Raw genomic sequence first — 113,295 nt, forward strand, 5'->3', positions numbered from 1 at the left:
GTGATCCAGCCGCTTGAGGACAGCATCGCCTCGGTCACAAATGTCCGCCATATCAGCGCCACCGCCTCGGACAGTGCGGCCTCGATCACCGTCGAATTCGAGCTGGAGACGAACAGCGACCGCGCCGTCAACGATGTGAAGGACGCGGTGGCGAATGTGCGCGCCGAACTGCCCGACAATATTGTCGAGCCCATCGTGCAGCGGCTGGATGTGACCGGCTATCCGATCCTGACCTATGCGGTCAGCGATCCGGGGCAGAGCATCGAGGCCGTGTCGAAATTCGTCGATGACGTGGTCGGGCGCGAACTGACCACCGTCAGCGGCGTGGCCAGCACCACCCGCATCGGCGGGGCAGAACGTCAGATCAAGGTCGAACTCGACCCCGACCGGCTGCTGGCGCACGGGCTGACGGCGGCCGAGATCTCGAACCAGCTGCGGGCGCGCAATATCAATATGGGCGGTGGTCGCGGCGATCTGGCGGGCACCGAATATTCCATCCGCACGCTGGGATCGGCGGTCAGCGTCGAGCAACTGGCGGCGACGCCGGTTTCCATCGCCGACGGGCGGGTGATCCGGCTGGACCAGCTGGGGCAGGTGATCGACGGCGCCAGCGAGGAACGCAGCTTTGCCCTGCTGGACGGCCAGCCGGTCGTGGCTTTCGGGGTCTATCGTGCGACGGGGGCCTCGGATCTCAGCGCGGGCGACGGCGTCAAGGAGCGACTGGAAGAGCTGCGCCAGCGTTACCCCGATGTCTCGATCAGCCTGATCGACGACGCGACCACCTATACCGAGGCCAGCTATCACAGCGCGATGGACACGCTGTATGAGGGCGCGGCGCTGGCGGTGATCGTGGTGTTCCTGTTCCTGCGCAACTGGCGCGCGACACTGGTTGCCGCCGTGGCGCTGCCGCTGTCGATCATCCCGACGTTTTTCGTCATGCACTGGATGGGCTTTACCCTGAACGGCATCAGCCTGCTGGGGATCACGCTGGTCACCGGCATCCTTGTCGATGATGCCATCGTCGAGATCGAGAATATCGTGCGCCATATCGGCATGGGCGTGCCACCGTACGAGGCCGCCGAGGAAGCCGCCAACGAGATCGGCCTGACCGTGATCGCGATCAGCCTGTCGATCGTAGCGGTCTTTGCGCCGGTCAGCTTCATGGGCGGCATCGCCGGGCAGTATTTCAAGCAGTTCGGGCTGACGGTGGCGGTTTCGGTGCTGTTTTCGCTGCTGGTGGCGCGGATCATCACGCCGATGATGGCGGCCTATCTGATGCGCGGCACCGTCGCGGCCGAGGATCAGCAGGACGGTTTCATCATGCGCCGCCTGATGGCGGTGGTGCGCTGGACCATGCGCCATCGCGGGCTGACGCTGCTGCTGGGGCTGGGCATCTTTGCCGGCTCGATCTTTTCCGCGACGCTGCTGCCGACCGAGTTCATCCCGGCCTCGGATGTCGGGCGCAGCCAGATCGTGGTCGAACTGCCGCCCGGCTCGACCATTTCCGATACCGAAGGCGCGGGCCGCGACCTGACCACCAAGATCCGCGAGACGCCCGAGGTGCAGTCGGTCTTTGTCTATAGCGACGGCGCCGACGTGACCGAGGCGCGGGTGATGATCAACTATGGCAAGAAGGACACGCGGGAACGATCGCAATTCGCGCTGGAGACCGAGCTGAAGCAGCGGCTGGCCGATACGCCCGACATGCGGATCAACTTCCAGAACGAGAACGGCGAGAACGACCTCTCGATCAGCGTGCTGGGCGAGACCGAACAGGCGACCGCCATTGCCGCCGAGCGTCTGGCTGCCGAGATGGCCCGCCTGCCGGTTCTGGAAAATGTTTCCAGTTCCGCGAACCTGCAACGGCCCGAGATCCAGATCCGTCCGCGCGCCGATCTGGCCGCGCAGCTTGGCGTTTCGGCCAGCGACATGGCGCTGACCCTGCGGGTGGCGACGCTGGGGGCCGATGATGCCGAACTGGCGCGCTTCACCACCGGCGACGAGCAGATCCCCATCGTCGTCCGGCTGAACAGCGAGGCCCGCGCCGATCTGATCGAGGTCCAGAACCTGCGCGTTCCCAGCGCCAACGGGCAGATCCCGCTGGTCTCGGTCGCCGATATCTCGTTGTCGTCGGGTGCGGCGCAAATCGGGCGCTATGACCGGCAATACCGCACCACGGTCAGCGGCAATCTGGCTGACGGGGCGCTGCTGGGGCCGGTCAGTGCTCGGGTGACGGCGCTTCAGGAACAGATCGAACTGCCGCCCGGCACTTCGATCCAGACGGCGGGCGATGCCGAGATCATGGGCGAGGTTTTCGAGGCCTTCGGCACCGCGATGGGGGCCGGGATCCTGCTGGTCTATGTGGTGCTGGTGCTGCTGTTTCACAATTTCATCACGCCGGTCTCGATCCTGCTGTCGCTGCCGCTGGCCATCGGCGGCGCGATCCTGGCGCTGTTCGCGACCGGGCATTCGATCAGCATGGCGGTGGTGATCGGTTTCCTGATGCTGATGGGGATCGTGACGAAGAATTCGATCATGCTGGTGGAATTTGCGCTGGCCGCGATCGAGGCAGGCACACCCAAGCGCGAGGCGATTCTGGATGCGGTCCACAAGCGCGCCCGCCCCATCGTCATGACCACAATCGCGATGAGCGCGGGCATGGTGCCCTCGGCCCTTGCCACCGGCGAAGGGGGAGAGTTCCGCGCACCGATGGCGATTGCGGTGATCGGCGGGCTGGCGCTGTCCACGGTTCTGTCGCTGCTGTTCGTGCCCTCGCTGTTCTCGCTGATCCACGGCGGCCAGAGCCGGATCGGCGGATGGCTGGGCCGGCACATGGGGCTGAACCGGGCGGCGGGTTAGGCTCCATCCCTGCAAATTTTCGTTGTGTGCCAGCGTGTTGAGTGGTGCGCCTTGGTTATACGAGACAAGCGATACTTCTGGCTGGGCGCGCGACAGATGCGACGACCATCGCAAGTCCTGTCGCATCGGGAACGCATTCGGTCGGCTGATGGACAGGCGCGGCGGCGCGACCCGCAATCATCCGTCTGAAAATGGCCCGGTCGGGCGAAATTTCCCCTTTTCAAGCCGCCCCGCGCGCGGCATAGTCCCGGCATGACCCGGATGCTTCATATTTCCACGGCCTCGGACGCGCCATTTGGTGCGCGGTTTGCCGTGAACCTCCGGGGTCTGCTGCTTCTTACGCTGCGCTGAGCGGGTCTTCCGGGCCGCCGCTCAGTCAGGATCGTGCCCGGCCATCCCGCGACATATCCGTAAGAAAGCAAGACAGATGACCGACAAGAACCGCGTCTATATTTTCGACACCACCCTGCGCGACGGCGAACAATCGCCCGGCGCCACCATGTCCCATGCCGAAAAGCTGGAAATCGCCGGCATGCTGGACGAGATGGGCGTGGACATCATCGAGGCAGGCTTTCCCATCGCCTCGGAAGGCGATTTCGCCGCCGTGTCCGAGATCGCCCGGCGCAGCCAGAACAGCGTGATCTGCGGCCTCGCCCGCGCGCAACTGCCCGATATCGACCGCTGCTGGGAGGCGGTGAAACACGCACGCCGCCCGCGCATCCATACCTTCATTGGCACCTCGCCGCTGCACCGCGCCATTCCCAATCTGGACATGGACCAGATGGCCGAGCGGATCGAGCAGACCGTGACCCATGCCCGCAACCTGTGCGACAATGTGCAATGGTCGCCGATGGATGCCACGCGGACCGAACACGACTATCTGTGCCGGGTCGTGGAAATCGCCATCAAGGCGGGTGCCACCACGATCAACATTCCCGACACGGTGGGCTATACCGCGCCGCGCGAATCGGCCGATCTGATCCGCATGTTGCTGGAACGCGTGCCGGGCGCGGATAAGGTGATCTTTGCCACCCATTGCCACAACGATCTGGGCATGGCGACGGCGAACAGCCTTGCCGCGGTCGAGGCCGGCGCGCGCCAGATCGAATGCACCATCAACGGGCTTGGCGAACGCGCCGGCAATACCGCGCTGGAAGAGGTGGTGATGGCGATGCGCGTGCGCCACGATATCATGCCCTATGATACCGGCATCGACACGACGAAGATCATGGGGATTTCCCGCCGCGTCGCGCAGGTCTCGGGCTTTCCGGTGCAGTTCAACAAGGCCATCGTCGGCAAGAACGCCTTTCTGCACGAATCCGGCATCCATCAGGACGGCGTGCTGAAGAATGTCGAGACCTTCGAGATCATGCGCCCCGCCGATATCGGCCTGAACGAGACCAATATCGCCATGGGCAAGCATTCCGGCCGCGCCGCCCTGCGCGCCAAGCTGGCCGATCTGGGTTATGAGGTCGGCGACAACCAGCTGAAGGATGTCTTTGTGCGGTTCAAGGCTTTGGCCGACCGCAAGAAAGAGGTCTATGACGACGATATCGTTGCCCTGATGCAGGACAGCGCCGCCAATACCGAGGACGATCACTTGCAGGTCAAGCATCTGCGCGTCGTCTGCGGCAGCGACGGCCAGACCGCCGATCTGACCATGATCGTCGGGGGCGAGGAAAAGACCGTCCATGCCAGCGGCGACGGTCCGGTGGATGCCTGCTTCAACGCGGTGAAGCAGATATTCCCGCATAACGCCGTGCTGAAGCTGTATCAGGTTCACGCCGTGACCGAGGGCACCGACGCGCAGGCCACGGTATCGGTGCGCATGGAAGAGGACGGGCGCATCGTCAACGGCCAGTCGGCTGACACGGACACGATCCTTGCCAGCGTCAAGGCCTATGTCGGCGCGCTGAACCACCTGATCGTGCGCCGCGCGCAGGCGGGCAAGGACGACAAGCAGATCAGCATGTATTCCCACTGATCCCGGCAGGGGCTGCGGACCGGTCCTGCGGGGCCGGTCTCAGCTGGTCGAAGTCGAAGCCGCGCAAGAAGGGAAAGCTGCGGCGGATGTGTTGGTTGAATCCACGCGGTGTAAGCTTTCGGAAGGGTGGTGGTAATTTTTCCAGATTCAGTTCGCGAGAATCCGAGTCCCATTTCATCACCAGCGCACCAACGGATTCATGATCGAGAAAGTTCGTCAACCTCTTGGCGATGGCGAAGTGGCCGAAGCTGAAGATGCTGCGCTTGGGGCTTGAGAGCTTGACCGTCAGTCCTGCGCCGAGAAATGGCATGCGATATTCCAGATAGTACTTGGGCATGTCGTTGCAAAGCGCAACGGATATGCCGCGCGCCGTGCTGATCGCACAATCCTTGAAACCCTCAAGCCGACGCATGCTCCGGCGCAGACGCGGCGCAAAATCCACGTCGATCGCATCATCATCGTCCAACCGGAATTGCCACAGGTTGCCTTCGGATTGCTCGTGAAAAGCCATCAGGTTACCTTCGAGCGCCTCACCAAGGCGGGGCACCTCGGTCCACAAGACCTGAAGTCGGTCATGCGGATTACACAACGCCTCCAAACGTTCGCGCCAATGCGCGGGCATTCGTGGAGAACTGACGATCAGAAAGGTGAAGTTCGGATCGTCCTGCGCAAGAATTGACGGAAGGCAGATGTGTTCGAATGACAGGAAACGGGCACGCATCCGCTCTTCAGTGTACAGTTCCGCCGCGACTGTGTCCAACCGGGATTCGCTGATCGTCTTGTCGGATCTGAACTCTTGCCAGTCGCCAAGACCAAGATAAGAAAAACGACAAATTCCTACAATCATGGGCTGAGACATGCAAAGGGTTCCTGAGTAGGGCAATCCTCCGTCATTTGCCCCGTCGGTGTCCATTTTGCGATGGCGCGCATATGACGATCATAGGGGCTTTCGTGTTGGGTGCCGGGCTTTTATATGGGACAACGCCGCCTGGACCCGGACGATTCCGTTCGGGCCGCGCGGATGAGGCTTTGAAAAACGGGCAGGGCCGGGTGACAACCGGCGCGAAAGGATACGGGCATGGCATTTGGCGGTTTGTTTTCGACCGATATCGCAATCGACCTCGGCACGGCGAACACGCTGATCTATGTCAAGGGCAAGGGCATCATCCTGAATGAGCCTTCGGTGGTCGCCTATCACGTCAAGGACGGCAAGCGGCAGGTGCTGGCCGTGGGCGAGGACGCCAAGCTGATGCTGGGCCGCACGCCGGGCAGCATCGAGGCGATCCGTCCGATGCGCGAAGGTGTCATTGCCGATTTCGACAGCGCCGAGGAAATGATCAAGCACTTCATCAAGAAAGTGTTCAAGCGCACCAGTTTCTCCAAGCCCAAGGTGATCGTCTGCGTGCCGCATGGCGCGACCCCGGTGGAAAAACGCGCAATCCGCCAGTCGGTGCTGTCGGCGGGCGCGCGCAAGGCCGGGCTGATCGCCGAACCCATCGCGGCGGCCATCGGCGCGGGGATGCCGATCACCGAACCGACCGGTTCCATGGTCGTCGATATCGGTGGCGGCACGACCGAGGTCGCGGTGCTGTCGCTGGGGGATGTGGTCTATGCCCGCTCGGTCCGCATTGGTGGCGACCGGATGGACGATGCGATCATCAACTATCTGCGGCGCAACCAGAATCTGCTGATCGGCGATTCCACGTCGGAACGGATCAAGACCTCGATCGGCACGGCGCGGATGCCCGATGACGGGCGCGGGGCCACGATCATGGTACGCGGCCGAGATCTGCTGAACGGCATCCCCAAGGAAATCGAGATCAGCCAGGCGATGGTGGCCGAGGCGCTGGCCGAACCCATGCAGGCCATCGTCGAGGCGGTGATGGTCGCGCTGGAGGCTACGCCCCCCGATCTGGCCGCCGATATCGTGGATCGTGGCGTCATGCTGACTGGCGGCGGTGCGATGCTGGGCGAACTGGATCTGGCGCTGCGCGAACAGACCGGGCTGTCGATCAGCCTTGCCGATCAGCCGATGAGCTGCGTGGCACTGGGCACCGGCAAGGCGCTGGAATTCGAAAAACAGCTTCGGCATGTCATAGACTACGACAGCTGAGGCCAGCCGCGCGGGGATTTCGCCAATGGCGCGCAAGGGCCCGGATTTCGTCACGCCGTTACGGCGCATCCTGATCGCTCTGCTGGCCATTCTGCTGGTGGTGCTGTTCCTGTTCTGGCGCATCGACAGCCCACGGGCTGAACAGATGCGCCATGCGCTGATCGACCGCGTCGTGCCCGGCTTTGAATGGGCGCTGGTGCCAGTGACGAAATTCGGCCAGATGGCAGCCAGCTTCCAGTCCTATGCCCGGCTTTACGAGCAGAATCAGGAATTGCGCCGCGAATTGCAGCGCATGTCCGGCTGGAAAGAGGCCGCCGTGCAGCTGGAGCAGCAGAATGCCAAGCTGCTGGCGCAGAACAATGTGCGGATCGACCCGGCGCTGACCTCGGTCACGGGGCGGGTGATGGTCGATTCCGGCACCGCCTTCCGCCAGTCGGTGCTGCTGAATGTGGGGCAGCGCGACGGGATCGTCGATGGCTGGGCGGTGATGGACGGGCTGGGGCTGGTTGGGCGGATCAGCGGTCAGGGCCAGCGCACCAGCCGGGTGATCCTGCTGACCGATCCGTCGTCACGGCTGCCGGTGACGATCCAGCCTTCGGGGCAGCATGCGCTGCTGACCGGCGACAATACGCAACTGCCATTCCTCGACTTTCTGGAAAACGCCGATGATGTCCGGCCCGGCGACCGGGTGGTGACCTCGGGCGATGGCGGGCTGTTCCCGCCGGGGCTGCCGGTCGGGCAGGTGGTGCTGGCGACCGATGGGCGGATGCGGCTGCGCATGGCCGCCGATTATCAGCGGCTGGAATTCCTGCGGGTGCTGCGTTCCCACGGGGCCGAGCCTCTGGCCGATATGGGTGCGCTGATCCCGCCCGACGATCTGGGGCTGATCGGGCCGCAACTGCCTGCCTCGCCGGTGGATGCGGCGCAGGCGTCGGACCCGCTGTCGGACGGAACCCGCAATGATTGAGGGCGCCTCTCGCCATGCGGTTCTGGGCAGCGTGCTGGTGGCGCTGTGCTGGCTGCTGCTGCTGTTTCTGCGGATGCTGCCGGTCACCGGTGCGACCAGCGGCTGGCCCGGCGCCGATCTGGGGCTGTGCCTGCTGTTCGCATGGGTGCTGCGCAGGCCCGACCAGATCCCGGCGCTGGTCATCGTCCTGCTGGTGCTGATCGAGGATCTGCTGCTGATGCGGCCTCCGGGGCTGTGGGCGCTGTTCGTCCTGCTGGGGACCGAGGCCGCCCGACTGCGCGAAGCCCGTTGGCGCGATCAGCCATTCGTGGTTGAATGGCTGCGGGTCTCGATCCTGACAGGTGGCATGATGCTGGGCTTTCGGGTGGTGCAGTTTCTGTTCCTGCTGCCGGTTCCGGCGCTGTGGCAGGTGACGCTGCAATTCATCGCTACGATGGCCGCCTATCCCGTCGTCATCCTGCTGGCGCGCTGGCTGGTCGGGTTGCGCCACGCGACCCCCGCCGAGGCCGAGATGATGAGGCATATGTGATGAAGAAATCCGCGCGCGAGATTTTGGAAAGCGGCCGCTCGATCCGGCGTCGCGGGCTGATGCTGGGCGGTATCCAGCTGGCGGTGGCGGGCGCGCTGGGGATGAAGCTGCGCAGCATGCAGCTGGAACATGCCGAAGAATACCGGATGCTGGCTGATGGCAACTCGATCAAGATCCGGCTGATCCCGCCCGCGCGCGGGCTGATCCACGACCGCAACGGGCTGTTGCTGGCCGGGAATGAACAGAATTACCGCCTGACCATGACCCGCGAAGAGGCGGGCGGGGATGTGCTGCCGGTGTTGCGGAAACTGTCGAACCTGATCCCGATGACCGACAGCCGCATCGCCGAATTGCAGGACGAATTCATCAAGCGCAGCGCCATCACGCCGATCGTGCTGGCCGACCGGCTGAGCTGGGAGCAGTTCTCGTCCATCGCGCTGAATGCGCCGTCGCTGCCCGGCGTCACGCTGGAGGCCGGGCTGTCGCGCGCCTATCCGCGCGCGGGCGATCTGGCGCATGTGATGGGCTATGTCGGGCCGGTCTCGGATTATGATCTGGAACGGATCGAGGAACCCGACCCGGTGCTGATGCTGCCCGAGTTCCAACTGGGTAAGGTCGGCGTCGAAAGCAGGCTGGAGGAAGCCCTGCGCGGCAAGGCCGGTGCCCGGCGGGTCGAGGTGAACAGCCGTGGCCGCGAGATGCGCGAACTGGGCCGGCAAGAGGGCGAGCAGGGCGCCACGGTGCAGCTGACCATCGATGCGCGGTTGCAGAACTATGCCGCGCAGCGCATGGGCGAGGAAAGCGCCGCCGCGGTCGTCATGGACACGCAGACGGGCGACTTGCTGGCCATCTGCTCGTCGCCCAGTTTCGACCCCAACAAATTCGTGCGCGGCATCTCGGGACCGGATTACCGGGCGTTGATGGACCACGATCACCGCCCGCTGGCCGACAAGACGGTGCAGGGGGTCTATCCGCCCGGCTCGACCTTCAAGATGGTGACGCTGATGGCGGGGCTGGAGGCGGGCGTCATCAATGCCGGGACGCGCTTTTACTGCCCCGGCCATACCGAGGTCGGCGGCCGCCGCTTCCATTGCTGGAGCAGGGGCGGGCATGGTTCGGTCGATGCGATCCAAAGCCTGGAACACAGCTGCGACGTCTATTACTATGAACTGGCGCAGCGAGTGGGCATCGACCGCATCGCGATCATGGCGCGCAAGCTGGGGCTGGGCGTGCGGCACGATCTGCCGATGTCGGCGGTGGCAACGGGCATCGCGCCGGACCGGGCGTGGAAGCGCGAACGCTATGATCAGGAATGGCAGGTCGGCGACAGCCTGAACGCCTCGATCGGGCAGGGCTTCGTGCTGGCCTCGCCGCTGCAACTGGCGGTGATGACGGCGCGGATTGCCAGCGGCCGCGCGGTCGAGCCGCAATTGCTGCGCAGCATCGGCGGGGTGCCGCAGCCCAGACCCGAATTCCCCGAACTGGACATTTCCGAATCCAGCCTGCGCATCGCCCGTCAGGGCATGGATGCGGTGATGAATTCCGCACGCGGCACCGCGCGACGGATGCGGATCCTGCCCGATGAATGGCGGATGGGCGGCAAGACCGGCACCAGTCAGGTGCGCAACATCACCGCCGCCGAACGCGCCCGCGGCGTCATCTCGAACGAGCAACTGCCGTGGAACCGGCGCGACCATGCGCTGTTCGTCTGCTATGCCCCCTATCAGGCGCCGCGCTATGCGGTGTCGGTGGTGGTCGAACATGGCGGCGGCGGCGGGGCCGTGGCGGCGCCGGTGGCCCGCGATATCCTGCTGTTCGCGCTGGCGGACGGATTGCCGCCACTGGATGCCGTGCCGCCCGAGCAGCGCGCCGCGATGGAGGAACGCCACAACGCCATGCATCTTTACACGCCCGAGCCGAAGTCGCCGGGCCGGTCACGGGCCTGAGCCGCGATGTCCTATCTTGATTATCAGGTCGCTCAGGTTCCGACCGGCATCCGCAAGATCCTGTATCTGAACTGGCCGCTGGTGTTTCTGCTGACGGCAGTGTCCTCGATCGGCTTTCTGATGCTGTATTCGGTTGCGGGCGGCGACGGTTCGCGTTGGGCCGAGCCGCAGATGTATCGTTTCGCCATCGGCATGGCGGCGATGATCGGGCTGGCCTTCGTGCCGATCTGGTTCTGGCGCGGGATTTCGGTCTTTGCCTATGTCACCTGCCTGTTGCTGCTGGTCGCCGTCGATCTGGTCGGAGAGATCGGCATGGGTGCGCAGCGCTGGATCGAGATCGGCCCGATCCGCCTGCAACCGTCCGAGCTGATGAAGATCTCGATGGTGCTGATTCTGGCCGCCTATTACGACTGGCTGGACCTGAGCAAGGTTTCGCGGCCGCTTTGGGTGCTGATCCCGGTCCTGCTGATCCTGCTGCCGGTGGGGCTGATTCTGGCGCAGCCGGATCTGGGCACCTCGGTCATGCTGGTGGCGGGGGGTGCGATCATCATGTTCGCCGCCGGGGTCTCGCTGTGGTATTTCGGCGTGATTGTCGGCATGGTCGTAGGGCTGGTGACCACGGTGCTGAAAAGCCGGGGCACCGACTGGCAGTTGCTGCGCGATTACCAGTTCCGCCGCATCGACACCTTTCTGGACCCAAGCGCCGATCCGCTGGGGGCGGGCTATAACATCATGCAGTCGCAGATCGCGCTGGGATCGGGCGGCTGGTCGGGGCGCGGTTTCATGCAGGGTACGCAGTCGCGGCTGAACTTCCTGCCGGAAAAGCATACCGACTTCATCTTTACCGTGCTGGCCGAGGAATTCGGCTTTATCGGGGCCTCGTCGCTCTTGACGCTGTATCTGCTGATCCTTGGCTTCTGCCTTTATTCGGCGCTGACCAATCGTGACCGTTTCGCCAGCCTGATGACCATCGGCATCGCCGGGACGTTCTTCCTTTACTTCGCCATCAACATGGCCACGGTGATGGGGATGCTGCCCGCCAAGGGCTCGCCCTTGCCGCTGGTCAGCTATGGCGGCACGGCAATGATCATCCTGTTGCTGGGCTTTGGCATGGTCCAGTCCGCGCATGTCCACAGACCGAGGTAAAGCATGAAGGTCCTGTTCGCCGCCCCCGATCACAACTGGTCGAAATGGGCGCCCGTCCTGCAGAAAACCTGCCCCGAGATCGAGCTGACCCGCGACGGCGATCCGGCCGAGATCGAGGCGATCATCTATGCCCCCGGCGGCGAGATCGAGGATCTGTCGCCCTATGTCAACGCACGGCTGGTGCAAAGCCTCTGGGCCGGGGTCGAAAGGATCGTGACCAATCCGACGCTGACCCAGCCTCTTGCGCGGATGGTCGATCCGGGCCTGACCGAGGGCATGGCGGAATATTGCACCGGCTGGGCGATGCGGGCGCATCTGGGGATGGACATCTATGCGCAGGACGGCGTCTGGCGCAACAGCGTGACCCCGCCACTGGCGCGCGACCGTAACGTGACGGTGCTGGGAATGGGCGAATTGGGCCGCGCGGTGGCCGCGATGCTGCGCGGGATCGGGTTCCGGGTAACGGGCTGGAGCGCCTCTGGCCGTCCGGTCGAGGGGATCGAGACGCTGGGTGGCGGTGATCTGGATATCGCGCTGGCCCGGGCCGAAATTCTGGTGACGCTGCTGCCCGACACGCCGCAAACGCGGGGGTTGATGGATGCGCGACGGCTGGCGACCCTGCCGCGTGGCGCGTGGCTGATCAATCCCGGTCGCGGCACGTTGCTGGACGATCAGGCGCTGCTGGCAAGCCTTGATCGCGGCCATCTGGGCCATGCGGTGCTGGACGTGTTCCACCAGGAACCGCTGCCGAAGGATCACCCGTTCTGGGCGCATCCGCGTGTGACGGTGACGCCCCATATCGCCGCCGAGACGCGGCCCGAAACCGGGGCGGTGGTGGTGGCCGAGAACCTGCGCCGCGCCGCACGCGGCCAAACATTGCTGCATCTGGTCGATCGCACGCGCGGTTACTGATCCGCTTCGGGCTTTCTGGTCGGGCCGCGCAATCTGGCGATCCGCGCGGCCATCTTCTTTTCGCGCCGCCGGTGATAGCGGCGCACCAGCGGCACCGTCGCCATATGAGAGAGCAGCGCCGCAATCCCCCCCAGCACCGCGCCGCCCGCCGCATAGGGCAGGAAGATCTCGTGCCAGAAATCGGCCAGCCCGTTCCAGTTGCTTATGCCGGGGCCGAACCATGCGACGACGTTATGCCATGTTTCGGCGGTGGCATGGGCGAATTCGCCAAAGATGAATTGCGGCGTCATCTCTCCGGGAAGGCCCAGCAGCTTGCGGCCCAATCCGACCGATGCCAACGCGATGAAGGGCGTGGTCAGCGGATTGCCGGCGAAGGTGCCGACAAAGGCCGCCAGCACATTGCCGCGGATCAGCACCGTCACCACCGCCGCGACGATGAAGTGAAACCCGTGCAGAGGTGAAAAGGACAGGAACACCCCGGCGGCCACGCCCCGCGCGATGCGGTGCGGCTGATCCGGCAGCCGCCGCAACCGATAGGCCAGATAGGTCGCCGCCCGCCTGAACCCGCCGCGCGGATAGACGATCTCGGTCAGGGTCTGGCGATAGGTGCGGGGATTGCGACGCTTGAACACGATCCCGATCCTTGAACTTGTGACGTGCAGCCGGGCAAAGCGCCGGACGGACAGGATGCGGCAGGGCGGCTAGGGTTTCAATCCCGGGTCGCGGATCCGCGACACCTGCGCGACATCGCTTTCGGCCTCCAGCGCGGTCAGCAGGTTGTGCAGATGTTCGCGGTCGCGCAGCTCGATCTCGACCTCCAGGCGATAGAAGTCGGGCTTGCGGTCGATGAATTCCAGATTCGAGATATTGGCCCCCTGCTGCCCGATCAGGGTGCAGATGCGGCCCAGCACCCCGGCATCGTGGCGGATGGTCAGGTGCAGGAAGGTCGAATAGGCGGGCGGATGACGCCCCTCGCGCCAGCGCAGATCGACCCAGCGGTCGGGGTGATCCTCGAATTCGGCCAGAACCGGGCAGTCGATGGCATGGATGACCACGCCCTTGCCGCGATAGGTGATGCCGACGATCCGTTCGCCCGGCAGCGGATTGCAGCAGGGCGCGCGGGTGAATTCCGCGTCGGCTTCCAGCCCGGCGATGGGGCGGCCGCCCTCGAATTCCGTCGGGTGATCGGCCAGATCGGGATAGAGGGCGGCCAGAACCTCCTTGGCGGAATTCTCGGCGCTGCCGATCCGGGCCAGCAACTCATCGGCGTTTTCCAGCCCCATCTGTTTGGCCGCGGTGCGCAGGGCCTTGTCGGTGACCTTGCGCCCGACATGCTCGAAGCTGACGCGTACCAGTTCGCGGCCCAGCCGGATGAAGCGGTCACGGTCTTCTTCGCGCAGGGACCGCCGGATGGCGGCCTTGGCGCGGCCGGTGACGACGATATCCAGCCATGTCGCCTGCGGTCGTTGGCCGGATGCGGCGATCACCTCGACCGACTGGCCGTTCTTCAGCCGGGTCCACAGCGGCACGCGGATGCCGTCCACCTTGGCGCCGACGCAGGAATTGCCCAGCCGCGTATGGATCGCATAGGCGAAATCAATCGGCGTGGCGCCCTTGGGCAGTTGCAGCACGTCGCCCCGGGGGCTGAAGCAGAAGACCAGATCCTGATACATCTCCAGCTTGACGTGTTCGAGAAAGTCGTCGTGATCCTCGCCCCCGAAACGGTCGTTCAGATTGGCGATCCAGTCGGCCGGATCGACCGCAAAGGGGTTCTTGGCCAGCACCCCGTCGCGATAGGCCCAATGCGCGGCCACACCGGCTTCGGCGACCTCGTGCATCTGGCGGGTGCGGATCTGGACCTCGACCCGCTTGCCGTCGCGCCCCGACACGGTGGTGTGGATCGAGCGGTAGCCGTTCGATTTCGGCTGGCTGATATAGTCCTTGAACCGCCCCGGCACCATCCGCCAGCGGTGATGGATCACCCCCAGTGCGCGATAGCAGTCCATTTCCGAGCGGGTGATGATGCGAAAGCCGTAGATGTCGGAGAGGCGCGAGAAGGCAAGCTGCTTTTCCTGCATCTTGCGCCAGATGGAAAAGGGTTTCTTGGCGCGACCGAAAACATCGGCCTCCAGCCCTTCCTTTTCCAGTTCCGAGCGGATGTCGGTGGTGATCTGCCCGATCACGTCGCCGGATTCGCGTTGCAGGTTGACGAAACGGCGGATGATCGAGTTGCGCGCCTCGGGATTGATGACCTTGAAGGCCAGATCCTCCAGCTCTTCGCGCATCCACTGCATCCCCATGCGCCCGGCCAGCGGCGCAAAGATATCCATGGTTTCGCGGGCCTTCTTGACCTGCTTTTCCGGCCGCATCGAGCGGATGGTGCGCATGTTGTGCAGCCGGTCGGCCAGCTTGACCAGAATCACCCGAAGGTCGCGGGACATGGCCATGAACAGCTTGCGGAAGTTCTCGGCCTGCTTGGACTGGGCGCTGCTCAGTTCCAGATTGGTCAGCTTGGTGACGCCATCGACCAGCTCCGCGATCTCGGCGCCGAACAGGGCTGAGACCTCTTCCTTGGTGGAACGGGTATCCTCGACCGTGTCGTGCAGCAGGGCGGTGATGATGGTTGCATCGTCCAGCCGCATCTCGGTCAGGATGGCGGCGACGGCGATGGGATGGGTGAAATAGGGCTCGCCCGAATGGCGGAATTGCCCCTGATGCATCCGCATGCCGTATTCATAGGCATCGCGGATCAGCCCGGCATTGCAGCGGGGGTTATAGTTGCGGACAAGCGCGATCAGGTCTTCGACGTCGATCATTCCTGGCCGAAGACCTCTTGCGTTTCCATTCAGCCGCGCTGGCTGGCTTCCATCATCATGCGCAGCATCCGTTCTTCCGATTCTTCCTCGGCAGGTTTCGGATGATCGATCTCGGCACCCAGCAGCAGGGCCATCGCGTCTTCTTCGGGCTCATCGACCTCGATCTGGGTCTGGGTCGATTCGATCATGCGTTCGCGCAGATCGTCCACCGGCTGGGTCTCATCAGCGATCTCGCGCAGCGCGACGACCGGGTTCTTGTCGTTGTCGCGGTCAACCGTCGGCGAACTGCCGGCAGTGATCTCACGCGCGCGATGCGCGGCCAGCATCACCAGATCAAAGCGGTTGGGAACCTTGTCGACGCAGTCTTCAACCGTTACGCGGGCCATGAATCACCTATGGGGTTCGAATCGGATATCCGGGGCGAAGAGGGATAACTGATGGCGCTTTGACGAAATGTCAAGGTAAGGTCGCAATTTCAGCCACGAATCGGGGCCATTCCGGCCAGCGCATCGGCGGGCAGGGCAGCCAGCATCTGCACCGTGCTGTGCCCGGTCAGCGGATGGCGCCAGTCCGGCGCGATTTCCGCCAGCGGGGCCAGCACGAAGCCGCGGTCCTGCATCCGGGGATGGGGCAGGATCAACGTGTCGGGCGCCTCGCGCATCTGTGTTTTCAAAGGCAGCCCGATCCAGTGGCGCAGCGTCGATTCGTCAGGCAGGATTGTCCGGTCCAGTGCGATCAGGTCCAGATCGACGATTCGGGCGGACCAGCGGCCCAGACTGCGGTCCCGTCCCAGACGCGCTTCCAGCCGGTGCAGAACCGCCAGAATCTGCCGGGCATCCAGCGTCGTCTCAAACAGTGCGACCGCATTGACGTAATCAGGCCCCGATCCGGCAGGAAATGCGGGGCTGCGCCAGAAACGGCTTACAGCCCGGATTGAAATGTCTGGTTCAGTATGCAGTATGGTCAGGCTCGCAAGGAGGTTGTCTTTGGCATCGCCACATTCGGATGGAAGGTTTGCCCCCATCGCCATGATCCCAAAAGACAAGTTAAGATTGTTCATGGCTTGCTCTACACTCTTCCTGGGCTGATGCGGGCCCCACATAAAACCACCGAGGCATGTTTTACGGGACAGCGTCTCATTGAAGGCAACGAATGATGTTTTACAAGGATGATCGACTCGCGCTTTTCATCGACGGCGCCAATATTTACGCCGCCGCGAAATCGCTGGGGTTCGATATTGATTATAAATTGCTGCGGCAGGAGTTCGACCGGCGCGGCAAGCTGATGAGAGCGTATTACTATACCGCCCTGATGGAAGGTGAGGAATATTCCCCCATTCGCCCTCTGGTTGACTGGCTGCATTACAACGGGTTCTGCGTCATCACCAAACCGGCGAAGGAATATACCGATCAGATGGGGCGCCGGAAGGTCAAGGGCAACATGGATGTCGAACTGGCCGTGAACGCGCTGGAGCTGGCGCCGCGGATGGATCACGCCGTGCTGTTTTCGGGTGACGGCGATTTCCGGCCTCTGGTCGAGGCATTGCAGCGGCAGGGGGTGCGGGTCTCGGTTGTCTCGACCATCCGGTCGCAGCCGCCGATGATCGCGGACGACCTGCGCCGTCAGGCCGACAACTTCATCGAGCTGGACGCCCTGCGCGATATCATCGGACGCCCCCCGCGCGAGGTGCCCGAGGACGAATGATCCGGCGGGAAAAAGGCTTGTCGCGGGTGGCTTAATCGCCCGCGACCAAGGCCTGCCATTCGCCATCCGGGCCGATAAAGACCCGCCAGCCGATCCATCCGCCGAAATCGCGGAAACCCTGCAAATCCTCGACCGGGACCAGACGATAGGCATCGACCTGCTGCGCTGGCGTCAACTCGTTCGGGTCCATCTGCGACAGATAGGGCCAGGCATAGCTTTGCCCCTCGGCCTCGTTGCCCAGAACGGCGGCGGGCATTTCCAGCGCGTTTTGCAGGATGGCCAGAATCTCATACCCCTCGGGATCGCCCGATGCCTCTGCCAGCCAGGCGACCGGATCATCGGGCAGGCCAAAGCTGACCGTGGGCGTGCTGCCCTGCGCCTCGATGATGTCGCCCAGCCCCTCGATATCGCCGCTGCGGGCGACCGCGATCAGCGCGTCGCGGGTTTCCTGCACTTCGGGCGGCAAAAGGGTGGGATCCTCGACGATGTGCATTTCGGGGCCCTCGGCCCAGAGGGCGCTGGCGGCAAGGCACATCGGCAAAATCACGGCGAGACGCATGGGGGCGATCCTTTCACGGGTGGCGCCATGCTGAAGGCACGGCGCCCCTGCGGTCAACCCCGGCGGGTCAGACCAGCCGCCCTTCCTCCATCGCGGCGCGGATGAAGCCTGCGAACAGCGGCGCGGGGGCAAAGGGCTTTGATTTCAGTTCGGGATGCGACTGCACGCCGATGAACCACGGGTGATTCGGGTATTCGATCACCTCGGGCAGCTTGCCATCGGGCGACATGCCGGAAAACACCAGCCCGGCATCCGCCAGCGCCTCGCGATATTTCGCGTCAACCTCATAGCGGTGGCGGTGGCGGTCCTCCATCTCGGCCGCGCCGCCATAGATTTCGGAAATCCGCGACCCCGGCGCCAGCACGGCGGTATAGGCGCCCAGCCGCATCGTGCCGCCCTTGTCGTCGCCGACCTGCCGCTGCACCTTGTAATTGCCCTGCACCCATTCCTTCAGGTGATAGACCACCGGAGTAAAGCGGGTCTGCCCGGCTTCGTGGTCGAATTCCTCGGACCCGGCATCGGGCATGCCGGCCAGATTGCGCGCGGCCTCGATCACCGCCATCTGCATGCCCAGACAGATGCCCAGATAGGGCACATCCTTTTCGCGGGCATATTTCGCGGCCGTGATCATGCCCTCGGTGCCACGCTCGCCAAAGCCGCCGGGCACGATGATGCCGTGATAGCCGTCCAGCAGATGCGCGCCTTCGCCTTCCAGCTTTTCGCTGTCCACCCAGTCGGCCTTGACCCGCACGCGGTTGGCCATGCCGCCATGGGTCAGCGCCTCGGCAATCGACTTATAGGCGTCCTCAAGCTGGGTATATTTGCCGACCACGGCGATCCTGACCTCGCCTTCGGCATTGTCCAGCCGGTCCATGACATCCTCCCAGACGGCCAGATCGGGGCGCGGGGCGGGGCTGATCTGGAAGGCGTCCAGCACGGCGCGATCCAGCCCGGCGCGGTGATAGGCCAGCGGCGCCTCATAGATCGTTTTCAGGTCATAGGCCGGGATCACCGCATCGGGACGGACATTGCAGAACAGCGCGATCTTGGCGCGTTCCTTTTCCGGGATCGGCTGTTCGCTGCGGCAGACCAGAACGTCCGGCGCAAGGCCGATCGATTGCAATTCCTTGACGCTGTGCTGGGTGGGCTTGGTCTTCAGCTCTCCGCTGGCGGTCAGATAGGGCAGCAGCGTCAGATGCATCAGGATACATTCGCCGCGCGGGCGTTCATGGGTGAATTGGCGGATCGCCTCGAAGAAGGGTAGGCCCTCGATATCGCCGACGGTGCCGCCGATCTCGCACAGCATGAAATCGACCTCATTGTCGCCAATGGCAAGGAAGTCCTTGATTTCATTGGTGACGTGCGGGATGACCTGAATGGTCTTGCCCAGATATTCGCCGCGCCGTTCCTTTTCCAGCACGTTGGAATAGATCCGCCCCGAGGACACGCTGTCGCTGCGCCGGGCGCTGACGCCGGTAAAGCGTTCGTAATGGCCAAGGTCCAGATCGGTTTCGGCGCCGTCATCGGTGACAAAGACCTCGCCATGCTCGAACGGCGACATCGTGCCCGGATCGACGTTCAGATAGGGGTCCAGCTTGCGCAGCCTGACGCTGTAGCCGCGGGCCTGCAACAGCGCGCCCAGAGCCGCGGAGGCAAGCCCTTTGCCAAGGCTTGAGACCACGCCACCGGTAATGAAGATATAACGCGCCATGAAAGGTCCCCGTGAGCTGCAATGATTCGAAATTTGCGGGCCGTCGGACGACCTGCATCACGGGACTTGAGATATAGTCGATTCGCCCCGTGGCCGCAATGGACCGCAAGCTGATGTGGGGCAGGATAATATCCGCCCCAAATTATGGTATCGGCTTAGTTTCCGCTTTGGGCGGGGGGCGTGGCCGGGGTTTCCGCGTCAGCCGGTTCGGCAGCAGGTGCCGGTTCCGGCTGGGTTTCTGCGGCGGGCGGGGTGATGGCCTCGGCCTCGGGTGCCTCAGGCGCCGGGGTCTGCGCCGCGCCATTCGCCGCCTCGGGCGAGGGCGGCGTCAGCGGATCGCCGCCGGTCGTGGGCGGGGGCGTATAGGTCGGGATCGCCGGGCTGCTGTCTTCGCTTTGCTGCGCCGGCATGCCCAGCTGGTCCATGATCGAGCCGGTCGAGGTCTGCCGCGCGGCGATCACCGTCAGCGCCACCGAGGTCACGAACAGCGCGATGCCGAAAATCCAGGTCAGCCGGGTCATGGCATTGGCGGCCTGACGGCCGGTCATCAGACCACCGCCGCCACCGCCGCCACCCATGCCAAGGCCGCCACCCTCCGAGCGTTGCAGCAGAACGACGCCGGTCAGCAGCACCGCGAGGATCAGATGGATGGTCAGGACGACGTTTTCCACGGCATTCGGCCTTTCACTTTCGGACGGGCCTATCTAGTCATCCATGCAGATGATGGCAAGCCGAGTGTCCAATGAAGAACCCCACGGCAGGCGCATTGATGATTCAGGGTACCGGCTCGAATGTCGGCAAGTCGCTGCTGGTGGCCGGTCTGTGCCGCGCGGCGCGGCTGCGTGGGCTGTCGGTCGCGCCGTTCAAGCCGCAGAATATGTCGAACAATGCCGCCGTGACGGTGGATGGCGGAGAGATCGGCCGCGCGCAGGCATTGCAGGCGCTGGCCTGCGGGCTGGAGCCTGCGACCGACATGAATCCGGTGCTGCTGAAGCCCGAAACCGATACCGGCGCGCAGGTGATCCTGCATGGCCGTGCGGTGGCACGGGCGCAGGCGCGTGATTATGCAACGCTGAAGCCGCAGCTGTTGCAGGGTGTGCTGGACAGTTTCGCCCGCCTGCGCGCCGCGCATGATCTGGTGATCGTCGAGGGCGCGGGCAGCCCCGCCGAGGTCAATCTGCGCCCGCGCGACATCGCCAATATGGGATTCGCGCGGGCGGCGGGCGTGCCGGTGGTGCTGGCGGGCGATATCGACCGGGGCGGGGTGATCGCGCAGATCGTGGGCACTCGGGCGGTGATCGAGGCGGGCGATGCGGCGATGATCCGGGGCTTTCTGATCAACAAGTTCCGGGGCGATCCGGTGCTGTTACAGGATGGCTATCGGATGATAGAGGAACGCACCGGCTGGCGTGGCTTTGGCGTCGTGCCGTGGTTTCCCGGCGCGCATCGCCTGCCCGCCGAGGATGCGGTGGACCTGCGCGGCGGGGGCGGGCAGGGCGCACATGTCGTGTGCCTGACCCTGTCGCGGATCGCGAATTTCGACGATCTGGACCCGCTGGCGACCGAGCCGGGGCTGCGTCTGACCATGCTGGGGCCGGGCCGCGCGATTCCGGGCGATGCCGATCTGGTCATCATTCCGGGCACGAAATCCACGCGCGGCGATCTGGCGTTTCTGCGGCAGCAGGGCTGGGATATCGACCTGACCGCGCATCTGCGGCGCGGCGGGCATGTGCTGGGCATCTGCGGCGGTTATCAGATGCTGGGCCGGGTGATTCGCGACCCGATGGGCTTTGACGGCCCGGCAGGAGAGACCGAGGGCCTTGGCCTGCTGGATATCCAGACCGAGATGGCGGCAGAGAAGCGCCTGACCCGCGTTCAGGGCCGCGCGCTGGGGCAGGAAGTCACCGGATACGAGATCCACATGGGCCGCACCTCGGGCCCCGACTGCGCGCGTCCCTTTGCCCATATCCCCCGGGCGGATGGCGCGATCAGTGCCGATGGCCGGGTGAGCGGCACCTATCTGCACGGGCTGTTCGCCGATGACGGCTTCCGCGCGGCCTGGCTGGCGCGGCTGGGCGTGGCGTCGGCGCCCGGTTACGCGGCGGGGGTTCAGCAGGCGCTGGACGATCTGGCCGCGCATCTGGAGACACATCTGGACGTGGACGGGTTGCTGGCGCTGGCCGGCTGACCGGATCCCGGACGCGAAGTTGATCCGTGCGGTGCTGGACTGGCGGGCGCGTCCGCGCTAGGGCAGGGGCATGGAACATGCGAAACCGCCTTTGACCCTGTATCTTGCCGCGCCGCGCGGGTTCTGCGCCGGTGTCGATCGCGCGATCAAGATCGTCGAGATGGCGCTGCAGAAATGGGGCGCGCCGGTCTATGTCCGCCACGAGATCGTGCATAACAAGTTCGTGGTCGATTCGCTGCGCGCGCAGGGCGCGGTCTTTGTCGAGGAACTGGATGAATGCCCCGATGACCGCCCGGTGATCTTTTCGGCGCATGGCGTGCCGAAATCCGTCCCGGCCGAGGCGCAGCGCCGCAACATGATCCATGTCGATGCGACCTGCCCGCTGGTCACCAAGGTTCATGTCGAGGCCGCCCGCCACCATGCCGAAGGGCTGCAACTGGTGATGATCGGCCATGCCGGTCACCCCGAGGTTCTGGGCACGATGGGCCAGTTGCCCGAGGGCGAGGTGATTCTGGTCGAGACGGTCGGGGATGTGGCGACCATTGCGCCGCGCGATCCGCAGCGGCTGGCCTTCATCACCCAGACCACGCTGTCGGTCGATGATACCGCCGAAATCGTCGAGGCGCTGAAGGCGCGTTTCCCGCAAATCAGCGGCCCGGCCAAGGAAGATATCTGCTATGCCACCACCAACAGGCAGGCGGCGGTCAAGGCGGTGGCCGACAGGATCGACGCGCTGCTGGTGATCGGGGCGCCCAATTCCAGCAATTCGAAACGTCTGGTCGAGGTCGGGCGGGCGGCGGGTTGCGCCTATTCGCAACTGGTGATGCGGGCCGACCAGATCGACTGGCGGGCGATGGACGGGGTGCGCGCCGTGGCCGTGACCGCCGGTGCCAGCGCCCCCGAAGTGCTGGTGAACGAGGTGATCGAGGCCTTTCGCGCACGTTACGACGTGACCGTCGATGTGGTCGAGACCGCGCAGGAGAATGTCGAATTCAAAGTGCCCCGCGTGCTGCGCGAATCGGCCTGATTTTGCGTCCTTTGCATGATTGCGGTGGCGGTGCCCTCGCCTCTATGCTGCGCGGGCGGGCTGCCGCGCCAAAGGGAGGATAACCGACATGACCGTCTTTCTGATCGCCGAGGTGAAAGTCACCGATGAGGCGTGGATACCCGATTACGCCGCAAGGGTGCATGACATCGCCGCCCGGCATAATGGCCGCTATCTGTCGCGCAGCGGCAATATCGAGACGCTGGAGGGCACGCCCACCGACGTCACCCTGATCGCGCTGATCCAGTTTCCGTCGCGCGACGATGCGCTGGCCTTTGCCAATGACCCCGAATATGCGCCGTTCGGCAAGGCGCGGCAGGAGGGCTCGATCAGTCATTTCCGCCTGATCGACGATACCGATGTGGCGGGCTCGATCCCCTATCTGCCCAAGCCCGCGTAATCGCGTCATACCACCAGCTTGCGCTGGCAGCGTTCCACCCGCTTGGCTATAGTCCCGCCCGGACGCCGCCCCTTTGGCGGTCTTGCGCGGACGGGATGGGAAATGCAGCCTGAGACGATGCCCCTGACGGGCGATAATCCGTGGCCGCCGATGGCGACAGGGGCTGTTCTGGCGTGACGGAACTGTTTGCATGGACCGATGGCGCGTGCAGCGGCAATCCCGGCCCCGGCGGCTGGGGCGTGCTGCTGCGGGCGATGGATGGCGAGCGCGTGGCCAAGGAGCGAGAGCTTCAGGGCGGCGAGGCCATGACCACCAATAACCGAATGGAGCTGATGGCGGCGATTGCCGCGCTGGAGACGCTGACCCGGCCGACAAGGATCACCGTGACCACCGACAGCGCCTATGTGAAGAACGGCGTGACCCAGTGGATTCATGGCTGGAAGAAGAACGGTTGGAAAACCGCCGCGCGCAAGCCGGTCAAGAATGACGATCTGTGGCAGCGGCTGGACGACGCGCAGCGCCGCCACGAGGTCATCTGGGAATGGATCAAGGGCCATGCCGGCCACCCCGAGAACGAGCGCGCCGACGAACTGGCCCGCGCCGGGATGGCACCCTTCAAATGAGCCTGTGGGACCAGATCAATCCGGCCGCGCTGATCTCGGTGCTGGATTACGGGGCGGTGTTGATCTTTGCGCTGACCGGGGCGCTGGTGGCCAGCCGGGCGCAGCTGGATCTGGTGGGCTTTGTTTTCATGGCGGCGCTGACCGCTGTGGGTGGCGGCACTCTGCGCGATCTGATCATCGGGCGCGAGACGGTGTTCTGGGTGGCGCAGCCCGCCTATGTGCTGCTGGCCGCGGCGGCGGCGATGGTCGTTTTCTGGACCGCGCATCTGATCGAGAGCCGCTATAAATGGCTGTTGTGGCTGGACAGTCTGGCGCTGGCGGTGGCCATGGCGGCAGGCGTTGCGGCGGCGCGCGAGGCCGGGTTCGGCCCGGTCATCACCGTCATCATGGGCGTGGTGACGGGCACCTTTGGCGGGCTGATGCGCGATGTCGTCAGCAACGAGGTGCCGCTGGTGCTGAAGCAGGGCGAGCTTTACCTGACGGCGGCTTTTGGCGGCGCGCTGGTGGCGGTGGTTCTGGAATATCTGGGGCTGGCCCTGCCCCAGACGCTGATACTGGGCGCGGTCGTTGTCTGGGGTCTGCGGGCGGGCAGCCTGACATGGGGCTGGAAGCTGCCGGTCTATCGCCCGCGCCCGCCGCGCGATCACGGCTGAGCGTCAGCGCAGGATCGGCGGGCCGGGCTGGCGGTTGCGCTCTGATATATCCTCGACCCCCATGCGCAGCCCGCGTCCGATGCGATGGGCCAGGGCCGACCATGCGACGGCGGCCTCGGGCGTGACGGTGCGGCGCAGGGTTTCGTCGAACAGCGCCAGCCAGATCGGGAAGTGCTGGCTGCGGACATCGCCGGCCGCCAGATGTACCTGCATCGGATTGCCGTCATAGCCCGGCTGATGAAGGATCGCCCGGCGCCAGAAACCGGCGATCTTTGCCTCGTGCGCTGGCCAGTCGGTGACGTGACCGGCGAAGACCGGTCCCAGAACCTCGTGCCGTCGGATGGCGGCATAGAAGATGCGGACGACGCGGTCGATATCGTCCTCGGAGATCAGGAAACGTGGCGGGATCATGGCGTGGCCGGGCCTTCTGTGTGGTCTTAGGCTGAAGGTGGGCCGCCGGGGTCGCGCGTGCAAGTGCCGGTTTGACGCAGAGGGGGGCGGCTGTTATGTCAGCCGCCCGGTCGCAGCCCACCCGGTCAAAACAGGAGCCTTAGATGAGCCATTATACCGACGCGCTGACCCAGTTGGGCGCGAAAACCCCGCTGCCGCAGCATCCCGATCAGGCGGTGCTGGAGCGGGTGCCGAACCCGCAGCCGGGCGAGGTCTATGCCGTGCGCTTTGCCCAGCCGGAATTCACCAGCCTGTGCCCGATCACCGGCCAGCCCGATTTCGCGCATCTGGTGATCGACTACGTGCCGGGCGACTGGCTGGTCGAGTCGAAGTCGCTGAAGCTGTATCTGGGCAGTTTCCGCAATCACGGCGCCTTCCACGAGGATTGCACCGTGGGTATCGGCAAGCGTCTGGCCGCGCTTCTGTCGCCGCTTTGGCTGCGCATCGGCGGATACTGGTTTCCGCGCGGCGGCATGCCGATCGACGTCTTCTGGCAAAGCGGTGCGATGCCCGAGGGGTTGTGGCTGCCCGATCAGGGCGTGCCGGGTTATCGCGGGCGGGGATAGCCGGGTCCGGGTTGTTGGGGGGCTGTCCCGAGGTTGCACCATGACGTCGGCCAACTGGGGACCCATCTCGCCGACGTCATGGCCGCCTGCAACTTCGCGCGCAGGCTCAAGACCCTCGCCAGCCATGGTCCTTGAACCGATGGCGGATCCGGGGCGGCCCTCACGCCCTACGAATGCATCCGCAAGATCTGGGCTTCAGAGCCAGACAGATCCACCCAGATTCGTTCCACCAGACACCGGGACTGAACAACCAAGAGCGAACCCTGTTACTATTTCACAAATGCTTCCGGGGCGGACACGAACTATTCCACAGTCACCGATTTCGCCAGATTTCGCGGCTGATCGACGTCGGTGCCTTTGGCGACGGCGGTGTGATAGGCGAGATATTGCATCGGGATCGCATAGATGATCGGTGCGAAGGCGCCACCGCCTGTGGGCAGGGTCAGGGTGGCCTGCGTGCCTTCGGATGCCTCGCTGATACCTGCGGCGTCGGACAGCAGCAGGATCTGGCCGTGGCGCGCCATGACCTCCTGCATGTTCGAGATGGTCTTTTCGAACAGCGCGTCGCGCGGGGCCAGCACCACCACCGGCACATTGCGGTCGATCAGCGCGATGGGGCCGTGCTTCAGTTCGCCCGACGCATAGCCTTCGGCGTGGATATAGCTGAGCTCCTTCAGCTTGAGCGCGCCTTCCAGCGCGACCGGGAACAGCGCGCCCCGGCCCAGATACAGCACATCCTGCGCCTGTGCCAGCCAGTCGGCCTGCTGGCGGCAGGCATCGGCAAGGCCCAGGGCCTGTTGCACCAGTCCCGGCACCGCGCGCAGATCGGCCAGATGGGCGGCCAGCGCGGCATCGTCGATCCGGCCCCGGTCATGGGCGGCCTTCAGTGCCAGCACCGCCAGAACGGCCAGCTGACAGGTGAAGGCCTTGGACGAGGCCACGCCGACCTCGATCCCCGCCAGCGTCGGCAGGGCGACATCGCTGTCGCGGGCGATGGCCGAGGTGCCGACATTGACCAGACCGACGCTGCGGGCCACGCGCGGTTTGGCGTAATGCAGTGCGGCCAGCGTATCGGCGGTTTCGCCTGACTGGCTGATGGCGATGAACCAGCTGTCGGGCGACAGGGGCGGTTCGCGATAGCGGAACTCGGAGGCCACGTCGATGTCGCAGGGCAGGCCGGCCAGCGTCTCGAACCAGTATTTCGCGACATGACCGGCGTAATGGGCGGTGCCGCAGCCGACCAGCGACAGCCGGTCCACGGTGCTGAAATCCAGCCCGTCGGGCAGGACGATCCGGTCCTCCTTGACGTAGTGGCTCAGCACGTCGCCCAGCACCACTGGCTGTTCGGCGATTTCCTTGGCCATGAAATGGCGGTGACCGCCCTTGTCGATGGCGGTCGCGCCCACGTCGATGCGGCCGGTCTGGCGGCTGACAAGCGCACCCGTCGCGTCATGGATGGTCACGCCCGCGCGGGTCAGCACGGCGTGATCGCCATCCTCCAGATAGGTGATGCGATCGGTGAAGGGCGACAGCGCCACCGCGTCCGAGCCGATGAACATCTCTCCTTCGCCATGACCGACGGCCAGCGGGCTGCCCTTGCGGGCGGCGATCATCAGATCGCGCTGACCATCGAACAGGAAGGCCAGCGCGAAGGCGCCATGCAGCCGGGCCAGCGTGGCGCGGGTGGCGGCCAGCGGGTCCATGCCCTGATCCAGATGATGGGCGGTCAGCAGGGCGACGATCTCGGTATCGGTCTGCGATTGCGGATGCAGGCCAAGCGCGATCAGTTCCTCGCGCAGTTCGCGGAAATTCTCGATGATGCCGTTATGGACGACGGCGACCTTGCCCGATTGGTGGGGATGGGCGTTGCCTTCGGTCGCCGGGCCGTGGGTGGCCCAACGGGTATGGCCGATGCCGGTCAGGCCGGTCAGCGGTTCATGCACCAGCAGGTCGGAGAGATTGATCAGCTTGCCCACCGCGCGGCGACGGTCCAGCCGTCCGGCTGCGTCGATGGTGGCGACGCCCGCGCTGTCATAGCCGCGATATTCAAGGCGGCGCAGCGCATCCACAAGCTGGGGCGAAACCTCGTGATTGCCCAGGATGCCGACGATACCACACATGTCAACGCTTCTCCTTTTTCGCGCGCAGGGCTTCCATCAGGCGCAGCGCCAGTCCCGGCTTGGTAAGTTGACGCGCACGGCCCAGTGCCAGCGCGCCATCCGCGACGTCCTCGGTAATGACTGAACCGGAACCGGTCATGGCATCCGCTCCGATCCGCACCGGCGCGACCAGCATCGTGTCGCTGCCGATGAAGGCGCGCGGGCCGATCTCGGTGCGGTGCTTCATCACGCCGTCATAGTTGCAGGTGATGGTTCCGGCGCCGATATTGCTGTGCTCGCCGATATGGGTGTCGCCCAGATAGGTCAGATGGCCGACCTTGACGCCCTCATCCAGCACCGAGTTCTTGATCTCGACGAAATTGCCGACATGGGCATCGGTGCCCAGTTCCGCGCCGGGGCGCAGCCGCGCGAAGGGGCCGACCGTGGCGCCTTCCGAGATATGGCAGCCGGTCAGATGGCAGAAGGGCAGGATCTCGGCCCCCGATTCGACGGTGACGCCGGGGCCGAACACCACATTCTGGCCGATGATCGCATCGCGGCCGATCACCGTATCCAGCGCGAACCAGACCGTTTGCGGGTCCGACAGCGTCACCCCGTCATCCAGCGCGGCGCGGCGGGCGCGGGCCTGAAAGGCGGCCTCGGCCGCGGCCAGTTCGGCGCGGGTGTTGATGCCCAGGGTTTCCTCTTCGTCGCAGGTGACGACATCGGCGCGGCGGCCCTCGGCCCGGCCCAGTTCGACCAGATCGGTCAGATAGTATTCGCCCGAGGCGTTGTCATTGCCCAGCCGCACGATCAATTGCCGCAGCAGGGCCGCGTCCAGCGCCATCACGCCGGAATTGCACAGCGCGATGCTGCGGGTGGCGGCATCGGCGTCCTTGTATTCGACGATCCGTTCCAGCCCGCGAGAGGTCACCACCAGCCTGCCATAGCGGCCCGGATCCTCGGCCTCGAAGCCCAGCACGACGATATCGGCGGGGTGCGAGGCCATCGCTGCCAGCGTATCCTCGCCAATGAAGGGGGTGTCGCCATAGAGCACGATCACCTTGCCCTCGAACCCCTCCAGTTCGGGCAGGGCCTGACGCACGGCATGGCCGGTGCCCAGCTGTTCGGTTTGCAGCACGATGCGGGCGTCGGGTTCCAGCCCGGCGACGGCGCGGCGGACCTGATCGGCGCCGTGACCGGCGACGACGGTGATCTGTTCGGGATCGAGGCTGCGGGCCGCCGCCAGCGCATGGCCGACCAGCGGCACGCCCGCCAGCCGGTGCAGCACCTTGGGCAGGTCCGATTGCATCCGGCTGCCCTGTCCGGCGGCCAGAATGACGATTGCGACCGGGTTCTTTGCCATGCCTGCCTCATTACCGGTTTCGTTTCCTTGCCCGGCGTTCTAATCGGGGAATGCCTTGGGCGAAAGGGTGAGAATGTTCACCTTTGTTTTCGGATCATTACACGGAGGGCAGACATGGCCGGAACGGTGGTCTTCGATCTGGATGGAACGCTGGCGGATACGTCTTCGGACCTGATCGCGGCGGCGAATGCCTGTTTTCAGGCGCGCGGCCTTGGTTGCCTGCTGGACCCGGCAGAGGATGCGCTGATCGCCTTTCACGGCGGGCGGGCGATGTTGCAGACGGGTTTTGGACGGCTGGGGCCGGATTACCTGCTGCCGCCCGGTGCCGTGGACGAGGATTATCCCCGGCTGCTGGATCATTACGCCAGCGGCATCGCTGTGCATACGCGGCTTTATGACGGGGTCGAGGCGGCGCTGGAGGCGCTGGCGGGTGACGGCCATACGCTGGCTGTCTGCACCAACAAGCCCGAGGCGCTGGCCGAGACGCTGTTGCGGCAACTGGGGGTGCGGAATCGTTTCGCCGCGCTGATCGGGGCCGATACGCTGCCGGTGCGCAAGCCTGATCCGCGCCCCTATCGCGCCGCGGTCGAGGGCGCAGGCGGGCAGGTGGCCTCGTCCTTTCTGGTGGGCGATACCGAAACCGACCGCAAGACCGCGACAGCCGCCGGGGTGCCGGTGGCGCTGGTCGCTTTTGGGCCCGAGGGCGAGGCCATCGCGCGGCTGGCGCCCGAGGCATTGCTGACCCGTTTCGCCGATCTGCCGGAACTGGCCCGCGACTGGCTGGGCTGACCGGGTCCGTCCATGATCCTGTCCGGGCGTGATCGGGTTCGGCGTGGCGGGGGGCTTTGCCCCCAGCCTTGAAGACCCCTCGACGGGGTCTTCAAGGCTTCCCCCAGGATATTTGAACACCAAAGATGGGTACGGAACCTATTCCGCCTGATCGGCGGGTTTGGCGTTCAGCAGCCCGTAATTCTGCTGGCCGATGGTGTCGTAAAGTTCGATCTGGGTTTCGAGGAAGTCGATATGGCCTTCTTCGTCCGAGATCAGGTCCTCGAACAGCGCCTTGCTGACATAGTCGCCGACGCTTTCGCAATGATCGCGCGCCTCGATATAGAGGGTGCGGGCGTCATGTTCGCCGGCAAGGTCTGATTCCAGCGTTTCCTTGAGGTTCTGTCCGATCCTGAGCGGGTCAAGCTTTTGCAGGTTGGGGTGGCCTTCGAGGAAGATGATTCGCTGGATCAGCCGGTCGGCGTGATTCATTTCCTCGATCGATTCGGCGCGGGACTTGTCCGCGATGCGCCCATAGCCCCAGTCCTCCTGAAGACGGTAATGCAGCCAATACTGGCTGACCGCCGTCAGTTCAGACCGCAGCGCGGCGTTGAGATATTCGATGACCTTTGCGTCGCCCTTCATCCTGGCTGTCCTTCTTGATAGCTGGTTTGGCCCGCAGAATTGGCGGGGCTACGCCCAGACTATCGCAATGGCGCATCGTGTCCAGAAAGAGCGGCATGCATCCCCCACAATCGGCGCGCTTGCCAAGTGCGTGGTAGATCTTGCCCGGTGTGATGATCGTATCGGGGTCGGCCGTGCGCATCCATTCGATCGCAGCGTGAATCTCATGGTCCGAGATCTGGGTGCAATGGCAAACGATCATGGGTGCCTCTCCTCGATGGGCATAACCTAGGGATTCTGTCAGAGATGTAAAGCCCGAGTTTTATACTTGGATAATCACGGCTGCTTGACTGGGTCTCTGCGGCGGCGCAGAAGCCCGGCCCATGAAACTGTCCGATTTCGATTTCGACCTGCCATCCGATCTGATCGCGACCCGTCCGGCGCGGCCGCGCACATCCGCGCGTCTGCTGCTGGCCGAGGGGGGCGCGGGGATCGAGGACCGCCGCGTCAGCGATCTGCCCGATATCCTGCGGCCCGGCGATCTGCTGGTGCTGAACGACACGAGGGTGATCCCGGCGCGGCTGACCGGGCAGCGGCACCGCCAGACGGTGCAGGGCGAGGTTGTCGCGCGGATCGAGGTCACCCTGCTGGAGCCTGCCGCCGATGGCTGGCGCGCACTGGCCAAGCCCCTGCGCAAGCTGCGCGAGGGGGAGGTGATCCGATTTGGCGATGCGCTGTCGGCCACGGTCGCGGGCATTGCCGAGGGGGAGTTGCAGCTGCGGTTCGACGCGCAGGGCGATGCCTTTGACACGGCGCTGCAAAAGGTCGGGGCGATGCCGCTGCCGCCCTATATCGCGGCGCTGCGGGCGCCTGATGAGCAGGACCGTCACGATTACCAGACCGTCTGGGCCCGGCATCAGGGGGCGGTTGCCGCGCCCACCGCCAGCCTGCATTTCGATCAGCCGTTGCTGGACCGGCTGGCCGCGATGGGTGTCGGCTTTGCCCGGGTCACCCTGCATGTGGGGGCGGGCACCTTTCTGCCGGTCAAGGTCGAGGACGTGGCCAGCCACCGGATGCATGCCGAATGGGGCGAGGTGCTGCCCGATGCCGCCGACGCGATCAATGCCGCGCGGCACGAGGGGCGGCGGGTCATCGCGGTCGGCACCACCGCGCTGCGGCTGATCGAATCGGCGGCGGTGCCGGGGGGGCGGGTGGCGCCCTTTCGCGGCACCACCGACATCTTCATCCATCCCGGATATCAATTCCGGGTGACCGACGGGCTGATGACCAATTTCCATCTGCCCAAATCGACCCTGCTGATGCTGGTTTCCGCGCTGATGGGGCCGCAGCGGATCCGGGACATTTATGACCATGCGGTCGGGTCGGGTTATCGCTTTTTCAGCTATGGCGATGCGTCGCTGCTGATCCCCTGAAGGTCGCATGCGGGACTGGCCGCAGCGGTCCCGGCAGGCTAGAGGTGGGGACGGCAGTTCGGGCCGGATGGAAGGCGCAAGATGATCACCGTTCTGAAAACCACCTGGCCGCTTTTGCTGGGGATTCTGCTGCTGATGGTCGGCAACGGCATGCAGGGCACTTTGCTGGGCATCCGTGGCGATATCGAGGGCATTCCGACCTTCGAGATGTCGGTGGTCATGGCGGGTTATTACGGCGGCTTTCTGCTGGGCAGTCTGACGGTGCCGGGCATGATCAAGACGGTCGGCCATGTCCGCGTCTTTGCCGCGCTGGGGTCGCTGATCTCGGCCATCCTGATCGTCTTTGCGGTCTGGCCGAACTGGATGTTCTGGACCGTGCTGCGCTTTCTGATCGGCTTCTGTTTCTGCGGGGTCTATGTGACGGCGGAAAGCTGGCTGAACGCGGGATCGACGAACGAGACGCGGGGACAGGCGCTGTCGGTCTATATGATCATGCAGATGCTGGGCATCGTCAGCGCGCAATTCCTGCTGAATGTCAGCGATCCTGCGGGGTTTCTGCTGTTCGTGATCCCGTCGGTTCTGGTGTCGCTGGCCTTCACGCCGATCCTGCTGAACGCCCAGCCCGCGCCGGAATTCGACACCATCCAGCGCATGTCCTTTCGGGAACTTTACCACGCCTCGCCCCTTGGCTGCGTCGGCATCTTCCTGATGGGCGGGGTGTTTGCGGCGCTGGCGGGCATGTCCTCGGTCTGGGCGGCGGCGGTGGGGATGTCGGTTGCCGAGATCTCGCTGTTCGTGGCCGGGATCTATGCCGGGGGGCTGGTGATGCAATATCCGGTCGGCTGGATCTCGGACCGCTATGACCGGCGCAAGCTGGTGCTGCTGCTGGGCGGGTTCGGCGTACTGACCGTGGTCTGGGTGGTCGTGGCACAGCCGGGCGTCGCCGGGCTGGTCGTGGCCGGGTTGCTGATGGGCGGCATGGCCAATCCGATCTATGCGCTGCTGCTGGCCTATACCAACGACTATCTGGATCAGTCGGACATGGCGGCGGCCTCGGCCGGGCTGCTGTTCATCTATGGCGTCGGCTCGATGGGCGGGCCGCTGATCACCGGCTGGCTGATGAATGTGATCGGGCCGGACGGGTACTGGGTGCATATGGGCGTCCTGCTGGCGCTGATGGTGATCTATGCCAGCTGGCGCATGACCCGCCGCCGTCCGCTGACCCCCGATGAGCAGGGCAGTTTCGCCGTCATCACCCCGCAGGCCACGCCCTTCGCGGTCGAGGCCGCGCTGGACGAGGCGCAATCCTCGGACGGGGATTCCGGGTCGGACGGGCAGGGGGGGAAATGAGGGCAACGAGGGTTGGGTCGGAACTGATGGTCAGGATCGGGCGGCGACTGGTATGGGAATGGTCAAAGTTGTCGCTAAGCTGGAATGATCAGGTTCGTACGCGCTGGCATGACCTGACCGTGACGCGGAGATTCGTCCCCGTCGCCGGTGCACAGGCCGGGAGTCAGCGCGTTGCGATCATGGTGTTATACCCTGCGGACGGTGTGCAGCCATCGCATCTGCGATCATTGCGGCATCTGATCGCGATGGGATATGCGCCTCTGGTCGTGTCGAACCTGCCTTTGACGGAAGGGGGTCGGGCCAGCCTGTTGCCGCTGGTCTGGCAATTGGCCGAGAGGCGCAATTTCGGTTTTGACATCGGCGGTTATCGCGCAGCGATACTGTGGCTGGGGCAACGGCTGGCGGGGTTGGAGCGGTTGGTGCTGACCAATGACTCGATCTGGTTTCCGACCGGAGACCGCCCCGACTGGCTGAGCGTGGCCGCCCGGATCGATTCCAGTCACGCTCCGTCACTGATCGGAGCGGTGCCGGGCATCAGCGACGGACGGAGTCGGGATGGCTCCTTCCGGCCTGATCAGGGTGCGGGCGATTTTCACTATTGCTCGTTCGCGCTGTCCTTTGGGCCGGCGATTCTGCGCGACGCGGATTTCCTGCCCTTTTGGCGGCGTTTGCGGCTGACCGACCGCAAGGTCGAGATCGTCCAGCGGGGCGAGGTCGCCACCAGTCAATGGGCGATCCGGCGCGGCCACGACCACGCCTCGACGTGGGATCCGGGCGTGCTGCCGCAGCAACTGATGGCGCTGCGGGATTCGCAACTGCGCTCGCTGGTTTCCGAACTGGTCATTCCCGAAGATGCTGGGCTGCGGGCGGCGCGGGATGCTTTTCTGGCGGATCGGGCGGCCAGCTCGGATGCCGGAGCGGTGCTGCGGCTAGTGCTGGATGTGATCGCGCGGACCGGCGCAGCCTATGCGCTGCCCTGCTGGACCATGCGGGCCGAAGGGCTGGGTTTCATCAAGAAATCCCCGTTGCGACTGGATGCGACCGGACGTGCCGCCACCCTGCGGGCATTGGAATCCGAGCCGGAACTGCTGGCAGAGGCGGAAAAAATCCGTCTGCGGGAATAGGCGTCTTGCGCTTGCTTGATGCTGTTGGTCATATGGTTTAACGCTGAACTATCCTAGCAAGCGGGGGAACATATGGCCCAGAATTTCGACATGGTGGTGATCGGTGCGGGGCCGGGCGGTTATGTCGCCGCGATCCGCGGCGCGCAGCTTGGCCTGAAGGTCGCCTGTATCGAGCGAGAGCATCTGGGCGGCATCTGCCTGAACTGGGGCTGTATCCCCACCAAGGCCCTGCTGCGCAGCGCCGAGGTGTTCCACCTGATGGAGCGGGCCAAGGATTTCGGTCTGAGTGCCGACAAGGTCGGCTTCGATCTGGACAAGGTGGTCGAACGGTCGCGTGGTGTGGCCAAGCAGTTGACCGGCGGGATCGGGCATCTGTTCAAGAAGAACAAGGTGACCACGATCATGGGCGAGGCCAAGCTGCTGGCCCCCGGCAAGATCAGCGTCAAGACCGACAAGGGCAGCGAAGAGATCACCGCGAAGAACATCGTCCTGGCGACCGGCGCGCGGGCACGCGAATTGCCGGGGCTGGAGCCGGACGGCAAGCTGGTCTGGAACTACAAACACGCGCTGAAGCCGCCGCATATGCCCAAAAAGCTGCTGGTCATCGGCTCGGGCGCGATCGGCATCGAATTCGCCAGCTTCTTCAACACGCTTGGTGCCGATACCACGGTGGTCGAGGTGATGGACCGGGTGCTGCCGGTCGAGGATGCCGAGATCAGCGCCTTTGCGAAGAAGCAATTCGTCAAGCAGGGCATGAAGATCATGGAGAAGGCGGCGGTCAAGAAGCTGGACCGTCAGGGCGCGAAGGTCACCGCCCATGTCGAGGCCGGCGGCAAGACCGAGAAGCTGGAATTCGACACGGTGATCTCGGCCGTGGGGATCGTCGGCAATGTGGAGAATCTGGGCCTGGAAGAGCTGGGTGTGAAGATCGACCGCACCCATGTCGTGACCGACGAATATTGCCGTACCGGAATCGAGGGGCTCTATGCCATCGGCGACGTGGCCGGCGCGCCCTGGCTGGCGCACAAGGCCAGCCATGAGGGCGTGATGGTGGCTGAACTGATCGCGGGCGGCAAGCCGCATGCGGTCAAGCCCTCCAGCATCGCGGGCTGCACCTATTGCCACCCGCAGGTGGCGTCGGTGGGGATGACCGAGGCGAAGGCGAAAGAGGCGGGCCATGAGGTCAAGGTCGGCCGTTTCCCCTTTGTCGGGAATGGCAAGGCCATCGCATTGGGAGAGCCCGAGGGGATGATCAAGACCGTGTTCGATGCGAAGACCGGCGAGTTGCTGGGCGCGCATATGGTGGGTGCCGAGGTGACGGAGCTGATTCAGGGCTATGTCATCGGGCGGCAGCTGGAGACCACCGAGCAGGATCTGATGGAAACCGTTTTCCCGCACCCGACCCTGTCCGAGATGATGCATGAATCGGTGCTGGATGCTCATGGACGGGCGATTCATTTCTGATCTTCTGCTATAAAGCCGATGTGGCGGGGGCTTTGCGCCCCCGTCGCGTTTCACGCGACTCCCCCGCAGGATATTTATGCACCAGGGATGGGGCGGTGGGGGAGCCGGGGGTAAGGGTCGCGCGCGAACGGAACCCAAAGGCTGCGTGTGGCGTTCACACGGGATTGATCATCAAGGAGATTCTCTCATGACCCGCATTTCCCGTCTTGGGTTCGCCGGCGCATCCGTGGCCGCAGCGCTTGTCCTTGCCGCGTGTGAACCGGCACCGACGACACCGCCGGGCGAGGATCGCGGCTTTATTCCGGGCGGCAGCTATGTGCTGGTTGGTATGGATGGTGAAACGGTTGCCCTGCGCAATGTCTCGATGCTGGTCGAAGAGCGTCGGGTGTCGGGCGCGGGGCCTTGCAGCAGCTATTCCGCGCAAAACAATGTCGATCTGCCGCAGGTGTCGCTGTCGGCGATCAACTCGCCCCGCACGCCCTGCAAGGATTCGCGGACGGAAAACCGTTTCCTTTCGGTGCTGCAACAGGCCACCGAGATGGAATATTACGGTGGCGTGCTGAAGGTGAAATCGCCCTCGACCTGGCTGATCTTCGAGCGCGGTGTGCGGGCCGATGGCGCCGTCAGTGTACTGGACGCGGCGCGGGCCGGGCAGTAGGCCGCGCCCCATCCCTGTGGCATGTGGTTGCCTGTCCCGTCCGATGCAATTAGCGTCCGGGGGCATCCAGAGGGGGACGGAGATGAGTTGCAGTTGCGGGCACGACCATCATGGCGGGCATCACCACCATCATCACGGCGCCATGCCGTCCGGCGCGGTGCCGGTGACGCTGAATGGCCCGCTGGTGGCGATGGAGGGGCGGTTGATCTGCGCCGATGCCACACAGATGATGGTCGCCCTGTCGCTGCTGCCGGATCATGTCGGGCTGAGCCGGGCCGAGGCCGGCTGTCTGCGCTTTGATCTGTGGCAGGATGATGATCCGCTGATCTGGCATCTGTCGGAGCTTTTTGCCAGCGAGGAGGCTTTTGCCGCCCATCAGGCACGGACCAAAACCAGCGAATGGGGCAGCGGCAGCGGCGATATCCGGCGCGATTTCCAGCGCAGCCATGTCGAGCCGTGGTTGCGCAGCGAGGCCGGGGCCGATGCCGGGGCGCTGGACGGGTTGCTTGCGGCGGCCTTTGGTGGCGATGCCGAGGCGAGGCTGGTTCAGGCCCTGCGGGCGGATGGCGATCTGACGCAGTCGGTGGTGGCCGAGGCGGCAGGCTGTCTGCTGGGCCATGTCGCGCTGTCGCCTCTGACGGCTGATCGTGGGGCATTCGCGCTGGCGCCGGTGGCGGTGCATCCGGCCGTGCAGGGGCGGGGGCTGGGCAAGGCCTTGGTGGAACAGGCGCTGGATCGGGCGGGCGACGCGCCGGTCGTGGTGCTGGGCGATCCGGGTTATTATGCGCGGTTCGGGTTTCGGCCTGCCGATCTGGCCTCGCCTTATGCCGGGCCGCATCTGCAGATTCGGGGCGATCTGCCTGCGGGCAGCGTGATCGCCCATGCGCGGGCCTTTGCTGCGCTGTAGCCGATGATCGCGGCGGGCCATGGCTTGCGGATCGGGCGATCAGGGGCCACATTCCACCGACAGCAGAAAAAGGACATCACATGGCCCGCATGCCGCTTTATGACGCCGCCGAAACCGTGACCTCGAAATCCTTCGGCGATCTGCCGGAATGGGATCTGGGCGATCTCTATCCCGCCCCGGATTCGCCCGAACTGGCGCGGGATGTCGAGGCGCTGGAGCAGGCGGCGCAGGGCTTTGCCAGCCGCTATGAAAACCGTCTGGCCGATCTGGACGCCGCCGGGATGCTGGCCTGTATCGAGGAATACCAGCAGATCGACATTCTGGCCGGACGGATCATGTCCTATGCCGGGTTGCGCTATTACCAGAACACCACCGATGCCGGGCGGGCCAAGCTGCTGTCGGATCTGCAGAACCGGGTCACCGATGCGACCACGCCGCTGGTGTTTTTCAGCCTTGAGTTCAACCGTATTTCTGACGCCGATTACGAGGCGGTGTTCACCGCCGCCGATGGTCCGGCGCGTTACAGGCCGGTCTTTGACCGGATGCGGGCGATGCGGCCGCATCAGCTGTCTGATGAGTTGGAGAAATTCCTGCATGACAATTCCGTCGTCGGTGCCGCCGCGTGGAACCGGCTGTTCGATGAGACCACCGCGGGGCTGGAATTCGACGTGGATGGCGAGACCCTTGGGCTGGAAGCCACGCTGAACCTGCTGACCGATCACGACCGGGCGCGGCGCGAGGCGGGCGCGAAGGCTCTGGCCGGGGTTTTCAGCCGTAACGTCAAGCTGTTCGCCCGGATCCACAATACGCTGGCCAAGGAAAAGGCGATCGAGGACAAGTGGCGCAAGATGCCCAGCCCGCAGCATGGCCGCCACCTGTCCAACCATGTCGAGCCGGAGGTGGTCGAGGCGCTGCGCAATGCGGTGACGGCGGCTTATCCCCGGCTGTCGCATCGCTATTATACCCTGAAGGCACGTTGGTTGGGGCTGGACAAGCTGCAGGTCTGGGACCGCAATGCGCCGCTGCCGACCGAGACGCCGAAAACCATCGGCTGGGACGAGGCGCGGGCCACGGTGCTGGACGCCTATGCCGGGTTCTCGCCGAAGCTGGCGGAGCTGGCGGAACCCTTTTTCGACAAGGGCTGGATTGATGCGGGCGTGAAGCCGGGCAAGGCGCCGGGGGCATTTGCCCATCCGACAGTGACCACGGTCCATCCCTATGTGATGCTGAACTATCTGGGCAAGCCGCGCGACGTGATGACGCTGGCGCATGAGCTGGGCCACGGCGTCCATCAGCGGCTTGCGGCGGGGCAGGGAGAGTTGCTGGCCTCGACGCCGCTGACGCTGGCCGAGACGGCTTCCGTCTTTGGCGAGATGCTGACCTTCCGCGCATTGCTGGCGAAAACCACCGATCCGGCGCAGCGCAAGGCCCTGCTGGCGGGCAAGGTCGAGGACATGACCAATACGGTCGTGCGCCAGATCGCGTTTTACGATTTCGAGTGCAAGCTGCATGCTGCCCGTGCCGAGGGCGAATTGACGCCCGACGATATCAACGCGCTGTGGATGTCGGTGCAGGCGGAAAGTCTGGGGCCGGTCTTTGAATTCATGCCGGGATACGAGACCTTCTGGACCTATGTGCCGCATTTCGTGCATTCGCCCTTTTATGTCTATGCCTATGCGTTCGGCGATGGGTTGGTGAATGCGCTTTACGCCGCCTATGAGGACGGGCTGCCGGAGTTCCAGTCGAAATATTTCGACATGCTGGCGGCGGGGGGCGCCAAGCATCACAAGGAACTGCTGGCGCCATTCGGGCTGGATGCCTCGGACCCGGCATTCTGGGACAAGGGGCTGTCGATGATCGAAGGCCTGATCGACGAGTTGGAGGCGCTGGAGGGGTGACTGGCCGGGGGGCTGTCTGCCCCCCGCGCGCTGCGCGCTTCCCCCCGAGGATATTTTCGCACCAAAGATGGGGTGGGGTCGGGATGCTGAAGCGGATTCTGGTCGGGCTGGTTGTGCTGATCGTGGCGGGGGCGACGGCGTTCTTCGTCATCGCGCCCGGACATGTCGAGCGGGGGTTGAATCCGCTGACCATGCCGGAAGGGGGCTGGCCGGTCAGTCCCGAGGCTGCGGCGCTGCATGAGCGGCTGGTGATCGGCGATTGGCATTCGGATGCGTTGCTGTGGGATCGCGATCTGCTGCGGCGGGTCGATCGGGGCCATACCGATATTCCGCGCCTGCAAGAGGGCAATGTCGCATTGCAGGTCTTTACGACGGTGACGCGCAGTCCGCGTGGCCAGAACTATGCCGAGAACAGTGCCGATGCGCCGGATAATATCACGCCGCTGTTCATCGGGCAGCTGCGCCCGGTCCGGTCGTGGTTTTCGTTGAGGGAGCGGGCGCTGGTTCAGGCCGAGGCGCTGGCGCGAGCGGCGGATCGCGATCCGGGGGCGTTGCGCATCATCCGCTCGAGCGGGGATCTGGCCGCGCTGCTGGAGGCGCGGGCGGCGGGCGCGCGCAGCGTCGGCGCCTTGCTGGGGTCCGAGGGTGGGCATCCGCTGGAGGGCGATCTGGCCAATCTGGATGTTCTCCATGATGCCGGGTTCCGGCTGATCGGCCTGACGCATTTCTTTGACAACGAGTTGGGCGGCAGTCTGCATGGTGCGGGTGACGGCGCGGGGCTGTCGGATTTCGGTCGGCAGGTGGTCGAAGGGATGGTGGCGCGCGGGATGGTGGTCGATCTGGCCCATGCCAGCCCGCAGATGGTCCGTGATGTGCTGGCGATGGAGGGCGTGCGCCCGGTGCTGTCCCATACCGGTATCCGGTCGCATTGCGACAGTCCGCGCAATCTGCCCGACGATCTGGTGGCGGGAATTGCCGCGGGGGGCGGGATGATCGGGATCGGGTTCTGGGCCGATGTCATCTGCGGCCGCACGCCTGCCGATGTCGCGGCGGCGATCCGGGCCGCCATTGCTCTGGTGGGCGAGGATCATGTGTCGCTGGGTTCGGATTACGACGGCTCGGTCGATGCGCCCTTCGATGCCGCGCATCTGTCGGCGCTGACGCAGGCGCTGATGGATGCCGGGCTTGATGACGGTCAGATCAGCAAGGTCATGGGTGGCAACATGATGCGCTATCTGCTGGAGGTGCTGCCCGAAGGCTGAGCATCACGCGGGAACCCATAAAGCAAGAGCCGCGTTAAATTGGCAGAAAACAACTGCCTTATGGGAGAACAGGATGCAGAAACTGATGGGACTGGGTGCGTTGCTGGCGATGATGGCGGTGTCGGCTTGCGAAACCGTGCAGGGTGCGGGGCGCGACATGCAGCATGCCGGGCATGCTATCTCGCAAGAGAGCGCCGAGGTGCAGTCGGGGATGTGACATCCCGCCTGAGCGGAAAACGGGACCCTTTTGAGGGTCCCGTTTGCGTTTGTGAGGCCCGGGGGCCGGTTCAGTCCTCGTCGTCGCTGGCGACATCGGCGATGTCATCCAGCGAGACATCGGCGTCGTCGTCATCCTCTTCCAGCAGATCATCGTCCAGATCGCCGGCCTCGTCTTCCAGATCCTCGTCATCCTCGACCAGATCGGTGCTGGTGTCGGCGGGGCGCTTTTCGGTGACCACGGTTTTGCCGCGACCGTCCGTCAGGCTTTCCAGTGTGAACTGGTTGCCGCATGCCGGACAGGTCATCGGATTCAACGTCAGATCGTAAAAGCGCGTCTGGCAATGCGGGCACAGGCGTTTCGTGCCCCATTCCTCTTTGGGCATGGTATTCTCCTTCAGCCGCGTTTAGGGAATTCCGGCTCGCCGTGCCACAGAGGGCGGGGGGTGTCAAAGACTTTTCTGCGGTCGTTTTACGCCAAGTGGCCGCAAGGGCTTTCGTCGGGTTGAATCGTGGCTGAATCGCAGCAGGTGGGGCAGGTGTCGGACAGGATCGTCATTGCGGAAGGCGTGCATGTCGTGCTGCGCCGTTCGGCCCGCGCGCGGCGGATGACGCTGCGGGTGCCGCGTGACGGCACCGACCCGGTGCTGACCCTGCCCCTGCGGGTGCCGCTGGCCGAGGGGCAGGCATTCGCGCTGTCGAAAAGCGAATGGTTGCGGCAGGCGCAGGCGCGGATACCGCAGCCGCGCCGGGCCGAAGCGGGGGTGGCGATTCCCGTGGCGGGCCGGGCGCTGACCATCACCCCCGCCGATCTGCGCATCTGCCGGATCGAGGGCGACGCGCTGCTGGTGCCGCAGGGCCGTCCGGTCGCAGCCACTGTGCAGGCGTTTCTCAAGCATCTGGCGATCTCGGCGCTGCGTCCGGCCTGCGATCGCCATGCCGCCGCCCTGGGCCGCGATTACCGGGCCATCGCGCTGCGCGATACGCGGTCGCGCTGGGGCAGTTGCAGCAGCGACGGGCGGCTGATGTTTTCATGGCGGCTGGCGATGGCCCCGCCCGATGTGCTGGATTATGTCGCCGCCCATGAAGTCGCGCATCTGGCGCATATGGATCATTCGCCGCGTTTCTGGGCCGCCGTGGCGGGGCTGATGCCCGACTGGCGCGCGCGGCGCGACTGGTTGCGCCAGAATGGCGGCGATCTGATGCTGTGGCGGTTTCGCGACTGAAGGCGGGGATTGACGCTGCCGGATTTTGTGATCACAAACCGCTGCATGAACATGAACCGCACGTCCGACCCGACCGCGCATGAGACGATCTATCGCAATCTGCGGTCGCGGATCATGGTGGGGGAACTGTCGCCCGGCACGCCCTTGACCCTGCGCGGGCTGGCGCGGGAATATCACGTCTCGATGACCCCGGCACGAGAGGCCGTGCGGCGGCTGGTGGCCGAAGGGGCGCTGTCGCTGTCGGGTTCGGGCCGGGTGACGACGCCCGCCCTGTCGGATGAGCGGATCGAGGAACTGGCCGCCCTGCGCGCGCTGATCGAGCCGGAACTGGCCGCGCGCGCGCTGCCTCGGGCGCATTTTGCGCTGATCGACCGGCTGGCGACGATGAATGGCCGCATCGCCGACGCGGTCGAACGGCACGACGCCGTGGGCTATATCCGCTGCAATCTGGATTTTCACCGGATGCTGTATCTGCGCGCTCAGGCGCCTGCGATGCTGGCCATGCTGGAAACCGTCTGGCTGCAACTGGGGCCGACGATGCGCGCGCTTTATGGTCGGGTGAAGCGCAACGAGCCGCCGCGCCATCACCGCATGATTCTGGCGGCGTTGCGCGCGGGCGATGAACCCTCGCTGCGGCTGTCGGTGCGGGCCGATGTGACCCACGGGCTGCGCCACCTGACCAGCGCCTGAGGCCTCAGCCCTGTTGCGGGCCGGACAGGGGCAGCCCGCCAAAGGCGGGGGTGCCGCTGATGGTCGAGGGCACGATGCGATTGTATTTCGTGCCCGCGATCGAGGCGCCTGCCATCAGCCCCGCCTGACCGAAGATCAGCGCCACGACAGGATGCTGCGCGGTGACCGTATCGGCCCCCATCGCCACGCCGCCGCGCGGGATCGCGTAATAGGCGTCGGCCTCGGCCACCCAGCCCGGCGCGGCGCGGAAGGCGGCCAGCGCCTGATCGGTCTGGAAGATCAGCACATGTGCATATTGCTGCGCGCCCGCCTGAAGCCCGACACTGGCGCGGGTGGCGGAATAGTAATCCACCGATGCGCCGCCGATCCGCAGCGCGCCCTGACCATAAGCCCCGCCAACGCCGAAGGCGGCCGAGGTCATCAGCGGCATATACAGCACGCCGCGCGCGTTCTCGACCATCTGGCCCGCCTGCGGATAGGTTTGCAGCAGATATTGATGGGTCTGGTCCACCCGCGCATCCAGCTGCGCCGAGGCATTGCTGCCGACCGCATTGGTGCATCCGGCCACGGCCAGCGCGGCACCGCCGCTCAGCAGAACCAGGCGGCGGTTCATCATGTTGGATTTGCTCATCTATCGCCTCGCTTGTGTGATCGGACCTGATGCCGGTCCGTTGCCATCAACAATACGCGAGGATGCCCGCCTATGCCAGTATCTCGGCCACGGCAGGCGCGAAATAGCTTAACACCCCGTCGCAACCCGCGCGGCGGAAGGACAACAGGCTTTCTAGCATCACATCGCGCGACAGCCACCCGTTGCGGATCGCGCCCTCCAGCATCGCATATTCGCCGCTGACCTGATAGGCAAATGTCGGCGCGTCAAAGCGGTCCTTCACCTCGCGGCAGATATCCAGATAGGGCATGCCGGGCTTGACCATCACCATATCGGCGCCCTCGGACAGGTCGCGGGCGACGCAGCGCAGCGCCTCGGCCCGGTTGGCGGGGTTCACCTGATAGGTTTTCTTGTCGCCCACCAGCCGCCCCGAAGCCCCCACCGCATCGCGGAACGGGCCATAGAAGGCGCTGGCGAATTTCGCCGCATAGGACAGGATCGCCACGTCCTTGTGGCCCGCATCCTCCAGCGCACCCCGCAATGCGGCGATGCGCCCGTCCATCATGTCGCTGGGGCCAAGAATGTCTGCCCCGGCCTCGGCCTGCGCCAGCGCCATCTTCACCAGCGCCTCGACGGTTTCGTCGTTCAGGATCTCTCCGTCCACGACCAGCCCGTCATGGCCGTTGGCGTTATAGGGGTCCAGCGCGATATCGGTCATCACCGCCAGTTCCGGCACGGTTTCCTTGACGGCGCGGATGGCGCGGTTGCCGATATTTTCGGGATCCCAGGCGCGTTCGCAGGCTTCGGTCCGCAGCGCCTGATCGGAATGCGGAAAGATGCAGATCGCCGGGATGTTCAGACGCGCCGCCCGCTCGGCCGCCCGGCGCACCCCGTCCAGCGTCAGCCGCTCGACCCCCGGCATCGAGGCGATCTCGCCCTCGGCACCCTCGACCTCGGTGACGAAGACCGGCCAGATCAGGTTGGCGGGGGTCAGGTTCACCTCGGTCACCATCGCGCGCAGACTGGCGGTCCGGCGCAGGCGGCGCAGGCGCGTGGCGGGAAAGGCGGGGGTGATCGGCGTGGCCATGACGGGCATCCTTCCAGAACGGCGAAAAGGGACGCGGGCGAACCTTTCCCTTGTCCTGCTGCTGTTCTAAGGTCGCGCGCAGCCAAGGACAAGCAAGCCAGCAGGGAAGACATTCGTGCCGCAATTCGACGGTTTGATCGGTTTACTGGACAGCCGCTCTTTCGGCACGATCTGGTTCTGGATCGTCCTTATCGCATGGTGGTCGGCCAACGGCCGCACGGTGCTGGGCGTCCCGACCGAGGTGCTGGTGCGCGCCCGCCGCATACGCCGCGAAGGCCGCCCGGAAGCCGATGAGGTGATCGCCCTGCTGGACTGGCTGTCGCTGACCCTGCCGCGCTGGCGGCTGGGCCGGGCCGAGGGCGCGGGCTTTCTGGGGCTGGGGGTGTTCGCGCTGACCGTGCTGGCGATCACTGGCTTCGGCTATGGGCTGGAGATGGCGCAGGCGCTGACCCTGTTGCTGGTGCCGATGAAGATCCTGTTCTGGATGCGCATCCTGCTGGCGCGTCGGCTGATGCCGCTGCTGGTCGATGCGCAATCGGGCGCGCGTCCGGTGGCCGACGCGGCGGGCGAGGCGGTCGGGCGCATGACCCTGCACCGGCGGCTGGTCTGGTTCCTGTCGATCGTCTCGGTCGCGGCGACGGCGCTGTGGGGAACGCTGTGGATGCTGCTGAACCCGCTGAGCCTGTGAGGGGGGCTGTGACCGGCGGCGGTGACGGGTTGACACCGCGGCCCCGCCCGTTACCTGACATTTCATGTCCGACCACCTGATCCTTTCCGGCGCCCCCGAAGGCTATGACGCGGCCCTGATCGCCCGCGAATCCACACGCGGCCAGCCCGTGATCCACATCGCCCGCGACGACCGGCGCATGGCCGCGACCCGCGCCGCGCTGGCCTTTCTGGCCCCCGCGACGGTGGTGCTGGAATTTCCCGCATGGGACACGACGCCCTATGACCGGGTGTCGCCTGCGCCGGAAATTCAGGCGGCGCGCATGGCCACGCTGGCGGCGCTGGCGCAGGGGGCGGTCAGGGGGCCGTTCGTGCTGCTGACGACGCTGAACGCCGTGCTGCAACGCCTGCCCGCGCGTCAGGTCCTGTCGGGCGCCAGTTTCTCGGCCCGCGTCGGCGACCGGATCAACGAAGGCGCCTTGCGCGATTTTCTGGTGCGGATGGGCTTTGTGCAGTCGCCCACCGTGACCGAGCCCGGCGATTACGCGATCCGCGGCGGCATCATCGACATCTTTGCGCCGGGCGAGGGCGGGCCGGTACGGCTGGACCTGTTCGGCGATGTGCTGGACGGGGCGCGGCGCTTTGATCCGCTGACCCAGCGGACGACGGAAAAGCTGGACCGGGTGGAAATCGCCCCCATGTCCGAGGTCATTCTGGATCAGGAGGCCATCACCCGTTTCCGCCAGAACTATCGCGCCGAATATGGTGGCGGCACCAGCGACCCGATGTATGAGGGCGTCAGCGCCGGCCGCAAGATGGCCGGGATGGAGCATTGGCTGCCGTGGTTCCATGACCGGATGGAAAGCCTGTTCGACTATCTTCCCGACGCCTCGGTGATGCTGGACGACCATGTCGGGCAGGTGATCCTTGCCCGTCGCGACATGATCCGCGAACAGTTCGAAGCCCGCAAGGCCGCGATGGCAGCCAAGGGGCGCGCCGATACGGTCTATAAGCCCGTGCCGCCCGATCTGATGTTCCCGTCCGACGCCGAATGGACCGAATGGCTGTCGCGCCACCGGGTGCTGAACCTGTCGGTGCTGCAACAGCCGCCCGGTCCGGGCGTACTGGATGCGGGCGGGCGCGTGGGCCGCAACTTCGCGCCCGAACGTCAGGCGGAATCCATCAATGTATTCCAGTCTCTGTCGGATCATGTGAAGGTTCTGTCAAAGGATCACCGGGTGATCCTTGCCAGCTTCTCGGACGGTTCGCGCGACCGGCTGGCGGGGCTGCTGGCCGATGAAGGGTTAGTCGGCGTCAAGCCCATCGCCGATATCCGTGATCTGCCCGCCAAGCCCCGCGCGGTCGGTCTGGCCGTCTGGCCGCTGGACGAGGGTTTCGTGGCCGAGGGGCAGGCGCTTGGCCCCATCGCGGTGATTTCCGAACAGGACGTGCTGGGCGACCGGCTGGTGCGCGGCGCGAAGAAACGCCGCCGGGCCGAGAACTTCCTGCAGGACACCACCGCGCTGAGCCCCGGCGATCTTGTGGTGCATGTCGAACATGGCATCGGTCGCTATACCGGGCTGGAAACGATCAAGGCCGCAGGCGTGCCGCATGACTGCGTGGCGCTGGAATATGCCGGTGGCGACCGGCTGTTCCTGCCGGTCGAGAATATCGAGCTGCTGTCCCGCTATGGTCACGAGGAAGGCTTGCTGGACAAGCTGGGCGGCGGCGCGTGGCAGGCCCGCAAGGCGCGCCTGAAGGAACGCATCAGGCTGATCGCCGACAAGCTGATGCGCGTCGCGGCCGAGCGTCTGCTGCGCCCCGCCCCGGTGCTGGAGCCCGAGGATCACGACTGGCAGGCGTTTTCGGCGCGTTTCCCCTATAGCGAGACCGACGACCAGATGTCCGCCATCGAGGATGTGCAGGAGGATCTGGCGGCGGGCCGTCCGATGGACCGGCTGGTGGTCGGCGATGTGGGCTTTGGCAAGACCGAGGTTGCCATGCGCGCGGCCTTTATCGCCGCCAGCCAGGGGATGCAGGTCGCCGTGGTCGCGCCCACGACCCTGCTGGCACGTCAGCATTTCCTGTCCTTCGCCGAGCGTTTCCGGGGCACGGCGATCACCTGCCGTCCGCTGTCGCGTTTCGTCAGCGCCAAGGATGCCGCCAAAACGCGCGAGGGGCTGGCCGACGGGTCGGTCGATATCGTCGTCGGCACCCATGCGGTGCTGGCCAAACAGGTGCGGTTCAGAAATCTCGGCCTGCTGATCATCGACGAGGAGCAGCATTTCGGCGTCGCCCACAAGGAACGGCTCAAGGAGATGCGCAGCGACATCCACGTGCTGACCTTGACCGCGACGCCGATCCCGCGCACGCTGCAACTGTCGCTGACCGGGGTGCGTGACCTGTCGATCATCGGCACGCCGCCGGTGGACCGGCTGTCGATCCGCACCTATGTGTCGGAATTCGACAGCGTCACCATCCGCGAAGCCCTTCTGCGCGAGAAATATCGTGGCGGGCAAAGCTTTTTCGTGGTTCCGCGCCTGTCCGATCTGCCCGATGTGGAACACTGGCTGTCGGAAAACGTGCCGGAAATCAGCACGATCGTCGCCCATGGCCAGCTTGCGGCGGGCGATCTGGACCAGCGGATGAACGCCTTTTACGACGGCAGCCATGATGTGCTGCTGGCGACCAGCATCGTGGAATCGGGGCTGGATATACCCACGGCGAATACCATGGTGATCTGGCGCGCGGATATGTTCGGGCTGGCGCAGCTCTATCAGATCCGCGGTCGCGTGGGCCGGTCCAAGACCCGCGCCTATTGCTATCTGACCACGAAGCCCCGCCAGCCGCTGACCCCGCAGGCGATGCGGCGGCTGAAATTCCTGGGCTCGATCGACGGGCTGGGCGCGGGCTTCAACCTGGCCTCGCAGGATCTGGACCTGCGCGGGGCGGGCAACCTGCTGGGCGAGGAACAATCCGGCCATATCAAGGAGGTCGGGTTTGAACTTTATCAGGCGATGCTTGAGGAAACCATCGCCAAGCTGAAATCGGGCGAGATCGAAGGCACGCCCGAGGACGAATGGGCGCCGCAGCTGAACCTTGGCGTGCCGGTGACGATCCCCGAAAGCTATATCCCCGATCTGGACGTGCGGTTGGGCCTTTATCGCCGCCTGTCGGGCCTGACCACCAAGGTCGAACTGGAGGGTTTCGCCGCCGAACTGATCGACCGTTTCGGGCCGTTGCCGCGCGAAGTGAACACGCTGCTTCTGGTGATCCGCATCAAGGCGATGGCGAAACGCGCCAATATCGCGCGGCTGGATGCGGGGCCGAAGGGGGTGACGGTGCAGTTCCACATGGACAAGTTCCCCAACCCCGCCGGTCTGGTCGAATTCCTGACCGACCAGCACGGGCAGGCGAAGGTGACGGACAACAAGATCATCATCCGCCGCGACTGGTCCACCGACGCCGACCGGATCAAGGGCGCCTTCGCCATCGCCCGCGATCTGGCCGCCAAGGCCAGGGCGGCGAAATAGCCGGCGGGGGGTCGTTATTCAGTCGTGACAGCTGGGTAAAATTGCGTTTGTTTGCCCGAAAGAATGTACGGGCGAACTCCTCCATGCCCACGAGCGGCCCGAGGATCACGCAGCCTGGCTCCTTCAAGAAATCCCGGCCGCTTAAGCACGCAGAACAACATGACGTCGCGAACTGTCAGCACAGCACGCCCATCACTGATGTGATTGGCCACCGGCTCCACACCAAGGACTGGTTCAAACCGGATCACGGTTCCACACCTGAATCCGAATAGCCGTTTTTTTGGTGGGACAGCCGAAATCTTCCGGCGCTTTTTCCAGTGATATCAGGGGTTTGGAAGGTGTGATCTGGTGGAGCCGAGGGGAATCGAACCCCTGACCTCATCATTGCGAACGATGCGCTCTACCAACTGAGCTACGGCCCCTTTACGCTGTCTTCTGAATCGGAAGTGCGTAATTGTCAAGCGGAAGCTTCGCCATCCCGCCAGCTCACCAGGCCGCAACCAGGGCTGGGCAAGGCCTGCGTCATAAAGAGCCGCAGCGGGCGGCTCTTGGCATCGATAATTGAACCGTTCCGAATATAGCGGGACGTGATCCTATGCTGGCGATGGAAGGCGCGACTCAGGCACCGCAGAAAGGCTGCCCAATCCATGCTGGTGAACCGGCCGCCCTGATCGGAACGGATCCCGGCGGCCATATTGGTCGCGGAGATGCCGGCACCCGACCGGGAAACCGCGGGCGAGGCCGCAACCAAGTCAGGCCTTGCCCCCGTGCCAGGCGATATCGGCACAATGCGCGACAAGCGCATGATCGCCGGAGGACGGCGAGATCTTCGACACGTCCCCTTCCAAACAGCACGCGCCGCTGCATGTGACAATCCGGTGTCGAAGCCGCTGACGAAACGCCTCAAAGGGCGCGGTAAGCCGCACAAGCTCATCATTACTGCAGTCGCGCGCAGCCTGGTCACAATCGCAAACGCGGTCCTCAAAACGACCGCACCACGGCCAACCAACCCCGTCGATTAGGCACAGTTTCCAGGCCGCAGATATTTGCGGCAGATGGCTTCCTTTACAGTCATTGCTGCGTTTCATATGCGTGACATGCCGGATGGTTAACGTCCTGCGCAATCGTCGAACGGCGACCATCAAGGTTTCGCGCATCGGTTGCGCCGCGTCATGCCTTCACGACTATATGCGGCGACGGCCTGGATGCGGAATGAGGGGGTTGGGATGAAAAAGGCGCTGATTACCGGGATCACCGGGCAGGATGGATCCTATCTGGCCGAATTCCTGCTTGAGAAGGGCTACGAGGTTCATGGCATCAAGCGCCGCGCGTCCCTGTTCAACACACAGCGCATCGACCATGTCTTTCAGGACCCGCATGAAAAGCCCCCGCTGAAGCTGCATTACGGCGACCTCAGCGACAGCTCGAACCTGACCCGGCTGATTTCGCAGATCGAACCGGATGAGATCTATAATCTGGGCGCGCAAAGCCATGTCGCCGTCAGCTTCGAGGCGCCGGAATATACCGCCGATGTGGATGCGCTGGGAACGCTGCGCATGCTGGAGGCGATCCGCTTTCTGGGGCTGGAGAAACGGACCCGCTTCTATCAGGCCTCGACATCGGAACTTTATGGGCTGGTGCAGGAAACCCCGCAGCGCGAAACGACGCCCTTCCACCCGCGTTCGCCCTATGCCGTGGCCAAGCTTTACGCCTATTGGATCACGGTGAACTACCGTGAGGCTTACGGGATGTTTGCCTGCAACGGCATCCTGTTCAATCACGAAAGCCCGCGCCGGGGCGAGACTTTCGTGACCCGCAAGATCACCCGGGGTCTGGCCAATATCGCGCAGGGGATCGACCGTTGCCTTTACATGGGCAATCTGGACGCGCTGCGCGATTGGGGTCATGCGCGCGATTATGTGCGCATGCAGTGGATGATGCTGCAATGCGACGAGCCCGAGGATTTCGTCATCGCCACCGGCAAGCAGTACTCGGTGCGCCAGTTCCTGATCTGGGCGGCGGCAGAGCTGGGGCTGGAACTGGAATTCCGTGGCAGCGGCGTGGACGAGATCGCGGTGGTTGCGGCCATCAATGGCAATGACGCTCCGGCGTTGAAGGTGGGCAATGTGATCCTGAAGGTCGATCCGCGCTATTTCCGCCCGGCCGAGGTCGAGACCCTGCTGGGCGACCCCTCCAAGGCGCATCAGAAACTGGGCTGGCAGCCGCAGATCACCGTTCAGGAAATGTGCGCCGAGATGGTGGCCGCCGATCTGGAGATCGCGCGCCGCCACGCCTTGCTGGACAGCCACGGCATCGCCCCCGCCGTCGCGATCGAGGATAACTGAAACATGCGGCGATTGCTGATCACCGGCGGGCAGGGGATGGTGGGGCGTAATCTGCGGGCACATCCGGGCATCGCGGATTGGGCCGTGCTGGCGCCCTCGTCGCAGGAACTGGATTTGCTGGATGAGGCGGCACTGCGCGACTATCTGGCGCAGCATCGTCCCGACGCGGTGGTTCATGCGGCGGGCGTCGTCGGTGGCATCCACGCCAATATGGCCCAGCCGGTGCACTTTCTGGTGGCCAATACGCGGATGGGCGTGAATATCGTGACCGCCTGTCTGGAGGCGGGGATCGGCACGCTGATCAATCTGGCCTCAAGCTGCATCTATCCCAGGGCGCTGGGGCAGGGGCTGAGCGAGGACAGGATCCTGACCGGCGCGCTGGAACCCACGAATGAAGGCTATGCGCTGGCCAAGATCACGACCATGCGTTTGTGCGAATATGCGATGCGGGAAGATCCGGCGCTGAACTACAAGACGCTGATTCCGTGCAATCTTTATGGAAAATGGGACAAGTTCGATCCGCGTCATTCGCACCTGCTTCCGGCAATCATCCACAAGGTGCATCAGGCGATGCAGGACGGGTTGGATGAGGTCGAAATCTGGGGCGACGGTACCGCGCGGCGTGAATTCATGTATGCCGGCGATCTGGCCGATGCGGTAATGCGTGCGCTGTCCGATCCCGGCGCGCTGCCCGAGTCGCTGAATATCGGGCCGGGGCATGACCATTCCATCAATGATTATTACCGGATCGTGGCGCAGGTGATCGGCTGGCAGGGGCGCTTCATCCATGATCTGTCGCGGCCCGTGGGCATGAAACAGAAGCTGCTCTCGGTCGAGCGGCAGCGGGAATGGGGCTGGCAGCCGCGCGTCGGACTGGCCGACGGCATCCGCGAAACATATGAATTCTATCTGCAGGAGCACGTAACATGACCGCCCGTTTCCCGCTTGCGACATCGTCCTGGGACGAGGCCGAACGGGCCGCGCTGCAACGTGTCATCGACTCGGACCGCTTCTCAATGGGCGATGAGGTGGCCGCATTCGAACGGGAATTCGCCAACTGGGTCGGCAGCCGTCATGCGGTGATGGTGAATTCGGGCTCTTCGGCGAATCTGCTGATGGTGGCGGCGCTGCGCTATACCCGGAATGCCGACCTGCGTCTGATGCCGGGCGACGAGGTGATCGTGCCCGCCGTGTCATGGTCCACAACTTTCTATCCGCTGCATCAATACGGGCTGCGGATGAAATTCGTGGATATCGACATCCAGACGCTGAACTATGATCTGGAGGCACTGGCGGCGGCGGTATCGGAACGCACGCGCGCCATCATGGCCGTGAATCTTCTGGGTAATCCCAATGATTTCAGCCGGATACGCCAGATCATCGGGGATCGCCCCATCACGCTGATCGAGGACAACTGCGAATCCATGGGCGCCACGCTGGACGGGCGGCAGGCCGGCACCTTCGGGGTGATGGGCAGCTTTTCCAGCTTTTTCTCGCATCACATCTCGACCATGGAAGGCGGGTTGATCGTCACCGATGATGAAGAGCTTTATCATATCCTGCTGGCGCTGCGGGCGCATGGCTGGACGCGCAACCTGCCGAAACTCAACCGCCTGACCGGCGAGAAAAGCGATGATCCGTTCGAGGGAAGTTTCCGCTTCGTGCTGCCCGGATACAATCTGCGGCCGCTGGAAATGTCAGGCGCGCTGGGGCGAGAGCAGTTGAAGAAGCTGCCCGGCCTGATCGAGGGGCGGCGCGCCAATGGCACGCGCTTTGCGCAGGCGATGTCCAATCATCCGGTCTTTCGGGTCCAGCGCGAGACCGGCAACAGCAGCTGGTTCGGCTTCGCGCTGATCCTGCGTCCCGATACCGGGCTGAGCCGCCCGCAGGTTCTGGCCCGTTTCGATCAACTCGGCTTTGACACCCGGCCCATCGTCAGCGGCAATTTCACCAAGAATCCGGTGTTGCAGATGATGGACCATAGCCTGCATGGGCAGATGGTGAATGCCGATGACATCGACCGGAACGGCTTTTTCATCGGTAACCACCATTACGATTTCACCGAGGCGATCGAAACCGTCGCGGCATTCCGCGTCTAGGTCGGATCGTCATTCAGGCGTGCCAAGGGCATCGAGTGCCGGGTCATGATTTTCCGCAATTGGGTGGCGTTTGCGGATGGGCGCGAAGCGTTATGGGTTGAACGAAGCATCATGGGCAAGGCCCGCGCCGCTTCTGCCCCGTCAGTTGAGTGATCCCGGGCGGACAGGATCATCCCAACGCGCATTTGCCGCGCAGATGGCCGAACCGTCCGGGCGGTTCGGCGTCGCAGCTCACTGTGGGTCGGGATTACACGCCGGCCCTGAACTAGGTCGGGTGCGAGAAGCTGCGCGTGGTGAAGCAAGGATCGGCTGACAGTTGAACGATGTCCCGAACCCCGCAGCGCGTTTCAGCGCCGGGCCAGCTTACGCTCGATATAGCTGCGCAATTCCTCGACCTCGGTGCGACTTTCGCGCAGCCCTTCCAGCGCGGTCTGCAATTCGGTCTCGCTGTCGATCAGCCGTGTCATCAGCGTCGCCTCGCGTTCCTCCAGCTTGGCGATGGCCTCGTCGCGGCCTTCCTCGGCCTCGTGCAACTGCTGCGCCAGCCGGTCCAACTCGCCCATATCGGCACGGGTCGGGCGGCTCAGCCGTTGCACCAGCCAGCAGGCGAACCAGCCCAGCATGAACGAAGCGAACAGAATGATCGAGGTCACGATGATGAATTCGGTGCGGTTCATGGTGCCTCGCTTTCGTCCTCTGTCTCCTCCGCGGCCTCTTCCTCGCCGGGGCGGGGCGAGGGGCGCGGCGTCGTCTCGTCGGCGGTCTGCACGGTGACGACGATATCGTCCTCGGATGGCAGGAACGGACCGAACTGTTCTGGCTGTGACGGCCCGCTTTCCTCGCTGACGCCAAGGGTCGCGGGCGCGACATTGCCCCGGCCCGTATCGGACGGCATGGCGGTGACGGCCTCGTCGATCAGGGGCAGCGGCAGCACCGGGCCGAATGCGATCAGCTCTGACGCCGCCATGCCCGCCACCAGATCGCTGGCGGCCTGATAGGCGGCGGCGGGCACGCTGCTGTCGTCCCCGGCTGCGGTCTGGGCCAGGGCCTCGGTGGTCACGCCCTTGCGGGTGGCGGGCGCGGGCAGGGGCTCGTCGCGCACCGGGATCGGCGACATCAGCCGGAACTCGATCCGGCGGTTGGCCTCGCGCCCTTCCTCGGTGTCGTTGGTGGCCACCGGCTGGCTTTCGCCGTAACCGCGCGAGGTCATGTGGCGGGTGTCGATCCCCGCCTCGCTCATGGCGGTGACCAGCGATTGTGCCCGCGCCCGCGACAGATCGGCATTGAACCCGGCCGAACCCTGCGAATCGGTATGCCCGCCGGTCTCGATCTGGAAACTGGCGCAATCGACCATGATCGCGGCCAGTTGCTCCAGCGTGCCGGTCGGGTCGCCCGCGATGGTCGAGCGGCTGGGCTCGAACCCGATTTCGGATTCCGACATGACGACATTCAGCCGCGAGACGCATTCCTCGCCATCGGGCAGGTTCAGCGTCAGGTCGAGCATCCGGTCATAGCGGATCGACAGATCATAGCGCGACCCCGCGCCCAGCCGCTGCGACAGGACCGCCGCCGCCTGATCCACCGCGCGCGGATCGCCCGAAGTGCCGCTTAGCCTCAGATTGTCGGCCGTTACCGAGACGGTGCCGTTTTCCAGCCCGCTCAGCGCCTCCAGCGCGGCGATGACCTTGACGGTCCAGCCGCCCGGCACCTCGACATCGCTGCGCAGATCGCTTTCGATCCCGGCAAAGCGCGACCGGGCAAAGCTGTCCACCGCATCCTGCATCCGCGCATCCGACAGACCGCCCCGGATCGAGACCCGGCCATCGGGCATCCGCGTGGCGATGAATTCCGCCGGACCCTGTTCGACGTCGATCGGCTGTTCGATTTCGGCATGCAGCGAAAACACGGCGGGCAGGGTCTGTTCCAGCCGCGCGGTGACCTGTTCGAAACGGGACTGATCGGTGCCTTCGGGGGCCAGCAGCGCGATATCGGCATCCGAGATCGTGACCGAGCCCAGGCCCAGCGCCGCCACCGCATCAATGGCGGCCTCGGCGGCCTCGGCCCAGTCGGGCGACGGCGCGCCCAGCCCCAGCGTGCAACCCGGCTGGCCGTCCACCCCGGCACGGATCGCGGCGTTCAGGATACGGTCGCGCCCGGTCTCGTTATCCGCTGAACAGGCGTCGAAACGCGGGCCTTCCTCATCGACCAGAAAGCGCAGCGTAAAGGGGGCGATGACCGGACGGGGCGCGGAAATATCGGTGACCAGCTGCACATCGGCGGGCACGGCGCGGCGCAGCTCGGCCTCCATCCGGGCCTTTTCGCGGGCGCTGTCGGCCAGTGCCGTCACATGCACCGCACCGGGCGAAATCGAGATCTTGGCCCGCTGCGCCAGTTGCGTCGCGCCAAGGCCCAGCCGGATCGCCTCGTTCCATTTCGGCGGCATGTCGTAATCGGCGGTTTCCAGCAGGTCGATGATATGCGGCGCGGCGGTCTCTCCGCGCAGGCTGCGCAGCAGCGCGTCGCGGTCCATGGCCGCAGGCACCAGCCCGATCAGAGAGATGCCGTCGTCATTGCGCAGCAGCTCGATCTTGAAATCCGGGGGGGTCAGGGCCTCGGCGGCGGCGACGGTCATCGCATCCACGATCCGGTTGGTATCGACCGACCGGCCCGCCTGTGTCAGCGCGCGGAACCGTTCGACCTCGGTCGGCGCGGTGCCGGTCAGGCGTACCTGAAGGCCGTCGGTGCGCACCTCGACCCAGTCATAGCCGCCCGCATCCAGCGCCAGCCGCACATCGGCCAGCGCCTCGCGTTCCATATAGACGGCGGCGGCGGTCGCCCCCATCCAGGCCAGCCCCGCCGCGCCGCCCAGAACGACCAGGGTGGCAATGGCGGTGGATGTGCGGCTGCGCGAAGATGTCATTGGCTGACCTTGGGTGGTTTCAAGCCGCTCGGGTCTAGCCCCGCCATACCCTGCGCGCAATCATGCCAGCCCCGCAATGGCGAGAAACAGCGCAAGAATCAGCCCCGCATCGCGGTTCGAGCGGAACAGGCGCAGACAGGTATCCGTCTGATCCGGCTTGAATTTCCACAACTGCCACAGAAGATGCGCGGCGAAACCGGCCAGTCCGGCCAGCCCTATCAACTGATTGCGACCCGTCAGTGATATAGCCAGCGCCAGCAGCAGCACCGCCAGCGCGGCAAAGCCCAGCAGGATGCGCGGGCTGGCATCGCCGAACAGGCGCGCGGTGGATTTCACCCCGATCAGCGCGTCATCCTCGACATCCTGACAGGCATAGATGGTGTCGTAAAAGATCGTCCATGCGATCCCCGCCAGCCATGCGATGACCGGCAGCAGATCGACCCGGCCCATATGCGCGGTCCAGGCCAGCAGCACGCCCCAGTTGAAGGCAAAGCCCAGAAACACCTGCGGCCACCACGTGAACCGCTTGGCGAAGGGATAGATCGCCACCAGCGCCAGCGAGGCCACGCCCATCCAGATCGCCGCCTGTCCCAGTGTCAGCAGGATGACCAGCCCGACCAGCAGCTGCGCGACCAGCCACAGATAGGCCCCCCGCAGCGTCACCTGCCCCGAAGGCAGCGGCCGCGACCGGGTCCGCGCCACCCGCGCGTCGATATCGCGGTCGGTAATGTCGTTCCATGTGCAGCCCGCCCCGCGCATCACCAGCGCCCCCAGCCCGCAGGCGATCACGATCCACAGATCGAACCAGCGCGGCGCATCGGCCATCATCGCCAGCCCGACGCCCCACCAGCAGGGCAGCAGCAGCAGCCATGTTCCGATGGGCCGGTCGGCGCGGGACATGCGCAGCCACGGCCTTGTCGCGGGCGGGGCATGGCGGTCCACCCAGTTTCCCGCCGGCGCGTCAAAGACGGTCTCTGGTGTTTCGTCGCCGCTTTGCATAGCTTGCCCCATCATGGCCCGGATCAGACTGTTCATAGATCACCCAATGGCCCAGGGACAAGCCGTGCCCCTGGACGCAGCACAGGCGCATTACCTGTCCGGCGTCATGCGGCAAAAGCCGGGCGACGATGTCATGGTCTTCAACGGCCGTGACGGCGAATGGTCCGCCCGGATCGACCAGGCGGGCAAGCGCGGCGGTTCCCTGACCATCGGGCAGCAGACCGCGCCGCAGCGCGATCCGCCAGACCTGTGGCTGCTTTTCGCGCCGATCAAGAAGGCCCGCACCGATTTCATCGTCGAAAAGGCGGCGGAACTGGGCTGCGCCCGCATCCTGCCGGTGCAAAGCGATTTCACCAATTCCGAGCGGATCCGGCAGGACCGGCTTCAGGCCCATGCCGTCGAGGCCGCCGAGCAATGCGGCGGCACCTTCGTTCCCGCGGTCGCCGATCTTCAACCCCTGTCGCGCCTGCTGGCGGGCTGGGACCCTGCGCGGCAGATCCTGTGGGCGGATGAGGCGATGGCCGGTCCCGCGCAAACGCTGGCGGGTCTGTTGCCGGGCGCTTGGGCGATCCTGATCGGCCCCGAGGGCGGGTTTTCCGAATCTGAACGGGTGATTCTGCGCGGATTGCCCTTCGTTCACCCGGTGAGTCTGGGTCCGCGAATCCTTCGCGCCGACACCGCAGCCGTGGCAGCCATCGCGTTATGGCAGGCCGCTTTGGGCGACTGGCGCGGCTAACTGCCGCAGCAAGGTCCAAAAGCGACATCAAGCGGGTCGGTTGCGACCTTTCCAATGCCCGGAAGTGCCTGCAATCCCTGCAAGAATTGCATATCGGCTTTGCCTCGGCCGGGGATACTCTTTGTCATTTGCCGGTTCTATATCAGGCCTATCCGAAACATGCCCAATGGACGGGCAATTTATGAAAAGGTGATGAAATGTCGGCGATTGAAGCGAACCGCAGCTATGCTGTTGGAGGCGTTCATGGCGTCGTCGCGAAAGCTCTGGCGATCCTGACCGCGTGGAACGATACCCGTGTGACCCGTCGTGAGCTGAGCCGCCTTTCCGATCGCGAACTGGACGATATCGGCCTGTGCCGCGGTGATATCGAGCGGATCGCGCGCAGCTACTAAGCGCCTGCGACAGACGAACGAACCCCCGAAGCGGTCGCGGCGGGGGTTTTTTCATGTCCTGTCCCCATTCGTCAGCGGCGTTTCGCAAGCTGCCAGTTCAGCCCGGACCGGATCGCAGGCCATTCCGATGCGATGATGCTATAGACACAGGTATCACGCAGCGTGCCGTCGCGCATCCGCATGTGCTGGCGCAGGATGCCATCCAGTTTGGCGCCCAGCCTTTCGATGGCGCGGCGGCTTTGATGGTTCAGGAAATGGGTGCGGAATTCGACCGCCAGACAGTCAAGCCGGTCGAAGGCATGGGACAGCAGCAGCAGCTTGGCCTCGGTATTCAGCGGCGTGCGCTGAACCCGCTGCGCATACCAGGTCGAGCCGATCTCGACCCGCGGCCCGTGCAGGTCGATATTCATATAGGTGGTCATGCCCACGGCCTGCTGCGTCGCCTTGTCGATCACGGCAAAGGGCAGCATCGTGCCCGCCTTTTGCAGCGACAGCCTGCGGTCGATCTCTGCCGCCATTTCGCCGGGTTCGGGAATGGGGGTGTACCACAGCGACCACAACTCGCCATCCGCCACCGCATGGGCAAGTTGGTCGTGATGTTGCTGCGTCAGCGGGACAAGATCGACATATTGCCCCGACAGGGTAACTGGTTCCAGCGTCATATTCGGCCCGTATGTTGTCCTGAGGGCCCTGCTTACACGACGATCCGGCTGCGTGGCGAGGGGTTATCCCCGCCGCGTCATGACCAGCGTGGACCAGTCGCCGGAATCGCGGCGCTCCTCATCCCCGAAACCGGCGGCGTGATAGGCGGCGATGACCTCTTCTGCCTGCGTGGTCAGGATGCCGGACAGGATGATGCGGCCCTGCGGGGCGACATGGCGGGCCATGTCGGGGGCCAGATCGATCAGCGGCTGTTTCAGGATATTGGCCAACACCAGATCGAAGGGCGCGGCCTGATCCAGCAGCGGATGGTCAAAGCCCGCCGCCTCGACGCAGATGACGCGGCCGTCCAGCCCGTTGGCGATGACATTGGCCGCGGCGGTATCGACCGCCACCGGGTCGATGTCGCTGGCCAGCACCGTCACCGGCCAGACCCGCGCGGCACCCATCGCCAGAACGGCGGTACCACAGCCGATATCGGCGATGCGCCGGGCGGCATAGCCTTGCGTGACCAGCCCGTCCAGCGCTTCAAGGCAGCCCTTGGTGGTGTTGTGATGGCCGGTGCCGAAGGCCATCGCGGCCTCGATGCACAGCGCCTCGACCCCTTCGGGGACGGTATCGGTATCGTGGCTGCCGTGGACATAGAAGCGACCCGCACGCACCGGCGTCAATTCGCGGCGGACATGGGCGACCCAATCCACCTCGGGCAGTTCGGCAATGGCAAAGGGGGCCGCGCCATGCGCCGCCGCCAGCAGCGCCAGCGCCACATCGTCGGGGGTTTCGGTGAAATAGATCCCCACCTCCCAGCGGTGAGAGCCGTCCTCGATCTCGAAAACGCCGGTGCCGACGGGTTCGGGGGACAGGTCTTCGCAGGCTTCGGCAAGGGCTTCGGCGGCTTCTCGGCCCTGGATATGGGTCAGCGCGGTAAAGGTCGGCATCAGTTTGGGTCCGGATTGGGGATGGACGCCTCTACCCCGGTCCCTTGCAGGCTGCAATCGGCATCGGGGTTCTTTTCCAGATATTGCTGATCGGCATCGGGGGCGGGCCAGAAGGGCGCGGCGCTGATGATCTGGGTGGTGATGGCGCCAAAGCCGGCCACGGCCAGTCGGTTGCCGTAATCGACCTTCGAGGCCTCGGCGACGGTGCGCTGGCTGTTGCTGAAGACCATGATCAGGCTGCGATACTGGCTGCCGACATCGTCGCCCTGACGCTCGCCCTGCGTTGGGTCGTGATGTTCCCAGAACAGTTGCAGCAGATGGTCATAGCTGATCAGGGAGCTGTCAAAGACGACGCGGACGACCTGAGCATGGCCGGTCTGGCCGGATCCGACCTGATCGGGGGTCGGGTTCTCGGTCTGCCCGCCCGCGAAACCGACCTGCGTAAGCCAGACGCCGTTCTGTTTCCAAAACAGCCGTTCGGGCGCCCGATAGCAGCCCATGCCGAACACCGCCTGATCATAGCCCTGCGGCAGGGGCGCATCCATTGGGCGGTCAAAGATTGCGTGGTTGGTCATGGCTTACCTCGTTCGTTTTCGGCAGCTTAACGCGCGAACCGGGCCGCTGGTTCGTCAATTGCCGCGCGGATGGGCATTGCGATAGACCGCCATCAGATGCGCGTCGTCCACCCCGGTATAGACTTGCGTGGTGGACAGGCTGGCATGGCCCAGCAATTCCTGAATGGTGCGCAGATCGCCTCCCGCCGCCAGCAGATGGGTGGCGAAACTGTGGCGCAGCGCATGGGGCGTGGCCGTGGGCGGCAGGCCCAGCACCGCGCGGGCGCGCTGCATCGAACCCTCGATGCTGCCCGCCGCCAGCCGCCCGCCGCGTACGCCGCGAAACAGTGGCTGATCCGGGGCCAGCCGCCACGGCGATTGCGCCAGATAATCGGCCACCGCCTGATGCGCGGCGGGCAGCACCGGCACCTGCCTTTCGCGTCCGCCCTTGCCGCGGATGGTCAGCGCATCGCGAAACGGCCAGTCGCGCCCGTTCAGCCCCAGCGCCTCGGAAATGCGCAGCCCGCAGCCCCACAGCAGCGTCAGCACCGCCAGATCGCGCGCCGCGACCCAGGGCGTTTCGTGATCGGTGGCCACCATGTCCAGCGTCTGCCGCGCCTGCTCGGGCGACAGCGGGCGGGGCAGAGAGCGGGTATATTTCGGGCTGCGCGCAGCCAGCGCCGCCGACAGGTCATAGCCCTCGCGGTCCGAGATCCAGCGCAGAAAGCTGCGCACCGCCGATTGCCGCCGCGCCAGCGACCGTGCCGACAGACCCCGCGCCCGTTCGCTGGCGGCGAAGGCGCGCATCTCGGGCTGGCGCAGCGAGGCCAGTGATTTCGGCGTCGCGGCCTCGCCCAGATAGCCGCCCAGAAAGGACAGGAAGGCCAGCAGATCGCCCTGATAGGCTGTAATCGTGTGGTCCGAGCGGTCCCGCGTCGCGGCCTCGGTTTCCAGCCAGCGGGCCAGCGCGTCCGACATCGCCGCAGACAAGGCCAGCGGCGGCGCGCTCATCCCCCGAGCGCGCGCAGCAGGCTCAGCCGCGCAACCTGTCCGAAAAAGCGCAGCAGATCGGTGCCCTGCGCTGGGGTGAAACGATTGATATCGGCGCTGCCCATCAGGAACATCGCGCGCGGCAGGCCCGCACCCAGTTCCAGCGGCAGCAGCGCCTCGGACGCGACATTGCGGCCGTGGATCGGCTGGGTGACGGGTTCGGCGGCGCGCAGGATGATGTCGTCGCCGCGCGGCGCCCGCCTGCCGGCGCTGATGATGCGGTCGATGGCGCCATCGGGCACGACCACCACATCCTCGGGCAGGTTTTCGGGGGCATTGGTCGCCTCCATCAGCAGCCGCAGCGTCTCGATCCGCAGGACCGGGGCGATATGCGATTGCAGGATTTCGGCCATGCCCTCGAAATCCGCGGGCTCCAGCAGGGCGATGACGGCGCGGTGGACAACGGCAGTGCCCGACTGGTTGTCATAGGCGGCGGCGATCACGCTTTCATGCGTGCTTTCCAGCCGCTCCAGCCGGGTTTCCAGCGCCTCCATCGCGCGGCCGCGGATGTCGATGACATTGTCGCCCACATCCGCCTCTCGTGCGGCGACCAGCGCGCGCATCAGGTCGCGGTCGTCCAGGATCACGCCCGGATCGGCCAGCAGTTTCTTGCGCGTCGCCTCGTCCAGAACCGCCGTCATCCTTGCCCCCTTTGCGCCGTTTCGCGCCTTCAGCCGATCTTCTGACCGGTCTTGGCCCAATCGGCATTGAACTGCGCCAGACCCTTGTCGGTCAAGACATGGTTCGCCATCGACTTGATGACCGAAGGCGGCGCGGTGATCACGTCGGCGCCGATCTTGGCGGCGTCGATGATGTGGTTCACGCTGCGGATCGAGGCCGCGAGGATCTGCGTCTCGAAGCCGTAATTGTCATAGATTTCACGGATATCCGCGATCAGGTCCATGCCGTCCATATGGATGTCGTCCAGCCGCCCGATGAACGGGCTGATGAAGGTCGCGCCGGCCTTGGCCGCCAGAAGCGCCTGCGCGGCGGAAAAGCACAGCGTCACATTGACCATGTGGCCCTCGTCCGACAGCGCCCGGCAGGCCTTCAGCCCATCCCAGGTCAGCGGCACCTTGACGGTGATGTTGTCGGCGATCTTGGCCAGCGTCTTGCCTTCGCGGATCATGTCATCGGCCTTTTCGGCCACGACTTCGGCGCTGACCGGGCCTGCGACCATCTCGCAGATCTCGCGGGTGACTTCGGTGATGTCGCGCCCGGCTTTCAGGATCAGCGAGGGGTTGGTGGTCACGCCATCCACCATGCCCAGATCGTTCAGTTCCTTGATGGCGGCGGTGTCTGCGGTATCGACAAAGAATTTCATGGCCCGGTTCCCTTGGGTGGCAGAGTCGTGGCGGGTGATAGCGCATAAACCCAAAGGCTGAAAGAGCCGGGTCTTGCAAGTCTCGCGTCGCGGGGTCTTTATCCGGCAGCCATGAGCCATGCCACGCCACCCACGTTTTTCGCGCCCCGCAGCCGCATCGCGGTCCTGACGACCGAGCCGATCGGTCTGCTGGACTATCTTGCGCCCGAAGGCGGCGTGGGCGTGGGGCAGCTGGTGCTGTGCCCGCTGGGGCCGCGCCGGGTCATGGGGCTGGTCATGGGCGAGGGCATCGGCGGCTTTGACGCGGCGAAATTGCGGGCGGTGGTGCGGGTGCTGGATGCGCAGCCCTTTCAGCCCGGTTTCGTGGAATTCCTGACCCGCGCCGCCGATTACACCCTGACGCCGCCGCCGCTGATGCTGCGGATGGCCACCCGCGCCCCCGATCTGGACCAGCCACCTGCCGCCCGCCGCGTCGTCGTTCTGGCCGGTCAGCCGCCCGAGCGCGTGACCGAGGCCCGCGCCCGCGTCATGCAGGTGATCGCCGATCACGGCGGCGCCAGCTTCGCGGCGTCCGAACTGGCGCAGCTGGCCGGGGTGGGCGTGTCGGTGGTCAAGGGGCTGGTGGCGGCGGGTACGCTGGCCGAAATTCAGGCGCCGCGCGATCTGCCCTATCCGCGTCTGGACCCGGCCCGGCCCGGCAAGCCGCTGGCCGAGGATCAGCAACTGGCCGCCGATGCGCTGCGCGGCAGAATCCGGTCGGGCGGCTATGGCACGACGCTGCTGCGCGGCGTCACCGGATCGGGCAAGACCGAGGTCTATCTGGAGGCCGTGGCGGAATGTCTGCGCGCGGGCCGTCAGGCGCTGGTTCTGCTGCCGGAAATCGCGCTCTCGGCCGAGTTTCTGGACCGGGTCGAGGCCCGTTTCGGCGCCCGCCCCGGCGAATGGCACAGCGGCATCACCCGGACCGAGCGTCGCCGATTGTGGCACATGGCCGCGCGGGGCGAGGTCGGCATGGTCGTCGGCGCGCGCTCGGCCTTGTTCCTGCCGTTCCGCGATCTGGGCCTGATCGTCGTCGATGAGGAACATGACGGCAGCTATAAGCAAGAAGACGTGGTGTTTTACAACGCCCGCGACATGGCGGTACTGCGGGCCTCGATCAGCGGCGCGCAGGTGGTGCTGGCCTCGGCCACGCCCAGTCTTGAAAGCTGGGTGAACGCGGCCAGCGGCAAATATGCCCGTCAGGATCTGCGCTCGCGCTATGGCGAGGCCGAACTGCCCGAGATGGCCGCCATCGACCTGCGCTCGGAAGAGATGCCGTCGGGGCGCTGGATCTCTCCCACTCTGGCCGCTGCGGTGGACCGGCGGCTGGCGCAGGGCCAGCAATCGCTGCTGTTCCTGAACCGTCGTGGCTTTGCGCCCGTCACCGTCTGCCGGGCCTGCGGCGAACAGATCGGCTGTCACCAATGCGATGCGCGGATGGTCGAACACCGCTTTCAGAACCGCCTTGTCTGTCATCAATGCGGCGACACGCGCCCGATCCCGACGGTCTGCCCGTCCTGCGGGGTCGAGGGCAAGCTGGCCCCCATCGGCCCCGGCGTCGAACGCATCGCCGAAGAGGTCGCCGCCCGGTTCCCCGATGCCAAGGCCACGGTACTGTCCTCGGACCTGTTCCATTCCGCCCGGGTGCTGAAGGAAACCATCGCCGAGATCGCCTCGGGCGATACCGACATCATCATCGGCACCCAGATCGTCGCCAAGGGGCACAATTTCCCGCGCCTGACGCTGGTGGGGGTAATCGACGCCGATCTGGGCCTGCAAGGCGCCGATCTGCGCGCGGCAGAGCGGTCGTTCCAACTGATGCGGCAGGTTGCGGGCCGCGCCGGGCGGCAATCGGGGCAGGCGCCGGGAGTGGCGCTGTTGCAGACCCACCAGCCCGACCATCCGGTGATCCGCGCCATCCTGTCGGGTCAGGACGAGGCCTTCTGGGATGCCGAGGCCGCCGGGCGGCAGGCGGTCGGCATGCCGCCTTTCGGGCGGCTGGCGGGGATCATCCTGTCCCATCCCGATCCGCAGGTAGTGGCCGATTTCGCCCGCCACCTTGCCGCCAATGCCACGCCCCTGCGCGATGCGGGTGCCGAACTCTGGGGGCCCGCGCCCGCGCCCATCGCCCGGATCCGGGGCCGTTTCCGCATGCGCATGCTGATCCGCGCGCCCCGCCAGTCCCCCTTGCAAGCCGCCATCGCCGACTGGCTGGCCCCGCACAAACCGCCGACCAACCTGCGGCTGTCGGTTGATATCGACCCGCAAAGCTTTTTGTGAGGTGTTGTCGAGCCCGTGGATGCTGGAAGGTTAGTTTCGTCCGTTTTTGACCTGGAACGAACCGCGCCGGGCGGGAGACTTTCGGGCGAAAACCTTGACGGGGCGATCGGTGTCAAGTTGTTCGGATACCATAGCGACGCCGATAGTCATGCCGGGGCGATCCCGCTTCGCAAGGTCCGATTCCGGATCGGGGTCACGCCTTGCGACCCTGAAAGCATGCAGCGTCGGTGGTGCGATCGCCAGAAACGGCGGTGGATTGGACCATGCCGAAACGGGCTTGATTACGGATGCGCGATTAAACATCGGCATCTGGCAGCCCGATCCGGTGTCATCGGCTGGCGGCGGTCAGGCGGCTTGTGACAATGCCTGCGCGCGGGCAAAGAAGGCGCCATGCAGCGCCTTGATGGCGGGGGCCAGATCCTCGCGTTCCAGCAGGAACTGGGTATCGACATTGCGCGGCCCCTGACTGGCGCCGACCGAGGCAAGGCCGTTATCGCTCAGCGCCTGAAGCCCGCGCGTCAGCACCGCCAGCCCGTTCAGGTCGCGCCCGATGACCGAGGCGATGGCCAGCTTGCGCGAACTGATCGTCGCCTGCGGGTAAAGGTTGCCCAGATCCTTCTCGACCCGCCGCATCACCTTCAGCGAGGCATCGAGGTAATGCGTGATCGTGTTCGCGTTCGAGACCTTGGACACGATCCGCACATTATGCCGCGTCAGCACGTCCAGAATCGCCGCGTCATAGCCCTTGACGCCGACCATGTCCTGCTCGAACACCTCCAGCGCGATCACGTCGATGCCGGTGACGATCTCGACCGCGGGCCGGTCGGCGGGGCGGTCGTCGATCAGCGTGCCGGGATCTTCGGGCTCGAACGCATTGGTGACGCGCAGGGGCACCTCGGCCCGGCGCAGGGTCTTGGCGGCGCTGGGATGGATCGCCTCCATCCCCATGTTCGACAGCTGGTCGGCGACATCGTAATTCGTGCGACCCAGCTTTTGCACCATGTCCTGCCCGACCAGCTTCGGATCGGCCGAGGATAGGTGGAATTCCTTGTGGATGATCGCCTCGCGCGCGCCGGTCAGCGCGGCCAGACAGGAGAACGTCACCTCGGAATAGCCCCGGTCGTATTCGCGCATCAGCCCTTCGGAGCATTGCGCATAGCCGGTGACGATGGGTAACTCCGCGGCTGGGTCGATGCCGCGCATGGCGCCGGTGATGCGCTGTTCCAGAGACAGCTCGGCCTCGTCGCGCCAGCCGGACAGGTCGATCAGCCGCGCATTCACGCCCGCGCGTTTCAGCATCAATGTGGCGACCAGCGCGGAATGCGATTCCCCCAGCCCCGACAGCAATTCGCGGATTTGCAGCATGTGCTGCGACAGGCGGAAATGGCCATAGGAGCACAGCCGTTGCAGGTCGATCAGGCAGTTGCGCGCGCCCTCGATCCGTTCGCGCAGGAATTCGTCGGCGCGGGTGCAGTCGGCGTCATGGGACAGCAGCCGGTGATGATGCGCGGCCATCGCGTCGGATGCCTGATCCAGCGCCTCGTGCCAGCCGTGATCGCTGTCGGCACGGGCGAACATGGCATAGACCCCGGCCTTGTCGGTCTTCTTGTGTTCCAGCAGCATGTCGGTGATGCCGCCAAAGGCCGAGACGACGAAGATGCGGCCATAGGGGTCCGTGCCGCCGCGCAGAAACAGCGTATCCATCAGCACGTCCAGCCGGGACATGGACGTGCCGCCGATTTTTTCGACTGTATGCCCCATCATGCTTCCCGAAGTTCTTCCGCCGGGGCGTAAGAGCCATCTTCGCGATGGACCTCGGTCCCCGTCACCGGCGGGTTGAAACAGCAGGCCATGACCAGTTTTTCCTCGGCCCGGACGATATGGCGGTCATGCAGGTTCAGCGCATACATCATGCCGGGCCGGATCGGATGCGTCTCGCCCGTGGCGATATCGGTGATCGAGCCGCGCCCTTCCATGCAATAGACGCTTTCGAAATGGTGCTTGTATTCGAAGGTATGCTCTGAACCGGCCTCCAGCATGGTGATATGGAAGGAAAAGCCCATGCCATCCCCGGCCAGCAGCATCCGCACGCTGGTCCATTGCGCGTCGCTGACCACGCGCTGTTGTTCATCCTGCAGGATCTTGTTGAGGTCACGAACGATCATGTTGGTTACTCCGCTGCGATCTGGTTGCCGTCGATGGTGGTGCGGGCGGCATCCAGAAGGATGTCGATGCCCTTGCGCAACACCGTATCGGGCGTGGTCAGCGGGGCAAGGATCTTGACCACCTCGTCCTCGGGGCCGGATGTCTCGATGATCAGGCCGTTCTCGAAGGCCTGCCCGCAGATGTCGCCCGCCAGCTGACCCGAGCCGACATCGACGCCACGCATCATGCCGCGCCCCTTCAGCCGGGCGCCGGGGATCATCGCCGCCAGTTTCTGCAAGCCGTCCTCGACGACCTTCGCGCGGGCTTCGACGCTGCGCTGAAAGCTGTCATCGGCCCAGAACTTCTCGATCGCGATGCGGGCGGTGACGAAGGCGTGGTTGTTGCCGCGGAAGGTGCCGTTATGTTCGGCGGGGCCCATCACGTCATGTTCCGGGCGCACCAGCACCAGTGCCAGCGGCAGCCCAAAGCCGGAAACGGATTTCGCCATGGTGATGATATCGGGGGTAAAGCCCATCCCCTCGAACGAGAAGAAGCCGCCGGTCCGGCCGCAACCGGCCTGAATGTCGTCGATGATCAGCAGCGCGCCATGTTCGCGCGCCAGCCGGGCGATCCGGGCCACCCATTCGGGGCTGGCGGCGTTCAGCCCGCCTTCGCCCTGCACGGTTTCCAGCATGATTGCGGCGGGCGCATCCAGCCCGGACGAGTTGTCGGTCAGCATCTGCTCCAGCAGATCGGCGCTGTCGAAACCGTCCATATAGCCGTCGAAGGGCAGCCGGGTGATGCCGCCGCCCAGATCGGTGCCCGCGCCGCCGCGATGATAGCCGTTACCGGTCGCCGCCAGCGCGCCCATGCTGACGCCGTGGAAGCCGTTGGTGAAGGCCACGATATTGCTGCGCCCGGTGGATTTGCGGGCCAGCTTCATCGCCGCCTCGATGGCGTTGGTGCCGGTCGGGCCGGTGAACATCAGCCGGTGATCCATGCCGCGCGGCTTCAGGATATGGGTCTCGAACGCGCGCAGGAAGGCGGCCTTGGCGTCCGTATGCAGGTCCAGCCCGTGGGCCAGCCCGTCGCCGGCGATATGTTCAATCAGCGCGGCCTTCATGTCGGGATCGTTATGGCCATAGTTCAGCGAGGAACAACCCGCCAGAAAGTCGATATAGCGGCGGCCCGATTCGTCGGTCAGTTCGGATCCGCGCGCGGCGGTGAAGGTGGTCGGAAAGCCCCGGCAGTAAGAGCGGGCTTCGCTTTCGCGGCGATCATAGATGTCGCCACCGTTGTTCACGGTGTTGGTCATGGTGATTCCTTTCGGGAATGTCATTGTTGTCGGCACCGGCTCAGGCGGCCTGGGACAGTTCCATGCAGTCGGGCAGGGCGATGGTCACCATATGCTCGGTCGCGTGGCGTCCGGCGAAATGGGTGCCGCGGGTGAAATGTGCCTGATGCGTCAACCGCCCGTCCAGATGCCGGGCAAGGCTGCGAAACAGCGCCCATGACGCGTCATTGTCGGGGGTGATCGTGGTTTTCAGCTCATTCGCCCCGGCGCAGGCATCACGGCTCAGCAATTCGGTCAGCATCCTGCGGCCCAGTCCCAGACCGCGCGCGCGGGGGCTGACGGCCACCTGCCAGACGAACAGACTGTCCTCATCGGGGATCATGTGCCCCGAGATCCAGCCCGCGACCTCGCCATCCAGTTCGGCCAGCACGCAGGTGTCGCGGAAATGCTCGGCCTGGATCAGATTGCAGTAAAGCGAGTTTTCATCGAGCGGCTTGCAGGTTTTCACCAGTTCCCAGATCGCTGGTCCGTCCTTTGCATCTGGTTTGCGCAGGACGGGTTGTGGCTTTCCGGGTTTGGTTATGGCGCTCGGCATCTGATCACTTCTTCGTCGTTTCGTTCGCCTAACTAAGTAGTCGGAATGGCAATTGGTTTCAATAACGAAGTAAAAAAGCCTTTATACCGGCGAGATAGGCAGGTTTGTCCGCATATTACCCTTTTCATGCGGATAAAATGGTTCGTTAGCCTAATAATCTTCTGCAGTTTTTCCATGATTGAATGAGGCGGCCCGCCCGTGCGATACCACCGTTATGGAACAAGAGGTCAGTGATCGCATCGATGACAGTCTGATCGCGCTGCGCAGGATTCTGCGCGCGACGGAACTGTATGAGCGTTCGCTGGCGCAATCGGCCGGTCTGACGCCCGCGCAGCTGCGCGTGTTGCAGATCGTCGAGGCGCATCCCACTGCCGGGATCACGCCCAAGGCGCTGGCGAAGAAGATGGGGGTCACGCAGGCGACGGTGACGGCGCTGGTGGACAAGCTGGTGCAGCGCGAGATGGTGCAGCGCCTGCGTTCGGAAACCGACCGCCGTCAGACCGATGTGGTCATCACCGAAACCGGGCAGCGGGCCGTGGATACCGCGCCCGACGCGCTGCAACAGCAATTCGTGCGCGCCTTCGCCAAGCTGCGGGACTGGGAACAGGCGCAGCTTGTCGCCTCGCTGGAGAGGGTGGCGGCAATGCTGAACGCGGATGGTTTCGACGCCTCGCCGGTGCTGGCGACCGGCGATATCCGCCACAGCCACCCCGAGCCGTGATCAGCGGCAAGAGGCCGGATTGACGCCCGCCGCGCGCAGGCTCCATTCGGTCATCTGCGCGATCAGCTGCTGGCCCGCCGCGTCGAAGGCCGGGATCAGGTCGGCGGTGCGGGTGCTGGCGGCATGGGTCGAGACCGAGAAACTGCCGCGCGACACCACGCTGGCATCCATTTCGCGCACCATCCTTGCATCCACCGACAGCCGCACGATGGCGCCATCCGGCGCGACCTCGGCATTGAAATCGCCGATCTCGCTGATCAGCGCCACATCGCCCGCCACCCCCAGCGGCGCTCGCCCGACATGGGTAAAGCTGTCATAGCGGCCAAGCGTCTCGACCAGCAGACGTTGCAGCGTCGCGGGCACCGGATCGCCCCAGACGGCATCCGGCAGATATTGCGTCTGTAGGGCCGAGGGGCGGATCATGATTCGGTCGCTGTCCAGCGTGCCGCGCGTCTTGGGCAGCTCCACCACCAGCTCGCCGATCCGGCCCCGTCCGCATTGGGTGCCGCCCGCGGGTGGGGCGCGCAGTTCGAACACGTCGCGGTCGGGCTCTCCTTGCAGCAGCGACATGGCGGCGCAGCCGGGCAGGGTGGTGACGGTCAGGGCAAGAAGCAGGGAGAAAAGGCGCATCGGTGACCTCAGCGGCGGAATTCAGGGGTGCGCGGACCCGACAGGATCTGCGAGGGATTGCGCCGCAGCGTTGTCACCAACTGGTCGATATTGCCGACCAGATTGCGCATCTCTTGCGACAGGCGGGCGAATTGCGGCAGGGCCTCGCGGGTGAAACTCTGGACCGGGGCGGCGGCGCTGTCCAGCACCGACTGCAACGAGGCAAAGGCGTCGGCGGCGGATGTCGCGGCCTGCCGCAACTGCGCGGTGATCTGCGGAATATCGTCCGCCACGCTGTCCAGCGTGCTGTTCACCCGGCCAAGCGTGTCGTGCAGATCGCTGATGATCGGGCCCAGATCGGTGCTGAACATGACCGCAGCCTGATCGAAGGCGCGGCTGCCGGAATCCAGCGCCCGGTCCAGATTGTCCAGACTGCTTTCGGCCCTTGTGCCCAGCCGCGACAGGTTCTCCTGCAACGCGCCCGCGGTCTGGTCCAGCCGCTGCGTCAGCCCGCGCAGATCGCCCGAGACGTAATCGCGCAGCTCGTCCAGCGTCTGCGTGGCCGAGGCCAGCGTGCCATCCGCCGTTTCCGCCGCGGTCGAGAAGTTGCTCAGCGCGGTGCCGGCGGTTTCGCTCAGCCCGTCCAGCTTGCCGCCGAATGTGGCGATCCCTTCGGCGGCCTGTCCGATGGCCTCGGTCGCGGCGGAAATATCGGCCATCGCCTGATCCAGATTGCTGCTGGAACGTTCGACATTGTCGAGGATGTTGTTCACGCGGCTTTGGTTTTCCTCGCCCAGCAACTCGGTCAGTTGTTCGGCCACGACATTCAGCCGCTCGATGATCTGCGGCCCCTGATCGGACAGGGTTTGCAGCGCCGAGCGGCTGGACCGGATTTCGGGGATGCCCTCATCATCCTGATCGCGCAGCAGCGGCGCATTGGGCGTGCCGGCGGTGATGAAGACGTTGGACACCCCCGTCACCCCCTGCGCCTCCAACGAGGCGCGGGAATCGGTGCGGATCGGCGTATCCTCGGCCACCTCGATGCGGACGCGGACCGGACCGGCGCGGTCGGGGGCCAGATCCATGGCAACGACCGAACCCACCGTCAGCCCGGCAAAGCGCACTTCGGAGGCGATGCCCAGACCGGAAACCTCGGTGAAGTGGATGTCGTAATAGGCGAACTGCCGGTTGATCTCCAGCTTGGCGAACCACATCAGAAAGCCCAGGATTCCCAGAAATCCGGCAATGGTAAAGGCGCCGATCAGCGCGTAATTCGCCTTGGTTTCCATGTCCTATCCTTTGCCGCGATCCGCCGTTTGCCCGCCCGCTTCCTCGGTCGTCTGCGCGGCGCGGGCGCGGGGGCCGTGGAAATATTCATGCACCCAGGGGTGATCGACCTTCAGCATCTCGGCCATGGTGCCGGTCACCAGCACCTTCTTTTCGGCCAGCACGGCGATCCGGTCGCAGCAAGCATGCAGCGTGTCCAGATCATGCGTGACCAGAAAGACCGACAGGTTCAGCGCATCGCGCAGGGCCACGATCAGCCGGTCGAAGGCGTCGGCGCCAATCGGGTCCAGCCCGGCGGTGGGTTCGTCCAGAAACACGATCTCCGGGTCCAGCGCCAGCGCGCGCGCCAGTCCGGCCCGTTTGCGCATCCCCCCCGACAGATCGGATGGAAATTTCGCATTGGCATTCCACGGCAGTCCGGCCATCGCCACCTTCAGTTCCGCCAGCCCCTGCCGCTGACTGTCGGTCAGGCCGGGAACGGCGCGCAGCGGCACCTCGACATTTTCCCGCACGGTCAGCGAGGAAAACAGCGCCCCGTCCTGAAACATCACGCCCCAGCGACGCTCGACGGCCTCTCGGGCGGCACCGGACAGCGCGCCGACATCCTGACCGAAGACGCGGATCGTGCCCGCCGCGGGGCGCAGCAGGCCGACGATTTCACGCAGCAGCACCGATTTGCCGGTGCCCGAACCGCCGACGACGCCCAGAATCTCGCCGCGCTTCACGTCCAGATCCAGCCCGTCATGGACGACATGATCGCCGAACTGGGTGCGCAGGCCCCGGACCTCGATGATGTTCTCGCCGCTCACAGCCCGATCACCGCGAAGAAGATCGAAAACAGCGCGTCGATGATGATGACGGCAAAGATCGCGTTGACCACGGCGGTCGAGGTCTGACTGCCAAGCGATTCCGCGTCCTTGCCGACCTTCATCCCGGCATGGCAGCCGATCACCCCGATCACCAGCGCAAAGACCGGCGCCTTGACCAGACCGGCGATGGCATGGGTCACATCGACCTCTCCCAGACGGCTGAAGAACATCGGCGGCGATATCCCCAGCTCGATCCACGACATGACGGCGCCGCCGACCAGCCCGGCCACATCCGCGATCAGCCCCAGAATCGGCAGGGTCAGGATCAGCGCCAGAATGCGCGGCACGATCAGCACCAGATCCGGGTCCATGCCAAGGGTGCGCATGGCGTCGATTTCCTCGCGCATCTTCATCGAGCCGATCGAGGCCGTCAGCGCCGAGGCCGTTCGCCCCGCGACGATGATCGCGGTCAGCAGGATGCCCAGCTCGCGCAGCACCGAGATCGCGATCAGATCGACGACAAAGACCTCGGCCCCGAACTGTTTCAGCTGGGTCGAGCCCTGAAAGGCCAGCACCACCCCGATCAGAAAGGACATGATGGCGACGATGGGCACCGCGCGCAGCCCGGTTTCCTGACAGTGATAGATCAGCGATGTCAGCCGGAAATCCGCCGGATGGCGGATGGCGCGCAGCAATCCGGCGATGAAGCGGCCCAGATACTCGGCCAGTTCGCGAAAGAAGGTCAGCGCCGAGACCACGCGCCGCCCGGTGTCCTCCAGCAGCCTGCGCCAGCCCGTCGCCGCATCGGCGGGCTGATCGGGCGGCTGGATCGCGTCCATGACGGTCTGCACCAGATGGGCATGGCGATCCGACAGCCCGGCCAGCATCGCGCCCGCCTGTTGCTGGCCGATCAGATACCACGCGCCCGCCGTATCCAGCCGCGACAACCCGGCGCCCTCGATGCGTTCGGTTTTGCCGCCGGGCAGTTGCGGCAGCGTCCAGACGACCAGATCCCCCTGCAACACCAGCGCCCCGTCGCGCTGTTCGGCCGACAGCTCGGCCTGTCTGGGGTCATTCGTCGCCATCGCCCGGGTCGCCCTCGCGTTCTTGTTACGAAGACATCCCCCGGAACGGAAGGCTTGTCAAATGTTGAGACAAATGCCGGTGGCCCTATCGATGCAGGCCCGCCGCCGCCATGTCCAGATCCAGCGGCCCGCCCAGATCCTCGATGGAATCATACAGCAATTCCAGAACGTAATGCGGGTTATGGGCAAAGGCGCCAGGATCGGCGGTGACGAACTTCCAGTTATAGGCCGCCTTCAGCAGGCGCGGGGTCCATGCGTTGAAGGGCACCGGGCGGCCATCGGCCTCGTCCGCGCGTCCGTCGCCATTGGCATCGGCGAAGAAATAGGGATGGCGGTTGCCGTCATAGACCATCGCGGTGCCCGCGACCTGCGCCGCATAATCGCCCAGCATCGCCTTCAGCCGCGCCGCATTGGTCTCGATATCGGCGCGGATGCCCTTGCCCAGATCGCCGCTGCCGTCATGGCTGATGCGAGAGATGCGGATCGCGCCGGGGCTGGCCTGTTCATGGCAGGTCAGGCAACTGTCGGTCTGGACCTGCAACGAATGCGGTTCGTGGCAGGATGCGCAGCTGGCGACGGGGCGGGCATGGAAGAACCGCCCGGAATAGCTTTTGCCCGGATAGTGATAGCCCGATCCGCCATAGCCCCCCAGCCATGTCGCGGCGGCGACGGCGTAATGGGGGTTGATGAAGCCCAGTTCGGGGTTGGGTTCGTCCTCGGCCTGATCGAAGGTCGCCTCGGCCACGGTGCTTCCGGCGGCGCGGCCCTGATGGCAGGTCAGGCAGGATGCCTCTCCGGGGCCGACCGGGTGCATCAGCCCGCTGGGAAAGCGGACCTCGCGGATCTCGGACAGGCCGGGATTGTGGCAGGTCTCGCAATCGACCACGCCGCCGGTCGGGACGGGATGTTCGGGGATGCCCGGTTCGCTGCCGTCCAGGCCGTAAAGCGCGCGGAACCCCGCGCCCGCATGGCAGGTGGCGCAGACCGGCGGGATTTCCCCGGCATCATTCCAGTGGGCAAACGATTCGGATGCGGCATTCGCATGGCCCGATTTCGCCCAGTCGGCGATGGCGGCCGCCTGTCCTATGGCGATCCGGTCGGGGCGGAAGGGTCCGGATTCGGGCATGACATATGGTCGCAGCGCCTGATCCAGCGCCTCGATTTCGGAAATGTCATCACCGTTCTGGGCCAGTGCTGGTTGTGCGAAAAGCGCAATGACCATTACCAGCGGCGCCGCGACAGCACCAGCAAAGCTGTTTGAATTCCATGACATGGCTTTTCACCTTGGCTATGTCCTCATAAACTGTCGCGCGAGTTCATGGTAACCAACGCGAGGCACCCGCGTCAAATTTTCATCAGCGAAAGTTTGGGGCGCGCCGCCGATCGGAGGCAAATGCTGAAACCTGCCCTTTCGGCTGGCCTGATCCTGCCCGATATGCCCGTTTCGTCGCCGGATGACGGCCCGCATGATCTGTTGACCGATCAGGCCGCGCTGACCCCCGGGCGTGGCGAGGAATTGCGCATCGAGCCGCTGGTGGCCGAGGGTGATCGGGTTGCCCAGGGCCAGCCGGTTGCCCATCTGCGCGCCGCGCCCGAGGTCGCGCTGGTCGCGCCGATGTCGGGCCGGGTGGCCTCGATCCTGCTGCAACCGGGGCGCAGGCTGGTGCAGATGGTGCTGTTTCGCGAAGGCGATGACCGGCATTGCTTCGACATTTCGGGGCAGGGGCCTGATGCGCTGGCCGGGCTGATGCGGCGCAGCGGTTTGTGGCGGGCGCTGCGCAGCCGCCCCTTTGGCCGGATGCCGCGCGCCGATGAAACCCCTGCCGCGATCTTCGTCATGGCCATCGACAGTCGCCCCGCCGCGCCCGACCCGCTGATTGCGCTGCAAGGGCGGCACGAGGATTTCCAGCGCGGTCTGACCGCCTTGGCCACCCTGACGACGCATCTGTATCTGTGCGGCGGTGTGGGTCTGGCGCTGCCGGGTGGCGTGCGGCGCATCCGCTGCGGGGCGCTGCATCCGCAGGGTCTGGCGGGCATCCAGATCCACCGCCATCACCCGGCCCGGATCGAGGCACCGGTCTGGGACATCCATGCCGAGGACGTGGCGGCGCTTGGCGCGTTGCTGGCAGATGGGATGCTGCCGCCCACGCGGCTGGTCTCGGTAACCGGGGCGGCGCTGCACCGGGCGCGGCTGCTGCGTTGCCAGCCGGGGGCGGATCTGCGCGGGCTGTGCCACGACATCACCCGCCCCGGCCCGCATCAGATCCTTGCAGGCGACCGGATCGGCGGCCACGCCGCGCATTGGCTGGGACCGCGCGACCGGCAGGTCAGCGTCCTGCCGCGTGGGGAAGGCCGCGACCGGGGGCACTGGTTCAACGCCGCCCTGCGCCGCGCGGCGCGGCCGCTGCCGATCATCCCGACGGCGGCGCTGGATCAGGCGCTGGGGGGCGACATTCCCGCAGCCGCGTTGATCCGGGCGCTGGCCTCGGGCGATTCCGAAGGCGTCGTGCGTCTGGGCGCGTTGTCGCTGCTGGAAGAGGATCTGGCGCTGGCCGATTATGTCACCGGGGCCGATCCGACCCTGTCGTCGCAGCTGCGCGTGCTGTTGCAGCGCATCCATGCCGAGGAGGTGCCGCAATGACGCGCGGATTGTGGGATCGCGAGATGGTCGCGCTGATCCTGATCGCGGCGATGCTGCCCGTCGCGCTGGCATGGCTGTGGTATGGCGGCATCGGCGCGGCCTTGCGGCTGGTGCTGGTGCTGCTGCTGGCGGGGCTGTGGCATCTGATCTTCATGCTGGCACGGGCGCAGCCGCCGTCATTCGCCGGGGCGCTGACGGCGCTGGCCGTGGCGATGCTGGCGCCCGAGGAACTGGGGCCGATCCAGATGGTGCTGGGCATCAGCTTTGGCGCGGTGATGGCGGAACTGGTCTTTGGCGGCTGGGGGCGCAATGTGCTGAACCCGGCAACGGTGACGCTGGCTTTTCTGGGCTTCGGCTTTTCCGCCGCCCCCTGGCCCGATCTTCCGCTGCCGGTGACATGGGCCGCCATTCCCGCCGCATTGATCGGGATCATTGCCGGGGTGATGCCCGCCGGGGTGATCTGGGGGGCGGTGCTGGTCGGGATGATTGCGGCGCTGGCCGGGCTGCCGGTCGGGGCGGTGCTGCCCGCTGCCGGGCTGGCGCTGGTGCTGCTGGTGGCGGACCCTGTGGCCGGGGCCTCGACCCGACTGGGGGCGTGGCTGGGTGGCGTCTGCTATGGGCTGCTGGTGCTGTTGTTCGCGCTGCACTGGCCCGGTGCCGCGCCGGTGCAGATGGCGGTTTCGGCGGCGCTGATGGTGTCGCTGCTGGCGCCCCTGCTGGACGAGGCCGCGATCGCGCTGTGGCTGGCAAGAAGGAGACGACGTCATGGCTGACCTGAACCCGATTGCCGCATGGCGCCGCCTGCTGGCGCTGCCCAATGAAAGCCGGACCAAAACGCTGGCGGTGGCCTTTCTGGTGTCGGTCATCTGCGCGCTTATGGTCAGCGGCGCGACGGTCTATCTGCGCCCGATCCAGAGCGCGAACCGCGCCGCCGAGGAACAGGCCCGGCTTGAGGCGCTGGTGGCGGGCATCCCCGGCATGGGCGATCTGCTGACCGGCGCGGGCGGAGAGTTGGGCACCGTGGTCGTCGATATGAACCGGGGCGCTGCGGCGCGCGAGGTGACGCCGGACGGGCTGGCCGCCGCGCTGGAGGATCGCGGCAACTGGACCGAACTGACCGGGGGGCAGGATCTGGCCGGGCTGGGCAGCCGCCCCGATCTGGCGCAGATCTATCTGCTGCGCGACGGGCAGGGGGATATCTCGCTGGTGATCCTGCCGGTCAGCGGTCTGGGCTATAACGGTCCCATCGACGCGATCATCGCGCTTCGGGGTGATATGCAGACGGTTGCGGGTTTTGCCATCACCCGGCAGGCCGAGACGCCGGGCCTTGGCGGGCGGATCGAGGAATCCGCATGGCTGGGCCAGTTCCCCGGCACCCGGCTGACCGATAGCGGCGGCACCGTCCGCTTTGCCGTGGCGCGCGGGGCCTCGGGCAGCGAATACGAGGTTGACGGCATCACCGGTGCCACCCGCACCAGCAACGCGATCACGCAGATGATCCGCTTCTGGCTGGGGCCGCAGGGCTATGGCCCGCTGATCGACGCCATCCGGCGCGGAGAGTTCTGATGGCCCGCGCAAGCCTGTGGTCCACGCTGAAGCAACCGCTGGTTCACCAGAACCCGGTGACATTGCAGATCCTTGGCATCTGTTCGGCGCTGGCGGTGACGACCTCGGTGGCGACGGCGCTGACCATGTCGGCGGCGCTGACGGTGGTGGTGGTTGCGGGCGCGGGGCTGATCAGCCTGATCCGGCACCATATCCCGAACTCGATCCGGTTGATCGTGCAGATCGTGATCGTCGCCTCGCTGGTGATCGTGATCGACCAGATGTTGCAGGCATGGCTGCCCGAGATCAGCCGCAAGCTGTCGGTCTTTGTCAGCCTTATCGCGACCAACTGTCTGGTGCTGGGCCGCACCGAAAGCTTTTCGCGGCTGAACCCGCCGCTGCCCGCTATGGTCGATGCGCTGGGGAACGGGCTGGGCTATTCGCTGGTGCTGATGGTCATCGGCTCGGCCCGCGAACTGTTTGGAGCGGGCACCTTGCTGGGCTGGCAGGTGCTGCCGCTGGCCGATCAGGGCGGCTGGTTCACGCCGCTGAACCTGATGCTGCTGGCCCCCAGCGCGTTCTTTCTGCTGGGCGGGCTGGTCTGGGCGATCCGCAGCATCCTGCCCGCTCAGGTCGAGGCCAGCGAATTCGATGCCCCCGACCCGACCGAGGTGCCGGAATGAACGATCTGGGCATCCTGTTTCTGCGCGCGGCCTTTGTCGAGAACATGCCGCTGACCCTGTTTCTGGGGCTTTGCACCTTCATCGCGCTGTCGAAACGGCCCGGCTCGGCGCTGGGTCTGGGACTGGCGGTGATCGCGGTGATGGGCGTGACGGTGCCGCTGAACCATCTGATCTATCGCGGCCTTCTGGCGCCGGGCGCATGGGAATGGGCGGGGATGGGGCAGATCGACCTGTCCTATCTGTCGCTGATCGCCTTCATCGGCGTGATCGCGGCCACGGTGCAGGTGCTGGAGATGGTGCTGGACCGCTTCTTTCCGGCCATCCACGCCTCTTTCGGGGTGTTCCTGCCGCTGCTGGCGGTGCATTGCGCCATCCTTGCGGGCAGCCTGTTCATGGTCGAGCGTGATTATACATTGGCGCAATCGGCGGTGTTCGGGCTGGGTGGCGGCACCGGCTTTGCCGTCGCCGTGCTGATGCTGGGCGCGATCCGGGCGCGGATGGCCTATGCCGATCTGCCGCAGGGGCTGCGGGGCCTGGGCATCACCTTCATTCTGGCCGGGCTGATGTCGCTTGGATTTTCCGCCTTCGCGCAGATGGTGACCTCATGACCGAGATCGCGCTTGCCATCCTGATCGTCACCTGCCTGCTGGTCGTGCTGACGCTGGCGCTGCTGGCGGCCCGACGCCGCCTGATCCCCGGCGGGGCGCTTGTCGTCACCGTCAATGACAGCACCCGGATCGAGGCCGGGCGCGGCCAGCGTCTGCTGGGCGTGCTGCATGATGCGGGCATCGGCATCCCGGCGGCCTGCGGCGGCGCGGGCACCTGCGGGCTGTGCCGGGTCACGGTGACGGGCGAGGGCGCGGGGCAGGTGCAGGCCACCGAAAGGGGCGTGCTGTCGGCGGCGGATCGCCGCGCGCAGGTCCGGCTGGCCTGTCAGGTGTCGCTGCGCGGTCCCTGTTCGGTCAGCGTGCCGCAGGATTTTCTGGGCGCGACCGGCTTTACCAGCCGGGTCCTGTCGAACCGTCAGCTTGCGCCGCTGATCCGCGAACTGGTGCTGGACCTGCCCGCAGGCCAGCCCTTCGATTTCCGCGCCGGGGGCTTCATGCAGCTGACCGCCCCCGCCTATCGGCTGGATTTCCGCGATATCGCCATCGACGACCCCTTCCGGCAGGCGTGGCGCATCGCGGGCTGGCCTGCCATGACGGCGCGCTCGGATCAGCCGGTGACGCGGGCCTATTCCATCGCCAGCCGCCCCGAGGACGGACGCCGCGCCGTCTTCAACATCCGGCTGGCCGTGCCGCCTGCGGGGCGTGAGGCTGAAATTCCGCCCGGCATCGTCTCCAGCTGGCTGTTCGCGCTGAAACCCGGCGATCTGGTCGAGACCTCGGGGCCCTATGGCGATTTCCACGTCCAGCCGACCCAGCGCGACATGGTCTTTGTTGGCGGCGGAGTGGGCATGGCGCCGCTGCGCGCGATGATCCACGAACAGATCGGCAACGGCACGACGCGGCGGATGCGCTATTTCTATGGTGCGCGTTCGGCGGCGGATCTGTTCTATACGGCGGAATTCGACGCCATCGCCGCGCGGCATGCGAATTTCGACTGGATACCGGCCCTGTCGGACCCCGCGCCGGGCGACCGTTGGACCGGGGCGACGGGCTTTGTCCATGAAACCCTGCGTGCAGCGATGCAGAACCATCCCGCGCCCGAGGATTGTGAATATTACCTGTGCGGCCCGCCGGTGATGATCTCGGCCGTGCTGGCGACGCTGGCCCGGCTGGGGGTCGAGCCGCATTCGATCTTCAACGACGATTTCGGAGTGTGACGCGATGAACATGGCCCGACCCCTTCCGACGCGGCGCCGGTTTCTGGCGATGACGGCGCTGAGCTGTGCCGCCCCCGCGATCCTGCGCGCGGCACCGCTCTTGCAGCATCTGACCGGCCCCGCCTTCGGCAGCGAATGGCGGCTGGCGCTGCCCGACGGGGCGCGGGCCGACCGCCCGGCCATCGCAGCGCTGCTGGCCCGAATCGACCGACAGATGTCGCCCTGGCGCGAGGACAGCGAGATCACCGCCTTCAACCGCGCCCCCGACCATGCCGATGTCTCGGAGGGGACGGTGCATGTCGCGCGGGCGGCGTTGCGGCTGGCGCATGACAGCGGCGGCTGGTTCGACCCTTCGGTCGGGCCGCTGGTTCATCGCTGGGGCTTTGGCCCGATCGAAGGCGAGGCGCTTGGCTGGCGGGGCATGGCGGCCCATGATGGCGGGTTGTCCAAGGCGCAGCCGGGCCAGACGCTGGACCTGTGCGGCATTGCCAAGGGGCGGGCGCTGGATCTGGTGGCGGCGCGGTTGCAGGATATGGGCCATGATGCCTTTCTGCTGGATATCGGCGGAGAATTGCTGGCGCGCGGCACCCATCCATCCGGCCGCATCTGGCAGATCGCCATCGAGGATCCGCGCCCCGGACAGGCGGGCGCCGCCGCGATGCTGCGGCTGGAGGGGCAGGCGGCCGCGACCTCGGGGCTGAAGGTCCACAGCTATGATCCGGGCGGGCGGCGGCATGGCCATATCATCGACCCGCACCGCGCCGCGCCCGTCGATGGGGATCTGGCTTCGGTGACGGTTCTGGCGGCGGATGCGATGATGGCCGATGGCTGGGCCACCGCATTGGCCGCCGCCGGTCGTGCAGGCCTCGATCTGGCCGAACGGCACGGCATCGCGGCGCTGTTCCTGTTCGACGGCGCGCGCGAGCTGCACCAGCATGTGACCGGCGGCGCCGAACGCTGGCTGATCTGAAACAAGGAGATGATGCGATGGAAATTCTGCTGGTTCTGGCGATCTTCCTGTTGGCGGCAGGGGGGCTTGGCCTTGGGCTGATCGCGGGGCGGGGGCCGCTGAAAGGGTCCTGCGGCGGCATGGCCTGCCTGAAGGGCATCGCCTGCGACGGCTGCCCGAACCGCGGATCCGGGGAACCGCGATGAGCGCCCCGCTGATCGACGCGCTGCTGCAAGGCGATGCGCTGGTGCTGGACCCCGACATGCCGATCCGCCGCGCCGTGGCGAAGCTGGTCGAACATCGCGCCCCTGCCGCCGCGGTCATCGACGACAGCGGCGCGCTGAGCGGGATCCTGACGCAGAAGGACTGCTTCCGCCCCGCGCTTCAGGCCAGCTATTACCAGGAATGGAAAGGCACCGTCGCCGACCATATGAGCCGCGGCGTGATCAGCCTGGCTGCCGGCACCGACCTGATCTCGGCGGCCGAGGCGTTCCTGTGCCATCCCCACCGCGTCATGCCGGTTCTGGACGGTGACAATCTGCGGGGGATGCTGCGCCGCTCTGACGTGCTGGCCGCGCTGGTCCGGCTGGGCTGAGGCGATTCCCGACCTTCACGCGCAGGGGCGTTTCGTCCGGCGGCGGTTTCTGTTTATCTGGTCAGGACATATGTCGGACTGCATCTGGAGGAGGGGGCTTGATGACAGGTTCAAGGATTGAAAAGCACGGGATTCCTGCTGGTTTTGGGTCAGCGCATGTTGGTCCTGAGGATTATGGGCGGCTCTATGCCGAATCGATGTCGGATCCCGAGGGGTTCTGGGGGCGCGAGGGGCGGCGGCTGGACTGGATCGAACCCTACAGCAAGGTGAAAGAGACCGATTTCACCTTCGGCAAGGTCAGCATCAAGTGGTACGGCGACGGGGTGCTGAATGCCTGCGTCAACTGCGTGGACCGGCATCTGCCGGCGCGCGCCAACCAGACCGCGATCATCTTCGAGCCCGACGACCCGAAGGATCCGGCGCAGCACATCACCTATGCGGAGCTGTCCGACAAGGTGAACCGCTTTGCCAATGTGCTGCTGTCTCAGGGGGTGATGCGCGGCGACCGGGTGGTGATCTATCTGCCGATGATCCCCGAGGCCGCCTATGCGATGCTGGCCTGCGCCCGGATCGGGGCGATCCATTCCATTGTCTTTGCGGGGTTCTCGCCCGATGCGCTGGCCAACCGGATCAATGATTGCGGCGCGAAACTGGTCATCACCTCTGATACCGCGCCGCGCGGCGGGCGGCGCACGGCGCTGAAATCGAATGCCGATGCGGCGCTGCTGCATTGCTCGGACAGGGTGCGCTGCCTGGTGGTCAAGCATACCGGCGACCAGACCACCTGGGTCGAGGGCCGCGATGTCGATGTGAAGGCGCTGATGGAGACCGCCAGCCCCGACTGCCCGCCGCGCCCGGTGGGGGCCGAGGACCCGCTGTTCATCCTCTATACCTCGGGGTCCACCGGCAAGCCGAAGGGGGTGGTCCATACCACCGGCGGCTATCTGGTCTATGCCGCGATGACGCATCAATACACCTTCGATTACCACGATGGCGACGTCTTCTGGTGCACGGCGGATGTGGGCTGGGTGACCGGCCACAGCTATATCATCTATGGCCCGCTGGCCAATGGCGCCACCACGCTGATGTTCGAAGGCGTGCCGACCTTCCCCGATGCCGGCCGCTTCTGGCAGGTCTGCGCCAAGCACAAGGTGACGCAGTTCTATACCGCGCCGACGGCGATCCGCACGCTGATGGGCAAGGGCACCGAATTCATCGAGGGCCACGACCTGTCCAGCCTGCGCCTGCTGGGCACGGTGGGCGAGCCGATCAACCCCGAGGCCTGGAACTGGTATGACCGCAATATCGGCAAGGGCCGCTGCCCGATCGTGGACACCTGGTGGCAGACCGAGACCGGCGGCCATCTGATCACGCCTTTGCCCGGGGCGATCGAGACCAAGCCGGGTTCGGCGACGCTGCCCTTCTTCGGCATCCGCCCGGCGGTGCTGGAGGCCGAAACGGCGAAGCTGATCGAGGGCGACCCGGCCGAGGGGGTGCTGTGCATCGCCGACAGCTGGCCCGGCCAGATGCGCACCATCTGGGGCGATCACCAGCGGTTCGAAGAGACCTATTTCCAGCAATATCCCGGCTATTACTTCACCGGCGACGGCTGCCGCCGCGACGAGGACGGCTATTACTGGATCACCGGGCGGGTGGATGACGTGATCAACGTGTCCGGCCACCGGATGGGCACGGCCGAGGTCGAATCGGCGCTTGTGGCGCATGCGAAGGTGGCCGAGGCGGCGGTTGTGGGTTACCCGCATCCGGTCAAGGGTCAGGGCATCTATGCCTATGTGACGCTGATGAACGGGGTGGATCCTTCGGAGGATCTGCGCGCCGAGCTGGAGAAATGGGTGCGTACCGAGATCGGCCCGATCGCGCGCCCGGACCTGATCCAGTGGGCGCCGGGGATGCCGAAGACGCGTTCGGGCAAGATCATGCGCCGGATCCTGCGCAAGATCGCCGAGAACGACTATGGCAGCCTCGGCGATACCTCGACCCTGGCCGAACCCGAGGTCGTCGACGACCTCATCAACAACCGGATGAACCGCGAATAAACGCGGGGAACAGGACCGGCGGGCAGACTGCCGGTCCGGGCCGGGGGCATGGGCTATTTCCCGGCGCTCCGGGCCTGTCTTGCCTGTCGCGTCTTCTGCTGTCGCGGCGCGCCATAGGTCAGCCAGATCGCCGCCGCCCACCACAGCGCCACCATCACCCAGATATCGACCATCAGTCGCCGCCACAGATCCTGATCGGGCGGGTTCATCTGGAAGGCGTCGCCGATGATCGACAGCATCACGCAGATCACGAAGGACCACAGCCCGCCGCGCCCGATTTCCTGCAACGCGACGCCCAGACGGCTGATGGCCAGCCGCTCCATCACATTGGCCAGCGGCACCGCGACCAGCCAGCTGGCCGCCATGATCGCCATATAGCGGGTGCCGTCCAGGTTCCACTTGTCGATCGAACCGCCATAGATCACCTTCAGCGCCCGGCGCAGCGGCAGGGCGGCATCGCCGAAACGCGAGGCGATGACGATGGTGGCGCCAAAGACGAACATGCCGATGGACAGGATCGTCAGCAGCCGCGCATGGCGCAGCAGCACCGGCATGAAATCCTTGCGGAACAGGCCCATGGCGACGCCGCTGAAGAACAGCAGCTGCCAGCCGAACGGGTTGAACAGCAGCCCGGTCGAGCGGTGGTTCGGGATCAGCCCGTTCAGGATCGGCGCGAACCACCACAGCACCAGCGAGGCGGCGGCAAAGCTGAACGGCCAGCGTTGCAGCAGCGGCACCACCAGCGGCACGCAGGCCAGCAGCACGACATAGACCGCCAGCACGTCCAGCAGGTTCGGCTGCAACCACATCGTCATCAGCACCCCCAGATAGCCAAGGGGGTTTTCCAGAACCCAGCGCGAATACTGGAACCAGATGGCGGTGTGGTTCATGTCCAGCGCGAACAGCGCCGCCGACAGCAGCGCCATGACAAAGCCGCCGATGACCAGCGCGCGCCACACCTCGAAAGAGCGGCGGGCAAAGCGCCACTGTGCAACGCGGGTGCCGCCATCGCGCGCGACCGCCAGCCAGACCAGCCCGACAAGGAAACCCGACAGCAGCACGAACAGCTCTGCCGCGTCGAAGATCGAGAAATTGGCCAATGTCGCCCGGCGCAAGGGCGATTTCGGCATATGGTCGATCATGATGCAGACCAGCGCATAGCCGCGCAGCATGTCCAGTGCGACGATTCGTTTCATTGGGGCAATCCGCTCCATTGCCGCAGCAGGTCGGGATCGGCGATCAGCGCGTCGGTCTCGGCCTTGTCCAGAAAGCTCAGTGCCTCGTGCTGGTCCTTCGCATGGGCGATCTTGGCGCCCGCGGTGATCCGGGTCAGGCGTTCGGCCGCGGGTCCGTTTTTGGGCGCGGGCAGCATGGCGATATGGCGCGCCATCAGATGCCGGTCGCGGCCCAGCAGCAGCAGCGTGCTGTCGTCGAGGGCGATGCGGGGCAGGGTGCGGGCAATGGCGGCGGCGTCCGAGACGACATGCGGGGGCGCGCGTTCCTCGGGCGTGACCAGCAGGCCCCGGATCCGCGCCCAACGCCCAAAGACCGGGCTGGCCGAAAAGCGAGAGGTCAGCGGCGACAGGATCAGCCCGGCAAGGATCGGCGACAGCCAGACCAGTTGCCAGGGCGAAAAGAACGCCAGAACGGCCAGCGTCAGCGCCCCCAGCGCGACATGCACCCAATGGCGGCTGACGACCACAGCCCAGTCGGGCATCGACCCGGCGCGGACCTGCGCGGCCCAGCCGCTGTCGCGTCCGCGCAGGATCTCATAGATCTGCCGGGTCTGGGTCAGCATCTGCACCGGCGCGATCAGGGCCGACAGCAGGATCTCGAACAGGGACGAGGCGAAGATGCGCACCCGCCCGCCGGAATTGCGCGACAGGGGCCGCCACCACGAGCGCAGCGTGCCGAACAGCTTGGGCAGCAGCAAAAGGCCCATCGCGGCGATGAACAGCCACAGCATCCGGCGGGAATCAAACACCGGCCATGTCGGGAACAGCTGATAGGCGCTGGGGAAATATTCCGGCGTGGACAGCAGCACGGTTGCCGACAGGACCAGACCGACAAGGATCAGCGCCAGCCAGATCGGGCTCATCAGAAAGCCCATGATGCCGATGACGAAATGCACCCGGCTGATGGCGCGCATCCCGCGCATCCCGAACAGGCGGCTGTGTTGCAGGTTGCCCTGCGCCCAACGGCGTTCGCGGGCGGCCATGTCCAGCAGCGTGGGCGGGCAGCCCTCATAGCTGCCGCGAAGGTCGTGATCCAGCCGCACCTTCCAGCCCGCGCGGCACAGCGCCGCCGCCTCGACGAAATCATGGCTGAGGATGGTGCCGCCGAAGGGCGGCTTGCCCGGCAGGCGGGGCAGCCCGCAGCTTTGGGCGAATGCGGTGATGCGGATGATGGCGTTGTGGCCCCAGAAATTGCCGACATTGCCCGACCACGCAGCCACCCCCCGCGCGATCAGCGGGCCATAGACCCGGCCCGCGAATTGCGTCAGCCGGGCAAAGATCGTCTCGCCGCCCACCAGCATCGGCATGGTCTGGATCAACGCGAGTTGCGGGTCGGCCTCCATCCGCAGCGACAATTCGCGGATGGTCTGGCCGCTCATGATGCTGTCGGCGTCCAGCACCACCATCTGGTCATAGCGCCCGCCCCATCGGCGGATGAATTCCGAGATATTGCCGGTCTTGCGGTCGATGTTGTTTTCGCGCCGGCGATACCAGATCGGCAGCGGCGACAATTCGCGTGCCGCGGCGATCGCCTGCGTTTCGGCGATGGCGACGGCGGGGTCGCGGCTGTCGGACAGCACGAAGATCTCGGCCCGGTCGGCCATGCCTTCGGTCGCGATCTCTTTCGCCATTGCCGTCAGCAGCCCCATCGAGACGGAAGGGTCCTCGTGATAGATCGGCATGACGACGACCAGCCGCGCCTGACCCGGCCCCTCGGGGGTGCGGTGGCGGGCGGCGAACAGCCCGGCCAGCGTGGCAAAGAAGGAAAAGCCCACCCAGGCGAAGGTCGGCACGAACAGGACCAGCAGGGCGATCTGCATCGGCGTCGGATTGTCGCCGAAGGTGATCAGCATCTGCTGAAAGCCGATCCATGCCGCCGTCGCGGTGCCGCCAAAGGCGATCAGCCGCGCCATCCATGTGCCGGGCCGTTCAAAGCGCCGGGGCCATGCGCGGTCGGGCCGGGTGCCGAAATCCTGCTCGGGCATTTCCAGCGGGGCCTCGGGCGGCAGCGCGGGCAGGTCGCTGACCGGTCCCGTCATGCGGTCCAACGGGTCATCCAGCTTTCGCTGAGGGGCAGACCGTCCTTGTTGCGCAGGCTTGCCTGAAGGTCGGCCAGTTGCGCGTCGCCCGGCTGGAACTCGAAGGCAAGGCGCAGCACGTCCTCTTTCGGCAGTCGCTTCAGATAGGCATGCAGGATCTGCCCGGCGGAACAGCTGACCTGAATCTCGGGCAGGGTCTCGGTGAACAGCCGCAGATCATAGTCGATGATGAAGCTGCGGGCATTGCTGTTGTTGATCGACCGGCCCGCCCGCGTCTGGCGGATCTCGGCCAGCGGCGCATCGACGGGCGGCAACTCGGAAAAGGTCAGGCGATAGCGGAACTCGTGCCGGTTGCCCGCCGACAGCGCCTCTTTGGGCTGCCAATAGCTGACGATATTGTCGTTGAACTCGTTTTCGACCGGGATCTCGATCAGGCGCACCTCGCCCGGGCCCCAGTTGCCTTCCGGCTCGACCCAGCCCGAGGGGCGCAGGTTATACAGCGCCTCGGCATCCTGATAGGTCGAGAATTCGCGCGAGCGTTGTGTCAGCCCGAAGCCCTGCGGATCGCGATCCACGAAGGACGCGATCTGCAATGCACGGTGCGAGGCCAGGCTGCGCCACAGCGCCATGCCGGTGCCGGTGCGCATCTGCAAGCCGTCGCTGTCATGGACGGCGGGGCGATAGTCATCGACATTGCGTCGGCTGTTCGGTCCGAACCAGAACATCGAGGTCAGCGGCGCGATACCCACCCCCGCCAGATCGACGCGCGGAAACAGCGCCATGCGGGTGCGGATCAACGTCTGTGCGCCCGGCGTGATGTCGAACTGATAGGCCCCGGTGACCGAGCGGCTGTCGAGGACTGCATGGACCCGGATCCAGTCCTGCCCTTCGGCCGGTTCGTGCAGCCAGAAATCGGTGAACAGGGGAAATTCCTCGCCATCGGGGCTGCCGGTACGGATCGCCAGACCCCGCGCCGACAGGCCATAGATGGTGCCACGCGCCACGGCGCGGAAATAGCTGGCGCCCTGAAACACCAGAAATTCGTCCATGACGCCGGGGCGGTTCAGGCCGGTGCGCAAACGAAAGCCCGACCAGCCCATGTCACCCACCGTTGCCAGATCGGCGCCGTCGGGAAATTGCGAGGGATCGAAATCCAGCATCGCCGGGTCAAAGCCGATGGGCGTGGCCACGCCCTCGCGCACGACATTGATCCGGACCGGCTCGTTGAAGATCGCGCCGGGGCCCAGAAGGTCCAGCCGGAACTTGTCGTGATTGCCCCACGGATCGCGGTCGCGTCGGAAGCGGATGCCGCGATACCTGTCGTAACTCAGATCGGCGAAACTGCCGACCAGTTCCGACACCGGCTGGACATAGTCCTGCGCGGCACGCTCTGCCGCCAGCTCTGCGACATGGTCGAAGCCGAACGGTTTTGCGTCCGGCATTTCGGGGCCGAACGTCTGCGGTTCTGCGCCAGAGGCGCCCTGCGCCTCGGCGCGCGAGGCCAGGACATGGCCGCCTGCGGCCAGCACGGTGGCTGCGTTGAGAAAATGACGTCGCTTCATGACCGGAATTGGATGGCAAAAACCCGTTTATGATAAATGGCCTGGCCCAGACCGGCAAGTTGTTGGCTAACGCCTTGTCGCGGCATCAGGTTCCCGGGGCCAGCCGTTCCTGTGTTTGCGGCCGGTTTCCGCCTATTGGCGGGCCAGCCATTCAGTGACCGGAGCGCGTAGATTGGTCAAGCCCCCGGCCTCGGCATCGTCGATCACCTTTCGCAGATCTTCGATGGAAACCCGGCGGATCAGATGCTTGACCGGCCCGATCGAGGCCGGACGCATCGACAGCCGTCCGATGCCCAGGGCGGCGAATGTCAGCGCCTCGATCGGCCGTCCGGCATCCTCGCCGCAGAAGGACAGCGGCACGCGTGCCTCTTCGCAGCGGGCGACGATCTGTCGCAGCAGCGACAGGAAGGACACGCTCAGCGTGTCATAGCGGCGGCGCACCCGTTCGTTCTCGCGGTCGGCGGCAAAGAAGAACTGTTTCAGGTCATTGCCACCGATGGACACGAAGTCGCACATCTCGAAGAACCGCTGGGGCGCAAAGGCCAGCGACGGCGTTTCCAGCATGGCGCCGACACGGATATCGGTCGGCATGGCGTGGCCCAGTTTCTGTTCGCGCGACATTTCCTGCATCAGGATGCGATGGGCGGCCTCGTATTCGGAAATATCGGCTATGAAGGGGAACATCACATGCAGCGGACGCCCGACGGCGGCGCGGATCAGCGCCTGCAACTGCATCCGCAGCACGCCGCGCTTGTCCAGCCCGACGCGGATCGCGCGCCAGCCCATGGCCGGGTTGGGCTCGTCCTGCGGTTTCATATAGGGCAGCACCTTGTCGGACCCGATATCCAGCGTGCGGAACATCACCGGGCGGCCCTTGGCATTGTCCATGACCCGACGGTAAAGCGCCGCCAGCTCGGCCCGGCCCGGCACATGGCTGCGGATCAGGAACTGCAATTCGGTGCGGAACAGGCCCACGCCCTCGGCCCCCGATCCTTCCAGCGAGGGAAGGTCGGCCATCAGCCCGGCATTCATGTAAAGCTGGATCGTCGTGCCGCAGCTGCCGGTCGCGGGCAGGTTGCGCAGGCTGGCATAGCGGTGCTGCGCCTCGGCCTGCATGGCGATCTTGTCGCGGAAGGCGACGGCGACGGTATCCTCGGGGCGCAGATGGACGATGCCCTGATCGCCATCGACCAGAATCGGATCGCCGTTCAGCGCCTCGGATGTGATGCGCGCCGCGTGGATCACCAGCGGAATGGCCAGCGCGCGGGCGACGATGGCGGCATGACTGCCGACGGAACCCTCTTCCAGCACCACGCCCTTCAAGCGGCGGCCATATTCCAGCAGTTCCGCCGGGCCGATATTGCGCGCGACCAGTATCGGGTCGGCGGGCATCTCGGCCCCGGTATCGTTGCCCTGTCCGGTCAGGATGCGCAGCAACCGGTTGGACAGGTCGTCCAGATCGTGCAGCCGGTCGCGCAAATAGGGATCGGCGGCCATTTCCAGCCTTGCGCGGGCCTGCGACTGTTCCTTTTCGACCGCCGCCTCGGCCGACAGGCCCAGCAGGATGTCCTCTTCCATCCGCTTCAGCCAGCTGCGCGAATTGGCGAACATGCGATAGGTTTCCAGCACCGCCAGATGTTCGCCGTCGCCAGCAATATCGACGGCGGTAAACATGGAATCGACGGTGCTGCGCAGCCGCTCGATCCCCTCATGCAGGCGGGCGCGTTCCTTGTCGGGATCGTCGCCCACGGGATTGGTCACGACGACGCGCGATTCATGCAGCCAGACATGACCTTCGGCGGCGCCCTCCTGACCGGTCGCGCCGCGGATCATCAGTGGAAAGCGATGCTCCAGCGGCATGCCGTCGGACTGGCTGCCCTGAAAGGCGCCCAGTTCGGCCATCTCGGCCAGAACCATGGCGACGACCTCCAGCCCGTAAACCTCGTCCTCGGAAAACAGCCGCGGTTCGCGCGACTGCACCACCAGAACACCCAGCTTTTCGCCGACGCGCTGAATGGGAACGCCCAGAAAGCTGGGAAAGACCTCTTCGCCGGTTTCGGGCATGAAGCGGAAGCCCGGCTCGGACGGAGCGTTGGCGGCGTTCACATTGCGGCCGGTGCGGGCGACACGGCCGACCAGCCCTTCGCCCATGCGCAGACGGGTCTTGTGAACGGCCTCGCTGCGCAGACCCTCGGTCGCGCACAGCTCCAGCGTCTCGGCATCGCGGAACAGATAGATCGAGCAGACCTGCGACCCCATCGAATCGGCGATGTGATGGGTGATCTGGTCCAGCCGGTGCTGCCCGTCACCGGGCGCGCCGAGGATTGCCTTCAGCCGCCGAAGCAGCTTGCGTGAATCGCTGTCCTTGCGGTCCATAGAGGTGCCTGCCTTTGTTGACGGCTTGGCCTTCCGGGCAGTTCCGACCGCAGCCGGTCCAATGCTGGGGCTGCGTCAGGCCGTTTCCAGTCCGAAGGCATCATGCAGTGCCTGAACCGCCAGTTCCATATATTTGCGCTCGATCAGCACCGAAATCTTGATCTCGCTGGTGGCGATGACCTTGATGTTGACGTTTTCATCGGCCAGTGCCTTGAACATGCGCGCGGCGACGCCGGTATGGCTGCGCATGCCGATGCCGACGACGCTGACCTTGGCGACTTCGGTATCCGCAATCAGCTCGTCATAGGCGATGCTGCCGTCGGCCTTGGCCTGTTCCATCGCCTTGCGCGCCCGATCGACCTGGTTGATCGGCACCGAAAAGGTCATGTCGGTTACCGAGCCGGGGTGGTCCTCGTAATCCTTCTCGGAAATGTTCTGGACGATCATGTCCACATTCACGCCCGCATCGGCCAGCGGCGCGAAGATGGCGGCGGAAATGCCCGGCCGGTCCTCGACCGTGACCAGCGTGATCTTGGCCTCGTCGCGGGAATAGGCGACGCCATTGACGACTTTCGATTCCATGATTTCATCCTCATCGCAGACCAGCGTACCCGAATTCTCGTCGGTATCCTCGAACGAGGACAACACCCGCAGACGCACCTTATAGCGCATTGCCAGCTCGACCGAGCGGGTTTGCAGGACCTTGGCGCCCAGACTGGCCAGTTCCAGCATTTCCTCGAAGGCGATCTTTTCCAGCTTGCGCGCCTTCGATGTAATGCGCGGATCGGTGGTATAGATGCCGTCCACATCGGTATAGATGTCGCAGCGCTCCGCCCCGAAGGCCGCCGCGAATGCGACCGCCGTCGTGTCAGAGCCGCCACGCCCCAGCGTGGTGATCCGGCCCTCATGCGACAGACCCTGAAAGCCCGCGATGACCGCGACCTTCATGCCCTCGGCGAATTTCTGGTCGATATTGTGGCGGGGGATGTCCACGAACCGCGCCGCCGAATGGCTGGCGGTGGTGTTGATCGGCACCTGCCAGCCCTGCCAGCTGCGCGCCGGAACGCCCATTTCCTGCAGGGTCAGCGCCATCAGCCCGGCAGTGACATTCTCGCCCGAGCTGACCACGGCGTCGTATTCGCGCGCGTCGAACATGGGCGAGGTCTGTTCGACCCAGCCCACCAGTTCATTGGTCTTGCCGGACATGGCGCTGACGATGACGATCACGTCATAGCCGCGCTCGACCTCGCGCTGGACCTTGGCGGCGGCGTTCCGGATCCGATCCAGATCGGCCACCGAAGTTCCACCGAATTTCATGACCAGAAGCGGCATCGCGGGCCTCCAGCAAGGGGTTTCATTCCGCGGGCTTTTATGGGCGGGTGCGGAAAACCGCAAGGGGGCGCGAGACGCCCGGGAAAAATCCATCGCCATTTTCCGCCGCCCCGCCCGGCCCGCCCGCGCCCGACACCCAAACCACCCGCCTCATCTTTGGTGTGAAAATATCCCGGGGGGTCGCGCGCAGCGCGACGGGGCAGCGCCCCGGCAACCGACCCGCCAATGCGGCCGGTTCAGTTGGCCTTCTGGCGCGGTCGGAAGGGCAGGGGCATGACCGGCACGCCGTCCTCGACCAGCGCGCGGGCCTCGTCGGGACGGGCCTCGCCATGGATGGCGCGGGCCGGGCTGCGGCCTTCATGCATGGCGCGGGCCTCGTCGGCAAAGCTCAGCCCGACATAATCCGAGTTCTGTTCGACATGCTGGCGCAACCTGTCCAGCGCGGTCTCGATATCCGATTGCGGGGCCGTCAGGCTGGGCCGCTCGGCGGGCACGGCAGGGGCCATCAGCGCCTTTTCCACCTTGGCATTGCCGCAGATGGCGCAGCCGACCTGACCGGCAGCCCTCATCGTCTCGAACCCGTCCGAGGACCGGAACCAGCTGTCGAACTCATGCCCATTCTCGCAGCGAAGATTGTAACGGATCATGTGACTACTCGGCTTTACTGCCCCTGTATATCGTTTCTGTCGCGGGTATTCGCAAGATCGCGAAGCCGCGCGATCAGGGACGCGGGATTGCCTGCGCGCCGGTCCAGCACCGCGCGGGCGGCATGTCCCATCCGCTGCGCCTGCGCCGGATCAGCGGCCAGCCGGGCCACCGTGGCGCCCAGATCCTGCGGATGAAGCTGCCGCGCGGCCCCGGCCTGCGCCAGCGCCGCAAAGCCTTCGGCATGGTTGCTGACATGGGGGCCGTGCAGGATCGCGCAGCGCCATGCGGCAGGCTCCCACGGGGTGTGCCCGCCCCGGTCGGTCAGCGTGCCGCCGATGAAACAGATGCCTGCAGCCGCATACCAGCGCGACATCTCGCCCAATGTATCGGCCAGCAGCACCGGCCCGCTTTCCGCCCCACCCGACCGCCGCGCCACGGTCAACCCGCGCGCCGCGATCAGCGTCGCGATCTCATCACCGCGTCTCGGGTGGCGGGGGGCCAGGATCAGCCGCAGATCGGGGCAGGACTGCCGCGCGGCCAGCCAGGCATCAAGGATCACGCCGTCCTCGCCCTCATGAGTCGAGGCAGCCAGCCACACGCGGTCCCGCGCCGGATCGTCGGGCGGCGGCGCAATCGCGGCGGGGGCCAGCAGCTTCAGGTCCAGACGCGGCAGGATCGCGGCTTGCGGCAGGCCAAGGGCGCGCAACCGCTCCTCGCTGCCCGCATCCTGCGCCGACAGCGCCTCGATCCGGCCCAGAACCGGCGCGATCAGGCCGCGCAATCGCCCCCAGCGCACCGCCGAGCGGGCCGAGATCCGCGCCCCGATCATCGCCTGCGGCACGCCCCGCGCCGCCAGCATGCGCGAACGCAGCGGCCAGAACTCGCCCTCGACGGTCAGCGCCAGACGGGGGCGGGCGGCGTCCAGAAACCGCCCCAGCGCGCCCGGCACATCCAGCGGCGCCAGCCGCGCAGGCAGACCCCATCCCGCGGCCATGTCGCGCCCGGTCGGGCTGTTGGCCGTCACCAGAACCTGCGCCGATCCGGCCAGCGCCTCGATGATGATGCGGGCGGAAACCAGCTCTCCGACCGAGGCGCCATGCACCCAGATATCCGCCTGCGGGGGCGGATCGTCCAGCACCAGCCGCTGCCGCAGTGTTTCGCCTCCGCCCATCATGGCGCGCAGCCGCAGGCCGGTTTCGGCAAGGCGGGCGGCGGCGGTGTGAATCATCGTCTGAACTCCGGTTGGCGGCCCGCCTATCTAGGGCGTCGGACAATGGCTTGGGAAGGCTGTGCTTTTGTGCCGGTCAGAAGGTTCTCTCATAACCATTTGTAAGAGAATGAAAAACCACAAAAATGGCAGAAAAATCGCCAATACACGATAAAGACAGTGGACATTTCGCTATTTTAGAGCATTCTGAAGAACAGGAAAGCGGGCCCTGGGCCCGCATCACGCATGAAGGACGACCGCAGATGACCGCGCTTGACCTTATCGACCGCAAGATCGTCGCCGAACTGATGCGCGACGCGACGATGCCTGTCGCCCGGATCGCGGATCGGGTGGGGCTGACGCAGACCCCCTGCTGGAAACGCATCCAGAAGCTGGAGGCGACCGGCGTGCTGACCGGTCGCGTCGCTTTGGCCAATCCCGCCCGTCTGGGCTTTGGCCTGACCGTCTTTGTCGGCGTCGAGGCCCCCGATCACAGCAGCGAATGGCGCCAGCAATTCTCGCGCGCGATCGACACCATGCCCGAGATCATGGAGGTTTACCGCATGGCCGGGGAGCTGGATTACCTGCTGCGGGTTTCGGTCTCGGACATGGCCGATTTCGACCGGCTGTATCGCGACCTGACCGATGCCGTGCCGATCAAGAACATCACTTCGCATTTCGTGATGGAGAGGATGCGGTTCTCGACCAGCTATCCGGTCGATACCCGCAACCGCTAAGGCAGGCCGCGCCTGTTGGCGCAATCAGCTACCGGATCGCTTGACAGGGCGGGGCGGCTGCGCCATGCCGTTATCAGCTTCGGTTCCGGTTCGCGCCGGATGAAAAGGGAACGCCGGTGCGTGCCCTTCGCCATCTGGCGAAAGGTGCAAATCCGCGGCTGCCCCCGCAACTGTAAGCGGTGAGCGATGGCCCTCCATGCCACTGGACGCAGTCCGGGAAGGCGGCCAAAGCGATGATCCGCAAGCCAGGAGACCTGCCGGTGCGCTCACCCATTTCCGGCGCGGGGCGCGCACGGAAAGCGGCCACTCCGCAGAGGTGACAGCCACCGTGACCGCGGCGGGCCGTCCCGGCCTGATCCGCAGTCTGCATCTGCAAACCGCAGGCCAGGCCTGCGCTGGAAAGGCCCTGTCATGTTTCGTGACCGCAATTGTTCCCTGATCGCCCTGACCGTCGCCCTGACGCCCTTTGCCGCGATGGCGCAGGATGGTGCGCTGATGCTGGATGAGATCGTGATCTCGGGCGGGATGAGCCCGGTGGCCGCCGATGGCTATGGTCGCGCCCATACGGTGCTGACCGGTGACGAGATCGAGGCGCGCGGCATCGCCACCGTTCAGGATGCGCTGCGCGGCGTGCCGGGCGTTTCCGTCACTTCGACCGGAGAGACGCTGACCGGCATCCGCATCCGGGGCGGAGAGGCCAACCATGTGCTGGTGCTGATCGACGGGGTCGAGGCCAATTCCCCCGGCCAGGGGAACTATATCTTCAGCGGTATGTTGACCGACAATATCGAGCGGATCGAGATCCTGCGCGGCCCGCAATCCTCGATTCACGGGCCCAACGCCGCCTCGGGCGTGATCTCGATCACCACCCGCCGGGCCGACGCGCCGGGTCTGTCCTATGGCGGTGGCGTAGAACTGGGCGGTCAGGGCACTCGCGCTGCTAATGCCTATCTTCGCGCGGCGGGTGAGCGCGGCGCGATCAGCTTGTCCATCGCCAGCCGCCACACCGATGGCGACGACACCTCGCGCACCCCCGGTGGCGATCGCGATTTCAACGACCGCGAGGCGCTGGCGCTTAATGGTTCCTACGATCTGGGCGACGGGATCAGCACCGGTTTCACCCTGCGCCGAAGCTGGCAGAAATACGGTTATGATCAAGCCGGCTCATATGATGAGGACGGCGCGTGGGAGCCGGTGGATGACCCCGACGATTACGTCATCGACGCCCCGCTGACCGCCGACCGGGACGAGGTCTATGGCTCGCTCTGGCTGGAGGCCGAGGCGATGGGCGGCAGGCTGCTGAACCGGCTGACCGTGACCGGCGTGAATCAGGATACCGATCATTTCAGGGACGGCGTGCCGGATTACGACGATGCTTCGCGTCGTCGCGAACTTCGCCTTGGTGCGACATGGGCCATTGACGGTAATGATGCCCGCAATGCCGCGCAAAAGCTGAATTTCGCCGCCAGCAAGCGGCGCGAGACCTATCGGGCCTCATTCGCACCGGGCGGCGATTACGAACGTGACATGACTTCGCTGGCGTTGGAATATCAGGGCGGTTTCGACAACGGCGCCAGTGTTCAGGCCGGTATCCGGCGCGATCTGAACGATGTCTTTCGCGACGCGACCTCGTGGAACCTTGCCGCTGCGTGGCAGGCGCCGGAGCGCGATCTGCGGCTTCGCGCTGCCATCGGCCGGGCCACGGTCAATCCGACCATGTTCGAACAATATGGTTATATCCCCGGCAGTTATGAGGGCAACCCGGACCTGACGCCGGAAACCAGCCTCGGATATGAAATCGGCGCCGATCTGGGTTTTGCCGACGGGCGCGGGCAGGCTGGGCTGACCGTCTTTACCAGCAAGGTCGAGGACATGATTATTGGCACCGGCGAAACCTCGGTCAATATCGACGGCACCAGCACCCGCAAGGGTTTTGAGCTGACCGCCGACATGCAGGTGACCGGCAATTTCCGCATTGGCGCCGATTACACCTATAACGATGCGAGAAAAGAGGATGGCGGTGTCCTTGCCCGTGTGCCGCGCCACGAGGCACATCTGCGCGCGCGGGTCGATTTTGCGCAAGGTCGCGGCGCGGTCACGGCCGAGTTGCGTCATGTCGCCGGCAATCATGATGAAGAATGGTTTCGCAGCTTTGCCCCGGACACCACCAAGCTTCCCGATTTCACCACCGTCAACCTTGCGGCCCATTATGACCTGACCGACCATGTCCGCCTGTCGGGCCGGGTGGTGAACCTGTTCGACAAGGATTATTCCGAGGCATGGGGCTATTACGGGCAGGGCCGCACGGCCTATGTCGGGCTGTCCGCCAGATGGTGAGGCGCTGGCTGCTGGCCGCCTGCCTTGCGGGCGGCATTGGCGCAGGTGCCGGGGCCGCGCCGCCGCAGCGTGTGCTGTCGATGAACCTCTGCACCGATCAGTTGGCGATGATGCTGGCCGCGCCGGGGCAGTTGGTCTCGGTCAGTCATCTGGCGCTGGACCCGCGCGCCTCGGCCATGACGCGCGAGGCGGCGGGCTATGAGGTCAATCACGGGCTGGCCGAAGAGGTGTTTCTGATGCAGCCCGATCTGGTGCTGGCGGGGCGCTATACCTCGCGGACGGCGGTGGATATGTTGCGGCGGCTGGAGGTGCCTGTCGAGGAGTTCGACATCGTGAGCGACCTTGACGGGCTGCGCCACGGCATCCGCCGGATGGGGCAGGTGCTGGGCCGAGAGGCCGAGGCGCAGCGGATCATCCAAGGATTCGACGCCGATCTGGCGCGGCTGGGCGATGCCGAGGGAAAGGACCCCAGCGCCGCGCTTTATTCCGCGAATGGTTACAGTTCCGGCGATTCCAGTCTGGCGGGGCAGATCCTGCTGACGGCAGGCTTTCGCAATATCGCCGCCGATGCGGGCATCCCCTTTGGCGGCTTCCTGCCGCTGGAATTGCTGGTGCTGGCCGACCCCGATCTGGTGGTGCTGGACAGCCGCAATCATGGCGCGTCGCGCGCCGAAGAGATCTATGACCATCCCGCCCTGCGGCAGGTCATGGCGCAAAGCCCGGTGGAAACCGTCAGCGACCGCGACTGGATCTGCGGCACTCCGCATGTGCTGCGCGCCATCGAGACCCTGGCCCGGGCGCGGGCGGCACTGGTGGGCGGGCAATGACCAGGCGCGCGCAGGGGCGCAATCATCTGCTGCTGGCGGCGCTGGCGGTTCTGGTCGCGGCGCTGTGTCTGGCGTCCCTGCTGATCGGGCCGTCGGGCCTGTCTGCGCGTCTGGCGCTGCCTGCGTTGCTGGGGCAGGGCGATCCGATGCTGGTTCTGGTCATGCAAGAGGTCCGCTTGCCGCGCGCGCTGCTGGCGGTGATGGTCGGCGCGGCGCTGGGGCTGTCGGGGGCGGTGTTGCAGGGGTTCCTGCGCAACCCGCTGGCCGAGCCGGGGCTGATCGGCACATCGGCCTCGGCCGCGCTGGGGGCGGTGCTGGCCATCCATACCGGACTGGCGGCGGCATGGGCGCCGGGCCTGCCGCTGGCGGCGCTGGCGGGGGCGCTGGTCTCGGTCCTGCTGATCCTGCTGCTGGCCGGGCCGCGTGGGGGAACGCTGGTGCTGATTCTGGCGGGGATCGCGATTTCGGCGCTGGCCGGGGCGGGCACCTCGCTGGTGCTGAACCTGTCGCCCAACCCCTTTGCCGCCAATGAGATCGTGTTCTGGATGATGGGCTCGCTGGCGGATCGCTCGATGCTGCATGTCTGGACGGCGGCGCCGCTGATGGTGCTGGGGCTGGTGCTGCTGACCGGTGTCGGACGGGCGCTGGACGCGCTGACACTGGGCGAGGATGCGGCGGCCAGTCTGGGCATCCGGCTGGGGCGGCTGCGGTTGGGCATCGTCGCGGGTGTCGCGGCGCTGATCGGGGCGGCGACGGCGGTCGCGGGGGCCATCGGCTTTGTCGGGCTGGTGGTGCCGCATCTGCTGCGGCCTCTGGTCGGGGCCAGCCCGGCGCGGCTGATCCCGGCCTCGGCGCTTGGCGGGGCGGCGATGGTGCTGGCCGCCGATATCGCCGTGCGGCTGATCCTGCCGGGCCGCGATCTGAAACTGGGGGTGCTGACCGCGCTGATCGGCGCGCCGTTCTTTCTGCACCTGATCCTCAAGACACGGAGGCAGGGGCTGTGAGCATCTTGCTGGACCTGTCCGGGCTGTCCGTGCGCCGCAATGGCCGCGCGGTGATCGAGGGCGTCGATCTGCGCATCGGGGCCGGTGAATTCGTCGGTCTGCTGGGGCCGAATGGCGCGGGCAAGACGACGCTGCTGCGCGGGGCATTGGGGTTGCTGCCCGCGACCGGGCATTCCTCGCTGGTGGCGATGGGGCAGGCACTGCGGGCGCGGGCGGTGGCCTTCATGCCGCAAGGGCGCGACATTGCCTGGCCGATGCCGGTCGAGGCGCTGGTGGCGCTTGGCCGCATCGCCCATCCCGGCGCGGCGGGGGATGCCGACCGCGCCGCCATCGAACGCGCCATCGCCGCGCTGCAACTGGAGCCCCTGCGTCACCGCCCCGCAACCCGGCTGTCGGGGGGCGAACAGGCGCGGGTGCTGATCGCGCGGGCGCTGGCGCAGGAAACCCCGCTGCTGCTGGCGGATGAGCCGATCGCCGGGCTGGACCCGGCGGCCCAGATACAGGTGATGCGGCTGTTTGCGGGGCTGGCAGGGCAGGGTGGCGCGGTGCTGGCCTCGTTGCACGATCTGGGGCTGGCGGCGCGGCACTGCACCCGGCTGGTGATGCTGCATCAGGGGCGGATCGCTGCCGACGGGTCGCCCGAACAGGTGCTGACGGCGGATAACCTGGCCTGCGTCTTTGGCATCAGGGCGCATCTGTCGCAGGGTGCGGACGGCCTGCTGTTCCAGCCGCTTGATACGATGACCTGAGACCCGGATCCCGCGACGCCACAAAGCCGCCGCCGAAAAACCAAAAGGCCGAACCCGCGAAGGTCCGGCCTTTTGGTTGTTTGGAGCGGGCGATGAGATTCGAACTCACGACCCTAACCTTGGCAAGGTTATGCTCTACCCCTGAGCTACGCCCGCATCCTGTCCCGAAAGCATCGCCTTCGGTGAGCGGTGATTTATGGGACTGCGCCGGGGGGTGCAAGGGGTAAAAGCGGCTTTGCGGCGATTTTTTTCATCCGCTTGACATGGGCGGAGCGGCTGCCCAGCCTTGGCCCCGCAAAAGGTAAGGACAAGGCGCATGGCCGATCATCTTGCCCGGTTCGTCAGGCAATCCCTGCAAGCGGGCCAAAGCCGCGACGCCATCGCCAGGGCGCTGAGCGATGCGGGCTGGTCGGGGGCCGAGATCCGCGATGCGCTGGACGGCTGGGGCGATTCCGCAGCAGGACTGCCGCCGGTGCCGCGCCCGCGTGCGACGGTTTCCGCCCGCGACGCGGTGATCTACGGGCTGCTGTTCGTCTCGTTGGTGATCCTGTCCTGGCATATCGTGCAGCTGGGCTTTGGCGTGATCGAATCGCTGCTGCCCTATCTGGACGACTCCATGCCTCCGGTCGGCCGGATGCGATGGGCCATTGCCGCGCTGCTGGCCTTCCTGCCGGTTTTCGTGCTGCTGGATCGGCGGGTGGCGCGTGCCTCGGGGGGCGATCCCGGCCAGAGGCGGTCGCTGGTGCGGCGCTGGTTCGCCTCGGCCGCGCTGCTGATCTCGGCGCTGGTGCTGCTGGGCGATCTGGTGGCGACGCTCTATGCCGCGCTGACCGGCGACATGACGCTGCGCTTTGCGCTCAAGGCGCTGCTGGTCGCCGTAATGGGCGGGCTGGTGCTGGCCTATTATCGCGGGGATCTGGATGGCTGAGCAGCGAAAGAACCCCGCCGTCTGGGCCATCGTCGCGCTGGCGGCCGGCACCATCATCGCCGGGCTAGCGGTGACCGGAGGCCCGATGCAGGGCCGGGCCGAGCGGCGCGACCAGACCAGAATGTCTGACATCGCCGCCATGTCGCGGCAGGCCCATTGCCTTGCCAATGCCGAATCGCGCGTGGATGGCGATCTGTCGGCCACCGCCCTGTGTCCCGACGCGCCCCGGATGCAGGACCCTTTCAGCGATGCGCCCTATCAGGTCGAGGTGCTGGACCCGCGTCACCTGCGGCTTTGCGCGGCGTTCGAGCAGGAGAGAGAGCGTTACCCCGGTCTGGGCGAATGGCGGGATGGCTGCGTCGTCATCGAGTTGCGCGCGGGGGAATAGCGGGGACTGACGAAATCGGTGTCGGAAAGGGGGGGCTTTGCCCCCCGCCCTCTTGCAGAGGACTCCCCCCAAGGTATTTTCAAGGAGTGCGAGGAGGGTCGCGCCCGATCCGGCCCAGGTGGGTGTCGTGAAAGCCACTGGACTCTTTCAGCCCGTAGCCCAAGGCGCGATCCGCGCCGACATGGGTGATCCAGACGGCACCTGCTGCGATCAGCGCGGGCATCCCCGCCAGCAGCCCGATCAGGGCCAGAAACAGCCCCCAGGCATAGAGATGCGCCAGATTATACAGCGCCGCGCCGATTCGCGGCCCGGCCAGATAGCCCAGCATCGCCAGATCGGGCGCCAGCAGCAGAACCGGCCACAGCCAAAGCGGCCAGCCCGGTGATACGGCGCCGGCCAGCGCAAGGGCAGTGATGGCCAACGCCGCGCCCTCGACCCGTTGCCACGCGACGGTGTTCATTCGGCGGCGCGGATGCGGGCGGGTTTCAACATCTGGGCGAGATAGCGCCCGGTATGGCTTTCCTCGGACTGGGCGACCTGTTCGGGGGTGCCGGTGGCGATGATGCGCCCGCCGCCGTCGCCGCCTTCGGGGCCGATGTCGATGATCCAGTCGGCGGTCTTGATGACATCGAGGTTGTGCTCGATCACCACCACCGTGTTGCCCTCGTCCACCAGATGATGCAGCACTTCCAGCAGCTTGCGCACATCCTCGAAATGCAGGCCCGTCGTGGGTTCATCGAGGATATAGAGTGTGCGGCCGGTGGACCTGCGCGACAGTTCCTTGGACAGCTTGACCCGCTGCGCCTCGCCGCCCGACAGGGTCGTCGCCTGCTGACCGACCTTCACATAGCCAAGGCCCACCTGCACCAGCGCATCCATCTTTTCGCGGATCGCGGGAACGGCGGTAAAGAATTGCTGCGCGTCCTCGACCGTCATGTCCAGAACATCGGCGATGCTTTTGCCCTTGAACAGGATTTCCAGCGTCTCGCGGTTATAGCGTCTGCCCTTGCAGGTCTCGCATTCGACATAGACATCGGGCAGGAAGTGCATCTCGATCTTGATGACGCCGTCGCCCTGACAGGCCTCGCAGCGGCCACCCTTGACGTTGAAGCTGAACCGGCCGGGCTTGTAGCCGCGCGCCTTGGATTCTGGCAGCCCGGCATACCAGTCGCGGATCGGCGTATAGGCGCCGGTATAGGTGGCCGGGTTCGACCGGGGCGTGCGGCCGATGGGGCGCTGGTCGATGTCGATCACCTTGTCCAGATGTTCCAGCCCCTTGATCGTCTGGCAGGGGGCGGGGGTCTGGCGGGCGCCGTTCAACCGCAGGCTGGCGGTCTTGAACAGGGTTTCTATGGTCAGGGTGGATTTTCCGCCGCCGGACACGCCGGTGACGCAGACGAATTTGCCCAACGGGAATTCGGCGGTCACGTCCTTGAGGTTGTTGCCGGTCGCGCCGACGACGGTCACCTTCTTGCCGTTGCCCTTGCGGCGTTCCACCGGCACGGCGATTTCGCGGGTGCCCGACAGGTATTGTCCGGTCAGGCTGGCCGGGTCGGCGGCGATCTGGTCGGGGGTGCCGTGGCTGACCACGTTGCCGCCATGCACGCCCGCGCCGGGGCCCATGTCAAAGACATAATCGGCATGGCGGATCGCATCCTCGTCATGTTCGACGACGATGACCGAGTTACCCTGATCGCGCAGCCCCTTCAGCGTATCCAGCAGCCGGTCATTGTCGCGCTGATGCAGCCCGATGGAGGGCTCATCCAGCACATACAGCACCCCGGTCAGGCCCGAGCCGATCTGGCTGGCCAGCCGGATACGTTGGCTTTCGCCGCCCGACAGCGTGCCCGCCGCGCGCGACAGCGTCAGATAGTCCAGCCCGACATTCACAAGGAAGCCAAGCCTTTCGCGGATTTCCTTGAGGATCGCGGTGGCAATCTCGTTCTTCTGTTTCGACAGGCTGGCGGGGGCGGCCTCGACCCATGCCAGGGCCTCGCGGATCGACAGCTCGACCACCTGACCGATATGGTTGCCGGCGATTTTGACCGCCAGCGCCTCGGGCTTCAGGCGATAGCCCGCGCAGGCGCCGCAGGGGCGGTTGTTCTGATACCGCTCGAATTCCTCGCGCACCCAGTTGCTGTCGCTTTCGCGCAGACGGCGTTCCATGTTGGGGATCACGCCCTCGAACACGCGGGCGATCTGATAAACCCGGCCCGCATCGTCGAAACGGAACTGGATTTCCTCCTTGCCAGAGCCGCGCAGGAACATCTGCTGCACCGCCTCGGGCAGGTCCTTCCACGGGGTTTTCTTGTCGAAACCGTAATGTTTCGCCAACGCATTGACGGTCTGGGTAAGATAGGCGGATTTCGACTTGGCCCAGGGCGCGATGGCACCCTTGTCCACCGACAGCGCGGCGTCGGGAACGACAAGGCGTTCGTCGAAGAACAGCTCCATCCCCAGCCCGTCGCAGACCGGGCAGGCACCATAGGGGGCGTTGAAGGAAAACAGCCGTGGCTCGATCTCGGGGATGGTAAAGCCGCTGACCGGGCAGGCGAAGTTTTCCGAAAACGTGATCCGCTCAGGTTCATCGGTGGCGGTTTCCAGCACGGCGATGCCATCGGCCAGATCCAGCGCGGTGCGCAGCGAATCGGCCAGCCGCGTCTCCAGCCCCTCGCGCACGACGATCCGGTCCACCACCACGTCGATATTGTGGCGGAATTTCTTGTCCAGCACCGGTGGCTCGTCCAGCTCGTGAAACTGCCCGTTCACCTTGACCCGCTGAAAGCCCTGCTTGCGCAGCTCAAGGAACTCTTTCTTGTACTCACCCTTGCGGTCGCGAACGATGGGGGCCAGCAGATAGGCCCGCGTGCCGTCCTCCATCGCCATGATCCGGTCCACCATGTCCTGCACCTGCTGCGCCTCGATCGGCAGGCCGGTGGCGGGGGAATATGGCGTGCCGGCGCGGGCGAACAAGAGCCGCAGATAGTCGTAGATTTCCGTGACCGTTCCGACGGTCGAGCGGGGGTTCTTCGAGGTCGTCTTCTGCTCGATGCTGATCGCCGGGGAGAGGCCGCTGATGTGGTCCACATCCGGCTTGCCCATCATGTCGAGGAACTGCCGCGCATAGGCCGACAGACTTTCGACATAGCGGCGCTGCCCCTCGGCATAGATCGTGTCGAAGGCAAGGCTGGATTTGCCGCTGCCCGACAGGCCGGTGATGACCACCAGCCGGTCGCGCGGAATGTCCATGTCCACGCCTTTCAGATTGTGTTCGCGCGCGCCGCGCACCTCGATGAACTTCTGCTCCATGGGCGTAGCCTTTCCCGACCAAGCGCATCAGATAATCATGCGGCTTGAAAAAGCAACCGGAAAATGAGAACGTAGCGTGAACTTCTGGAAAGAGCGAGGGAATCATCATGGCGCGTGTGGATTATTCCGGCAGTTGCCAATGCGGTGCCATAGCCTTCGAGGTTGCGGCCGATCTGGATCAGGCGATCACCTGCAACTGTTCGCGCTGCAGCAGGCTGGGCTGGGCGCTGACCTTTGTACCGGGGGCGGATTTCCGGCTGGTGAAGGACGGGCCGACCACCGAATATCTGTTCAATAACCACGCGATTTCGCACCGTTTCTGCCCGGTCTGCGGCGTTCAGACCCATGCCACGGGACAGCAGGACGGGGCGGAAATCGTCGCGATCAATATCAACTGTCTTGATGGCGTGGACGCGCGCAATCTGCCCGCGCAGCATGTCGATGGTGCCAGCCGTTAAGGCAGCGCGATACTGATTCCTGCCGGTTTCCCTACGACTATGTGCCGAGGGGAGAAATGCTTGCGCTGCATCGCGGCACCGCTAGGATGCCCCGAATCGAGAAGGGGGACGGCATGTTTCAGAAGATTCTAGTTGCGAACCGTGGCGAGATTGCGATCCGTGTTCTGCGTGCCGCGAACGAGCTGGGCAAGCGGACGGTCGCTGTCTATGCCGAGGAAGACAAGCTGGGGCTGCACCGTTTCAAGGCGGATGAGGCCTATCGGATCGGCGAGGGGCTGGGGCCGGTGGCGGCCTATCTGAGCATCCCCGAGATCATCCGGGTGGCCAAGGAATCCGGCGCGGATGCGATCCATCCGGGCTATGGGCTGTTGTCGGAAAACCCCGATTTCGTCGATGCCTGCAAGGCCGCCGGGATCACCTTCATCGGGCCGCGCGCGGATACGATGCGGGCCCTGGGCGACAAGGCCAGCGCGCGGCGCGTGGCGATCGAGGCGGGCGTGCCGGTGATCCCCGCGACGGAAGTGCTGGGCGAGGATTTCGACGCCATCAGGCGTGAGGCCGAGGCGGTGGGCTATCCGCTGATGCTGAAGGCGTCATGGGGCGGCGGCGGGCGCGGGATGCGGCCGATCAATGGCCCCGATGAGCTGGTCGAGAAGGTCCGCGAGGGCCGGCGCGAGGCCGAGGCCGCCTTCGGCAATGGCGAGGGCTATCTGGAAAAGATGATCCTGCGCGCCCGCCATGTCGAGGTGCAGCTCTTGGGCGACACGCATGGCGGTCTCTATCATCTGTATGAACGCGACTGCACCGTTCAGCGCCGCAACCAGAAGGTGGTGGAACGCGCCCCCGCCCCCTATCTGAGCGACGAGCAGCGCGCCGAGGTCTGCGCGCTGGCGCTGAAGATCGGGCAGGCGGTCGGTTATCAGAACGCTGGCACGGTCGAATTCCTGATGGATATGGACAGCCAGCAGTTCTATTTCATCGAGGTGAACCCGCGCGTTCAGGTCGAGCATACCGTCACCGAGGAAGTGACCGGCATCGACATCGTGCAGGCCCAGATCAGGATCGCCGAGGGCGCGACGCTGGCCGAGGCCACCGGCCACGCCTCGCAGGACCAGATCACCCTGTCGGGCCATGCGCTGCAATGCCGGGTCACGACCGAGGATCCGCAGAACAACTTCATCCCCGATTACGGCCGCATCACCGCCTATCGCAGCGCCACCGGCATGGGGATCCGGCTGGATGGCGGCACCGCCTATTCCGGCGGGGTGATCACGCGATACTATGATTCGCTGCTGGTCAAGGTGACGGCCTGGGCGCAGACGCCGGATCAGGCGATCAAGCGGATGGACCGGGCGCTGCGCGAGTTCCGGGTGCGCGGGGTTTCCACCAATATCGATTTCGTCATCAACCTGCTGAAACATCCGGTCTTTCTTGACGATACCTATACGACCAAGTTCATCGACACGACGCCGGACCTGTTCACCTTCGGCAAGCGGCGCGACCGGGCGACCAAGATCCTGACCTATCTGGCCGATATCACGGTGAACGGTCACCCCGAGACGGCAGGCCGCAAGATGCCGGTCGCGCAGGCCCGCCCGCCGATCCCGCCCGCGCCGGCCATCGAATCGGGGACCGATCCCGCGCCGGGCACCCGGCAGCTGCTGGAAGAAAAGGGCGCGCAGGCCGTGGCCGACTGGATGGCGGCGCAAAGCCGGCTGCTGATCACCGACACGACCATGCGCGACGGGCACCAGTCGCTGCTGGCGACACGGATGCGGTCGATCGACATGATCCGGGTGGCGCCCTCTTACGCCGCCAATCTGCCGCAGCTGTTCAGCGTCGAATGCTGGGGCGGCGCGACCTTCGATGTGGCCTATCGCTTCTTGCAGGAATGTCCGTGGCAGCGGCTGCGCGATATCCGCGCGCATATGCCGAACCTGATGACGCAGATGCTGCTGCGCGCCAGCAATGGCGTGGGTTACACCAATTATCCCGACAATGTGGTGCAGTCCTTCGTGCGCCAGGCGGCGGCGACCGGGGTGGATGTGTTCCGCGTTTTCGACAGCCTGAACTGGGTCGAGAACATGCGCGTCGCCATGGATGCGGTGATCGAATCGGGCAAGATCTGCGAAGGCTCGGTCTGCTATACCGGCGACATGCTGGACCCGGACCGGGCCAAATACGACCTGAAATACTATATCCGCACCGCGCAGGATCTGAAATCGGCGGGCGCGCATGTGCTGGGCCTGAAGGACATGGCGGGCCTGCTGAAACCCGCCGCCGCGCGGATGCTGATCCGGGCGCTGAAGGAAGAGGTCGGGCTGCCGGTGCATTTCCACACCCATGACACCAGCGGGCTGGCCGGGGCCACGATCCTGGCGGCGGCCGATGCGGGCGTCGATGCCGTCGATGTGGCGATGGATGCGTTTTCCGGCGGCACCTCGCAGCCCTGTCTGGGTTCGGTGGTCTCGGCGCTGTCGGGCACCGATCGCGACACCGGGCTGGATATCGCCGCGATCCGCCAGATCAGCAATTACTGGGAGCGGGTGCGGGAAAACTATGCGGCCTTCGAGGCCGGCCTTCAGGCCCCGGCCTCCGAGGTCTGGCTGCACGAGATGCCCGGCGGCCAGTTCACCAATCTCAAGGCGCAGGCGCGCTCGATGGGGCTGGAGGATCGCTGGCACGAGATCGCGCAGACCTATGCCGATGTGAACCGGATGTTCGGCGATATCGTCAAGGTCACGCCCAGTTCCAAGGTGGTGGGCGACATGGCGCTGATGATGGTGGCGCAGCATCTGACGCCGCAGCAGGTGATGGATCCGGCCACCGAGGTCAGCTTTCCCGACAGCGTCATCGACATGATGCGCGGCAATCTGGGCCAGCCCCCCGGCGGCTGGCCCGAGGCCATTCAGAAGAAGGTGCTGAAGGGCGAGGCCCCGATCACCGACCGCCCCGGCGCGCATCTGCCGCCGGTGGATCTGGAGGTCACCCGCGCCCGGCTGGCCGAGGAACTGGACGGCAAGACCATCGATAACGAGGATCTCAACGGTTATCTGATGTATCCCAAGGTGTTCACCGACTATATGGCGCGGCACGAGACCTATGGCCCGGTGCGGACCCTGCCGACGCGCGCCTTCTTCTATGGGATGGAACCGGGAGATCAGATCTCGGTCGAGATCGATCCCGGCAAGACGCTGGAAATCCAGATGCTGACGCTGGGTGAGACCGACGAGAAGGGTCAGGTCAAGGTCTTCTTCGAGCTGAACGGCCAGCCGCGTCAGGTCCGGGTTCCGAACCGCAAGGCGACCGGCACGGCGGCGGCGCGTCCCAAGGCGGACCCATCGAACGCGGGCCATATCGGCGCGCCGATGCCGGGCGTGGTGGCCTCGGTCGCGGCCACGGCGGGTCAGGTGGTGCATCAGGGCGATCTGCTGCTGACCATCGAGGCGATGAAGATGGAAACCGGCCTGCACGCCGACCGCGACGGAACCGTCAAGGCCGTCCACGTCACACCAGGCGCCCAAATCGACGCAAAAGACCTGCTGGTCGAAATCGAATAGGGCTGGGGGGCTTTCCGCCTCATCGGACCATCGACGCGCCCCCTCGCCCGATTCGGGGGGGGGGCGCTGTAATTCCGCCCGCCCGTTCCGGGGCGCGGGCGGTTGCGGAATATCCCCCGCGCCATTGCATCCGTGGGCAGTCCGTTGCCGGCGGGTGACGCAGCGTCCGCTTGCGGCAGGCCCGGCTTTGCGTGCCGGATCAGGCACCCGCGAAAGCCCGAGGGGTAATTGACCCTGCCCGCAGTCGGGTCTAAACGGACCCTAGCCAACCCGTCGCGGGGCAGCTAGTGCATCCCCGCGACCGATTAGGGGAACACTCGCCCGTGGAAAACCTTCTGCAGGAATATTTGCCGATCCTCGTTTTTGCGGGCATGGCGTCTGCGCTGGCCCTCGTCCTGTTGCTGGCCGGTCTGGTGGTCGCGATCCGCAATCCCGATCCCGAAAAGGTCAGCGCCTATGAGTGCGGCTTCAACGCCTTCGACGATGCGCGGATGAAATTCGACGTCCGGTTCTATCTGGTGTCGATTCTGTTCATCATCTTCGACCTTGAGGTGGCCTTCCTGTTCCCCTGGGCGGTCAGCTTTGCCGGACTTTCCGATGTCGCATTCTGGTCGATGATGGTGTTCCTGGGCGTGCTGACCGTGGGCTTTGCCTATGAATGGAAGAAGGGGGCGCTGGAATGGGCGTGATGACCGGAGCAAATACCGCCGGCCCCGACCGCGAGGTCGCCACCGCCAGCCTGAACCGTGAATTGCAGGACAAGGGTTTCCTGCTGACCACGACCGAGGATATCATCAACTGGGCCCGCAACGGCAGCCTTCACTGGATGACCTTCGGGCTGGCCTGCTGCGCGGTCGAGATGATGCAGACCTCGATGCCGCGCTATGATCTGGAACGTTTCGGCACCGCGCCGCGCGCATCCCCGCGCCAGTCGGACCTGATGATCGTCGCCGGCACGCTGACCAACAAGATGGCCCCGGCGCTGCGCAAGGTCTATGACCAGATGCCCGAGCCGCGCTATGTCATCAGCATGGGCAGCTGCGCCAATGGCGGCGGCTATTACCATTACAGCTATTCGGTGGTGCGCGGCTGCGATCGCATCGTGCCGGTGGACATCTATGTTCCGGGCTGCCCGCCGACCGCCGAGGCGCTGCTTTACGGCATCCTGCAACTTCAGCGCCGCATCCGGCGCACCGGAACGCTGGTGAGGTAAGCTATGGCCGTCTATCCCGATATCGACGCGCTGAGCCAACTGGCCGACCATATCAGCCAGCGCCGCAGCAACGACGTGCTGGACGCAACGGTCGAGTTCAACGAGCTGACCGTGACCGCAACGCTGAGCGGGCTGACCGATCTGGTCGAGTTTCTGCGCAGCGATTCCAGCTGCCGATTCTCGACCCTGATCGACATCACGGCCGTCGATTATCCGCAGCGCCCGCAGCGTTTCGACGTGGTCTGGCATTTCCTGTCGATGTATCAGAACCAGCGCATCCGGGTGAAGGTCGCCATCCGCGAGGATGAACTGGTGCCGACGCTGACCAATATCCATCCCTCGGCCAACTGGTACGAGCGCGAAATCTTCGACATGTTCGGCATCCTGTTCGCCGGGCATCCGGACCTGCGCCGCATCCTGACCGATTACGGTTTCCGCGGCCATCCGCTGCGCAAGGATTTCCCGACGACCGGCTATGTCGAGGTCCGCTATGACGAGACCGCCAAGCGGGTCATCTACGAGCCGGTGAAACTGACGCAGGAATATCGCCAGTTCGATTTCCTGTCCCCGTGGGAAGGCGCGAAATATGTGCTGCCGGGCGATGAAAAGCAGGGTGAGCAATGAAACCGGGTCTGACAGCCGGGCAGGGCGCTGGCCGGACCCGCAGGGTCGCCCTTGTGGCTGACCGGGTGAAATTCAACGACCGCATGGCGGGGCGCATGGCGCCGGCCGGGCTGGAGGGCTGACGGATGGACGGCGATATCCGCAAGAACAGCTATGACGACGACGGCCAGGACGCGCTGTCGCAGGAACAGAGCATCCGCAACTTCAACATCAACTTCGGCCCGCAGCACCCTGCGGCGCATGGCGTGCTGCGGATGGTGCTGGAACTGGACGGCGAAGTGGTGGAACGCGCCGACCCGCATATCGGCCTGCTGCATCGTGGCACCGAAAAGCTGATGGAAAGCCGCACCTATCTGCAGAACCTGCCTTATTTCGACCGCTTCGACTATGTCGCGCCGATGAATCAGGAACATGCGTGGTGTCTGGCGATCGAGAAGCTGACGGGGACTGTGGTTCCGCGTCGCGCCAGCCTGATCCGGGTGCTGTATTCCGAAATCGGCCGCATCCTGAACCACTTGATGGGCCTGACCACCGGGGCGATGGACGTGGGCGCGCTGACCCCGCCGCTGTGGGGTTTCGAGGCGCGCGAAGAGCTGATGATCTTCTATGAACGCGCCTGCGGGGCGCGGCTGCACGCGGCCTATTTCCGGCCCGGTGGGGTGCATCAGGATCTGCCGCCCGATCTGCTGGACGATATCGAGGAATGGTGCGAGCGTTTCCCGAAGGTCGTCGATGATCTGGACACGCTGCTGGTCGAGAACCGGATCTTCAAGCAGCGGCTGGTCGATATCGGCATTGTCACCGAACAGGATGCGCTGAACTGGGGTTACAGCGGCGTCATGGTGCGCGGCTCGGGCATGGCGTGGGATCTGCGTCGGGCGCAGCCCTATGAATGCTATGACGAATTCGATTTCCAGATTCCGGTGGGCAAGAATGGCGACTGCTATGACCGCTTCCTCTGCCGGATGCAGGAGATGCGCGAGTCGACGCGGATCATGCAGCAGGCGATCAGCAAGCTGCGGGCCGAACCCGAGGGCGACATTCTGGCGCGCGGCAAGCTGGCCCCGCCCAAACGCGCCGAGATGAAGCGCGACATGGAAAGCCTGATCCACCACTTCAAGCTCTATACCGAGGGCTTCAAGGTGCCCGCGGGCGAGGTTTACGCCGCCGTCGAGGCGCCCAAGGGCGAATTCGGCGTCTATCTGGTCAGCGACGGGACCAACAGGCCCTATCGCGCCAAGGTTCGCGCGCCGGGCTATGCACATCTTCAGTCGATGGACTGGATCGCCAAGGGCCATCTGCTGGCCGATGTTCCCGCCATCATCGCGACGCTGGACGTCGTGTTCGGAGAGGTGGACCGGTGATGTTGAACAATATCGGCCTTCCAGGATTGGTGATGCTGCTCGGCATATCAACCAATCCATTCCTACAGTTCTTCGCGCTGGCCGGGATCGCGGCCGCATCAACTTTCGGGGGCTAATCATGCTTCGCCGTCTTCATCCCGAACAGCCCGCCAGCTTCGAATTCACGCCCGCCAATCTGGAATGGGCCAAGGCGCAGATGACCAAATACCCGGAAGGCCGCCAGCAATCGGCGATCATCCCGGTTCTGTGGCGCGCGCAGGAACAAGAGGGCTGGTTGTCGCGTCCGGCCATCGAATATTGCGCCAGCCTGTTGGGCATGGCCTATATCCGGGCGCTGGAAGTGGCGACGTTCTACTTCATGTTCCAGCTGCAACCGGTTGGTTCGGTGGCGAATATCCAGATCTGCGGCACCACGACCTGCATGATCTGCGGGGCCGAGGACCTGATCGAGGTCTGCAAGCGCCGCATCGCGCCGACGCCGCATACGGTTTCCGCCGATGGCAAGTTCAGCTGGGAAGAGGTCGAATGTCTGGGTGCCTGCGCCAATGCGCCGATGGCCCAGATCGGCAAGGATTACTATGAGGACCTGACCCCGCAAAAGCTGGAGGCGCTGATTGACGCGTTTTCCGCCGGGCAGGTGCCGCTTCCGGGGCCGCAGAACGGGCGCTATGCGTCCGAACCGTTGACGGGGCTGACCAGCCTGACCGGGCTGAAGGGCTCGGGCGAGGATCTGAACGTCAGTGCGCAGCGGGCCCGTGATCTGGGCGAGACAGTCAGGCGCATTGACGGCACCGAGGCCCCGATCCTGACGAAATGGCTGCGCCCGTCGCAATCGGCGGATCAGCAGGAAGGTCAGGACGGCAGGCCGGGACAGGAACCGGCTGCGGCCAAACCGGTGGTCGAGGCCGCCGCCGTTGCCGATGCGGGCAAGGTCGTCAGCGCCGGGGACAAGGAACGGGCCGCCGATGCGGAAGGCTCGTCTGTGGCGCCGGAAAATGATAAGGAAGACAAGGGCTGAGGGACAGCCACAAGGACCGTGAACCATTGATCGGGGGATGACCGCCATGCCGGTATCGGACAGCGCAAGGACCTGTTGGATCGCTGCAGCCATCGCAGGGCTGCTGGTGTGGATTTCCACATCTGCGATCGGGTCGATGCGATGGTATGAGGGGCTGGTGCTGGGTGGGCTGACCGTCTGGATCCTCGGCTCGCTGCTGGTCTGGATCGCCTGCAAGGGGCCTGCCGCCATGGATGGCGGCGCATGGCAGCCGCCAGCCGCGCCCGCCGTGGCACCTGCGCCCACCCCTGTGGCCATGGCGCCGGTCGCCGATGCGGCCCAGCCTCTGGCAGCGCAGGAGATGGCGGCCGAGCCTGACGATCTCAAGCAGATCAAGGGCATCGGTCCGAAACTTGAGGAAGTGCTGCATGCCGGGGGTGTGACCCGGTTTGCGCAGATCGCCGCGTGGGACGATGCCGAGATCGACCGTTTTGCGGAACTGATCGGTCGCATGGGCAGTCGCATCCGCAGCGATGACTGGGTCGGGCAGGCGCGCGATCTGGCGGCGAAAAAGGGCGGTGCCGCGTGATGGGCAAGCCGCAGGACAGGGATGCGCGGCAGATGCGGCTGGCGGCCATCGTGATTGCGGTGGCGATGCTGGGCTGGCTGCTGGTGCAGGCCCTGGGCCGGGAATATGGATGGGCGGGCAGGTGGGCTTTTCTGGCCGATCTTGCCGCCATTGCAGCTTTTGTCTGGTCGCTGATCGTGACCTGGCGTATCTGGCGGCGCAGGAATGTGTGACGCCCGGGTAAGAGGAAACGAATTCGGATGCTGAAAGATCAGGATCGCATTTTTACCAACCTCTACGGGATGGGCGACCGCTCTCTGGCCGGTGCGCAAAAGCGCGGCATGTGGGACGGCACGGCGGAAATCATTGGCCGGGGCCGCGACAAGATCATCGAAGAGGTCAAGGCATCGGGCCTGCGTGGCCGGGGTGGGGCGGGTTTTCCCACCGGTCTGAAATGGTCCTTCATGCCCAAGGAATCGGATGGCCGCCCGTCCTATCTGGTCAT

Annotated in this window: 108 protein-coding genes, 2 tRNA genes and 1 riboswitch (2 of these 111 cut by a window edge); of the genes, 65 read left to right on the forward strand and 45 right to left on the reverse strand. The window is 65.5% G+C overall.

The genetic code is table 11. The features are described from left to right. Both JHW40_RS06650 and JHW40_RS06655 read left to right on the forward strand, forming a co-directional pair. Positions 1–2,859 carry the 3' portion of an efflux RND transporter permease subunit gene (locus JHW40_RS06650; RefSeq protein WP_090610681.1) on the forward strand. 186 nt of this gene lie to the left of the window's left edge, so only the last 2,859 of its 3,045 coding nucleotides appear in the window; its start codon lies beyond the left edge, outside the window; its stop codon occupies positions 2,857–2,859. A gap of 427 nt (positions 2,860–3,286) precedes the next feature. After that, complete coding sequence (locus tag JHW40_RS06655) at positions 3,287–4,843, forward strand: 2-isopropylmalate synthase (protein ID WP_090610682.1); 1,557 nt, start codon at positions 3,287–3,289, stop codon at positions 4,841–4,843. Here JHW40_RS06655 and JHW40_RS06660 read toward each other — a convergent pair. Next, entirely contained in the window at positions 4,824–5,702 is an 879-nt protein-coding gene (locus JHW40_RS06660; protein ID WP_170851736.1) for a glycosyltransferase, read from the reverse strand. The genes JHW40_RS06655 and JHW40_RS06660 overlap by 20 nt on opposite strands. A 219-nt stretch (positions 5,703–5,921) precedes the next feature. Here JHW40_RS06660 and JHW40_RS06665 point away from each other — a divergent pair, with 219 nt between their 5' ends. The 6 genes from JHW40_RS06665 to JHW40_RS06690 are packed head-to-tail and all read left to right on the forward strand — an operon-like array spanning position 5,922 to position 12,456. Further along, complete coding sequence (locus JHW40_RS06665; RefSeq protein WP_090610684.1) at positions 5,922–6,956, forward strand: rod shape-determining protein; 1,035 nt, start codon at positions 5,922–5,924, stop codon at positions 6,954–6,956. 25 nt (positions 6,957–6,981) lie between these two features. Then, positions 6,982–7,923 (forward strand): rod shape-determining protein MreC, encoded by a 942-nt coding sequence (gene mreC / locus JHW40_RS06670; protein WP_090610685.1) that lies wholly within the window; start codon positions 6,982–6,984, stop codon positions 7,921–7,923. After that, the gene (locus JHW40_RS06675) at positions 7,916–8,452 is read left to right on the forward strand and encodes a rod shape-determining protein MreD (protein ID WP_090610686.1); all 537 of its coding nucleotides are present in this window, start codon (positions 7,916–7,918) and stop codon (positions 8,450–8,452) included. The genes mreC and JHW40_RS06675 overlap by 8 nt, the downstream gene beginning before the upstream one ends. Next, a complete protein-coding gene (gene mrdA / locus JHW40_RS06680; protein ID WP_090610687.1) occupies positions 8,452–10,398 on the forward strand; it encodes a penicillin-binding protein 2 in 1,947 nt (648 codons plus the stop codon). The genes JHW40_RS06675 and mrdA overlap by 1 nt, the downstream gene beginning before the upstream one ends. Positions 10,399–10,404: 6 nt before the next feature. Beyond that, positions 10,405–11,544: a rod shape-determining protein RodA gene (rodA, locus tag JHW40_RS06685; protein ID WP_090610688.1), complete on the forward strand. Its 1,140-nt coding sequence runs from the start codon at positions 10,405–10,407 to the stop codon at positions 11,542–11,544. Between the two features lie 3 nt (positions 11,545–11,547). Continuing rightward, entirely contained in the window at positions 11,548–12,456 is a 909-nt protein-coding gene (locus tag JHW40_RS06690; RefSeq protein WP_090610689.1) for a 2-hydroxyacid dehydrogenase, read from the forward strand. On the opposite strand, the gene JHW40_RS06695 is transcribed toward JHW40_RS06690, so the two are convergent. The 4 genes from JHW40_RS06695 to folK all read right to left on the reverse strand — a co-directional run bounded on the left by JHW40_RS06695 (position 12,450) and on the right by folK (position 16,332). Then, on the reverse strand, positions 12,450–13,088 hold the full coding sequence (locus tag JHW40_RS06695; protein WP_090610690.1) for a DUF2062 domain-containing protein: 639 nt from the start codon (positions 13,086–13,088) through the stop codon (positions 12,450–12,452). The genes JHW40_RS06690 and JHW40_RS06695 overlap by 7 nt on opposite strands. 69 nt (positions 13,089–13,157) lie before the next feature. After that, complete coding sequence (locus JHW40_RS06700; RefSeq protein ID WP_090610691.1) at positions 13,158–15,272, reverse strand: RelA/SpoT family protein; 2,115 nt, start codon at positions 15,270–15,272, stop codon at positions 13,158–13,160. Positions 15,273–15,301: 29 nt separating this feature from the next. Continuing rightward, positions 15,302–15,658 carry a DNA-directed RNA polymerase subunit omega gene (gene rpoZ, locus JHW40_RS06705; RefSeq protein ID WP_090610692.1) on the reverse strand — a complete coding sequence of 119 codons (357 nt, stop codon included), beginning with the start codon at positions 15,656–15,658 and terminating at the stop codon, positions 15,302–15,304. A gap of 89 nt (positions 15,659–15,747) precedes the next feature. Next, a complete protein-coding gene (gene folK / locus JHW40_RS06710; RefSeq protein WP_090610693.1) occupies positions 15,748–16,332 on the reverse strand; it encodes a 2-amino-4-hydroxy-6-hydroxymethyldihydropteridine diphosphokinase in 585 nt (194 codons plus the stop codon). A 95-nt stretch (positions 16,333–16,427) separates the two neighbouring features. Here folK and JHW40_RS06715 point away from each other — a divergent pair, with 95 nt between their 5' ends. Then, positions 16,428–16,976: a LabA-like NYN domain-containing protein gene (locus JHW40_RS06715; RefSeq protein ID WP_090610773.1), complete on the forward strand. Its 549-nt coding sequence runs from the start codon at positions 16,428–16,430 to the stop codon at positions 16,974–16,976. 31 nt (positions 16,977–17,007) lie between these two features. Here JHW40_RS06715 and JHW40_RS06720 read toward each other — a convergent pair whose 3' ends face one another. From JHW40_RS06720 to secG, 3 genes are all read right to left on the reverse strand, one after another. Continuing rightward, complete coding sequence (locus tag JHW40_RS06720) at positions 17,008–17,535, reverse strand: hypothetical protein (protein ID WP_090610694.1); 528 nt, start codon at positions 17,533–17,535, stop codon at positions 17,008–17,010. Positions 17,536–17,602: 67 nt separating this feature from the next. Further along, complete coding sequence (locus JHW40_RS06725) at positions 17,603–19,246, reverse strand: CTP synthase (protein ID WP_090610695.1); 1,644 nt, start codon at positions 19,244–19,246, stop codon at positions 17,603–17,605. A gap of 155 nt (positions 19,247–19,401) precedes the next feature. Further along, positions 19,402–19,917, reverse strand: coding sequence for a preprotein translocase subunit SecG (secG, locus tag JHW40_RS06730; RefSeq protein ID WP_090610696.1), 516 nt, complete (start codon positions 19,915–19,917; stop codon positions 19,402–19,404). A gap of 98 nt (positions 19,918–20,015) precedes the next feature. Between secG and JHW40_RS06735 the strand changes: the two genes are divergently transcribed. From JHW40_RS06735 to JHW40_RS06755, 5 genes are all read left to right on the forward strand, one after another. Further along, positions 20,016–21,434, forward strand: coding sequence for a cobyric acid synthase (locus tag JHW40_RS06735; protein ID WP_272849082.1), 1,419 nt, complete (start codon positions 20,016–20,018; stop codon positions 21,432–21,434). Positions 21,435–21,504: 70 nt separating this feature from the next. Next, a complete protein-coding gene (gene ispH, locus JHW40_RS06740; RefSeq protein WP_090610698.1) occupies positions 21,505–22,461 on the forward strand; it encodes a 4-hydroxy-3-methylbut-2-enyl diphosphate reductase in 957 nt (318 codons plus the stop codon). An 88-nt stretch (positions 22,462–22,549) separates the two neighbouring features. Next, positions 22,550–22,879: a DUF1330 domain-containing protein gene (locus JHW40_RS06745; RefSeq protein WP_090610699.1), complete on the forward strand. Its 330-nt coding sequence runs from the start codon at positions 22,550–22,552 to the stop codon at positions 22,877–22,879. Positions 22,880–23,052: 173 nt separating this feature from the next. Further along, positions 23,053–23,502: a ribonuclease HI gene (gene rnhA, locus JHW40_RS06750; RefSeq protein WP_090610700.1), complete on the forward strand. Its 450-nt coding sequence runs from the start codon at positions 23,053–23,055 to the stop codon at positions 23,500–23,502. Further along, positions 23,499–24,155: a trimeric intracellular cation channel family protein gene (locus JHW40_RS06755; protein WP_090610701.1), complete on the forward strand. Its 657-nt coding sequence runs from the start codon at positions 23,499–23,501 to the stop codon at positions 24,153–24,155. Before rnhA ends, JHW40_RS06755 begins: the two co-directional genes overlap by 4 nt. A 3-nt stretch (positions 24,156–24,158) precedes the next feature. Here JHW40_RS06755 and JHW40_RS06760 read toward each other — a convergent pair whose 3' ends face one another. After that, positions 24,159–24,566 (reverse strand): group III truncated hemoglobin, encoded by a 408-nt coding sequence (locus JHW40_RS06760; RefSeq protein ID WP_090610702.1) that lies wholly within the window; start codon positions 24,564–24,566, stop codon positions 24,159–24,161. Between the two features lie 143 nt (positions 24,567–24,709). On the opposite strand from JHW40_RS06760, the gene queF reads away from it, so the two are divergent. Continuing rightward, on the forward strand, positions 24,710–25,171 hold the full coding sequence (gene queF, locus JHW40_RS06765) for a preQ(1) synthase (protein WP_090610703.1): 462 nt from the start codon (positions 24,710–24,712) through the stop codon (positions 25,169–25,171). 302 nt (positions 25,172–25,473) lie between these two features. Here the strand turns inward: queF and glmS are convergent, their stop codons facing one another. Together glmS and glmU are read right to left on the reverse strand one after the other, a co-directional pair. Further along, the gene (glmS, locus tag JHW40_RS06770; protein WP_090610704.1) at positions 25,474–27,291 is read right to left on the reverse strand and encodes a glutamine--fructose-6-phosphate transaminase (isomerizing); all 1,818 of its coding nucleotides are present in this window, start codon (positions 27,289–27,291) and stop codon (positions 25,474–25,476) included. A 1-nt stretch (position 27,292) separates the two neighbouring features. Next, complete coding sequence (gene glmU, locus JHW40_RS06775) at positions 27,293–28,636, reverse strand: bifunctional UDP-N-acetylglucosamine diphosphorylase/glucosamine-1-phosphate N-acetyltransferase GlmU (RefSeq protein WP_090610705.1); 1,344 nt, start codon at positions 28,634–28,636, stop codon at positions 27,293–27,295. Between the two features lie 114 nt (positions 28,637–28,750). Here glmU and JHW40_RS06780 point away from each other — a divergent pair, with 114 nt between their 5' ends. After that, the gene (locus tag JHW40_RS06780; RefSeq protein ID WP_090610706.1) at positions 28,751–29,425 is read left to right on the forward strand and encodes an HAD hydrolase-like protein; all 675 of its coding nucleotides are present in this window, start codon (positions 28,751–28,753) and stop codon (positions 29,423–29,425) included. Positions 29,426–29,563: 138 nt separating this feature from the next. On the opposite strand, the gene bfr is transcribed toward JHW40_RS06780, so the two are convergent. Both bfr and JHW40_RS06790 read right to left on the reverse strand, forming a co-directional pair. After that, positions 29,564–30,049 (reverse strand): bacterioferritin, encoded by a 486-nt coding sequence (gene bfr, locus JHW40_RS06785; protein WP_090610707.1) that lies wholly within the window; start codon positions 30,047–30,049, stop codon positions 29,564–29,566. Next, a complete protein-coding gene (locus JHW40_RS06790; protein ID WP_090610708.1) occupies positions 29,997–30,290 on the reverse strand; it encodes a (2Fe-2S)-binding protein in 294 nt (97 codons plus the stop codon). Before JHW40_RS06790 ends, bfr begins: the two co-directional genes overlap by 53 nt. A 121-nt stretch (positions 30,291–30,411) precedes the next feature. On the opposite strand from JHW40_RS06790, the gene queA reads away from it, so the two are divergent. The 9 genes from queA to JHW40_RS06835 all read left to right on the forward strand — a co-directional run bounded on the left by queA (position 30,412) and on the right by JHW40_RS06835 (position 40,341). Beyond that, complete coding sequence (queA, locus tag JHW40_RS06795; RefSeq protein WP_090610709.1) at positions 30,412–31,461, forward strand: tRNA preQ1(34) S-adenosylmethionine ribosyltransferase-isomerase QueA; 1,050 nt, start codon at positions 30,412–30,414, stop codon at positions 31,459–31,461. An 81-nt stretch (positions 31,462–31,542) separates the two neighbouring features. After that, positions 31,543–32,811, forward strand: a complete 1,269-nt coding sequence (locus tag JHW40_RS06800; RefSeq protein WP_090610710.1) for an MFS transporter — start codon at positions 31,543–31,545, stop codon at positions 32,809–32,811. Positions 32,812–33,038: 227 nt separating this feature from the next. Further along, entirely contained in the window at positions 33,039–33,935 is an 897-nt protein-coding gene (locus JHW40_RS06805) for a rhamnan synthesis F family protein (RefSeq protein WP_170851737.1), read from the forward strand. A 72-nt stretch (positions 33,936–34,007) separates the two neighbouring features. Next, entirely contained in the window at positions 34,008–35,399 is a 1,392-nt protein-coding gene (gene lpdA, locus JHW40_RS06810; protein ID WP_090610712.1) for a dihydrolipoyl dehydrogenase, read from the forward strand. A gap of 187 nt (positions 35,400–35,586) precedes the next feature. Then, on the forward strand, positions 35,587–36,057 hold the full coding sequence (locus JHW40_RS06815; protein WP_170851738.1) for an META domain-containing protein: 471 nt from the start codon (positions 35,587–35,589) through the stop codon (positions 36,055–36,057). Positions 36,058–36,139: 82 nt separating this feature from the next. After that, complete coding sequence (locus JHW40_RS06820; RefSeq protein ID WP_090610714.1) at positions 36,140–36,964, forward strand: GNAT family N-acetyltransferase; 825 nt, start codon at positions 36,140–36,142, stop codon at positions 36,962–36,964. A gap of 80 nt (positions 36,965–37,044) precedes the next feature. Continuing rightward, entirely contained in the window at positions 37,045–38,862 is a 1,818-nt protein-coding gene (locus JHW40_RS06825) for a M3 family oligoendopeptidase (RefSeq protein ID WP_090610715.1), read from the forward strand. A gap of 83 nt (positions 38,863–38,945) precedes the next feature. Then, positions 38,946–40,124 carry a dipeptidase gene (locus tag JHW40_RS06830; RefSeq protein ID WP_090610716.1) on the forward strand — a complete coding sequence of 393 codons (1,179 nt, stop codon included), beginning with the start codon at positions 38,946–38,948 and terminating at the stop codon, positions 40,122–40,124. A gap of 73 nt (positions 40,125–40,197) precedes the next feature. Beyond that, positions 40,198–40,341 (forward strand): entericidin A/B family lipoprotein, encoded by a 144-nt coding sequence (locus tag JHW40_RS06835; RefSeq protein WP_090610717.1) that lies wholly within the window; start codon positions 40,198–40,200, stop codon positions 40,339–40,341. A gap of 70 nt (positions 40,342–40,411) precedes the next feature. Here the strand turns inward: JHW40_RS06835 and JHW40_RS06840 are convergent, their stop codons facing one another. Next, positions 40,412–40,726, reverse strand: coding sequence for a TIGR02300 family protein (locus tag JHW40_RS06840; protein ID WP_090610718.1), 315 nt, complete (start codon positions 40,724–40,726; stop codon positions 40,412–40,414). 126 nt (positions 40,727–40,852) lie between these two features. On the opposite strand from JHW40_RS06840, the gene JHW40_RS06845 reads away from it, so the two are divergent. Further along, positions 40,853–41,566 carry a M48 family metallopeptidase gene (locus tag JHW40_RS06845; protein WP_244519120.1) on the forward strand — a complete coding sequence of 238 codons (714 nt, stop codon included), beginning with the start codon at positions 40,853–40,855 and terminating at the stop codon, positions 41,564–41,566. Between the two features lie 45 nt (positions 41,567–41,611). After that, on the forward strand, positions 41,612–42,256 hold the full coding sequence (locus JHW40_RS06850; RefSeq protein WP_090610775.1) for a GntR family transcriptional regulator: 645 nt from the start codon (positions 41,612–41,614) through the stop codon (positions 42,254–42,256). Positions 42,257–42,260: 4 nt separating this feature from the next. Here JHW40_RS06850 and JHW40_RS06855 read toward each other — a convergent pair whose 3' ends face one another. Together JHW40_RS06855 and hemB are read right to left on the reverse strand one after the other, a co-directional pair. Next, entirely contained in the window at positions 42,261–42,887 is a 627-nt protein-coding gene (locus JHW40_RS06855; RefSeq protein ID WP_272849083.1) for a lipid-binding SYLF domain-containing protein, read from the reverse strand. A 70-nt stretch (positions 42,888–42,957) separates the two neighbouring features. After that, positions 42,958–43,962, reverse strand: coding sequence for a porphobilinogen synthase (gene hemB / locus JHW40_RS06860; protein ID WP_170851739.1), 1,005 nt, complete (start codon positions 43,960–43,962; stop codon positions 42,958–42,960). Positions 43,963–44,068: 106 nt separating this feature from the next. Here hemB and JHW40_RS06865 point away from each other — a divergent pair, with 106 nt between their 5' ends. Further along, positions 44,069–44,641: a hypothetical protein gene (locus tag JHW40_RS06865; protein ID WP_090610720.1), complete on the forward strand. Its 573-nt coding sequence runs from the start codon at positions 44,069–44,071 to the stop codon at positions 44,639–44,641. 64 nt (positions 44,642–44,705) lie between these two features. Next, on the forward strand, positions 44,706–48,152 hold the full coding sequence (mfd, locus tag JHW40_RS06870; protein WP_090610721.1) for a transcription-repair coupling factor: 3,447 nt from the start codon (positions 44,706–44,708) through the stop codon (positions 48,150–48,152). A 346-nt stretch (positions 48,153–48,498) separates the two neighbouring features. Here the strand turns inward: mfd and JHW40_RS06875 are convergent. Next, positions 48,499–48,574: transfer RNA gene (locus tag JHW40_RS06875), tRNA-Ala, on the reverse strand. Between the two features lie 285 nt (positions 48,575–48,859). Here JHW40_RS06875 and JHW40_RS24145 point away from each other — a divergent pair. From JHW40_RS24145 to JHW40_RS06890, 4 genes are all read left to right on the forward strand, one after another. After that, the gene (locus JHW40_RS24145; protein WP_090610723.1) at positions 48,860–49,174 is read left to right on the forward strand and encodes a hypothetical protein; all 315 of its coding nucleotides are present in this window, start codon (positions 48,860–48,862) and stop codon (positions 49,172–49,174) included. 204 nt (positions 49,175–49,378) lie between these two features. Continuing rightward, positions 49,379–50,497, forward strand: coding sequence for a GDP-mannose 4,6-dehydratase (gmd, locus tag JHW40_RS06880; protein ID WP_090610724.1), 1,119 nt, complete (start codon positions 49,379–49,381; stop codon positions 50,495–50,497). A gap of 3 nt (positions 50,498–50,500) precedes the next feature. Next, entirely contained in the window at positions 50,501–51,427 is a 927-nt protein-coding gene (locus JHW40_RS06885) for a GDP-L-fucose synthase family protein (protein WP_090610725.1), read from the forward strand. After that, entirely contained in the window at positions 51,424–52,596 is a 1,173-nt protein-coding gene (locus tag JHW40_RS06890) for a DegT/DnrJ/EryC1/StrS family aminotransferase (RefSeq protein WP_090610726.1), read from the forward strand. Before JHW40_RS06885 ends, JHW40_RS06890 begins: the two co-directional genes overlap by 4 nt. A 347-nt stretch (positions 52,597–52,943) precedes the next feature. On the opposite strand, the gene JHW40_RS06895 is transcribed toward JHW40_RS06890, so the two are convergent. Genes JHW40_RS06895 through ubiA form a run of 3 tightly spaced genes read right to left on the reverse strand, consistent with a single transcriptional unit; the run spans position 52,944 to position 56,515 of the window. Next, positions 52,944–53,273, reverse strand: a complete 330-nt coding sequence (locus JHW40_RS06895; RefSeq protein WP_090610727.1) for a hypothetical protein — start codon at positions 53,271–53,273, stop codon at positions 52,944–52,946. Continuing rightward, complete coding sequence (locus JHW40_RS06900) at positions 53,270–55,516, reverse strand: OmpA family protein (protein WP_090610728.1); 2,247 nt, start codon at positions 55,514–55,516, stop codon at positions 53,270–53,272. The genes JHW40_RS06895 and JHW40_RS06900 overlap by 4 nt, the downstream gene beginning before the upstream one ends. 60 nt (positions 55,517–55,576) lie before the next feature. Then, positions 55,577–56,515 carry a 4-hydroxybenzoate octaprenyltransferase gene (ubiA, locus tag JHW40_RS06905; protein WP_090610729.1) on the reverse strand — a complete coding sequence of 313 codons (939 nt, stop codon included), beginning with the start codon at positions 56,513–56,515 and terminating at the stop codon, positions 55,577–55,579. Between the two features lie 13 nt (positions 56,516–56,528). Here ubiA and JHW40_RS06910 point away from each other — a divergent pair, with 13 nt between their 5' ends. Both JHW40_RS06910 and JHW40_RS06915 read left to right on the forward strand, forming a co-directional pair. Continuing rightward, positions 56,529–57,251 (forward strand): 16S rRNA (uracil(1498)-N(3))-methyltransferase, encoded by a 723-nt coding sequence (locus JHW40_RS06910; RefSeq protein ID WP_090610730.1) that lies wholly within the window; start codon positions 56,529–56,531, stop codon positions 57,249–57,251. Between the two features lie 197 nt (positions 57,252–57,448). After that, positions 57,449–57,643: a DUF1127 domain-containing protein gene (locus JHW40_RS06915; RefSeq protein WP_090610731.1), complete on the forward strand. Its 195-nt coding sequence runs from the start codon at positions 57,449–57,451 to the stop codon at positions 57,641–57,643. 71 nt (positions 57,644–57,714) lie between these two features. On the opposite strand, the gene JHW40_RS06920 is transcribed toward JHW40_RS06915, so the two are convergent. The 6 genes from JHW40_RS06920 to fsa form a co-directional block, all read right to left on the reverse strand. Beyond that, the gene (locus JHW40_RS06920) at positions 57,715–58,305 is read right to left on the reverse strand and encodes a GNAT family N-acetyltransferase (RefSeq protein WP_090610732.1); all 591 of its coding nucleotides are present in this window, start codon (positions 58,303–58,305) and stop codon (positions 57,715–57,717) included. A 63-nt stretch (positions 58,306–58,368) separates the two neighbouring features. Beyond that, positions 58,369–59,241: a 50S ribosomal protein L11 methyltransferase gene (locus tag JHW40_RS06925; protein ID WP_090610733.1), complete on the reverse strand. Its 873-nt coding sequence runs from the start codon at positions 59,239–59,241 to the stop codon at positions 58,369–58,371. Then, positions 59,241–59,816, reverse strand: a complete 576-nt coding sequence (gene msrA / locus JHW40_RS06930) for a peptide-methionine (S)-S-oxide reductase MsrA (protein ID WP_090610734.1) — start codon at positions 59,814–59,816, stop codon at positions 59,241–59,243. The genes JHW40_RS06925 and msrA overlap by 1 nt, the downstream gene beginning before the upstream one ends. Before the next feature lie 54 nt (positions 59,817–59,870). Continuing rightward, positions 59,871–60,806, reverse strand: coding sequence for a tyrosine recombinase XerC (locus JHW40_RS06935; RefSeq protein ID WP_090610735.1), 936 nt, complete (start codon positions 60,804–60,806; stop codon positions 59,871–59,873). Next, on the reverse strand, positions 60,803–61,486 hold the full coding sequence (locus tag JHW40_RS06940) for a DUF484 family protein (protein ID WP_090610736.1): 684 nt from the start codon (positions 61,484–61,486) through the stop codon (positions 60,803–60,805). The genes JHW40_RS06935 and JHW40_RS06940 overlap by 4 nt, the downstream gene beginning before the upstream one ends. 29 nt (positions 61,487–61,515) lie before the next feature. Further along, entirely contained in the window at positions 61,516–62,169 is a 654-nt protein-coding gene (gene fsa / locus JHW40_RS06945; protein ID WP_090610737.1) for a fructose-6-phosphate aldolase, read from the reverse strand. A 111-nt stretch (positions 62,170–62,280) separates the two neighbouring features. Between fsa and JHW40_RS06950 the strand changes: the two genes are divergently transcribed. Next, positions 62,281–64,488, forward strand: a complete 2,208-nt coding sequence (locus tag JHW40_RS06950) for a primosomal protein N' (RefSeq protein WP_090610738.1) — start codon at positions 62,281–62,283, stop codon at positions 64,486–64,488. A gap of 345 nt (positions 64,489–64,833) precedes the next feature. Here the strand turns inward: JHW40_RS06950 and JHW40_RS06955 are convergent, their stop codons facing one another. From JHW40_RS06955 to ectA, 4 genes are read right to left on the reverse strand one after another with little or no spacing between them, the layout of a single operon-like run. Beyond that, positions 64,834–66,249 (reverse strand): aspartate kinase, encoded by a 1,416-nt coding sequence (locus JHW40_RS06955; RefSeq protein ID WP_090610777.1) that lies wholly within the window; start codon positions 66,247–66,249, stop codon positions 64,834–64,836. Further along, a complete protein-coding gene (locus JHW40_RS06960; protein WP_090610739.1) occupies positions 66,249–66,653 on the reverse strand; it encodes an ectoine synthase in 405 nt (134 codons plus the stop codon). Before JHW40_RS06960 ends, JHW40_RS06955 begins: the two co-directional genes overlap by 1 nt. A gap of 5 nt (positions 66,654–66,658) precedes the next feature. Continuing rightward, a complete protein-coding gene (gene ectB / locus JHW40_RS06965; RefSeq protein ID WP_090610740.1) occupies positions 66,659–67,948 on the reverse strand; it encodes a diaminobutyrate--2-oxoglutarate transaminase in 1,290 nt (429 codons plus the stop codon). A 40-nt stretch (positions 67,949–67,988) separates the two neighbouring features. Next, positions 67,989–68,522, reverse strand: coding sequence for a diaminobutyrate acetyltransferase (gene ectA / locus JHW40_RS06970; RefSeq protein WP_090610741.1), 534 nt, complete (start codon positions 68,520–68,522; stop codon positions 67,989–67,991). A gap of 214 nt (positions 68,523–68,736) precedes the next feature. On the opposite strand from ectA, the gene JHW40_RS06975 reads away from it, so the two are divergent. Further along, the gene (locus tag JHW40_RS06975) at positions 68,737–69,243 is read left to right on the forward strand and encodes a MarR family winged helix-turn-helix transcriptional regulator (RefSeq protein WP_090610742.1); all 507 of its coding nucleotides are present in this window, start codon (positions 68,737–68,739) and stop codon (positions 69,241–69,243) included. Here the strand turns inward: JHW40_RS06975 and JHW40_RS06980 are convergent, their stop codons facing one another. From JHW40_RS06980 to JHW40_RS07000, 5 genes are all read right to left on the reverse strand, one after another. After that, positions 69,244–69,873, reverse strand: a complete 630-nt coding sequence (locus JHW40_RS06980; RefSeq protein ID WP_090610743.1) for an ABC-type transport auxiliary lipoprotein family protein — start codon at positions 69,871–69,873, stop codon at positions 69,244–69,246. Between the two features lie 8 nt (positions 69,874–69,881). Beyond that, the gene (locus tag JHW40_RS06985; RefSeq protein WP_090610744.1) at positions 69,882–71,141 is read right to left on the reverse strand and encodes an MlaD family protein; all 1,260 of its coding nucleotides are present in this window, start codon (positions 71,139–71,141) and stop codon (positions 69,882–69,884) included. A 3-nt stretch (positions 71,142–71,144) separates the two neighbouring features. Further along, positions 71,145–71,948 carry an ABC transporter ATP-binding protein gene (locus tag JHW40_RS06990; RefSeq protein WP_090610745.1) on the reverse strand — a complete coding sequence of 268 codons (804 nt, stop codon included), beginning with the start codon at positions 71,946–71,948 and terminating at the stop codon, positions 71,145–71,147. Beyond that, positions 71,945–73,033 (reverse strand): MlaE family ABC transporter permease, encoded by a 1,089-nt coding sequence (locus tag JHW40_RS06995; RefSeq protein ID WP_090610746.1) that lies wholly within the window; start codon positions 73,031–73,033, stop codon positions 71,945–71,947. The genes JHW40_RS06990 and JHW40_RS06995 overlap by 4 nt, the downstream gene beginning before the upstream one ends. Positions 73,034–73,118: 85 nt before the next feature. After that, positions 73,119–74,306 carry a cytochrome c3 family protein gene (locus JHW40_RS07000; protein WP_090610747.1) on the reverse strand — a complete coding sequence of 396 codons (1,188 nt, stop codon included), beginning with the start codon at positions 74,304–74,306 and terminating at the stop codon, positions 73,119–73,121. A gap of 120 nt (positions 74,307–74,426) precedes the next feature. Here JHW40_RS07000 and JHW40_RS07005 point away from each other — a divergent pair, with 120 nt between their 5' ends. The 10 genes from JHW40_RS07005 (at position 74,427) to acs (ending at position 83,328) form a co-directional block, all read left to right on the forward strand. Further along, entirely contained in the window at positions 74,427–75,674 is a 1,248-nt protein-coding gene (locus JHW40_RS07005; RefSeq protein ID WP_090610748.1) for a Na(+)-translocating NADH-quinone reductase subunit A, read from the forward strand. Then, positions 75,671–76,447, forward strand: coding sequence for an RnfABCDGE type electron transport complex subunit D (locus JHW40_RS07010; protein WP_090610749.1), 777 nt, complete (start codon positions 75,671–75,673; stop codon positions 76,445–76,447). Before JHW40_RS07005 ends, JHW40_RS07010 begins: the two co-directional genes overlap by 4 nt. After that, positions 76,440–77,240, forward strand: coding sequence for an FMN-binding protein (locus JHW40_RS07015; RefSeq protein ID WP_090610750.1), 801 nt, complete (start codon positions 76,440–76,442; stop codon positions 77,238–77,240). The genes JHW40_RS07010 and JHW40_RS07015 overlap by 8 nt, the downstream gene beginning before the upstream one ends. After that, positions 77,240–77,902: an NADH:ubiquinone reductase (Na(+)-transporting) subunit D gene (locus tag JHW40_RS07020; protein ID WP_090610751.1), complete on the forward strand. Its 663-nt coding sequence runs from the start codon at positions 77,240–77,242 to the stop codon at positions 77,900–77,902. The genes JHW40_RS07015 and JHW40_RS07020 overlap by 1 nt, the downstream gene beginning before the upstream one ends. Continuing rightward, on the forward strand, positions 77,899–78,510 hold the full coding sequence (nqrE, locus tag JHW40_RS07025) for an NADH:ubiquinone reductase (Na(+)-transporting) subunit E (protein ID WP_090610752.1): 612 nt from the start codon (positions 77,899–77,901) through the stop codon (positions 78,508–78,510). The genes JHW40_RS07020 and nqrE overlap by 4 nt, the downstream gene beginning before the upstream one ends. Next, positions 78,507–79,727, forward strand: coding sequence for an NADH:ubiquinone reductase (Na(+)-transporting) subunit F (nqrF, locus tag JHW40_RS07030; protein WP_090610753.1), 1,221 nt, complete (start codon positions 78,507–78,509; stop codon positions 79,725–79,727). Before nqrE ends, nqrF begins: the two co-directional genes overlap by 4 nt. A gap of 10 nt (positions 79,728–79,737) precedes the next feature. After that, entirely contained in the window at positions 79,738–80,697 is a 960-nt protein-coding gene (locus JHW40_RS07035) for an FAD:protein FMN transferase (RefSeq protein ID WP_170851741.1), read from the forward strand. A gap of 17 nt (positions 80,698–80,714) precedes the next feature. Then, positions 80,715–80,882 carry a hypothetical protein gene (locus JHW40_RS07040; protein WP_170851742.1) on the forward strand — a complete coding sequence of 56 codons (168 nt, stop codon included), beginning with the start codon at positions 80,715–80,717 and terminating at the stop codon, positions 80,880–80,882. Continuing rightward, positions 80,879–81,271: a CBS domain-containing protein gene (locus JHW40_RS07045; RefSeq protein WP_090610755.1), complete on the forward strand. Its 393-nt coding sequence runs from the start codon at positions 80,879–80,881 to the stop codon at positions 81,269–81,271. The genes JHW40_RS07040 and JHW40_RS07045 overlap by 4 nt, the downstream gene beginning before the upstream one ends. Before the next feature lie 101 nt (positions 81,272–81,372). Further along, positions 81,373–83,328: an acetate--CoA ligase gene (gene acs, locus JHW40_RS07050; RefSeq protein WP_272849084.1), complete on the forward strand. Its 1,956-nt coding sequence runs from the start codon at positions 81,373–81,375 to the stop codon at positions 83,326–83,328. Between the two features lie 53 nt (positions 83,329–83,381). Here the strand turns inward: acs and opgC are convergent, their stop codons facing one another. The 7 genes from opgC to JHW40_RS07085 form a co-directional block, all read right to left on the reverse strand. Next, on the reverse strand, positions 83,382–84,524 hold the full coding sequence (gene opgC, locus JHW40_RS07055) for an OpgC domain-containing protein (RefSeq protein WP_090613205.1): 1,143 nt from the start codon (positions 84,522–84,524) through the stop codon (positions 83,382–83,384). Then, positions 84,521–86,602, reverse strand: coding sequence for a glucans biosynthesis glucosyltransferase MdoH (mdoH, locus tag JHW40_RS07060; RefSeq protein WP_090613203.1), 2,082 nt, complete (start codon positions 86,600–86,602; stop codon positions 84,521–84,523). Before mdoH ends, opgC begins: the two co-directional genes overlap by 4 nt. Then, positions 86,599–88,164: an OpgD/OpgG family glucan biosynthesis protein gene (locus tag JHW40_RS07065; protein ID WP_090613200.1), complete on the reverse strand. Its 1,566-nt coding sequence runs from the start codon at positions 88,162–88,164 to the stop codon at positions 86,599–86,601. Before JHW40_RS07065 ends, mdoH begins: the two co-directional genes overlap by 4 nt. Positions 88,165–88,296: 132 nt before the next feature. Beyond that, on the reverse strand, positions 88,297–90,540 hold the full coding sequence (gene ptsP, locus JHW40_RS07070) for a phosphoenolpyruvate--protein phosphotransferase (protein ID WP_090613198.1): 2,244 nt from the start codon (positions 90,538–90,540) through the stop codon (positions 88,297–88,299). Between the two features lie 75 nt (positions 90,541–90,615). Further along, positions 90,616–91,872 carry an aspartate kinase gene (locus JHW40_RS07075; RefSeq protein WP_090613196.1) on the reverse strand — a complete coding sequence of 419 codons (1,257 nt, stop codon included), beginning with the start codon at positions 91,870–91,872 and terminating at the stop codon, positions 90,616–90,618. Positions 91,873–92,108: 236 nt separating this feature from the next. Beyond that, entirely contained in the window at positions 92,109–92,519 is a 411-nt protein-coding gene (locus JHW40_RS07080; RefSeq protein ID WP_090613193.1) for a DUF1178 family protein, read from the reverse strand. A 14-nt stretch (positions 92,520–92,533) separates the two neighbouring features. Further along, positions 92,534–93,748: a 3-deoxy-D-manno-octulosonic acid transferase gene (locus tag JHW40_RS07085; protein WP_090613191.1), complete on the reverse strand. Its 1,215-nt coding sequence runs from the start codon at positions 93,746–93,748 to the stop codon at positions 92,534–92,536. Positions 93,749–93,990: 242 nt separating this feature from the next. Here JHW40_RS07085 and JHW40_RS07090 point away from each other — a divergent pair, with 242 nt between their 5' ends. From JHW40_RS07090 to JHW40_RS07110, 5 genes are all read left to right on the forward strand, one after another. Continuing rightward, positions 93,991–94,464, forward strand: coding sequence for an Lrp/AsnC family transcriptional regulator (locus JHW40_RS07090; protein ID WP_090613188.1), 474 nt, complete (start codon positions 93,991–93,993; stop codon positions 94,462–94,464). Between the two features lie 63 nt (positions 94,465–94,527). Continuing rightward, positions 94,528–94,740: riboswitch (cobalamin riboswitch) on the forward strand. 135 nt (positions 94,741–94,875) lie between these two features. Further along, the gene (locus tag JHW40_RS07095; protein WP_090613186.1) at positions 94,876–96,801 is read left to right on the forward strand and encodes a TonB-dependent receptor plug domain-containing protein; all 1,926 of its coding nucleotides are present in this window, start codon (positions 94,876–94,878) and stop codon (positions 96,799–96,801) included. Then, positions 96,795–97,628: an ABC transporter substrate-binding protein gene (locus JHW40_RS07100; protein WP_090613183.1), complete on the forward strand. Its 834-nt coding sequence runs from the start codon at positions 96,795–96,797 to the stop codon at positions 97,626–97,628. Before JHW40_RS07095 ends, JHW40_RS07100 begins: the two co-directional genes overlap by 7 nt. Then, positions 97,625–98,632, forward strand: a complete 1,008-nt coding sequence (locus tag JHW40_RS07105; protein WP_090613181.1) for a FecCD family ABC transporter permease — start codon at positions 97,625–97,627, stop codon at positions 98,630–98,632. Before JHW40_RS07100 ends, JHW40_RS07105 begins: the two co-directional genes overlap by 4 nt. 5 nt (positions 98,633–98,637) lie before the next feature. Then, entirely contained in the window at positions 98,638–99,381 is a 744-nt protein-coding gene (locus JHW40_RS07110) for an ABC transporter ATP-binding protein (protein WP_090613229.1), read from the forward strand. Positions 99,382–99,462: 81 nt separating this feature from the next. Here the strand turns inward: JHW40_RS07110 and JHW40_RS07115 are convergent. Next, a tRNA-Gly gene (locus tag JHW40_RS07115) sits at positions 99,463–99,537 on the reverse strand. 160 nt (positions 99,538–99,697) lie between these two features. Here JHW40_RS07115 and JHW40_RS07120 point away from each other — a divergent pair. Beyond that, positions 99,698–100,309: a DUF5671 domain-containing protein gene (locus JHW40_RS07120; RefSeq protein ID WP_090613180.1), complete on the forward strand. Its 612-nt coding sequence runs from the start codon at positions 99,698–99,700 to the stop codon at positions 100,307–100,309. Next, on the forward strand, positions 100,302–100,697 hold the full coding sequence (locus JHW40_RS07125; protein ID WP_090613177.1) for a hypothetical protein: 396 nt from the start codon (positions 100,302–100,304) through the stop codon (positions 100,695–100,697). Before JHW40_RS07120 ends, JHW40_RS07125 begins: the two co-directional genes overlap by 8 nt. A gap of 79 nt (positions 100,698–100,776) precedes the next feature. Here JHW40_RS07125 and JHW40_RS07130 read toward each other — a convergent pair whose 3' ends face one another. Both JHW40_RS07130 and uvrA read right to left on the reverse strand, forming a co-directional pair. Further along, complete coding sequence (locus JHW40_RS07130; RefSeq protein WP_090613175.1) at positions 100,777–101,157, reverse strand: DUF4260 domain-containing protein; 381 nt, start codon at positions 101,155–101,157, stop codon at positions 100,777–100,779. Then, positions 101,154–104,006: an excinuclease ABC subunit UvrA gene (gene uvrA, locus JHW40_RS07135; RefSeq protein WP_090613172.1), complete on the reverse strand. Its 2,853-nt coding sequence runs from the start codon at positions 104,004–104,006 to the stop codon at positions 101,154–101,156. The genes JHW40_RS07130 and uvrA overlap by 4 nt, the downstream gene beginning before the upstream one ends. Before the next feature lie 107 nt (positions 104,007–104,113). Here uvrA and JHW40_RS07140 point away from each other — a divergent pair, with 107 nt between their 5' ends. The 11 genes from JHW40_RS07140 to nuoF all read left to right on the forward strand — a co-directional run. Further along, on the forward strand, positions 104,114–104,464 hold the full coding sequence (locus tag JHW40_RS07140) for a GFA family protein (RefSeq protein WP_090613171.1): 351 nt from the start codon (positions 104,114–104,116) through the stop codon (positions 104,462–104,464). A 113-nt stretch (positions 104,465–104,577) separates the two neighbouring features. Then, positions 104,578–108,024 (forward strand): pyruvate carboxylase, encoded by a 3,447-nt coding sequence (gene pyc, locus JHW40_RS07145; RefSeq protein ID WP_090613169.1) that lies wholly within the window; start codon positions 104,578–104,580, stop codon positions 108,022–108,024. Between the two features lie 323 nt (positions 108,025–108,347). Then, positions 108,348–108,713: an NADH-quinone oxidoreductase subunit A gene (locus JHW40_RS07150; RefSeq protein WP_090613166.1), complete on the forward strand. Its 366-nt coding sequence runs from the start codon at positions 108,348–108,350 to the stop codon at positions 108,711–108,713. Further along, the gene (locus tag JHW40_RS07155; RefSeq protein ID WP_090613164.1) at positions 108,704–109,237 is read left to right on the forward strand and encodes a NuoB/complex I 20 kDa subunit family protein; all 534 of its coding nucleotides are present in this window, start codon (positions 108,704–108,706) and stop codon (positions 109,235–109,237) included. Before JHW40_RS07150 ends, JHW40_RS07155 begins: the two co-directional genes overlap by 10 nt. A 3-nt stretch (positions 109,238–109,240) precedes the next feature. Then, positions 109,241–109,861, forward strand: coding sequence for an NADH-quinone oxidoreductase subunit C (locus JHW40_RS07160; RefSeq protein WP_090613162.1), 621 nt, complete (start codon positions 109,241–109,243; stop codon positions 109,859–109,861). Beyond that, complete coding sequence (locus JHW40_RS07165; RefSeq protein WP_272849085.1) at positions 109,858–109,983, forward strand: hypothetical protein; 126 nt, start codon at positions 109,858–109,860, stop codon at positions 109,981–109,983. The genes JHW40_RS07160 and JHW40_RS07165 overlap by 4 nt, the downstream gene beginning before the upstream one ends. Positions 109,984–109,986: 3 nt before the next feature. Continuing rightward, on the forward strand, positions 109,987–111,225 hold the full coding sequence (locus JHW40_RS07170; protein WP_090613159.1) for an NADH-quinone oxidoreductase subunit D: 1,239 nt from the start codon (positions 109,987–109,989) through the stop codon (positions 111,223–111,225). 118 nt (positions 111,226–111,343) lie between these two features. Next, complete coding sequence (gene nuoE, locus JHW40_RS07175; RefSeq protein ID WP_090613156.1) at positions 111,344–112,243, forward strand: NADH-quinone oxidoreductase subunit NuoE; 900 nt, start codon at positions 111,344–111,346, stop codon at positions 112,241–112,243. 37 nt (positions 112,244–112,280) lie between these two features. After that, entirely contained in the window at positions 112,281–112,811 is a 531-nt protein-coding gene (locus tag JHW40_RS07180) for a hypothetical protein (protein WP_090613155.1), read from the forward strand. Continuing rightward, entirely contained in the window at positions 112,811–113,023 is a 213-nt protein-coding gene (locus JHW40_RS07185; protein WP_090613152.1) for a DUF5337 domain-containing protein, read from the forward strand. The genes JHW40_RS07180 and JHW40_RS07185 overlap by 1 nt, the downstream gene beginning before the upstream one ends. Positions 113,024–113,050: 27 nt before the next feature. Next, positions 113,051–113,295, forward strand: partial view of an NADH-quinone oxidoreductase subunit NuoF gene (nuoF, locus tag JHW40_RS07190; protein ID WP_090613151.1) — the 5' portion only. 1,051 nt of this gene lie beyond the right edge of the window; only the first 245 of its 1,296 coding nucleotides appear in the window; its start codon is at positions 113,051–113,053; its stop codon lies beyond the right edge, outside the window.

The sequence above is a fragment of the Paracoccus alcaliphilus genome (assembly GCF_028553725.1).
In the GTDB taxonomy this organism is placed as follows: domain Bacteria; phylum Pseudomonadota; class Alphaproteobacteria; order Rhodobacterales; family Rhodobacteraceae; genus Paracoccus; species Paracoccus alcaliphilus.

Coding starts and splice junctions, on each gene's coding strand:
- JHW40_RS06655 (WP_090610682.1), top strand. CDS start 3,287: ATGACCGACAAGAACCGCGTCTATATTTTCGACACCACCCTGCGCGAC.
- JHW40_RS06660 (WP_170851736.1), bottom strand. CDS start 5,702: ATGTCTCAGCCCATGATTGTAGGAATTTGTCGTTTTTCTTATCTTGGT.
- JHW40_RS06665 (WP_090610684.1), top strand. CDS start 5,922: ATGGCATTTGGCGGTTTGTTTTCGACCGATATCGCAATCGACCTCGGC.
- mreC (WP_090610685.1), top strand. CDS start 6,982: ATGGCGCGCAAGGGCCCGGATTTCGTCACGCCGTTACGGCGCATCCTG.
- JHW40_RS06675 (WP_090610686.1), top strand. CDS start 7,916: ATGATTGAGGGCGCCTCTCGCCATGCGGTTCTGGGCAGCGTGCTGGTG.
- mrdA (WP_090610687.1), top strand. CDS start 8,452: ATGAAGAAATCCGCGCGCGAGATTTTGGAAAGCGGCCGCTCGATCCGG.
- rodA (WP_090610688.1), top strand. CDS start 10,405: ATGTCCTATCTTGATTATCAGGTCGCTCAGGTTCCGACCGGCATCCGC.
- JHW40_RS06690 (WP_090610689.1), top strand. CDS start 11,548: ATGAAGGTCCTGTTCGCCGCCCCCGATCACAACTGGTCGAAATGGGCG.
- JHW40_RS06700 (WP_090610691.1), bottom strand. CDS start 15,272: ATGATCGACGTCGAAGACCTGATCGCGCTTGTCCGCAACTATAACCCC.
- rpoZ (WP_090610692.1), bottom strand. CDS start 15,658: ATGGCCCGCGTAACGGTTGAAGACTGCGTCGACAAGGTTCCCAACCGC.
- folK (WP_090610693.1), bottom strand. CDS start 16,332: ATGAACAATCTTAACTTGTCTTTTGGGATCATGGCGATGGGGGCAAAC.
- JHW40_RS06715 (WP_090610773.1), top strand. CDS start 16,428: ATGTTTTACAAGGATGATCGACTCGCGCTTTTCATCGACGGCGCCAAT.
- JHW40_RS06720 (WP_090610694.1), bottom strand. CDS start 17,535: ATGCGTCTCGCCGTGATTTTGCCGATGTGCCTTGCCGCCAGCGCCCTC.
- JHW40_RS06725 (WP_090610695.1), bottom strand. CDS start 19,246: ATGGCGCGTTATATCTTCATTACCGGTGGCGTGGTCTCAAGCCTTGGC.
- JHW40_RS06735 (WP_272849082.1), top strand. CDS start 20,016: ATGATTCAGGGTACCGGCTCGAATGTCGGCAAGTCGCTGCTGGTGGCC.
- ispH (WP_090610698.1), top strand. CDS start 21,505: ATGGAACATGCGAAACCGCCTTTGACCCTGTATCTTGCCGCGCCGCGC.
- JHW40_RS06745 (WP_090610699.1), top strand. CDS start 22,550: ATGACCGTCTTTCTGATCGCCGAGGTGAAAGTCACCGATGAGGCGTGG.
- JHW40_RS06755 (WP_090610701.1), top strand. CDS start 23,499: ATGAGCCTGTGGGACCAGATCAATCCGGCCGCGCTGATCTCGGTGCTG.
- JHW40_RS06760 (WP_090610702.1), bottom strand. CDS start 24,566: ATGATCCCGCCACGTTTCCTGATCTCCGAGGACGATATCGACCGCGTC.
- queF (WP_090610703.1), top strand. CDS start 24,710: ATGAGCCATTATACCGACGCGCTGACCCAGTTGGGCGCGAAAACCCCG.
- glmS (WP_090610704.1), bottom strand. CDS start 27,291: ATGTGTGGTATCGTCGGCATCCTGGGCAATCACGAGGTTTCGCCCCAG.
- glmU (WP_090610705.1), bottom strand. CDS start 28,636: ATGGCAAAGAACCCGGTCGCAATCGTCATTCTGGCCGCCGGACAGGGC.
- JHW40_RS06780 (WP_090610706.1), top strand. CDS start 28,751: ATGGCCGGAACGGTGGTCTTCGATCTGGATGGAACGCTGGCGGATACG.
- bfr (WP_090610707.1), bottom strand. CDS start 30,049: ATGAAGGGCGACGCAAAGGTCATCGAATATCTCAACGCCGCGCTGCGG.
- JHW40_RS06790 (WP_090610708.1), bottom strand. CDS start 30,290: ATGATCGTTTGCCATTGCACCCAGATCTCGGACCATGAGATTCACGCT.
- queA (WP_090610709.1), top strand. CDS start 30,412: ATGAAACTGTCCGATTTCGATTTCGACCTGCCATCCGATCTGATCGCG.
- JHW40_RS06800 (WP_090610710.1), top strand. CDS start 31,543: ATGATCACCGTTCTGAAAACCACCTGGCCGCTTTTGCTGGGGATTCTG.
- lpdA (WP_090610712.1), top strand. CDS start 34,008: ATGGCCCAGAATTTCGACATGGTGGTGATCGGTGCGGGGCCGGGCGGT.
- JHW40_RS06815 (WP_170851738.1), top strand. CDS start 35,587: ATGACCCGCATTTCCCGTCTTGGGTTCGCCGGCGCATCCGTGGCCGCA.
- JHW40_RS06820 (WP_090610714.1), top strand. CDS start 36,140: ATGAGTTGCAGTTGCGGGCACGACCATCATGGCGGGCATCACCACCAT.
- JHW40_RS06825 (WP_090610715.1), top strand. CDS start 37,045: ATGGCCCGCATGCCGCTTTATGACGCCGCCGAAACCGTGACCTCGAAA.
- JHW40_RS06830 (WP_090610716.1), top strand. CDS start 38,946: ATGCTGAAGCGGATTCTGGTCGGGCTGGTTGTGCTGATCGTGGCGGGG.
- JHW40_RS06835 (WP_090610717.1), top strand. CDS start 40,198: ATGCAGAAACTGATGGGACTGGGTGCGTTGCTGGCGATGATGGCGGTG.
- JHW40_RS06840 (WP_090610718.1), bottom strand. CDS start 40,726: ATGCCCAAAGAGGAATGGGGCACGAAACGCCTGTGCCCGCATTGCCAG.
- JHW40_RS06850 (WP_090610775.1), top strand. CDS start 41,612: ATGAACATGAACCGCACGTCCGACCCGACCGCGCATGAGACGATCTAT.
- JHW40_RS06855 (WP_272849083.1), bottom strand. CDS start 42,887: ATGAGCAAATCCAACATGATGAACCGCCGCCTGGTTCTGCTGAGCGGC.
- hemB (WP_170851739.1), bottom strand. CDS start 43,962: ATGCCCGTCATGGCCACGCCGATCACCCCCGCCTTTCCCGCCACGCGC.
- mfd (WP_090610721.1), top strand. CDS start 44,706: ATGTCCGACCACCTGATCCTTTCCGGCGCCCCCGAAGGCTATGACGCG.
- JHW40_RS24145 (WP_090610723.1), top strand. CDS start 48,860: ATGCCGGCACCCGACCGGGAAACCGCGGGCGAGGCCGCAACCAAGTCA.
- gmd (WP_090610724.1), top strand. CDS start 49,379: ATGAAAAAGGCGCTGATTACCGGGATCACCGGGCAGGATGGATCCTAT.
- JHW40_RS06885 (WP_090610725.1), top strand. CDS start 50,501: ATGCGGCGATTGCTGATCACCGGCGGGCAGGGGATGGTGGGGCGTAAT.
- JHW40_RS06890 (WP_090610726.1), top strand. CDS start 51,424: ATGACCGCCCGTTTCCCGCTTGCGACATCGTCCTGGGACGAGGCCGAA.
- JHW40_RS06895 (WP_090610727.1), bottom strand. CDS start 53,273: ATGAACCGCACCGAATTCATCATCGTGACCTCGATCATTCTGTTCGCT.
- JHW40_RS06900 (WP_090610728.1), bottom strand. CDS start 55,516: ATGACATCTTCGCGCAGCCGCACATCCACCGCCATTGCCACCCTGGTC.
- ubiA (WP_090610729.1), bottom strand. CDS start 56,515: ATGCAAAGCGGCGACGAAACACCAGAGACCGTCTTTGACGCGCCGGCG.
- JHW40_RS06910 (WP_090610730.1), top strand. CDS start 56,529: ATGGCCCGGATCAGACTGTTCATAGATCACCCAATGGCCCAGGGACAA.
- JHW40_RS06915 (WP_090610731.1), top strand. CDS start 57,449: ATGTCGGCGATTGAAGCGAACCGCAGCTATGCTGTTGGAGGCGTTCAT.
- JHW40_RS06920 (WP_090610732.1), bottom strand. CDS start 58,305: ATGACGCTGGAACCAGTTACCCTGTCGGGGCAATATGTCGATCTTGTC.
- JHW40_RS06925 (WP_090610733.1), bottom strand. CDS start 59,241: ATGCCGACCTTTACCGCGCTGACCCATATCCAGGGCCGAGAAGCCGCC.
- msrA (WP_090610734.1), bottom strand. CDS start 59,816: ATGACCAACCACGCAATCTTTGACCGCCCAATGGATGCGCCCCTGCCG.
- JHW40_RS06935 (WP_090610735.1), bottom strand. CDS start 60,806: ATGAGCGCGCCGCCGCTGGCCTTGTCTGCGGCGATGTCGGACGCGCTG.
- JHW40_RS06940 (WP_090610736.1), bottom strand. CDS start 61,486: ATGACGGCGGTTCTGGACGAGGCGACGCGCAAGAAACTGCTGGCCGAT.
- fsa (WP_090610737.1), bottom strand. CDS start 62,169: ATGAAATTCTTTGTCGATACCGCAGACACCGCCGCCATCAAGGAACTG.
- JHW40_RS06950 (WP_090610738.1), top strand. CDS start 62,281: ATGAGCCATGCCACGCCACCCACGTTTTTCGCGCCCCGCAGCCGCATC.
- JHW40_RS06955 (WP_090610777.1), bottom strand. CDS start 66,249: ATGGGGCATACAGTCGAAAAAATCGGCGGCACGTCCATGTCCCGGCTG.
- JHW40_RS06960 (WP_090610739.1), bottom strand. CDS start 66,653: ATGATCGTTCGTGACCTCAACAAGATCCTGCAGGATGAACAACAGCGC.
- ectB (WP_090610740.1), bottom strand. CDS start 67,948: ATGACCAACACCGTGAACAACGGTGGCGACATCTATGATCGCCGCGAA.
- ectA (WP_090610741.1), bottom strand. CDS start 68,522: ATGCCGAGCGCCATAACCAAACCCGGAAAGCCACAACCCGTCCTGCGC.
- JHW40_RS06975 (WP_090610742.1), top strand. CDS start 68,737: ATGGAACAAGAGGTCAGTGATCGCATCGATGACAGTCTGATCGCGCTG.
- JHW40_RS06980 (WP_090610743.1), bottom strand. CDS start 69,873: ATGCGCCTTTTCTCCCTGCTTCTTGCCCTGACCGTCACCACCCTGCCC.
- JHW40_RS06985 (WP_090610744.1), bottom strand. CDS start 71,141: ATGGAAACCAAGGCGAATTACGCGCTGATCGGCGCCTTTACCATTGCC.
- JHW40_RS06995 (WP_090610746.1), bottom strand. CDS start 73,033: ATGGCGACGAATGACCCCAGACAGGCCGAGCTGTCGGCCGAACAGCGC.
- JHW40_RS07000 (WP_090610747.1), bottom strand. CDS start 74,306: ATGTCATGGAATTCAAACAGCTTTGCTGGTGCTGTCGCGGCGCCGCTG.
- JHW40_RS07005 (WP_090610748.1), top strand. CDS start 74,427: ATGCTGAAACCTGCCCTTTCGGCTGGCCTGATCCTGCCCGATATGCCC.
- JHW40_RS07010 (WP_090610749.1), top strand. CDS start 75,671: ATGACGCGCGGATTGTGGGATCGCGAGATGGTCGCGCTGATCCTGATC.
- JHW40_RS07015 (WP_090610750.1), top strand. CDS start 76,440: ATGGCTGACCTGAACCCGATTGCCGCATGGCGCCGCCTGCTGGCGCTG.
- JHW40_RS07020 (WP_090610751.1), top strand. CDS start 77,240: ATGGCCCGCGCAAGCCTGTGGTCCACGCTGAAGCAACCGCTGGTTCAC.
- nqrE (WP_090610752.1), top strand. CDS start 77,899: ATGAACGATCTGGGCATCCTGTTTCTGCGCGCGGCCTTTGTCGAGAAC.
- nqrF (WP_090610753.1), top strand. CDS start 78,507: ATGACCGAGATCGCGCTTGCCATCCTGATCGTCACCTGCCTGCTGGTC.
- JHW40_RS07035 (WP_170851741.1), top strand. CDS start 79,738: ATGGCCCGACCCCTTCCGACGCGGCGCCGGTTTCTGGCGATGACGGCG.
- JHW40_RS07040 (WP_170851742.1), top strand. CDS start 80,715: ATGGAAATTCTGCTGGTTCTGGCGATCTTCCTGTTGGCGGCAGGGGGG.
- JHW40_RS07045 (WP_090610755.1), top strand. CDS start 80,879: ATGAGCGCCCCGCTGATCGACGCGCTGCTGCAAGGCGATGCGCTGGTG.
- acs (WP_272849084.1), top strand. CDS start 81,373: ATGACAGGTTCAAGGATTGAAAAGCACGGGATTCCTGCTGGTTTTGGG.
- opgC (WP_090613205.1), bottom strand. CDS start 84,524: ATGAAACGAATCGTCGCACTGGACATGCTGCGCGGCTATGCGCTGGTC.
- mdoH (WP_090613203.1), bottom strand. CDS start 86,602: ATGACGGGACCGGTCAGCGACCTGCCCGCGCTGCCGCCCGAGGCCCCG.
- JHW40_RS07065 (WP_090613200.1), bottom strand. CDS start 88,164: ATGAAGCGACGTCATTTTCTCAACGCAGCCACCGTGCTGGCCGCAGGC.
- ptsP (WP_090613198.1), bottom strand. CDS start 90,540: ATGGACCGCAAGGACAGCGATTCACGCAAGCTGCTTCGGCGGCTGAAG.
- JHW40_RS07075 (WP_090613196.1), bottom strand. CDS start 91,872: ATGCCGCTTCTGGTCATGAAATTCGGTGGAACTTCGGTGGCCGATCTG.
- JHW40_RS07080 (WP_090613193.1), bottom strand. CDS start 92,519: ATGATCCGTTACAATCTTCGCTGCGAGAATGGGCATGAGTTCGACAGC.
- JHW40_RS07085 (WP_090613191.1), bottom strand. CDS start 93,748: ATGATTCACACCGCCGCCGCCCGCCTTGCCGAAACCGGCCTGCGGCTG.
- JHW40_RS07090 (WP_090613188.1), top strand. CDS start 93,991: ATGACCGCGCTTGACCTTATCGACCGCAAGATCGTCGCCGAACTGATG.
- JHW40_RS07095 (WP_090613186.1), top strand. CDS start 94,876: ATGTTTCGTGACCGCAATTGTTCCCTGATCGCCCTGACCGTCGCCCTG.
- JHW40_RS07100 (WP_090613183.1), top strand. CDS start 96,795: ATGGTGAGGCGCTGGCTGCTGGCCGCCTGCCTTGCGGGCGGCATTGGC.
- JHW40_RS07105 (WP_090613181.1), top strand. CDS start 97,625: ATGACCAGGCGCGCGCAGGGGCGCAATCATCTGCTGCTGGCGGCGCTG.
- JHW40_RS07120 (WP_090613180.1), top strand. CDS start 99,698: ATGGCCGATCATCTTGCCCGGTTCGTCAGGCAATCCCTGCAAGCGGGC.
- JHW40_RS07125 (WP_090613177.1), top strand. CDS start 100,302: ATGGCTGAGCAGCGAAAGAACCCCGCCGTCTGGGCCATCGTCGCGCTG.
- JHW40_RS07130 (WP_090613175.1), bottom strand. CDS start 101,157: ATGAACACCGTCGCGTGGCAACGGGTCGAGGGCGCGGCGTTGGCCATC.
- uvrA (WP_090613172.1), bottom strand. CDS start 104,006: ATGGAGCAGAAGTTCATCGAGGTGCGCGGCGCGCGCGAACACAATCTG.
- JHW40_RS07140 (WP_090613171.1), top strand. CDS start 104,114: ATGGCGCGTGTGGATTATTCCGGCAGTTGCCAATGCGGTGCCATAGCC.
- pyc (WP_090613169.1), top strand. CDS start 104,578: ATGTTTCAGAAGATTCTAGTTGCGAACCGTGGCGAGATTGCGATCCGT.
- JHW40_RS07155 (WP_090613164.1), top strand. CDS start 108,704: ATGGGCGTGATGACCGGAGCAAATACCGCCGGCCCCGACCGCGAGGTC.
- JHW40_RS07160 (WP_090613162.1), top strand. CDS start 109,241: ATGGCCGTCTATCCCGATATCGACGCGCTGAGCCAACTGGCCGACCAT.
- JHW40_RS07165 (WP_272849085.1), top strand. CDS start 109,858: ATGAAACCGGGTCTGACAGCCGGGCAGGGCGCTGGCCGGACCCGCAGG.
- JHW40_RS07170 (WP_090613159.1), top strand. CDS start 109,987: ATGGACGGCGATATCCGCAAGAACAGCTATGACGACGACGGCCAGGAC.
- nuoE (WP_090613156.1), top strand. CDS start 111,344: ATGCTTCGCCGTCTTCATCCCGAACAGCCCGCCAGCTTCGAATTCACG.
- JHW40_RS07180 (WP_090613155.1), top strand. CDS start 112,281: ATGACCGCCATGCCGGTATCGGACAGCGCAAGGACCTGTTGGATCGCT.
- JHW40_RS07185 (WP_090613152.1), top strand. CDS start 112,811: ATGGGCAAGCCGCAGGACAGGGATGCGCGGCAGATGCGGCTGGCGGCC.